This window comes from Flavobacterium sp. 38-13, assembly GCF_001899155.1.
GTDB classification, from domain to species: Bacteria; Bacteroidota; Bacteroidia; order Flavobacteriales; family Flavobacteriaceae; genus Flavobacterium; species Flavobacterium lindanitolerans.
On the sequence record NZ_MKVG01000019.1, the window covers coordinates 1 to 115,343 of the forward strand.

General features: G+C 39.7%; 103 protein-coding genes (1 of these 103 running past the window's edge). 62 read left to right on the forward strand and 41 right to left on the reverse strand.

From position 1 onward, the window contains the following. Positions 1-819 precede the first annotated feature (819 nt). The gene (locus BGO88_RS13290) at positions 820-1,032 is read right to left on the reverse strand and encodes a hypothetical protein (RefSeq protein WP_286707172.1); all 213 of its coding nucleotides are present in this window, start codon (positions 1,030-1,032) and stop codon (positions 820-822) included. A gap of 248 nt (positions 1,033-1,280) precedes the next feature. Here BGO88_RS13290 and BGO88_RS13295 point away from each other — a divergent pair, with 248 nt between their 5' ends. Then, on the forward strand, positions 1,281-1,679 hold the full coding sequence (locus BGO88_RS13295) for a response regulator (RefSeq protein ID WP_286707173.1): 399 nt from the start codon (positions 1,281-1,283) through the stop codon (positions 1,677-1,679). Positions 1,680-1,922: 243 nt separating this feature from the next. Here BGO88_RS13295 and BGO88_RS13300 read toward each other — a convergent pair whose 3' ends face one another. From BGO88_RS13300 to BGO88_RS13325, 6 genes are read right to left on the reverse strand one after another with little or no spacing between them, the layout of a single operon-like run. Then, complete coding sequence (locus BGO88_RS13300; RefSeq protein WP_286707174.1) at positions 1,923-2,732, reverse strand: SDR family NAD(P)-dependent oxidoreductase; 810 nt, start codon at positions 2,730-2,732, stop codon at positions 1,923-1,925. Between the two features lie 45 nt (positions 2,733-2,777). Continuing rightward, the gene (locus BGO88_RS13305; protein WP_286707175.1) at positions 2,778-3,491 is read right to left on the reverse strand and encodes a DUF421 domain-containing protein; all 714 of its coding nucleotides are present in this window, start codon (positions 3,489-3,491) and stop codon (positions 2,778-2,780) included. Then, on the reverse strand, positions 3,469-6,198 hold the full coding sequence (gene ligD / locus BGO88_RS13310) for a DNA ligase D (RefSeq protein WP_286707176.1): 2,730 nt from the start codon (positions 6,196-6,198) through the stop codon (positions 3,469-3,471). Before ligD ends, BGO88_RS13305 begins: the two co-directional genes overlap by 23 nt. Positions 6,199-6,214: 16 nt before the next feature. Further along, complete coding sequence (locus BGO88_RS13315; RefSeq protein WP_286707177.1) at positions 6,215-6,403, reverse strand: DUF3606 domain-containing protein; 189 nt, start codon at positions 6,401-6,403, stop codon at positions 6,215-6,217. Between the two features lie 43 nt (positions 6,404-6,446). Beyond that, entirely contained in the window at positions 6,447-7,055 is a 609-nt protein-coding gene (locus BGO88_RS13320) for a YciE/YciF ferroxidase family protein (protein ID WP_286707178.1), read from the reverse strand. A gap of 11 nt (positions 7,056-7,066) precedes the next feature. Further along, the gene (locus BGO88_RS13325; protein WP_286707179.1) at positions 7,067-9,229 is read right to left on the reverse strand and encodes a catalase; all 2,163 of its coding nucleotides are present in this window, start codon (positions 9,227-9,229) and stop codon (positions 7,067-7,069) included. Between the two features lie 366 nt (positions 9,230-9,595). On the opposite strand from BGO88_RS13325, the gene BGO88_RS13330 reads away from it, so the two are divergent. Then, positions 9,596-11,797, forward strand: coding sequence for a hypothetical protein (locus BGO88_RS13330; protein WP_286707180.1), 2,202 nt, complete (start codon positions 9,596-9,598; stop codon positions 11,795-11,797). Between the two features lie 400 nt (positions 11,798-12,197). Here the strand turns inward: BGO88_RS13330 and BGO88_RS13335 are convergent, their stop codons facing one another. Continuing rightward, positions 12,198-12,719, reverse strand: a complete 522-nt coding sequence (locus BGO88_RS13335; RefSeq protein ID WP_286707181.1) for a lipocalin-like domain-containing protein — start codon at positions 12,717-12,719, stop codon at positions 12,198-12,200. A 225-nt stretch (positions 12,720-12,944) separates the two neighbouring features. Between BGO88_RS13335 and BGO88_RS13340 the strand changes: the two genes are divergently transcribed. The 6 genes from BGO88_RS13340 (at position 12,945) to BGO88_RS13365 (ending at position 17,179) form a co-directional block, all read left to right on the forward strand. Continuing rightward, positions 12,945-13,490, forward strand: coding sequence for a helix-turn-helix domain-containing protein (locus tag BGO88_RS13340; RefSeq protein WP_286707182.1), 546 nt, complete (start codon positions 12,945-12,947; stop codon positions 13,488-13,490). A gap of 22 nt (positions 13,491-13,512) precedes the next feature. Then, positions 13,513-14,232, forward strand: a complete 720-nt coding sequence (locus BGO88_RS13345; protein WP_286707183.1) for a YqjF family protein — start codon at positions 13,513-13,515, stop codon at positions 14,230-14,232. Between the two features lie 127 nt (positions 14,233-14,359). Beyond that, the gene (locus BGO88_RS13350; RefSeq protein WP_286707184.1) at positions 14,360-14,929 is read left to right on the forward strand and encodes a YciE/YciF ferroxidase family protein; all 570 of its coding nucleotides are present in this window, start codon (positions 14,360-14,362) and stop codon (positions 14,927-14,929) included. 74 nt (positions 14,930-15,003) lie between these two features. Further along, positions 15,004-15,612 carry an SET domain-containing protein gene (locus tag BGO88_RS13355; protein ID WP_286707185.1) on the forward strand — a complete coding sequence of 203 codons (609 nt, stop codon included), beginning with the start codon at positions 15,004-15,006 and terminating at the stop codon, positions 15,610-15,612. A gap of 74 nt (positions 15,613-15,686) precedes the next feature. Next, on the forward strand, positions 15,687-16,052 hold the full coding sequence (locus BGO88_RS13360; RefSeq protein ID WP_286707186.1) for a SpoIIAA family protein: 366 nt from the start codon (positions 15,687-15,689) through the stop codon (positions 16,050-16,052). Positions 16,053-16,183: 131 nt separating this feature from the next. Continuing rightward, positions 16,184-17,179 (forward strand): PAS domain S-box protein, encoded by a 996-nt coding sequence (locus tag BGO88_RS13365; RefSeq protein ID WP_286707187.1) that lies wholly within the window; start codon positions 16,184-16,186, stop codon positions 17,177-17,179. Between the two features lie 833 nt (positions 17,180-18,012). Here the strand turns inward: BGO88_RS13365 and BGO88_RS13370 are convergent. Then, positions 18,013-18,759, reverse strand: a complete 747-nt coding sequence (locus BGO88_RS13370; protein ID WP_286707188.1) for an SDR family oxidoreductase — start codon at positions 18,757-18,759, stop codon at positions 18,013-18,015. 138 nt (positions 18,760-18,897) lie between these two features. After that, a complete protein-coding gene (locus BGO88_RS13375; RefSeq protein WP_101472315.1) occupies positions 18,898-19,797 on the reverse strand; it encodes an AraC family transcriptional regulator in 900 nt (299 codons plus the stop codon). Positions 19,798-20,518: 721 nt separating this feature from the next. On the opposite strand from BGO88_RS13375, the gene BGO88_RS13380 reads away from it, so the two are divergent. From BGO88_RS13380 to BGO88_RS13400, 5 genes are all read left to right on the forward strand, one after another. Further along, positions 20,519-21,709 (forward strand): tyrosine-type recombinase/integrase, encoded by a 1,191-nt coding sequence (locus tag BGO88_RS13380; RefSeq protein ID WP_286707189.1) that lies wholly within the window; start codon positions 20,519-20,521, stop codon positions 21,707-21,709. Between the two features lie 317 nt (positions 21,710-22,026). Further along, on the forward strand, positions 22,027-22,761 hold the full coding sequence (locus BGO88_RS13385; protein ID WP_286707190.1) for a hypothetical protein: 735 nt from the start codon (positions 22,027-22,029) through the stop codon (positions 22,759-22,761). Between the two features lie 130 nt (positions 22,762-22,891). After that, positions 22,892-24,703, forward strand: a complete 1,812-nt coding sequence (locus tag BGO88_RS13390) for a DUF262 domain-containing protein (RefSeq protein ID WP_286707191.1) — start codon at positions 22,892-22,894, stop codon at positions 24,701-24,703. A gap of 119 nt (positions 24,704-24,822) precedes the next feature. Further along, a complete protein-coding gene (locus BGO88_RS13395; RefSeq protein ID WP_286707192.1) occupies positions 24,823-25,614 on the forward strand; it encodes a hypothetical protein in 792 nt (263 codons plus the stop codon). Between the two features lies 1 nt (position 25,615). Beyond that, positions 25,616-28,762: a DEAD/DEAH box helicase gene (locus tag BGO88_RS13400; protein WP_286707193.1), complete on the forward strand. Its 3,147-nt coding sequence runs from the start codon at positions 25,616-25,618 to the stop codon at positions 28,760-28,762. Positions 28,763-28,848: 86 nt separating this feature from the next. On the opposite strand, the gene BGO88_RS13405 is transcribed toward BGO88_RS13400, so the two are convergent. Both BGO88_RS13405 and BGO88_RS13410 read right to left on the reverse strand, forming a co-directional pair. Beyond that, positions 28,849-30,531 carry a DUF6035 family protein gene (locus tag BGO88_RS13405; RefSeq protein WP_286707194.1) on the reverse strand — a complete coding sequence of 561 codons (1,683 nt, stop codon included), beginning with the start codon at positions 30,529-30,531 and terminating at the stop codon, positions 28,849-28,851. Positions 30,532-30,542: 11 nt separating this feature from the next. Continuing rightward, positions 30,543-31,316, reverse strand: coding sequence for a hypothetical protein (locus BGO88_RS13410; protein ID WP_286707195.1), 774 nt, complete (start codon positions 31,314-31,316; stop codon positions 30,543-30,545). Positions 31,317-31,715: 399 nt separating this feature from the next. On the opposite strand from BGO88_RS13410, the gene BGO88_RS13415 reads away from it, so the two are divergent. Both BGO88_RS13415 and BGO88_RS13420 read left to right on the forward strand, forming a co-directional pair. Next, complete coding sequence (locus BGO88_RS13415) at positions 31,716-32,489, forward strand: hypothetical protein (protein WP_286707196.1); 774 nt, start codon at positions 31,716-31,718, stop codon at positions 32,487-32,489. Then, positions 32,470-34,755, forward strand: coding sequence for a DEAD/DEAH box helicase (locus BGO88_RS13420; protein WP_286707197.1), 2,286 nt, complete (start codon positions 32,470-32,472; stop codon positions 34,753-34,755). Before BGO88_RS13415 ends, BGO88_RS13420 begins: the two co-directional genes overlap by 20 nt. Before the next feature lie 772 nt (positions 34,756-35,527). Here the strand turns inward: BGO88_RS13420 and BGO88_RS13425 are convergent. The 5 genes from BGO88_RS13425 to BGO88_RS13445 all read right to left on the reverse strand — a co-directional run bounded on the left by BGO88_RS13425 (position 35,528) and on the right by BGO88_RS13445 (position 39,979). Beyond that, positions 35,528-36,172 (reverse strand): hypothetical protein, encoded by a 645-nt coding sequence (locus BGO88_RS13425; RefSeq protein ID WP_286707198.1) that lies wholly within the window; start codon positions 36,170-36,172, stop codon positions 35,528-35,530. Between the two features lie 2 nt (positions 36,173-36,174). Further along, positions 36,175-36,507 (reverse strand): two-component regulator propeller domain-containing protein, encoded by a 333-nt coding sequence (locus BGO88_RS13430; RefSeq protein ID WP_286707199.1) that lies wholly within the window; start codon positions 36,505-36,507, stop codon positions 36,175-36,177. Beyond that, positions 36,507-37,562 carry a ligand-binding sensor domain-containing protein gene (locus BGO88_RS13435; RefSeq protein WP_286707200.1) on the reverse strand — a complete coding sequence of 352 codons (1,056 nt, stop codon included), beginning with the start codon at positions 37,560-37,562 and terminating at the stop codon, positions 36,507-36,509. Before BGO88_RS13435 ends, BGO88_RS13430 begins: the two co-directional genes overlap by 1 nt. Before the next feature lie 397 nt (positions 37,563-37,959). Next, entirely contained in the window at positions 37,960-39,357 is a 1,398-nt protein-coding gene (locus tag BGO88_RS13440) for an MFS transporter (protein WP_286707201.1), read from the reverse strand. Between the two features lie 256 nt (positions 39,358-39,613). Then, the gene (locus tag BGO88_RS13445) at positions 39,614-39,979 is read right to left on the reverse strand and encodes a winged helix-turn-helix transcriptional regulator (RefSeq protein ID WP_286707202.1); all 366 of its coding nucleotides are present in this window, start codon (positions 39,977-39,979) and stop codon (positions 39,614-39,616) included. Between the two features lie 124 nt (positions 39,980-40,103). On the opposite strand from BGO88_RS13445, the gene BGO88_RS13450 reads away from it, so the two are divergent. The 5 genes from BGO88_RS13450 (at position 40,104) to BGO88_RS13470 (ending at position 47,398) form a co-directional block, all read left to right on the forward strand. Further along, entirely contained in the window at positions 40,104-40,898 is a 795-nt protein-coding gene (locus BGO88_RS13450; RefSeq protein WP_286707203.1) for an SDR family oxidoreductase, read from the forward strand. Positions 40,899-40,917: 19 nt separating this feature from the next. After that, positions 40,918-41,241 carry a nuclear transport factor 2 family protein gene (locus BGO88_RS13455; protein ID WP_286707204.1) on the forward strand — a complete coding sequence of 108 codons (324 nt, stop codon included), beginning with the start codon at positions 40,918-40,920 and terminating at the stop codon, positions 41,239-41,241. Between the two features lie 959 nt (positions 41,242-42,200). Then, positions 42,201-46,388: a fibronectin type III domain-containing protein gene (locus tag BGO88_RS13460; RefSeq protein ID WP_286707205.1), complete on the forward strand. Its 4,188-nt coding sequence runs from the start codon at positions 42,201-42,203 to the stop codon at positions 46,386-46,388. A gap of 140 nt (positions 46,389-46,528) precedes the next feature. After that, positions 46,529-47,086, forward strand: a complete 558-nt coding sequence (locus BGO88_RS13465; protein ID WP_286707206.1) for a GNAT family N-acetyltransferase — start codon at positions 46,529-46,531, stop codon at positions 47,084-47,086. An 18-nt stretch (positions 47,087-47,104) separates the two neighbouring features. Then, the gene (locus BGO88_RS13470; RefSeq protein ID WP_286707207.1) at positions 47,105-47,398 is read left to right on the forward strand and encodes a hypothetical protein; all 294 of its coding nucleotides are present in this window, start codon (positions 47,105-47,107) and stop codon (positions 47,396-47,398) included. A 236-nt stretch (positions 47,399-47,634) separates the two neighbouring features. Here the strand turns inward: BGO88_RS13470 and BGO88_RS13475 are convergent, their stop codons facing one another. Further along, positions 47,635-48,009, reverse strand: coding sequence for a winged helix-turn-helix transcriptional regulator (locus BGO88_RS13475; protein WP_286707208.1), 375 nt, complete (start codon positions 48,007-48,009; stop codon positions 47,635-47,637). A 239-nt stretch (positions 48,010-48,248) separates the two neighbouring features. Between BGO88_RS13475 and BGO88_RS13480 the strand changes: the two genes are divergently transcribed. The 3 genes from BGO88_RS13480 (at position 48,249) to BGO88_RS13490 (ending at position 49,792) form a co-directional block, all read left to right on the forward strand. Next, positions 48,249-49,160, forward strand: a complete 912-nt coding sequence (locus BGO88_RS13480; protein ID WP_286707353.1) for a ClpXP adapter SpxH family protein — start codon at positions 48,249-48,251, stop codon at positions 49,158-49,160. Between the two features lie 216 nt (positions 49,161-49,376). After that, positions 49,377-49,526, forward strand: a complete 150-nt coding sequence (locus BGO88_RS13485; RefSeq protein WP_286707209.1) for a hypothetical protein — start codon at positions 49,377-49,379, stop codon at positions 49,524-49,526. 110 nt (positions 49,527-49,636) lie between these two features. Beyond that, complete coding sequence (locus tag BGO88_RS13490) at positions 49,637-49,792, forward strand: hypothetical protein (RefSeq protein ID WP_286707210.1); 156 nt, start codon at positions 49,637-49,639, stop codon at positions 49,790-49,792. A 121-nt stretch (positions 49,793-49,913) separates the two neighbouring features. On the opposite strand, the gene BGO88_RS13495 is transcribed toward BGO88_RS13490, so the two are convergent. Continuing rightward, entirely contained in the window at positions 49,914-51,200 is a 1,287-nt protein-coding gene (locus tag BGO88_RS13495) for an erythromycin esterase family protein (protein WP_286707211.1), read from the reverse strand. 153 nt (positions 51,201-51,353) lie between these two features. Here BGO88_RS13495 and BGO88_RS13500 point away from each other — a divergent pair, with 153 nt between their 5' ends. Continuing rightward, complete coding sequence (locus tag BGO88_RS13500) at positions 51,354-51,926, forward strand: Crp/Fnr family transcriptional regulator (RefSeq protein WP_101472461.1); 573 nt, start codon at positions 51,354-51,356, stop codon at positions 51,924-51,926. A 77-nt stretch (positions 51,927-52,003) separates the two neighbouring features. Next, positions 52,004-52,639 carry a hypothetical protein gene (locus tag BGO88_RS13505; RefSeq protein ID WP_286707212.1) on the forward strand — a complete coding sequence of 212 codons (636 nt, stop codon included), beginning with the start codon at positions 52,004-52,006 and terminating at the stop codon, positions 52,637-52,639. A 49-nt stretch (positions 52,640-52,688) separates the two neighbouring features. Here the strand turns inward: BGO88_RS13505 and BGO88_RS13510 are convergent, their stop codons facing one another. Beyond that, positions 52,689-53,135 carry a GNAT family N-acetyltransferase gene (locus BGO88_RS13510; RefSeq protein ID WP_056066411.1) on the reverse strand — a complete coding sequence of 149 codons (447 nt, stop codon included), beginning with the start codon at positions 53,133-53,135 and terminating at the stop codon, positions 52,689-52,691. Positions 53,136-53,221: 86 nt separating this feature from the next. Between BGO88_RS13510 and pdxR the strand changes: the two genes are divergently transcribed. Together pdxR and BGO88_RS13520 are read left to right on the forward strand one after the other, a co-directional pair. Beyond that, entirely contained in the window at positions 53,222-54,667 is a 1,446-nt protein-coding gene (pdxR, locus tag BGO88_RS13515) for a MocR-like pyridoxine biosynthesis transcription factor PdxR (RefSeq protein WP_286707213.1), read from the forward strand. A gap of 242 nt (positions 54,668-54,909) precedes the next feature. Next, entirely contained in the window at positions 54,910-56,127 is a 1,218-nt protein-coding gene (locus BGO88_RS13520) for a phage tail-like protein (RefSeq protein WP_286707214.1), read from the forward strand. 127 nt (positions 56,128-56,254) lie between these two features. On the opposite strand, the gene BGO88_RS13525 is transcribed toward BGO88_RS13520, so the two are convergent. Next, on the reverse strand, positions 56,255-58,630 hold the full coding sequence (locus BGO88_RS13525; RefSeq protein WP_286707215.1) for an outer membrane beta-barrel family protein: 2,376 nt from the start codon (positions 58,628-58,630) through the stop codon (positions 56,255-56,257). A gap of 176 nt (positions 58,631-58,806) precedes the next feature. Between BGO88_RS13525 and BGO88_RS13530 the strand changes: the two genes are divergently transcribed. Beyond that, complete coding sequence (locus tag BGO88_RS13530; RefSeq protein WP_286707216.1) at positions 58,807-59,850, forward strand: sensor histidine kinase; 1,044 nt, start codon at positions 58,807-58,809, stop codon at positions 59,848-59,850. Next, positions 59,847-60,572: a LytR/AlgR family response regulator transcription factor gene (locus BGO88_RS13535; RefSeq protein ID WP_286707217.1), complete on the forward strand. Its 726-nt coding sequence runs from the start codon at positions 59,847-59,849 to the stop codon at positions 60,570-60,572. Before BGO88_RS13530 ends, BGO88_RS13535 begins: the two co-directional genes overlap by 4 nt. 177 nt (positions 60,573-60,749) lie before the next feature. On the opposite strand, the gene BGO88_RS13540 is transcribed toward BGO88_RS13535, so the two are convergent. After that, entirely contained in the window at positions 60,750-61,196 is a 447-nt protein-coding gene (locus BGO88_RS13540; protein ID WP_286707218.1) for a hypothetical protein, read from the reverse strand. Positions 61,197-61,395: 199 nt separating this feature from the next. Here BGO88_RS13540 and BGO88_RS13545 point away from each other — a divergent pair, with 199 nt between their 5' ends. From BGO88_RS13545 to BGO88_RS13560, 4 genes are all read left to right on the forward strand, one after another. Continuing rightward, on the forward strand, positions 61,396-63,234 hold the full coding sequence (locus BGO88_RS13545; protein WP_286707219.1) for an ATP-binding protein: 1,839 nt from the start codon (positions 61,396-61,398) through the stop codon (positions 63,232-63,234). Between the two features lie 289 nt (positions 63,235-63,523). After that, positions 63,524-64,126 carry a class I SAM-dependent methyltransferase gene (locus BGO88_RS13550; RefSeq protein WP_286707220.1) on the forward strand — a complete coding sequence of 201 codons (603 nt, stop codon included), beginning with the start codon at positions 63,524-63,526 and terminating at the stop codon, positions 64,124-64,126. A gap of 108 nt (positions 64,127-64,234) precedes the next feature. Then, a complete protein-coding gene (locus BGO88_RS13555; RefSeq protein WP_273238797.1) occupies positions 64,235-64,495 on the forward strand; it encodes a hypothetical protein in 261 nt (86 codons plus the stop codon). Between the two features lie 17 nt (positions 64,496-64,512). Then, positions 64,513-65,139, forward strand: coding sequence for an alpha-ketoglutarate-dependent dioxygenase AlkB family protein (locus BGO88_RS13560; RefSeq protein WP_056066386.1), 627 nt, complete (start codon positions 64,513-64,515; stop codon positions 65,137-65,139). Positions 65,140-65,151: 12 nt separating this feature from the next. Here BGO88_RS13560 and pdeM read toward each other — a convergent pair whose 3' ends face one another. From pdeM to BGO88_RS13585, 5 genes are all read right to left on the reverse strand, one after another. After that, positions 65,152-65,790: a ligase-associated DNA damage response endonuclease PdeM gene (gene pdeM, locus BGO88_RS13565; protein WP_273238799.1), complete on the reverse strand. Its 639-nt coding sequence runs from the start codon at positions 65,788-65,790 to the stop codon at positions 65,152-65,154. Positions 65,791-65,806: 16 nt separating this feature from the next. Next, positions 65,807-68,272, reverse strand: a complete 2,466-nt coding sequence (locus BGO88_RS13570) for a ligase-associated DNA damage response DEXH box helicase (protein WP_286707221.1) — start codon at positions 68,270-68,272, stop codon at positions 65,807-65,809. Between the two features lie 11 nt (positions 68,273-68,283). After that, entirely contained in the window at positions 68,284-69,885 is a 1,602-nt protein-coding gene (locus BGO88_RS13575; RefSeq protein WP_286707222.1) for an ATP-dependent DNA ligase, read from the reverse strand. Next, positions 69,882-70,919: a ligase-associated DNA damage response exonuclease gene (locus BGO88_RS13580; protein ID WP_286707223.1), complete on the reverse strand. Its 1,038-nt coding sequence runs from the start codon at positions 70,917-70,919 to the stop codon at positions 69,882-69,884. Before BGO88_RS13580 ends, BGO88_RS13575 begins: the two co-directional genes overlap by 4 nt. 96 nt (positions 70,920-71,015) lie before the next feature. Continuing rightward, positions 71,016-71,450 (reverse strand): helix-turn-helix domain-containing protein, encoded by a 435-nt coding sequence (locus BGO88_RS13585; protein ID WP_286707224.1) that lies wholly within the window; start codon positions 71,448-71,450, stop codon positions 71,016-71,018. Positions 71,451-71,708: 258 nt separating this feature from the next. Here BGO88_RS13585 and BGO88_RS13590 point away from each other — a divergent pair, with 258 nt between their 5' ends. After that, complete coding sequence (locus BGO88_RS13590; RefSeq protein WP_286707225.1) at positions 71,709-72,239, forward strand: CPBP family intramembrane glutamic endopeptidase; 531 nt, start codon at positions 71,709-71,711, stop codon at positions 72,237-72,239. Between the two features lie 50 nt (positions 72,240-72,289). Here the strand turns inward: BGO88_RS13590 and BGO88_RS13595 are convergent, their stop codons facing one another. Beyond that, complete coding sequence (locus tag BGO88_RS13595) at positions 72,290-73,192, reverse strand: T9SS type A sorting domain-containing protein (protein WP_286707226.1); 903 nt, start codon at positions 73,190-73,192, stop codon at positions 72,290-72,292. 219 nt (positions 73,193-73,411) lie between these two features. Between BGO88_RS13595 and BGO88_RS13600 the strand changes: the two genes are divergently transcribed. The 12 genes from BGO88_RS13600 to BGO88_RS13655 all read left to right on the forward strand — a co-directional run bounded on the left by BGO88_RS13600 (position 73,412) and on the right by BGO88_RS13655 (position 86,814). Then, a complete protein-coding gene (locus BGO88_RS13600) occupies positions 73,412-73,780 on the forward strand; it encodes a hypothetical protein (RefSeq protein ID WP_286707227.1) in 369 nt (122 codons plus the stop codon). After that, the gene (locus BGO88_RS13605) at positions 73,768-75,237 is read left to right on the forward strand and encodes an aminotransferase-like domain-containing protein (RefSeq protein WP_286707228.1); all 1,470 of its coding nucleotides are present in this window, start codon (positions 73,768-73,770) and stop codon (positions 75,235-75,237) included. The genes BGO88_RS13600 and BGO88_RS13605 overlap by 13 nt, the downstream gene beginning before the upstream one ends. A 19-nt stretch (positions 75,238-75,256) precedes the next feature. Then, positions 75,257-75,751: a GNAT family N-acetyltransferase gene (locus tag BGO88_RS13610; protein ID WP_306565963.1), complete on the forward strand. Its 495-nt coding sequence runs from the start codon at positions 75,257-75,259 to the stop codon at positions 75,749-75,751. Positions 75,752-76,254: 503 nt separating this feature from the next. Then, on the forward strand, positions 76,255-79,377 hold the full coding sequence (locus BGO88_RS13615) for a T9SS type A sorting domain-containing protein (RefSeq protein ID WP_286707229.1): 3,123 nt from the start codon (positions 76,255-76,257) through the stop codon (positions 79,375-79,377). Positions 79,378-79,593: 216 nt separating this feature from the next. After that, positions 79,594-79,956: a hypothetical protein gene (locus BGO88_RS13620; protein WP_286707230.1), complete on the forward strand. Its 363-nt coding sequence runs from the start codon at positions 79,594-79,596 to the stop codon at positions 79,954-79,956. Positions 79,957-80,058: 102 nt separating this feature from the next. Beyond that, positions 80,059-80,880 carry an MbnP family protein gene (locus BGO88_RS13625; RefSeq protein ID WP_286707231.1) on the forward strand — a complete coding sequence of 274 codons (822 nt, stop codon included), beginning with the start codon at positions 80,059-80,061 and terminating at the stop codon, positions 80,878-80,880. A gap of 103 nt (positions 80,881-80,983) precedes the next feature. Continuing rightward, on the forward strand, positions 80,984-82,027 hold the full coding sequence (locus tag BGO88_RS13630) for a cytochrome-c peroxidase (protein ID WP_286707232.1): 1,044 nt from the start codon (positions 80,984-80,986) through the stop codon (positions 82,025-82,027). Between the two features lie 10 nt (positions 82,028-82,037). Beyond that, positions 82,038-82,997, forward strand: a complete 960-nt coding sequence (locus tag BGO88_RS13635) for a transporter family protein (protein WP_286707233.1) — start codon at positions 82,038-82,040, stop codon at positions 82,995-82,997. 143 nt (positions 82,998-83,140) lie between these two features. After that, positions 83,141-84,112, forward strand: coding sequence for a polysaccharide deacetylase family protein (locus BGO88_RS13640; protein WP_286707234.1), 972 nt, complete (start codon positions 83,141-83,143; stop codon positions 84,110-84,112). An 18-nt stretch (positions 84,113-84,130) separates the two neighbouring features. Next, entirely contained in the window at positions 84,131-84,772 is a 642-nt protein-coding gene (locus tag BGO88_RS13645) for an MgtC/SapB family protein (RefSeq protein WP_286707235.1), read from the forward strand. A gap of 127 nt (positions 84,773-84,899) precedes the next feature. Then, positions 84,900-85,490, forward strand: coding sequence for a TetR/AcrR family transcriptional regulator (locus BGO88_RS13650; RefSeq protein WP_286707236.1), 591 nt, complete (start codon positions 84,900-84,902; stop codon positions 85,488-85,490). Between the two features lie 37 nt (positions 85,491-85,527). Next, positions 85,528-86,814, forward strand: coding sequence for an MFS transporter (locus BGO88_RS13655; protein WP_286707237.1), 1,287 nt, complete (start codon positions 85,528-85,530; stop codon positions 86,812-86,814). A gap of 54 nt (positions 86,815-86,868) precedes the next feature. Here the strand turns inward: BGO88_RS13655 and acnA are convergent, their stop codons facing one another. Both acnA and BGO88_RS13665 read right to left on the reverse strand, forming a co-directional pair. Beyond that, a complete protein-coding gene (acnA, locus tag BGO88_RS13660) occupies positions 86,869-89,646 on the reverse strand; it encodes an aconitate hydratase AcnA (RefSeq protein ID WP_286707238.1) in 2,778 nt (925 codons plus the stop codon). A 318-nt stretch (positions 89,647-89,964) separates the two neighbouring features. Next, positions 89,965-90,405, reverse strand: a complete 441-nt coding sequence (locus BGO88_RS13665; protein WP_101472150.1) for an SRPBCC family protein — start codon at positions 90,403-90,405, stop codon at positions 89,965-89,967. A gap of 231 nt (positions 90,406-90,636) precedes the next feature. On the opposite strand from BGO88_RS13665, the gene BGO88_RS13670 reads away from it, so the two are divergent. Both BGO88_RS13670 and BGO88_RS13675 read left to right on the forward strand, forming a co-directional pair. Further along, positions 90,637-91,224: an autotransporter domain-containing protein gene (locus BGO88_RS13670; protein WP_101472151.1), complete on the forward strand. Its 588-nt coding sequence runs from the start codon at positions 90,637-90,639 to the stop codon at positions 91,222-91,224. Between the two features lie 94 nt (positions 91,225-91,318). Continuing rightward, on the forward strand, positions 91,319-91,741 hold the full coding sequence (locus BGO88_RS13675; RefSeq protein WP_286707239.1) for a hypothetical protein: 423 nt from the start codon (positions 91,319-91,321) through the stop codon (positions 91,739-91,741). A 3-nt stretch (positions 91,742-91,744) separates the two neighbouring features. Here BGO88_RS13675 and BGO88_RS13680 read toward each other — a convergent pair whose 3' ends face one another. Together BGO88_RS13680 and BGO88_RS13685 are read right to left on the reverse strand one after the other, a co-directional pair. Further along, positions 91,745-92,440 carry a LytR/AlgR family response regulator transcription factor gene (locus tag BGO88_RS13680; RefSeq protein ID WP_306565942.1) on the reverse strand — a complete coding sequence of 232 codons (696 nt, stop codon included), beginning with the start codon at positions 92,438-92,440 and terminating at the stop codon, positions 91,745-91,747. Continuing rightward, positions 92,437-93,477, reverse strand: coding sequence for a sensor histidine kinase (locus BGO88_RS13685; RefSeq protein WP_286707240.1), 1,041 nt, complete (start codon positions 93,475-93,477; stop codon positions 92,437-92,439). The genes BGO88_RS13680 and BGO88_RS13685 overlap by 4 nt, the downstream gene beginning before the upstream one ends. Positions 93,478-93,642: 165 nt before the next feature. Between BGO88_RS13685 and BGO88_RS13690 the strand changes: the two genes are divergently transcribed. The 6 genes from BGO88_RS13690 to BGO88_RS13715 all read left to right on the forward strand — a co-directional run bounded on the left by BGO88_RS13690 (position 93,643) and on the right by BGO88_RS13715 (position 101,480). After that, positions 93,643-95,028, forward strand: a complete 1,386-nt coding sequence (locus BGO88_RS13690; RefSeq protein WP_273238819.1) for a TolC family protein — start codon at positions 93,643-93,645, stop codon at positions 95,026-95,028. A 12-nt stretch (positions 95,029-95,040) separates the two neighbouring features. Further along, positions 95,041-98,325: an efflux RND transporter permease subunit gene (locus BGO88_RS13695; protein WP_056066314.1), complete on the forward strand. Its 3,285-nt coding sequence runs from the start codon at positions 95,041-95,043 to the stop codon at positions 98,323-98,325. Continuing rightward, positions 98,315-99,409, forward strand: a complete 1,095-nt coding sequence (locus tag BGO88_RS13700) for an efflux RND transporter periplasmic adaptor subunit (protein WP_286707241.1) — start codon at positions 98,315-98,317, stop codon at positions 99,407-99,409. The genes BGO88_RS13695 and BGO88_RS13700 overlap by 11 nt, the downstream gene beginning before the upstream one ends. A gap of 225 nt (positions 99,410-99,634) precedes the next feature. Continuing rightward, a complete protein-coding gene (locus BGO88_RS13705) occupies positions 99,635-100,228 on the forward strand; it encodes a Crp/Fnr family transcriptional regulator (RefSeq protein WP_101472155.1) in 594 nt (197 codons plus the stop codon). A gap of 80 nt (positions 100,229-100,308) precedes the next feature. Then, a complete protein-coding gene (locus tag BGO88_RS13710; protein ID WP_101472156.1) occupies positions 100,309-100,599 on the forward strand; it encodes a GNAT family N-acetyltransferase in 291 nt (96 codons plus the stop codon). 5 nt (positions 100,600-100,604) lie between these two features. Then, entirely contained in the window at positions 100,605-101,480 is an 876-nt protein-coding gene (locus BGO88_RS13715; RefSeq protein ID WP_286707242.1) for a pirin family protein, read from the forward strand. A gap of 39 nt (positions 101,481-101,519) precedes the next feature. Here the strand turns inward: BGO88_RS13715 and BGO88_RS13720 are convergent, their stop codons facing one another. Then, complete coding sequence (locus tag BGO88_RS13720; RefSeq protein WP_286707243.1) at positions 101,520-101,870, reverse strand: hypothetical protein; 351 nt, start codon at positions 101,868-101,870, stop codon at positions 101,520-101,522. Positions 101,871-102,106: 236 nt separating this feature from the next. Between BGO88_RS13720 and BGO88_RS13725 the strand changes: the two genes are divergently transcribed. Continuing rightward, the gene (locus BGO88_RS13725) at positions 102,107-102,559 is read left to right on the forward strand and encodes a response regulator (protein WP_056066298.1); all 453 of its coding nucleotides are present in this window, start codon (positions 102,107-102,109) and stop codon (positions 102,557-102,559) included. Between the two features lie 96 nt (positions 102,560-102,655). Here BGO88_RS13725 and BGO88_RS13730 read toward each other — a convergent pair whose 3' ends face one another. From BGO88_RS13730 to BGO88_RS13740, 3 genes are all read right to left on the reverse strand, one after another. Next, entirely contained in the window at positions 102,656-103,561 is a 906-nt protein-coding gene (locus BGO88_RS13730) for an AraC family transcriptional regulator (protein ID WP_056066295.1), read from the reverse strand. 80 nt (positions 103,562-103,641) lie between these two features. Further along, the gene (locus BGO88_RS13735) at positions 103,642-104,484 is read right to left on the reverse strand and encodes an SDR family NAD(P)-dependent oxidoreductase (protein ID WP_286707244.1); all 843 of its coding nucleotides are present in this window, start codon (positions 104,482-104,484) and stop codon (positions 103,642-103,644) included. Positions 104,485-104,533: 49 nt separating this feature from the next. After that, a complete protein-coding gene (locus BGO88_RS13740; RefSeq protein ID WP_056066289.1) occupies positions 104,534-105,382 on the reverse strand; it encodes an SDR family oxidoreductase in 849 nt (282 codons plus the stop codon). A gap of 327 nt (positions 105,383-105,709) precedes the next feature. Between BGO88_RS13740 and BGO88_RS13745 the strand changes: the two genes are divergently transcribed. Genes BGO88_RS13745 through fabF form a run of 4 tightly spaced genes read left to right on the forward strand, consistent with a single transcriptional unit; the run spans position 105,710 to position 108,804 of the window. Continuing rightward, positions 105,710-106,312 carry a TetR/AcrR family transcriptional regulator gene (locus BGO88_RS13745; RefSeq protein ID WP_273238824.1) on the forward strand — a complete coding sequence of 201 codons (603 nt, stop codon included), beginning with the start codon at positions 105,710-105,712 and terminating at the stop codon, positions 106,310-106,312. Positions 106,313-106,364: 52 nt separating this feature from the next. Continuing rightward, a complete protein-coding gene (locus BGO88_RS13750; protein WP_286707245.1) occupies positions 106,365-107,114 on the forward strand; it encodes an SDR family oxidoreductase in 750 nt (249 codons plus the stop codon). An 8-nt stretch (positions 107,115-107,122) separates the two neighbouring features. Further along, positions 107,123-107,557: a PaaI family thioesterase gene (locus BGO88_RS13755; protein ID WP_056066281.1), complete on the forward strand. Its 435-nt coding sequence runs from the start codon at positions 107,123-107,125 to the stop codon at positions 107,555-107,557. Beyond that, complete coding sequence (gene fabF, locus BGO88_RS13760; protein WP_286707246.1) at positions 107,554-108,804, forward strand: beta-ketoacyl-ACP synthase II; 1,251 nt, start codon at positions 107,554-107,556, stop codon at positions 108,802-108,804. The genes BGO88_RS13755 and fabF overlap by 4 nt, the downstream gene beginning before the upstream one ends. A 7-nt stretch (positions 108,805-108,811) precedes the next feature. On the opposite strand, the gene def is transcribed toward fabF, so the two are convergent. The 3 genes from def to glmM are packed head-to-tail and all read right to left on the reverse strand — an operon-like array spanning position 108,812 to position 111,262. Further along, the gene (gene def / locus BGO88_RS13765; RefSeq protein ID WP_343624218.1) at positions 108,812-109,459 is read right to left on the reverse strand and encodes a peptide deformylase; all 648 of its coding nucleotides are present in this window, start codon (positions 109,457-109,459) and stop codon (positions 108,812-108,814) included. 18 nt (positions 109,460-109,477) lie between these two features. Beyond that, positions 109,478-109,870, reverse strand: a complete 393-nt coding sequence (locus BGO88_RS13770; protein WP_101472164.1) for a CCC motif membrane protein — start codon at positions 109,868-109,870, stop codon at positions 109,478-109,480. Positions 109,871-109,873: 3 nt separating this feature from the next. Then, positions 109,874-111,262: a phosphoglucosamine mutase gene (glmM, locus tag BGO88_RS13775; protein WP_101472165.1), complete on the reverse strand. Its 1,389-nt coding sequence runs from the start codon at positions 111,260-111,262 to the stop codon at positions 109,874-109,876. A gap of 90 nt (positions 111,263-111,352) precedes the next feature. Between glmM and BGO88_RS13780 the strand changes: the two genes are divergently transcribed. The 3 genes from BGO88_RS13780 to BGO88_RS13790 all read left to right on the forward strand — a co-directional run bounded on the left by BGO88_RS13780 (position 111,353) and on the right by BGO88_RS13790 (position 114,246). Beyond that, entirely contained in the window at positions 111,353-111,937 is a 585-nt protein-coding gene (locus BGO88_RS13780) for an acyl carrier protein phosphodiesterase (RefSeq protein ID WP_101472166.1), read from the forward strand. A gap of 73 nt (positions 111,938-112,010) precedes the next feature. After that, complete coding sequence (locus tag BGO88_RS13785; RefSeq protein ID WP_286707247.1) at positions 112,011-113,831, forward strand: chloride channel protein; 1,821 nt, start codon at positions 112,011-112,013, stop codon at positions 113,829-113,831. Between the two features lie 205 nt (positions 113,832-114,036). Then, on the forward strand, positions 114,037-114,246 hold the full coding sequence (locus tag BGO88_RS13790; RefSeq protein WP_286707248.1) for a hypothetical protein: 210 nt from the start codon (positions 114,037-114,039) through the stop codon (positions 114,244-114,246). A gap of 32 nt (positions 114,247-114,278) precedes the next feature. On the opposite strand, the gene BGO88_RS13795 is transcribed toward BGO88_RS13790, so the two are convergent. Both BGO88_RS13795 and BGO88_RS13800 read right to left on the reverse strand, forming a co-directional pair. Beyond that, positions 114,279-115,121: a hypothetical protein gene (locus BGO88_RS13795; protein WP_286707249.1), complete on the reverse strand. Its 843-nt coding sequence runs from the start codon at positions 115,119-115,121 to the stop codon at positions 114,279-114,281. Between the two features lie 30 nt (positions 115,122-115,151). Further along, positions 115,152-115,343 carry the 3' portion of a helix-turn-helix domain-containing protein gene (locus BGO88_RS13800; protein WP_286707250.1) on the reverse strand. It continues 156 nt past the right edge of the window, so 192 of the gene's 348 nt are visible here — the last part of the coding sequence; the start codon falls outside the window, past its right edge; it ends in the stop codon at positions 115,152-115,154.

The window sequence follows — 115,343 nt, forward strand, 5'->3', positions numbered from 1 at the left end:
AAATAGGGTAATTGTTTTCTTCATGTCTACTGTTTTTCTCTAGGAATTGTTTGCTTGAATATTTATTTTCTTGTTAAATGCGGATACTAACCAATCTAAACATTTGTATGGAATAACAACCGGCATTTTCGATATAAAAATAAGACGCAAAAACATATGAGTTTCGGTTAATGACCAAACGCTAGTTTTTCAGATATATACGGTAGCTTCCGACGTACAAACGTTTGGAGCTGCCACGATAATTTTAGGCTGTCAGTAGTAATAACAATTTTCTTTAATGCCTCAACTGCCTGTTTGTAATCTTTAGGCCGATAATATTATGATATTCATTTTCCATTACCTGAAACTTTGGGATAAACCCGTTCTGCCCTGCGCATATATATTTGAGTAAATGTTAAATAAGATTGCAACCCTTACGTGTACGCTATAAACAATTAAATTTATATTAGCCAAATCAAATAAATGAAAAGGAATATTTTCAAGTACACTCTTTCTCTGTCTTTTTACTACTACCATCAACGCCCTATTAAGTGAAAAGGATATAGACAAATTATTGCAGGATAGCCGGCAACATTTAAATGGAGTTGCTACCTTATTTGCCATAAAAAATTAACGCGCTTTTTCGAAGCATATCGATTATGGAGTTACTACCTAATTTGCCACAATAAGCTAATGCATTAATCAATCTGATTGAAGAAAGAGACGATTTACCAACCTAAATTTGCGCATGTTAACATTACTAAAATCTTGACGATGGTGAAAGGGACAAGGAAAATATACACCTCTAAATATATTTCTAGCACGATACGTTCCGTAAATTCAGGGAAAACCGTCCGAGAATCCCTTAATGAACTCCCCGAGAAGGCGGTGGTTTTCTTCATCATCGGTAGAAATCTTGGCGAGAACATTCCTTAGTTGTCCAAAATCTATCAGATATCCCCTGCTTGCTGCAAGCCCATAAAAGTATACCTCCAGTCCTTTTCTAATGGTGCTGTTACTGAAATCGAGTGCTATAATCTCTTCTGCTAACATTTCAATAAAATTAAAGCTAATCAAAATCAAAATATTACGTGGTTTACTACAATATTTACGTAATTGTAAGGTAAATGGATTTCTTGCCTCTTGAAAAATTGTGGCCGCGCTACCAAACCGTGGTAAAAATTCGCTAACTTTACGGTATTGCTAACTGATTTCCCGAAAGATAATTTCAGAGGGAACCTTCCTAACCCCAGAAGCTTTTCTTTTAAACTAACTTTTAGAAAGTTCTAAAATTAAGGCCTATGCTACGCTCCGGAATTATTTTCTTGGCAGACGATGACTGTGAGGATGTAGAATTGTTTAGAGACGCGCTGACCGAAATCTGCGCGCATTGTAATTTGTTCTCGTTTCCAGACGGTTACCAGCTATTAGAGGGACTCAGGAACTGTAATAAATTGCCAGACCTGATATTCGTTGATGTCAACATGCCCACTATTGACGGTTTTGAAGCCCTAGTCCAGATACGGCAGGATCGCAAATTAAGCGCAATTCCTACCATAATTTATTCCACAAGCTCAAATCAGGACCACATCTCAAAAGCCTATGCTCTGGGGGCCAGCTCATACATAAAGAAACCTAATGACTTCAAAACGCTAAAGGAAATTTTGAAAAAGATTTTGGTATTGCACGAGAAGTTTTGAAACTACGGCCACTTAAGACCGGCATCCCGTGTCGGATTACAGATAAACATCCAAACAGTTTAAATGTTACCGGTTGCGTCCAACAATTTCGTTTTTCAAATCCTTATCGAAACAGCCAACCGACAACTTCAGGCAGTATCGCCAAGACACCTTATATAAAAAAAGTGGCCGCGTCTGTAAAAACAGCTAGCCACATTTTCCATAGCTTCGCGCGATTTCTCATAGCATTTGCATTCAGCGAAATCACTCGTGTCCGTCTTCTTCCGCTTTATCAACCGGTTCCTGAAAGTCCTTCATCTGCTCTGCAGCCATCTGGTCTGTGGCCAGATTGTTCATGGCAACCTGCAGCTTATTCTTAAATCCCGAAACAATCTTGTCATCCCCGCGCATAAGGGCTTCATAGCCGTCCCTTGCCACATCTGCCGGATCGGCCATATCATCCTTGTCCTGCACCGCCTTTGAACTGTTCATGTCTGCCTTGTTAAAAAAGTCCGTATCGGTCACCCCTGGCAGTAGCGCCGTAACGGTAATGCCCCTGTCCTTGACTTCACTCCTTATGGCCTCCGTAAAGGACTGTACGAACGCCTTGGTGCCATGGTAGACTGCCTGCCATGGTCCCGGCGCCTTGCTCGCTATCGACGAGAGGTTGAGTATCTTGCCCCTTCCTGCGGCTACCATGTCCTTAAGGAACAGGTGTGTCAGTACCACGAGACTTGAAATGTTCAGTTGGATGATGTCCAGTTGCCTTTTCACGTCGGTCTCCACGAAGAGGCCGTATTGCCCCTGGCCCGCGTCGTTGACGAGCACGTCTATCCTGATCTCCTTGTCCTTCAGCTCCTGATAAAGCTCAAAGCCTGCTGCAGGCTCGAAAAGATCTTTTGAAATTACCACGACACTGGCTGCATAGCGGTCCCTAAGCATCTGCGCGGTAGCCGCGAGTTCCATCACGTCCCTTGCCACAATGACCAACCTGTAGCCATCCGCAGCAAATAGTTTGGCCAGTTCCAAGCCGATTCCGCTTGTAGCCCCTGTAATTAATACTGTCTCTTGCATAATAAAATTATTAATTGTTAAAAATGTCCATTTGTCATCTGCGACTTATTGCGGTACCACTGACCTGATCCATTCGTCCCGGCCGCATCTTCTACAGCTGTTGAAATTTTCATTCCCCTTGAAGAAGCGCGTGTACCCGCACCTCGTACAGCTATAGAAGTGCGCAACATTGGTTTTCTGTCCCTTGTAGAGGAAATCTCCCTTTGGGATATGTTCATCGGGCATGATACCCAATCCAGGAGTGATATCCTTCCTGCTGTAGCACCATACAGAGATAAGGCCCGAAGTTTCAAAAAAGGCATGCCTTATTTCCCCAAGATGGACAATATCCTTTCCCCTCAGGAACCTGTACAGGTCCTCATGGCTGAGATTGTTCCTGTCCAAAGACTCGACCTCTATCAGCCCGTTGCGAACAAGGCAGTCGGGCCTTCCTTCCATGAAGGCCTCCAGCTTTTTGTTGCGGTTGATCAGGTACTCCATTACTACCTGGAGAAGGGCTACGGTTGTGATGACCACCAGACCGTGCGTGATGGGGATATCAACTCCCATCATCGGGTCTCCCACCGCAGATCCAAAACAGATGATAATCGCCAGCTCCAGCGTCGAAAGCTGCCCCATGCTGCGCTTTCCCAAAAAGCGGAGCAGTAGGATTGTATAGGCGTACATGACGACCGTGCGGAATACCACTTCAAGAAGAAAACCGTACGGAAGGTCGCCGAAAAAGATGCGGTGGAAATCAAATACCTCCTGCTGTCCCATCTGAGTTGCCTTTAGTTAGTCCGGCCACTACCTTTTTCAGGTCTATTCCCTTGCCCATCACCGGACGGAAGATGTCACCGATATCGTTCACCCTTTCGACCGCATTGAAGATATTGAAGTCGGACATTTGCAGCCCTTTCCTCACCTCATCCCAGTGCAACGGCATCGAGACGGTCGCCCCGGGCTTGGGCCTTACGGAATAAGCGCAGGCAATGGTGGCATGTGGCCGGTTTTGAAGAAAGTCGAGATACATCTTTCCCTTTCGGTCACTGATGGTGCGTTCGATAGTGGTAAACTTTGGAAGTTCTCGGTTTACTAGTGTGACGATTACTCTGGCGAATTCCCTGCTCTGCTCGTAGGTATATTTTCCCCCAAGCGGAATATAGATGTGCAGCCCAGTCGAGCCACTGGTCTTGGGATAGCTTGGCACCCCCATATCGTCCAGGATTTCCTTGGTCACCCTTGCTGTTTCTATAACCTGTTCAAACGAATTCCTGTCGGGATCGAGGTCGATGATGCAGAAGGTCGGATTGTCCGGCCTCTTGGCAGTGCTGCTCCAAGGGTTTAGCTCAATGCATCCCATATTGACCATGTGCAGCAGGGTTGCCTCGTTGTTGGCGATAAGGTACTCCTTGTCCTCACCGTCACCCTCACTGTGGTAGCCGTAGGTATCCATCCAGTCCGGCACCTTCCCCTTGACATTCTTGAAATAGAAGCTCTTGCCATTGATACCGTTGGGATAGCGGTTCATCGATTCGGGGCGCTCCTTCAGGTACGGCAAAAGTACGGGCGCAATCTGGTAGTAGTAGTTTATAAGCTGGCCCTTCGTAATCTTTTCGGTCGGCCAGAATACCTTACGTAAATTGGTAAACTTCAGCTCGTGGCCACCAATTCTTTTGACCTGCGTCTGTTCCGAAGGGTTGAGCAGTGTCCTGCGTCCGACCCTTTCTTTCGGTGCGATGATTTTAGAATGGTCCTGCGATACGATGGCTTCCGTACTGCTCTCCTTTTCAAGCACGACGGTTTTGGCACTCTTGTCATTACGCATGCCTTCGAAGGACGGGTGGCGCATGACGCCGTCTCTGGTGATTTCCGCATAGCTGACCTCGGCTACGAGCTTTGGTTCCAGCCAGGTCGCAGTAGCATGGGGCGGACTAGGCCGGAACCGGGACGGCTTGTTCACGTCAGGCTCGGAGGAAAAGGGGACCTTTTCGGTAACCAGCGGTCCGAACTGTGCCATCATCTCCTTTTGCATCTTGTCCGTAAAGCCTGTGCCGACCTTGCCGGTATAGATAAGTTTTTGCCCCCGGTATACGCCCACCAGAAGGCTGCTGAATAGCTTGCTGCTATCATCGTTTCGGGTAAAGCCCCCTATAACTACTTCCTGCCGCCTGTTGGCCTTGATTTTCAGCCAGTCCCTTGTCCTCTCATTGGCATGGTATGTGCTGCTCTTCTTTTTGGCCACGATCCCCTCAAGCCCCATCTTTTTTGCCGCCTCCAGAAAGTCTATCCCGGAAGTGTCAAAGGTCCTGCTCAGGTAAAGGAGATCACCTTCAACGATTATCCGCTCCAGTATTTCCCTGCGCTCTGCCAATGGGAGCCCCTTAAGGTCATGCCCGTTAAGCCAGAGGATGTCAAAAATGTAGTATACCAGCCTGCCGTCGGCCTCGCTGCGCCAGTTCTGCAGCTTCCCGAAATTGGCCTTCCCATTCTCTTCCACCACAACTACCTCCCCGTCGAGTACTGCCTGAACGTTTAGCTTTTTGAGCGCTTCGTAAACCGGATAGAACTTCTCATTGAAGGATTTGTCATTCCGGGATTTAAGCTCGGCTTTATTCTTATTGAGAAACGCCAGGGCACGGTATCCGTCCCATTTTACCTCGTAGAGCCATTCCTTGCTGTCGAAAGGCTCATCCACAAGTGTGGCCAGCATGGGCTTCAGGCTCCCACTAAATGCCTGTCTCGGCGTCCCCTTCAGTAGCGCACTGATCGGCCTTCCGGTATTTTTTGTATTTTCAGCCTTGGTACCCAATTGCTCGCCGGGCGCCTTTCTGGCTTCGCCCCTTAAAGCATTTGCGCTCTTAACGTCCGAAACCTTCTTGTCAGTTTTCTGCCCGTATACGTTGTCGGGCGACTTTTCCATCTGTTCTATGGTCTTTTTCGAAATCACGGACCTTCCCTTTCTGGTGATGTCGCCAGGTGAGGAGTACCTGTCGTCATGCTTTATCAGCAGCCATGAATTCTCCGCCATGCCGTGGGTCTTTACCAGCGCGAACTCTCCCTTGAGCTTTTTTCCGCTGAGCTTGATCTTCAGTGAGCCAGAATGGAGCTGTCTTAAAAGTTGCCTTTCGGCCTCCTTCCTTGTACCTTTGAATTCAATCGGTTCATAGGTGCCACGGTCCCAGACTATGACGGTTCCGCCCCCATACTGCCCTTTGGGGATAATGCCTTCGAAATCCTTATAGTCGTAGGGATGGTCCTCTACCATCATTGCAAGACGTTTTGTCTTCGGATCGGTAGACGGCCCCTTCGGTACTGCCCAGCTTTTCAGCACGCCCCCCATCTCCAATCGGAAATCGTAGTGCAGGTGCGATGCATCGTGCTTCTGCACTACGAAAATAAGTTTTTCGCCTTTGTTGCCCCCATCTCCGAATGGCTCTGGTGTTTTGGAGGCATCCCTTTTCTCCCTATACTTTTCAAGCGCCATTTCACAAACTTTTAGATTACTTCTTTTTATTCTTAAGGTAGTCGGTAAGTACCTTGCGGTCGTTGGATCCTGTGGCCCGGATTGCCCCGGCTACAGCCTGTCCCGTCACGCCCAGCTTGTCCTTAAAATATTGGATTTCGTATTTTTCCGTAGCGCTGACCTTGTTGCGGTCACCGGCGCCTTTTTTTGATTTGTTATCTCCCATGTTGATTTACTGTTTAATTTATATGCTCTGTGCTATTTTGCAGTTACTTTTTGCTTCCGCGCTTTCTGGCTTTTGCAGGCGCATCAGTATCCCCAATTTCGGCAGCCTCCATATTTACTGCGCTGAAGGCCGTATCGCTCAGCAGGCAATCTGCTTCTTTTTCTTCAGCCAGCGTCTGCATGAGAAGTTTGCAGGCTTCATTTTCTCCAAGCGCTCTCGCAAAAGCGCATAACGTACCGTAGGTTGCTATCTCGTAATGTTCGATCTTCTGCGATGAGGCAATGATGGCGGCATCCCTCACAGGACCGGGAACCGTCTCGGCGAGGATGCTTTCCCCCTCTTTGATCAGCCCCGACATGGCCTCGCATTTTTTGCCTTCGGCCTTGCTGCCCAGCAGCTCAAATACGGACTCAAGGCGGCCTACCTGGATTTTTGTAATCTCAATGTGCTCGTTTATGACCGAACGTAGCTGCTGGGAAGTTGAATTGGCCGCCATTCTTGGCAAGGCCGAAATCAGGGCGTTTTCAGCCCAGTAGATATCTTTCAGCGATTCCACAAACAATACACCGAGTTCAGCCGCGGCATCGGCGCCAGGCTCCGTTATATCTATAATCGCAGCGCTTCTCGAAGCGCCATTTGAAGCATTTTTCATATCTGTCCTTTTTATAGTTTATTTTGTACGAGTTTCTCCCTTGTCCAGAGGCGGTGGCCCTTCATGGCCGAAATGAATTCCAACGCATGCTCACTGCCCATTTCCGGTTCTGCTAGGATTATGCCCCCGTCTTCCTCTCCTAACTTATCGGAAAAGTTTGATTTTTGCAGCAGCCCTATTCCCTGGGCTGCCGCACCGATGACCTTCAGGTGTTTATACGAGTCATTGACCCAGTCCATGATGTCCCCGTCACCGCTTTCAAGCCCATCGCCTCCAGCGATGAAAAGGGCGTCAAACAGTACCGAAGAACCTGTCGAGAGGCTGTAGTCGACGGCAAGCTTCCCTCCCTGCTGCGTTTCGACGAAGCCCAGTTGCGGCGCCACGATAAAACCTTTTGCATTTTCCCTGACCAGAGCCGATTTGAGTGAAAGTATCCCCGACTCATTTACCCCGTCCGCGCAGACAATGGCAACCTGCCTTGATTCGATTGTCGGCGTATTGGTAGGATTGTCGATCATGCTGAGAGCCCGTGAAGCCGTGATCGAAGGCTCCGCCACAGCGGGCTCGTGCTTTTGCTGGTCCGAATCTGGCGAGACCCCATGGTTCATGGGCTTTTCCGGGCTCGATGGAACGGTAAGCCTCAGGCCCTCAGCCACGCCCTCTGCGAGCGACATGTCTACCTGCGACAGTAACCCGATCATACGTACCCTGATTGCCGTGGTGTCTACCTTGCCCAGTTCGAAACGCAGTGCCTTGATGAGATGGCTTTTCTCGTTTTCCGTCTGGCTGTTATAGAACAATCTGGCCTGGCTGAAGTGGTCGCTGAAGCTCGCGCTCCTTTCCCTGACCTTGTGGGCCTCGATGCGCTCGCTGAAGCTTGAAAACCCGCCTTCTGCAATCCTAGCCTGGTAAGGGCAGCCGCCGCCAAGGGAATTCGGATGGTAGCTTACCCGACCGATATTGATTTCCTGGCGCATGAAACCGTCACGCTGGTTGTTATGCGCGGGAGCGATACTCCTGTTGATCGGGATCTCGTGGAAATTTGGGCCTCCAAGTCTGGTCAGCTGGGTGTCGGTATATGAAAACAGCCTGCCTTGCAAAAGCGGGTCGTTCGTAAAATCTATTCCCGGAACTACGTGTCCTGGATGGAAAGCGATCTGCTCGGTTTCGGCAAAGAAATTGTCTGGATTCCTGTTCAGTACCATCCTGCCGATGACAGTCACGGGAACCAGTTCTTCCGGGACTATCTTTGTCGGGTCTAGCAGGTCGAATTCGTATTTGTGTTCGTCCTCCGCAGGAATTAGCTGCACGCCAAGCTCCCATTCCGGAAAGTTGCCCATTTCGATGGCTTCCCAAAGGTCCTGCCGGTGAAAGTCAGGGTTTTTCCCTGAAATTTTTTGTGCCTCGTCCCATACTACGGCATGGGTGCCGAGCTTTGGCTTCCAATGGAACTTGACAAATGTCGATTCCTCTTGCGAATTTACGAACCTGAATGTGTGCACGCCGAAGCCTTCCATCATCCTATAGCTCCTCGGTATTGCCCGGTCGCTCATAAGCCACATTACCATGTGCATCGACTCGGGCATGAGTGAGATAAAATCCCAAAACGTGTCGTGGGCGGAAGCGGCCTGCGGAATCTCATTATGCGGTTCAGGCTTCACCGCATGGATAAGGTCGGGAAATTTACTGGCGTCCTGGATAAAAAAGACCGGCATATTGTTGGCAACGAGGTCATATACCCCTTCCTGCGTGTAGAACTTGACAGAGAACCCTCTCACATCACGGGGAAGGTCGGTAGAGCCCCTAGACCCTGCAACAGTCGAGAACCTGCAGAATACCGGGGTACGCTGACCCTCCTGCTGTAGGAAGCCCGCCTTGGTGAACTGTGGTATCGGATTGGTCACCTCGAAATAGCCGTGGGCTCCGGATCCCCTGGCATGCACTATCCTTTCTGGAATCCGCTCATGGTCGAAATGGGTTATCTTTTCCCGGAGGATAAAATCCTCCAGTAGGGACGGACCGCGTTCGCCCGCCTTCAGCGAGTTATTGTCGTCATTTACCTTAACCCCCTGGTTGGTGGTAAGATACTTGTTTGTGCCGTCTGACTTGTCGGCGGACAAGTCCTGTTGTTTTGCTTCCTGCAGGTTCTGCAATTTCTTACCTTGCTGTTTCATAAAACTTATGTTAGGTGGAACTAGTGTTTCTGCACTGACCTTTTAACTGCCGAAAGAGGGCAAAAAATGTCACCAAAATGGCACAACGGTTGCGACTCTCGTTTACCATTGCGTCATAAAGGGTGACAAATCCGGTTATCGAAGTTTCCAGCGCCGTTTATTAAGTAGTGAAGTTAACAACCCTTTCTGTACATTGTTTTATAAAACTATACTCATTATTTATATGTCGCCATCCAGAAATCCACAGCAGTACAATTAATTTTGTAACTATTCCCGATTTATACATAATTCCACAAAACATCTCCCCTGCTAACTTGCATACCAATAGATTACATACGGCACCTAACCTTATAAAATAAAAACACTATGGCAAATCCTGTTACGGCGTGGAGCGCTACGGTCCAGCGAGATATAGAGGAAAGCGAACATTTGTTTGAACTGGCTTTTAAGGGCTACAATCTCCAGCTGTTCAATTGCGGCGACTCATTATGGCTGGTCTGCAGATGGCCTGAAGCAGGAAGGATAGCATTTAGGATAGCCTTTGGCATGAACAGCAATTTCGAGTCCGCATCCGTTAGCGAACATGGCGGGACCTTCCTTATTACTGCTTCGACGAGGTTGGGATATTACCGTATTGTCCTGTCTACCCCAGAAAGCCAGGCCGCAATTTTCAGGTACACCACAACCTTCCGGGCAAAGCTGCCCCTCCTAATTCCCTTTTGGCCAAGGGATATAGTTCCGCTCACAAGGGACGGAAGGATAGAAAATACTGCCGGCATAATCCACTCCCATCAGGTAGGAACGCGGTCGGGGCAGATATTCTTTAGCATGACCAAACCCCAAGCAGGCTCGGTTCTGTATTTCCAGAACCTTGGCTCAATGTCTGCCTATTGTGAGGCCACGGAAGTTTCGTTGGGCGAAACCGTAGGGGGAAGCTGGCCCGAAATAGGCTTCCGGTTCCCTGTCAATCCAGAAAAGGCGCTGCCTCAAGACAAAGAATATATCATTTCGGATGCTTTCGTGCTCGTGGGCGAGAATGTCCCGTCGAAGGACTGCGATATCGCTTCACAATTCCTTGGAAACCTTGCGGCAATCTATTCACTTCTTCCAAAGCCTGATCCTGTCTACCACGACTGGCCCTCGACAGCGAAAAAAATTTTGGGCGACCTCCACAAAAATAAGGGATGCTGGACGCAGACCAACGGCATTCCCTACCTAAATGCGTATGTTGGGGACTATGCTACCCCGTCCGAAATAATGGTGCAGCTTGCCGTGCTACTTCCCCTTCACGAATATCTTGACTGGTCAGGCACACGCCATCCGGTTTTCGATGATCTCGAAAGCGGCATAAGCCAATTTTACGACGAGAGGGTCGGGACCGTCGTGCGGTGGCATCCCGATCTTGAAGACGGCCTCGACAAGTCTGAGGAACAGAAGCGCGAGATGGTGATGGACTCCTGGTACCTCCACCATCCACTCCTGAACCTATCCCGGCTCGCGCTAAGGGGCAGCGAGACTGCAAAAAGGCTCTTCCTTGATTCTATCGATTATGCGATAAATGTCGCCCGCCATTTTGATTATGAGTGGCCTGTCTTTTACAAGATGACCACGCTGGAAGTGCTGAAAGCGGAAACCTCCCCGGGAAATGGCGGAGAAAAGGATGTTCCAGGTTCCTATGCGCACATCATGCTTATGGCATATAAGCTCACGGGTGAGAAACGTTTTCTGAGGGAGGCCGCCAAGGCGCTAAGGAGCCTTGAAGGCCTCACATTTGATATCTTTTACCAGGCCAACAATACGGCCTTTGCCGCCGCCGCCCTTGTTGAGCTTTATAAGGAAACAGGCCAGCACAGGTATCTGGAGCTAAGCTACTGCTGCCTGGCGGGCATATTCAAGAACTGCCAGATATGGGACTGCGGCTATGGCTTTGCCAAGAACTTTCCCAATTTTTTTGCAGTTTTCCCGCTGAATGACGCTCCATATACCGCCGCATACGAGGAACTTGAGGTGTTTGCCGCCCTTCACCATTACATGGAAGCTTCCGAGGGACTTGAAATCCTGCCTTCCCTAAGGGTGCTGATACCGGAATTTATTAGATACGCTACCGGAAGGCTCGCATTCTATTATCCGCCGATGCTGCCTGAAGAAATGATTGCGGAGGATGTAAAGACTGGCGAAGTGCAGAAGGGACTCTGGATTCCCCTCGAGGACATACATGACGGTTGGGAAAAAAGCGGCGAAGTCGGTCAGGAAGTTTATGGGGCCGGAATCGCCTTCGGCATTATACCGAGACAGTACTTCAAAATTAATGGCCTTGGCGCAACGATCTACTTGGACTATCCGGTCACCAGGCTCAGGAATAGGCGTAATTCAGCCACATTCCATATCGCCGGAAGTCCAGATATGCGGGCAAATATGATAATTCAGGAAATCTCCCGTTCACAAATGGGCGGTGTCACGGTCGAGCAGAAGCTGAATGGAAGGTATCGGAGGGTGCAGCCAAAACCCCCAGGTGTTTTCGATCTTGCGGGAAGCGGCTTGGTCAGGATAAAATGGGGGAAGCCTTAGCAACCTGTTATCTTTTCCTACAGGGGCCAGGGCGATAATAAAGGAGTGGCACGGATAGCGTCCTAACCAGGCCTGCAGATTACCATCTGGCGAAATAGGCTACAGACTCGGCAAGATCGCCCAGTTCAATTTTATGCAGTGGACGGTTTGCTCCTGCCGTCCTTTCAATGGGCGGACCGGCAAGCCTGCTAAATTTCGCAATGACGTCCTCGATGCCAACGGCCTTATGATGCCCCCATTTGTTCTTGCATAGGGAGTTAGCAGTCGACCTGCCCTGTGAACCTACTTCAGCCTGTCAAATTTTACATCTTTACGATCAGGAAGGAAAAGAAAAGAAAAAGCCGCCCCAAGGCGGCCCTCCCATCAACAGGTGCTTATGAAAAACAAACTGTAATTCCTCTTATATATCATAACCTACCATTACTTCTCCCTCATGCCATTCGATATCTCCGCTTTCCAACAGAACAGGATAGGGTGCTGCGGAAAGATTTGTCGTCAGCTTCCGTTTACCCGTTAAAAGATTTTCTCCGATCATATAAATGGTGACCCTTCTGGTACCTTCGACCATTGCCGTGGTAGTCAGCCGATCCTCCGAAACGGACCAGATCCCTGCCATTTGTATTGCCGGGAGGCATTCGAGCGTGTTACCGTTGCCTGATGCGGAACTGTAAGACTGCAAGAAGGTGCCGTCCGGTTTTAGTTCGATGCGGGATTCGCCATAGCAGGTACTTTCTTCCAGCAAATTTTGGGATTCAACACCGTCGGAGTTAAGGTCTGCCGACGCCGGCGAAATCCATGAAGATATCCTATACGTAGCCGCAAATTCCGCATTTTCATTTGGTATTTCCTCATCACAGTCGGAACAGGACAGCAAGGACGTTGCGACCATCCCATATAGCACTATGCAAGCTATTGTTCTCATATATATGTATTAACATGTTACAACAAAGAAAAAAAGAAATGAGGGAGAAACGCTTACAGAATTTAATATACATTTTACATTATCTGCTGTACGGAACCTCTTTTTTTTGGTGAAACCTTCAAGGAAATATTGGGTTATATAAAACATACAGTAAATCCTGTAACGAGGAAATGCCAGATTAGTTGGAACTTCGGGAAGCACAATTCCATACCAAAAATCAATAATATGAGAATAACCGCTATTTACAACAGTGCCCAGATGTACCGGGATATACTAGGAAGATGCCTGAAACAGGCCGGAGCTAGCTTTGCCAGGATTTCATATGGAGAACTTGTCTTCACTAACGAAATCCCGGACGAAAAATTCGATGACCTGAATTGCCGTCTTGGAAAATACGGGATCAGGCTATTCAGGAGCAAGACCGAGGAAAGGATATCAAAGATTAAAGGGATAATTGATGAAATTGTCACCAGGAAACCTCACCAGCAGATTACATTTTCCAAATTTCTGGAGGAAAAATTCGGAGTTTCCTACTGTTCCCTATCCGAAGATTTCAAGGAGAACCAGAAGCTGTCCATTGAATCCTACCTGATTTTCAGGAAGATTGAGCATGCAAAGAAACTTCTTAAGGACGGCGTGTCGATGACCGAGGTGTCCTACCGCCTCAACTACAGCAGCCCCGCACATTTATCCCTCCAGTTCAAAAAACAGACAGGCCTTACACCATCGCTGTTCAAACGCGTTATGGAGAAAAGGAAAGCACGGCCATAGCCTGACAAGCCGAGAAACAGCAATGGAAAACCCTAGGGACATATTGAAAAAAACTTCGCACAGGAGCTATCCGCTGCCCAAAAGGGGCTGGCAACAATATCAGGAATGGCACGGGAACGTCCTTATGCACTGGAAAATAGATGCACGGATAATAGCAGGCCTATTGCCTGAAGGACTGGTTCTCGATACCATCGATGGATCCGCCTGGATATCAATCGTGGCCTTCAGTGTGGAGAGACTTCACCCCCGCCACATACCGCCAATGGCATTCTATTCCGATTTCCACGAGGTCAACGTAAGGACCTACGTCATAAGGAATGGTATTCCTGGAATATACTTCCTTTCCCTGGAGGCACAAAAAAAACTGCCGGTGCTGATGGCACGCCTGCTAATGGGCTTACGGTATATCAGATCCGAAATTTCACGCAATATGTGTGCATACAAGTCCCATAACCCGGCGAGGTCCTACAGGCTTGATTTCGACTATCGGCCAAAAGGCGGCCTGCTTAAAAAGACGGCGATTGACCTATGGCTTACCGAAAGGCACGCCCTCTTCTTGGAGAAGGGCAACCGTATCTACAGGATTGATGTGCATCATAAAATATGGCCGCTGGAGGAGGTTAGGCTACGGATGAGAACCGTACGGTATCCCCTGATCGGCACTTTGGACCAGAATAACCCGGACATTGTCCATTATGCCCATGAACTGGCCGTACTGATATGGGGCCGACAGAAATGCTGATTTGGAAAGGCGACATTCAGGATTCGAGCAATGTGGCCCCACATGTAAAATTTGTCAAAAATAGTGTAAGGACTACAATACCGTAATGAAGTAGCTTTATGATACTACAAATTAAAAAAACCACAGTATGGCAAACCCAAAAAAAAACGATTCACAGGATGGAAGAAAAAACAGGACCGTTCCACCAAAACCAACGGCGGCGGCAGAACTCAGGGAACTGTTTATCGATGAGCTTAAGGATATCATATATGCGGAAAGGGCCCTGGTAAGGGCGTTGCCAAAAATGGCCAACAATGCGCAAGATGCCAACCTGAAGGCAGTGATTGGCGAGCACGTGGCCGTAACCGAAGGTCAGGTCGACAGGCTCACAAAAGTGTTCGCGATGCTGGGAGAACCGGACAGGGGAAAAAAATGCGATGCGATGGAAGGGCTCATTCTTGAAGGCGAAAGCATACTTGAGGAGACCAGGCCAGGTCCTGTTCGAGACGCCGCAATCATTTCGGCATCACAGAAGATAGAACATTACGAAATAGCGTCTTACGGTACCCTTGTGGCCTTTGCCAAAATATTGGGAGAAGATGAAGTGGCCGATTTACTTATTGAGACGCTGGAAGAAGAAAAGGATGCTGACCTCAGGCTGACCGACGCTGCCTACAATACCATCAACCTCGATGCCATGGAAGAAGATGCCGAATAAATTCCTTGAGCCCATCGAGAATCTTGATACTTTAAAATATGTGCTTCGAAGCTTCAAACCATTAATCTGCCACTATGATACATCCAAAAACGAAGATACGCTATATAAGCGAAGAAATCGGCTACGGCGTCGTGGCCACCGACTTTATACCCAAAGGGACCATAACCTGGGTACAGGACGGACTGGACCGCATATTTTCACCCTCAGAAGTTGAAAGGCTTCCCAATGCCCAAAAAAAAATACTCGACATTTACAGCTTTACCAATAGCAGGGGCGAAAGGGTCTTGTGCTGGGACAATGCCAAATACGTCAACCACAGCTTTAGCCCAAGCTGTTTCTCGACTGCCTATGATTTTGAGATTGCGGTCAGGGATATCTATCCGGGCGAAGAGCTTACCGACGACTACGGTTATCTGAACCTTGAGGAGCCGTTTATGGCAAAAGATGAAGGCACTGAGCGTAAGATCGTGTTTCCTGACGACCTACTGACCTATTACCGGGAATGGGATAGAATGGTAAAGGAGTGCATACCCCATATCTATGCCGTAAAGCAGCCGCTGCTCTCAGTGCTACCGCCTGAGACAATTGAGGAATTGGAAGAGCTGAAAAAGGATCCGGCCAAAATGCGCTCACTCCGGGAATGCCACTATGCAAGAAAAACTGCAGCCTCCAACGGCTTATAATCCAGCAACAGTACCATCCTAAAAATGCTGCATCTATAACTTATAAATAATTTTAATAAACAAAAACAAACGCCATGATAGAGATCCTGCCATCACTTCCCAAAAATATTGCGGCCTTCCGGGCAACGGGAAAAGTGACCAAAGAAGACTACCAGAAGGTCATGGCCCCAAGGGTCAATGAGCTGGTAAGCAATACCGGAGAACTTAATTTTTTCTTCCTGATAGATACGGAACTTGGTGATTTTACCCTCGGTGCATGGTTCCAGGATGCGCTGCTGGGACTGAAACATCTTGCCAGCTGGAAACGCGCCGCCATTGTTATTGACAGCCCGCAGGCGCGAAAATTTACCGATGAGTTCAGCATACTCGCGCCGGGCGAATTCAGGGGCTACCCGAAGGAACAGTATTCTGAAGCTTTGGAATGGGTAACAGATACCTGAGACATCAAATGCATCCCTAAGATTTCAGGATACAGATAAGCTGCTGAATTGTTGTGCGATATCCCGTTTTGTAATATATTAGCCAGAGACAGACCCATCTATCCCTAACTAACGTTACACTCACCCCCCGTATGAGCGAAAATACCACCAATTATAAGATACTGGTAGTAGAAGAGAATTATGATGATTTTCTCTTCATCCAAAAAAAGATCGTAAAGAGGCTTGCTCTTTCCAATGTTGTCCGCGCGCAGAATATGCACCAGGCTTGGATCGAGATTTCTAACGCCCCGTTTGATATAGTAATTTTAGACATAACCGGGCTAGCGCTTTCGGCAGCAGATGCTGTATCGGAAATCGCAAAGCTATCCGACATCTCAAAAATCATCGTAATTTCCTCCTACGCCAACCCTCTGCTGGAAAATGAGCTTTTCCACCTCGGAATAGGAGATTTTATCCTAAAGAAGAAGATAACTTACCGGGCAATCCACAAAAGCCTAGTACATGCAGTACAGCGGAGCAGGATGCTTGCCTCAATACGAGAGACCCAGAAGCAGTATGACGACCTTTTCCACCTGAGTCCGCTTCCAATGTGGATATACAATGTGGAGACACTGAGGTTCAGGAACGTGAACGGGGCCGCGGAAAGAAAGTATGGGTACACCAGAAAGGAATTCAAGAAGATGACTATACGTGACATACGTCCTAAGGAAGATATACGTATTCTCGAAAAAGCCCTCGAATTCGTAAGGAGCCATGACAGGCTGTTTGCGAGCGGAATCTACCGGCACCAGAAAAAAAACGGGGAAATTCTAACGGTAGAGCTTGTCAGTAACATCATTTATCTTGACGGGACCAAACATGAGTTCGTTTTGGCAAATGACATAACCGAACAGCTCCACTACATAAAGGCTATTGAGGAAAAGAACAAGACGCTTCAGGAAATCGCCTTCACACAATCACATATCGTCCGCCCACCCCTTGCCAATATGATGGGTATACTACATCTGATAAAGGACGTGGACCTTACATCTGCGGATGGACAGCAGCTGTTGGAACATTTTGTCTCCTGCAGCAAAGAGCTTGACCGAAGCATCCACGAGATTGTGCAAAAAGCGAGTCGGAAATAGCTTCAACGCTGTAGTGTCATTACTACCGTATTTTCCACAAAAAGCTAAGGCAATATCCATCACTAGTAAATCTGATTGAAGAAATAGAACGATTACCGTCCAGGTTAAGTTTATCGTTAGAGTTTGGTGTTTCTCAGAAAATACATCTTTCATTGTCATCATGAGGCTTAAGTCGTAATACCGTTATTGAATTAACAACAGATGTAGTAGTCATCCAGGGTTTAATACGAAAATGGAGTTGCTACCTAATTTGCTACAAAAAGCTAAGGCAATATTCCTCCCCTCTAGTTCATCTAGATGTGTTCTGGATAGGTGTGCTGTTTGATGAACGAAATCGATTCTTGACGGAGGGAAAACCGCTTTAAAAGAAAATCAAACTTGGACTGCTTATCTATTTTCCAAGTACTATTCTTAGAGTGCTTTTGGTAGCTCCTAAGTGCTTTTGCGAAGCAAAAGGAGCCTTTCTTCAGGGTTACTGATGAAGGGGTAATAAAGGGGCAACAAGAATCTGGTGTTCTACGAGAGGTAAGCGTCAGACTACAAATCCATAGTGTCTACTGAACAGTTTGGAACGTACAGGGAAGGATAGTATTTCCGAAATACACAACTTGACTATTCTGATATTCAAAATCATTCAAAAGGCTTAAAAAAGGCAATAAGGGTTGCACTTCATTACCTCGAAGCCCACAAAAAAATCCTCATCAAATTGATGAGGATTTTTTTTATGAAACTAATTATTAAATATTTCTAACCGATAATTCGTAGCCACCTTTCTATAGCAGCTCTGGCCTTTAGAAGCTAAAATATTTCAAACGTAACAATGATTCTGTAATTCATTTTAGATTTTGAGTCCATTCATCAAAATGGATCTTACCCTTTTGGTGATCTCCTTCGGGTACCAAACCTGATTTAGGAAAATCATAAAACATATATTTATGCTCGTTGTCCGAAATTACGGTTTTATGCTGCCCAGTAACTTTTATATACCTTGAAACAAATTGATCCATAGGGGCAAGCTCAGGACCAGCAATTTCAATGGTTCCGTTTTTAGGTGTTTCTAAAGCAAACTTCACGACAAAATTGGCGACATCTTCAGCTGCTATAGGCTGGAAATCAAGTGTAGAAACATTAACAACATCCTCTTTTCCCTGCACTGCTATAATTGTAGAGACATGCTCATGAAATTGTGTCGAGCGAATGATGGTATAAGGAATACCACCGTTCTTGACAATATCCTCCTGATTTTTTTTCGCACGCATGTATCCAATATACTGTACGCGGTCTATACCCACAATCGATAAAACGACATGATGCCTAATTCCTGCCAATTTTTCAGCTGCTACCAGGTTCTTTCCAGCCGTCTCAAAAAAATTAAGGGCGTTTTCTTCTTCAGGGGATGAAGAATTTGAAAGATCAATCACAATATCGGTACCTCTTAACGCTTCAGAAAGTCCTTCTCCAGTGATGATGTTAATTCCATTTGAAGGTGAGCCTATTACGACTTCGTGCCCTTGGTTATTTAATTTGCCAGCAACATTGGCCCCTATTAATCCTGTCCCGCCTACTACTAGTATTTTCATTTTTTTATGTGATGTGAGTTAAAATTTTAATATGGAATTCGTTAATGCAAAGTTGAATCATTTGCATACACGAGAAAACACACAAACCACAGCAGAAGGTGGACAAATGGCATTAACTTAGAAAATAATCCGCAACAATTATAAAAGGAAATCGCTGGGCGGAGCATTGTGTTTTCTATATTCCGTAGGAGAAAACCCAGTTTTCTTTCTAAAAAGCCGCATGAAATACTTTTCATCTTCGTAGCCCAGCAGATCAGATATTTCCTTGACGCTGTGATCGGTGTAATAGAGCATTCGCTGCGCTTCCCTTAAAATCTCCTTTTGAATAAGCAAAGATGCTGATGAGTTGGTTGTTTTTTTTATGGTATCATTTAAGTAACTAACGCTGATATGAAGTTTTTCGGCATAATCTGCAGGCCTTTTAAGGTGATGGTAATTATGCCTGACAAGATTCATAAATTTCTTCGTAATCATTACCGAACGGGACGCAAAGTTCGCCGTACTCCCCATCGGTTTGCTTTGGTAGCTTAGCCCCGCCTGGGCAACAAATGCGGATAGCAAAGGATGGGAAACATCCTTATATGTTGTACTATTGATCTCTTCGAGTGCCATAATGGATTGTATGACAGACTTGAACCAATCAAATTCTAAATCTGTAAGCCCTACAGATATCATCTCTTCCAAACATTTGTCAAGCGTAGCTCGTACAGATGCTTCGATCAGATTATTTTCAAAGGAAATATACCACCCGCTGCCTTTTGAAACACTAAGTACTTGATGGACCTGCCAAGGAGGCGAAATGAAAAGTGTTTTGGCTGGCATTATAAAATGCTCAAAATCTAAAAGCACTTCAAGCGCACCATCTTCGATCAGCATACAGGTATAATGGTCATGCCTGTGAGGATGAAGCGCATCTGTGAAGTCATCTGATAATTCATCCCATGCCTTAACTATAAAACCTTCGATGCCTTGCAGCCTACGCAGAATAATGGGCACACCTTTATCCGATTTGTTTACTTCTATAGAAAAATTTGCCATGCTTCAACGATTTTTAGAGAAATATCAATGATAAAAGTAAGAAATAAAAATTTCTCTCTTTTTTCACATTGGAGTTGCAACATTTTTACCATAAAAAGGTAAGGCAAAATTCATCCTTACAGCACTTTAAACTAACAAGTAAAAATTTAAACTAACAATTGTAAAGGTTATTTATATTTTAAAATTATTTTGAATACATTACATTAATCATTTGAATTATAACTATATTTGAATCAACTAATAGGATAATATCGTTCTTTCAAATCAGATGGCTTCGTGCAGGGCCTTTGCATATATAACATAGTGGTTTTGCTGTCGTGGCACATTCGTGGCACAATACTGAAAAACCTCAAAAAACTGGCCTGAAAGGTACCAGAACCGCATAGGTGTCGGACCCTTCAGCTCCACTAAGCGTGTAACTAACTGTAAATCAATAAGTTACACGCTTATTTTTTAAACCCAAAAACTCCCGAACCCTCTTTCAAAAACCTACTTTAAGCCATCAAAAAGGCACTTTCCCATTTTTCGTACAGCCAAAAACATCCAAAAAACGTCCCAAAATTGTGGCACTGTTTACACCCTGCTTACACCAGACAAAAATTCACGTTTACACCAGAAATGCAATTGAGAATCCGATCATAAAGTTACCACAAAGGGTATAGAAACAATCTGACCAGTGATAACGTTTCTGTTTTGGGAAATCCAAGTTTCCCAGCACAATATGCATATCAGCCTCAACCTCATCTACTATGTCCATAAGACATATTCGGATGGCTCCCACCCCATCCTTCTACAATATACCATCAATAGGAAAGTAAAACGGAAGGTACTTGCAAGATGCCACGAAAAAGATTGGGATCCCGATACGGGAAGGCTCAGGACATCGATGCCAAATGCAAATGCCATCAACCAGTATATCGATACTGAATTCCAGAACGCCGAAAGGGACCTCTATGAAATCAGGTCGGGCCAGAAACCAAGATCGGAAATATTCAAATCGAAACCTTTCCTTTCTATCAGAGAAGCATTGGACAGGGAACTCATCAGGATGCAGTTTGAATATAAGTCCGGGCAATACGACAAGATACTTGGTCTGAAACGACAGATAAGGGACATCAACATCGATATCAGGGATATTGACAGGGAATGGATACTAGCGCTGATCAATGATTTTAGGGAAAAAGGCAATATAGGTTCCACGATACAGAAAAAAGTGAAGCTACTCCGGAGCATCATCGCTCGCTATTCGGAAAAAGGCGTAACTAGGGAACACAGGAATATCCGCATCCCCGTACAGAAGTCGATAAAAGTCAAGCTGACACGTCGGGAGATACACCTCATCGAAAACCTACAACTTCCAGGGAGCGACCTTATTACTGCGGCCAGGGACCTTTTTATCCTACAGATATATCTTCGAGGGATCCGTGTCGGCGACATCCTTCAGGCCTATTCCAGGGACTTTGAAAATGATCGTTTCTTTTATTTCGATGACAAGACAAACAAAAGGTTCTCCCTGAAAATCATCGATGCAGCCAAACCAATCATAGACAGGTACAAAGGGAAACATCAACGGCTATTTCCTTTCTTTTCCTGGAAACCAAATGAAAAACTGACGGCATTCGAGAATGAACGATTAAGGTTAAAGCATAAGGAAAGCTGTACTACAATTGTAAACAAGCACCTCAAAATCATAGCAGGCATGACGGGCATCACCAAGCCCCTCTCCTCCCATGTGGCAAGACATACCTTTGCCAGGATGGCCATCGATAAGATAAATAATCCCATGATTACGATGGAGCTTCTTGGGCACACTTCCCTAGCCATACATCAACAATACCTACAGGACCTTAGGCAGGAAGAAATTTTAGATGACGCTGCTGACGATATATTTTCTGAGATATCTATTCATTAGTAATTCGATATGTTTCTCAAAAGGAATCTTTATTTCCTTTGCCACATTTAACATTAACATTTTTTTCATTAGTATTGGAATTTTATTTTGCCAAAAGGTTAAATTTAATCCATTTGGCAACTTAGACTAATTATTAAATATCGTTACATCATCAAAGCGATTTACTTCAAATATGGTTTTCCGTAAAGTAGCTCGTTATGGGTTACTTATATTAGCATCAAAGTGTAATTGACCTACCCATTAAATTTATTTCTAAGAATAAAATAAAAAAATCATAAAGAGTCATCATTATCACTTTCTTAAAAAGAAGAATCAATATGAAAGGCGCAATATTAATCATTGGATCCCTGCTATGGGATCCTGATCAAGGAGAATACAAAAATTTCAGGGAGAAATGGAGAAACAAACATCTTAATATGGATGATAGCATCCATGTATTTGCTCCCATCAGATATGGAAGAGAATCTAAGGGTAGACCTGCTCATACAATGGTATTGTCCAAAGAAACCGATACAAAAGAAAAATTAGGCACTGCCTATGTTGTGCCATTTAAAAATAATCCTTTAACTTCTGATGAAGTATTAAGTCAAGCAAAAGAATTATCAAAAGCTGAAGGGAAAGGGGATGATAAATTAGTGAAGGGAAATCAGAAAAAATGGTGTGTAATAGGTCTTTTATTCAATCCATCTATTGATCTTGAAAAGAAAAAGGGCCTATTAGACAAATTCACCCTTCAACTTCAATCCGACGGGCTGGCGGAAAATCATAGACTTTTTAAAATTGGTAATGAACCTTCAATCCTAAATGAAAATGGCGAAATTAAAATCAGTTGGTTAGAACCCGTGGATACTAAAAACAAAGAAGATATAGATTCTTTCGATTTTATTATGGCAACATGCACACGGCAAAACTTAAAAAACTACCCAGATGCCGATGAGATTTTGAGATTAGTAAAAATTGATAATAAACAAAAATATTTCCTTAACAACAATAAACATGGAATAAGCACATTCCAAGACCAAGAAATCATTGATAAACTAAACGAATTATAATGCTAATGTGAAGATTAAGATTTACGAAATCTCAATGACTATAAGATTGAATAATGGTATAACTACAGAAATGCTAAATCTCAATCTTTTAATAAGACTCGGTCAGAAAATATAATACAAAAAAACATCTATGAATAACGACAAACTTTTCTCAATAAATGCTAAAACCTCTACCTTAAAATATAACAATCAAGAAGACAAATCAATCATTTTATATGATAATGCAAAATATATAATTCCCATTTATCAACGCCCCTATTCATGGACAGATGAGCAGTTAAGAACATTTATTATCGACATTTTCTATTCCTTTTGGGGCAATGACGGAAATTCGCCTTCGGAACCTATGTTTATTGGCACGATGCAGTTATCTCATAGAAACAAAAATAACGAACAAGATATTATAGATGGACAACAAAGACTAACAACATTCCTCCTATTAATCAAAGTACTCCAAAATAAATTTCCTGAGTGCAATGAGCTGAATAAAATTAGCCTAGATTGGCTTTTTACAAGGGTAAATAACGGCAAACAGCAAAGCTACCTCGAAGAAGCTATCTCAAGTGAATTGCCGTTTAGCTCTGAAACACAAAACCCATATCTTAAGAATGCTTTCTTTATTAACGAACTAATTGACGAGCAGACAAAAAACGTCGAAGAAGATCAACCCTACTTTAGTATAAATAAATTTATCCAATATTTATTAAGTAGCGTTTACTTTGTTATTATAGAAACCCGGGCAGGTCTTTCAAAAACCTTACAGATTTTCAATGCTATTAATACAACAGGTTTGGAACTGAATGGTGGAGATATTTTTAAGATCAGAATGTACGAATACCTAAAGGATAAAAGAGGTATGGATGAAACAGCATTCGAAGAAATAAGTCGCCTGTATCAAAAGGTTGACGAATATAATGCTTCTCTTAAATATAACGCAACAGATATAAGAGGAATTTTAGCTATCTACCAATATATCATAATTGCTAAATATAATCTCCCAGTAGTACTTTACAATTATGGTGTAGACAGATTCTTTGAGCAGCTATTTGATACTATACTTTCTAATCAGGTACATGATTATTTTAAGAACAATGTAGATACAATACAATTATCTGTTCACGATATCGATAAAATTATTAATGTACGTTACGAATGGGAACATAAATGGAGAACCAAAGAAGGTTTGACAGCCGAGAATGCTTGTTCTTTCCATTTCATTTGGTGGTCTAGATATAGTCGTTATTGGGACTTGACATTTGTGCTTTTATATAGCCTTAAAGAAAAACAACATTATTGGGATAATATGCTAGAGTTTAACCGTCAATTAAGTAAACTATTTTTCATATATAGTATTCGATTTCAAAAACTAAAAAGTGATATCTACTATGGATTTATGCATAAAGTTATCCATACAATAGTCAATAAAACATTTAAAGAAGTAATGACATTAGTTAATGAGAAAATAGGACTAGAACAAGACCATAACAGAGGCTGGTACGATCTAAACTGGTTTTTAACAGAAAATCTTACAGAAAATACAAAAAGAAAAAATCTTATTTGCAGAATGTCGGCAATGTTAGATGAGGATTATAGAACGTCAGACGTTAAAGAGGTTGAAAATATCAGAAAACGTCTTTTTGATACGCCGATTGATATCGAGCATATTCAATCTTACCACGACAGCAACGGAGAAAAAAGAGAAGATGTTTGGCAAGAGTGGCAAGAAAACATTCACTCAATAGGCAACTTGATGATTTTAGAACAAACCATTAACCGTTCAATTAGGAATAATCCTTATGGTACTAAAATAGCACGCTATCCTGAGAGCGTCTTCTCAGTTGTCAAAAATCATTGTAAAAGTTATCCGCATTGGGATCTCACACATTGCATTGAACGAAAGGAGACCGAAAAGCGAAAAATATTGGATTATATTTTTGATTAACACAACCATCGCCACCCCATATCCTACTATAATTAAGGATATTACCAAAAAAACTTAAAAAAAACAAAAGCAGCATTCAAGATAAATAATTACCTTTCATCAAATTAATGTAATCAATAATGCCTTACTCATACGCTCGAATAGATCACAATCCATTATGTCATGAGACTGAATTAGTAGTCAATGATTTAAAAAAACTTGCCCAGCAGGTTGGGCTATTATTGTTAGGGAAACACAGACATGTAGCATCCATCCTAGCTGCTAAAAATAGAAAGATTCCATCTTCTACCGATGTAATGATCGATCGAGCACAGAAACAGCTTTCAGTTACAACAGATATTGAAAGATGGAAACGTGATGGATGGCTTTTTCAGATGATGACCTGGATATCGGTACGCCTAGAACAGCCAGGCATAAATCTTATTTCACAGGCACCACATACTAACCCCGCGCAACATGGCATAGACGGATTGGCAATTGTATTGACCTCAGCAAATACAATAAAGGCTCTAATCATAGCAGAAGATAAATACACTGAGAAACCTCGCAGCACCATAAAGGAAAAGGTATGGCCAGAGTTTAAGTTATTTGAAAAAGGAGAATTTGATAGCCAACTTGTTACCCAGACCACAATGTTGCTTGGTCATTTGGATGACGATGAGATTGATAGAATTATTGAAAACGATATTTATAAAACTTCGAATCGCATCTATCGAGTGGGAATAACGCCAATTGCAGTGCATTCGAGTGCTAAGTTGAAAAAAAAACTGTTTAAGGGTTACGATAAATGCGTCAAAGGGCCAGATTTGGTTAGGCGACAGTCGTTGACTTTCAGTCAACCTAACATAAGGAAATGGATGGATGATTTTTCTAGTGAGATTTTTGATTTTTTAGAAACACAAAGGCCTTGATATGTATAACACTATAACAGAAGAGATAATCAGACGAGCACCTCGCATTGATGGATCAGAAACTGAAAACCTTCCCCAGTATCTAACTAAAATTTATGCACGGATTGTTTCATTAAGAAGACGATTGAATGGTTCTAGGAAAATTTCAGCAAAGTTGAAGAGAGATATCGTAGAGCTAAGAAAACTAGCCAACAACCTTGAGTCCCTTACCGTACTAAATAAAACTAACAGTAATCATGTTTCAGCGGCATTTGTCGCGGGAACAGCACATAACTTACTGCAGTTAATTCGAGATGAAAAGTATTTCGTTTCTGAGCATGGGTTGGAAGTTCAAAATGTTCCCAGCTGGATTTCTTCTATTCTCTTGTTCTTGATTGGTGAAAGCCCCGCAGATGCTGCAGAAATTGCGGGTAGGATTAATGCTTCCCCAGAAGAAACTGTTCAGAGCCAATTATCTAATGCTATACGCCTTTTGGCGAAAGGACAACTTGGTCCAATACGAGCAATCGAACCAGTGTCGAGAGATTACACTGCTGATGAAACCGAGACAGAAGCGGAAGATTATCTTTGGCTGCAGTTACTGTTAGGTTTACAACAGATGGCCTCAGTGCTTTTGGGAATGGCAGGATTGAAACAAACTTACTTTAAGAATGTAATCGACTTGGCTCTACTCGATGTACCTTATAATGAAATCATGATAAAAAGTTGTTATTCTGGTCCTTATCACTTAGCTCTGCTTCTGGATATTTTACAGGATAGGCTTTTGAGCAGAGGCGTCATAAACGTAATTCCTCCTCTAGGCACAGATCCACAAGAATGGATTAGCTTTCTACAGAGGCTTGCGGGATCGCGTCCATATTTATGGGAGAACCATTTCGACGCTGTTAGTACAGGCTTCCTAGATCAAGGCAATTCAGCGGTTCTCACCTTTCCAACAGGTGCAGGCAAAACTACCATTGCTGAATTGAAGATTGCATCTGCAGTAATGACTGGTCGCTCAGTATTGTATCTAGTACCTACGCACGCGCTAGAGGATCAGATTAATCGCGATTTGAAAACTCTTTTCGATTATATGGACGCTGATTTATTAGAAATTGGTGGTGAATTTAGTGATTTTGGTAATCAAGGTCTCGAAACAATTAACGTCATGACTCCAGAGCGCTGCTTAACTTTATTGGCGATGAGCCCTGAGAACTTTGTAGATATTGGATTGATCGTTTTTGATGAATTCCACTTAGTGAACGGACGTATGGACAGACTAGATAAACGTAGTTTGGATGCCATGTACTGTTTACTTAGACTATTTGCCGAAGTACCACAAGCGGATTATTTGCTAATATCTGCAATGGTTGAAAATGGAGAAGAGATAGCGTCTTGGATAAGCCAAGTTACTGGTAGAAATTGCGAAGCTTTCAATTCAAACTGGAAGCCTACTCGTCAATTGCAAGGTTGTGTAATTTATCCAAAAAATGAAATTGACAAACTAAAAAACATCATTTCGGAAGTTCGAAAAAAGCATACTGGAAAAACGGTGCCAGCAGCGCTGAAAAAACAAATTATTGCTACTCCATACCAAATCTATAGTCTTCGTAACAAATGGGATCCGAATAGACCAAATGACTTTTTCGTCAGAAGACTTTTTAACAACAAGCTAAATCTAGAAGTAAGCCCCTACTGGAAAATCACAAGTAATAGAAATCTGGTTGCGGCTCAACTTGCCGCATTCTTTGTAAGATCGGGAATCAAAACGCTAGTGTTCGTAAACAATCCTATAGCTGCAAAAAGCACGGCTCGAACATTAAATGGATTTCTAGAGGAAAGAGACGTCAATTTGGAATATTTCAGGGAGCAGAATGCCCGAAGAATGACAAGCCTCGAAATGGAACTTGGAAATTTGAAGTATTCCTTTTTTAATCCAGATTTTCAGGTTGCAGTACATCACGGACTTCTTCTACCAATGGAAAGGCAGCTGAACGAATCTTTATTTAAGGATAAAGAAGGTATACATGCTATTATTGCAACGGCAACCTTGGCGCAAGGCATAAATTTACCTGCCGAAGTGGTTATTATTGCTGGAGATGATCGGTTCGATGAAGATACTGAGGGATCTGAAAAATTGCTGGCTCATGAGATTCTGAACGCAGCCGGTAGAGCTGGTAGGGCTGGTACAGCGGCACAGGGCATTGCCCTGTTAGTCCCAGGACAAATTATAACATTTGAAGACAAGTCTCTAGCCCCAAGTGATTGGATGGCACTACAAGAGAGAGTATTCGCCAAAAGTGATCAATGTCTAACCATAAATGATCCCATTACGAAATTTTTGGACGAAGTAACAGGAAATGATAACATGGATTTGTTATCTCAAAATGTTAACAGTTTGTTACTTCGACTTCATAGCGACGAAACAGAGAAAACTTCAATTAAAGCTATTTTTAATAGTTCCTTCGCCGCCTTTAAGGCTGCGCAAACAGGTGATGATTTATTTTCTAATAAAATCAATGAACTTATTAGAAGACGTGACAATCTTGGCACTGATTTTCTATATGAGAAGTCAGTTGAAATTGTTAGCTTAAAGACTGGTATCGACCCTAAAGTCATTGAACAACTAAGCATTAGCCTTTCTGAGATGGATCTAGAAACACTTTTTGAATTTTCTGTGTCTGAATGGATTGCTTGGTTCTTTAATTGGCTTCAAGGAGATGAAGCACGTATTCTAGAAATGTTTTCTAGCCCAGCTAGTCGTGCCCAATTAGCACGTGCTTTGGGCTTAAGTGTCACGAGTTATAAATTAAAGGATATTGCTGACAATATTTCAGCAGTTGTCCCGATCTTCGATGCTTTTATTGATGGCGAAAATTATGAAACTATAAACTCACTAATTCCAGGAAAATCTGATGAATATCTAACCAAAGCAAGGCATTTTATCTTGCGGTTAGTTCCACAAACCAGCTTTGCAATCGGCGTTGTGTCTCTTATGCTGAAAGAAGAATTGGCTATGTTAGATTATGATGTAAATAATATTCCCTATGTAATCAAAAATCTTGCGACAATGTTACGTGAAGGATTGGATACTGAAGAGAAGCTTCAATATAAAATGAATCGGCGGGCATCTCTACGCGTTCAAATACATAGGCGATTCGAGATTTAGAAAGCTTTAGCTTGATTCAAACCATTGAAAATAAATGAGCAAGTTCAGAATAGCAAATACTATTTGAAATATTCTATTACCAGTAATTAATGGAATATATCAGGATGTATTTTGAACAAAACATTACCACTTCCATCTTCACAATCAACAGTTTCTAGGCCAAACTCTACCACCTTTCTTTTAATTGTTCCTTTTGAGTCGACCCTTTGAAGCTCGGCACCTAAACCTGTTTTCGTTAGAACTTGTTTAATATATTTCCATAAGGTTTTATAACGCGATAATATAAAAACCGTGTATTGTACCCAGCTTTTTACATTAGATCCAAGAATTTCCATTCTCTTTGCAGATTCAACAAAAAAAAGAAAGCCAAGCATCCGTCTTACAATTTCCCTTTCATACATTGAATCGCAGGCAGCGTAATAGCTTAACTCACAGTATTCCATCTCACCCCTCTTCCCGTGCAGATGAATCAAAAATTCTTTATCCGTCAATTTGAGTTTGTATTTTCTTTCAAAAATCAACGGTTTCAACTTGTAAAGACTCCTATCCAATGAAGTGTTCTTATATAAGTATTGTATTATTCCATTCCCCTCCAAATCGTTCGCTGATATGTCAAATTTAAAATTTAAGCAGGACAATAGAAACTCTACGATGGTCATACCTCTTCCGTTGTCCAATGATTTATATTCCTTAATATAGACAAGGAGTAATGGTATGTTATTAGATTTTTTGTTTAGGTCCACAATCTTGTTCAACTCAACAATTGAATCCCATCCGAGGTTATCCACCTCTTTCGCTACCGAATAAAAATTATAATCGTTTTTTCTATACCTAGAAATTTTCTCAATTAATTCCGAAATTTCTTTGGTAGCGAAATCTTTTCGAAGCTTTTTCCTTTCTTCCTCTTCACCTTGTCTCTTTTCTTCCTTAATCAATGACAACTTGTATACAAAATCCTTATGTTCTTTACCGTGGTGCAAATAGTAGCATGAATAGTCACTGCTATCAAATTTTAATTCCCCGAACCTAATCAGTTTCTGATTCCATTTATCATAGACTGCTTCATCATCAAGATGGATATAAGGTTGCTTGAAATGACAATCAATCTGAAAAGCTGTTTTTTGGGATTCATCGAGTCTGAACAGATTTTGATGGTCCCATACATATTTTATGTCCCTTTGGAATGTAGATATAGCTTTAGGTGAATTTAAAAAATCAATTATCCAAATGAGATAAATACCGTTATCTCTGTAAAACTCATAGCGATGCTTTATGTAGTGCAATGGCAAGTAGGATAGCTGGATTTCAAAAGCAATCCGTAGGCCCTTATATTCACAGTAAACATCAGGTCTTCTTTTTTGCCCTGCAGGGGTTAGGATGAACTTCGAATCTATATCTATTGATGTTCGGTCTATTTCCTGTTCCAATTTCAAAAGTTCGCCTATTTTCTGCTTCAATTCTTTATGCCGTGGACTCTCACAAGCAAAAGCTACTTCCCTATAAGAATTAAATAGACCAACATCTAGGCCATCCTTCAGTAGACAGTCTTCTGAATTGGGCAGATGCCGAAAATATACATTATCTCTTGAACTATGGGCCGCAATCAATTTCTGACCGCACTCAACACAGATAAATCGTGACGTATTTGAATTGTAGACATCTCTTAAATCAAAACCTTCTTTCTGCGAACCAATAGATTTTTCCAAATCAATGTTTTTACATTCTACCGTATCAAATGCATAAACAATTGCTCTCTCCCCACTTCTCACCGCGCTTGCTATTATAGTCCTAAACTTGGTTTTATTACCTCACAAATTGGAGAGGCAACCACATTCGTGAAAACGCCTAGGCCAACATCCCTCATCAATGTTCCAAGATTTAAAAGCTGTTGCTTAATGTCCTTTCCCCTATTAAGCTGCATAACTGCATAATCCATTTCCATAGCAAAGTCCTCCCTTATTTTTTCATTTACATTTTGGATATCCTTTGATAATAATTCAAAAACTTTTTGAATATCATCCTTATGATAATGATTGGATTGATTCTGTATAGAATTATTCGAGTTTTGTTGAAACTGGATGGGCGCATGGATATCTCCCATTTGGATCGTATTGTTATTCACAACCTGACCAACCTTGCCTTTTTCATCATTGTTCTCTTTTGTTTTTAACCATTGCTCCACTAAATCTACTTGAACTTCACTTCTGTTAAGTTTTTTCAGTCGCGGGAGAATAATGTACCTTATATGTTTTAGGAAATTCTCAGATTGAAGAACGCTAGTATTACAATAATGACCAAAATGGTATTCTAGTACTTTGTTGAGCTCATAAACTGGTTTCCAATCGCGAATTTTGTGCGCAAATAGATTATCATAATCTTCTGGAACCGTCTTCGTATAATGTGTGGTTCTATTGCTAGTTCTTCCTGTTCCCCAAAAGTCACTGCCACGTCCGCCACCAGTTATTGCAAAGATTCTCTCTAGTCCAAGATTCTTAAGCTTCAGAGAGTCATCTGGCAAATTTTCATCTACACTTATATCATAAAAAGGATTCATAATTGGTTTGGTTTAAATAACAAATATAATCAATAGCTCTCTTTTCACTGGGAAATACACTTAATTATAAATTTTACAAAAAAACTGAATTACAATAAGTTAATTCAAAGCAATATTATAAATATTAAAAAAACTGTAATTAGCTCGCAATATTTCTCTTTTGCAATCTATATAGTATCTTAAAAGGACAAAAACACTGAAATTAAGGTACAAACTGTAGTTGAAAATTGGGAAATATATTATATTAGCTACATTAATAACCAATTAGGTTTCTAACTATAAACGAAAATGAAAGCTCTCAACAATTATTTATTGTCCAAAAAATCTGACTTCCTTGTCAAGTCGAGCTATTACAAACTCCAAATTTGGAACTTAGCCTAGGTTGCATTAAGTTATAAAATGGGTAGCGATATTTCATACAGCCGGAGCTTTCCGGAGGAAACTTGGGGATCAACCTTCCATGAGGTAACAAGCATTTCAAGCACTGGAAACATTTTTGTGTGCCATGCGAGCATTTCAGATCTGGAAAAAATTGCAACGGAGCTTTCCAAGAATGTTATGGATCAATCATGGGTTTTAGATTTGGACACCCGCGCAAAAAGAGCATATGAGAATACTGCAAAGGAAACCGCCAAATCTCTGATAAAGGTTTTCCAAAATACATTATCTGAAGACAACAAAATAGCAAGTGAATTCGGCGAACTTATGGTTTCGATGGGATCATCAAAGGCGTTAGAAGTTGTTTTCAAACATAGATCTATTCCCATAGCAGAAATTTGGAAACCAAAGGTTCTTGGAAATGAAGGATTTGACTTTCATACAGTATGCCCAGAAAGCATAATAAATTTTGGAGAAGCTAAGTTTTCAAGCTCATCTAATCCATATGGAGGACTATCAGAAGAAAAAACGGGTGCTGGTGGTCAGGCAGATGGTTTTATTTTAAAAGGCAAACATTTGATGGACGGGGTACACATGGAATATTTGGCAGGAGATGATGCCGCAATAAATTTAGATAGTAATCTTTTTGGAATTGTCCTTGCTTTCTCTATAAATTCTGAAAATCCATTACGAATTCTTAAAAATGCTTTAGACAATACTTTAACCTATGAACATTTAAAAAAAGCAAAAAACATTTACATCGTTGGTGTCAGTTATGAATTTAAAGGAGATTAAAAATACAGAAAATCCAGAGGCTGATTTAGCAGAGTTACTCGACATCATACATCGTGAAGGTCCAAAAAATTCGCAGCTACTTGAAAGCCTTAGCTATTTTAAGGTATTTCATCCTATAATTTTTCAAGAATTCGAGGAAAAGGTCATATCTGCACTCGGACTATTCTATAAAATAAAAATACCTGATAATCTATATTCATTTCTAATGCAAGGTTTTGGAAAGGAACATCAGCAAGATCATGGTGCTGTCCTCACCCCAGTACAGGCAAGTATCCGTCGTGCGATTGACGATAAGCAATATATATCTATTTCTGCCCCAACAAGCGCTGGAAAGTCCTATTCGATCCGTGATTTCATAGCAGAGGGTAATGGGGATGCGGTAATAGTCGTTCCTTCGAGAGCATTAATTGCAGAATACATCAATTCCATGATAAGGAAATTCCATGACAATAAAGGAGTTATGATCACCTCTTTTGTTGACCTTGTATTTAATGACCGTAATTTGAGACGCATTTTTGTCCTTACTCCAGAACGCTCAAAAGATCTCTACAAATTCAAAGACAAACTTAATATCGAGACTTTCTTTTTTGATGAAGCCCAGATATCCGAAGAAGATAGTAGAGGAATTACCTTTGATATTTCAGTCAGAAGGGTAAAGAAACACTTCCCAAATGCCAAAATTATTTTTGCCCACCCTTTTATAGAAAATCCAGAAGCGCAATTCTCAAAACACCAATTTGCTGCCGATGTGAGCTACGGACATTCTTATACTCATGGTGCAGTAGGTAAATTATGCATCGTAAAAAAGGATGAAGCTTGCTACTACTTTTCACCATACATTGAAGATGGTCATAAAAAAATCAATTACATAGAATTTAATGGTGATTTTCGAAATTTTGCAATGAACGGTAGCCACTCCATTCTTGTATATGTCTCCAAAAACTCTATTTATAACGGAAATTTTAAAATTGGTTTTGAAGATTTTATTGAAAATCTACCGTTAGTAACAAATAGTGAAGCTCTCGAAATAATAGATAGCATCCGTCATATTGTTGGTGCGGATAAACCTAGTCATATTTCTTCAATGGTAGAACTTCTCAAAAAGGGAGTCGTTATCCATCATGGTTCTATCCCTCTTGAGGTGAGGTTCTTAATCGAGGATTTCATTCGAGGCAAATATTCATGTCTGTGTTTCGCTACCAGCACACTGGCTCAGGGTATAAATATGCCATTTGATATAGTATGGCTTGAAAACAACAGATTTGAGGGAAACGCTAGCGAGCGCGCTCTCGCATTCAAGAACTTAATTGGCAGGGCTGGCCGGCTTACTGAATCCAAAATTTTTGATTATGGATATGTTTTCACTAACAATGCCAAACTCTTCTCTGAAAGAATTCAGATGACATTTATGCTCAGTGAGCAATCTGTTATTGAAAATCCACCAAAAGGCGTACATGAAAACGATCAGAAGGAATTAATCGACGCGATCCAGAACAATACATTTGATGATGATAAAAATATACCTAAGTCCAAGGTTCAACGCTTATCACATCCTGATGTTCTGAAAAATGCAAAAACCTTCCTTGATATCTTCTACAGGGTTCCTAACGATTTAAGGGCTAGTATAGGAGGCCTTACAAACCGTCACAATCGGGATAGAGCTAAATCAGTTTTGGCAAAGATATATGAGGCCTCTCTTGACAGGGAACTTTTCAAAGGCGAAGAAAACGTTTTTAACCAAGCCATAGATATATTCTTCCATTCTTCGCAAGGTCGGTCCTTTAGTGAGATTGTAGGTCTTCGATACAGTTCAATTACAAACAGGGATAGTGCATCTTCGATATATGCAAACTTTTCTCAACCAGCGAAAAAACTACCCGATAGCAGCCTTGAAAAAGCTTATAGTCTTTTCCCCCCCAGGACACCGAACGGAGCTGTAACATATGATTCCATCGTGTATGACACTTATGATTATATGGATCAGGTCGTATCATTTTCTTTATCGGATACGCTAATTGCTGCATTTGAAATATATGGAGAGAAAACGGGTGACCAAAGAGCCAGTAACATCATAGACTTACTTCGCTACAATACAAATAATAAAACACACATCTTACTTTTGAGATACGGATTTACACCAGAGGTTATTAAGGAGATTGCACAGCATGTTGAAACAATTGACGAGAATAAAATAAGCTTTTTACCGACTATCCAGAATACTCCAGATTTTGTTCGTAAAATAGTTAATTGGTACCTACCAGAGTAAAGTCAAACAAAAAAAGGGGTGCCATACCAAAAGCTATTCAATAAATCGAATATTCATAATTCCTCAGCATCCACTGGACAATACAACACAAAAACATCAAAAACATTTGAAATTCAATTATTTATAAATAGATTTACAACAAATATTAGGATAATATCGTTCTTTCAAATCAGATGGCTTCGTGCAGGAGCCTTTGCATAGATAAAACATTCAAATTTCCCGTGGCACATTCGTGGCACAATACGGAAAAACCTAAAAAAACAGGGCTGAAAGGTATTTAAACGACATAAGTGTCGGACCCTTCAGCTCCACCAGGTAAGCAAATTTTATTTTGCAAGGGAAATGCCGTCTTAACCGATGGCATTTTTGGTAAACGGAGTTTTTTATGGCACATTCGTGGCACAACACCTTTCAAAAAATATCGAAATCAGTGTTTAAAAGGGTTCTAGGGCAATGGTTCTAGTCCCTCTTTCTCCGCGAAAAAAAATGCTACCAAGTTTGGTAGCATTTTTTTTAAGATTCTATGGAAAAATCGCGGCAATATAATTTTCATCTTTTGAAAATAGCCTCGTAAAACCTGTTACATAGCCGATTCAATTCATTTCCTCTCTGCAAATTAAACAAGAGTATACTTAAAAAAACTGAAGAGAGCTACAAAACCTGTATTCGTAAAAGAATGCAGTTTTTTTTGGAGCAAAATCTTTTAAAATTTTTAAAAATGCTCGTAAATATGTGGCAATTCTAATTCCGAAGATTTATTATTGATAAAATTTTACTCGTATTTACTACCTACGTCATCTAAATTTCGGTACATTTTCTCCTTTAAATCTTCAATAAAGACAACGTTTTTAAACACATCATTCTTACCTGAAAATTCCTGTGTTTTCTTTGTACCGTTTAAATTTATATTGGTTCTTTTTACAATATATTTTCCGGTTAGCAGATTGTAAGATTTATCGATATGCTCAGTTGGCAATGCCTTGTAACCAGTATCATAACCTATTACCTGTATTTTATTTTTTGTTGCATTAAACCTTAATGTAACAAACCTGCCAAAGGTAGCTGTGCCGTCTTCGAAGTACCCAAATTGCACGGTATTTTTATTTGATTTAAGCTGAACGGGATAAATGCTAAAATCATTGGTACTGAATAATTCAACCTCGAATTGTTTTTGAAAGCTTGATAAATAAATCAACAGTTTGTAGCTTGAAAATGCCGTATCTTTTTTAATGAGCATTAAAACATCTTTTATAGCATCATTGTCAAACAAAATGGTGACTTTATCAATTTTTCTACCATTGGCAGGGCTTTCTTTTAATTCGCTATATCCTTTAGGAATTTTGATTTGTGCGAAAGTCTGCAACGATAAGCAACAGAAAAGTATAAGGGTGATGTTTATTTTTATTTTTATTTTCATTTTCAAATTACTTTACAATTAAATATTAGCTTTTGCCAAAAAGAAACTTTTAACCTCATCTTGTTTAATAACCGAACGGATGTGGTCGTTGTAAAGTAGTCAAATGATTTTCCATTATAAACACTTACGCCTTCATTATGGCTTCCAAACCAATAGTTGCCTTTACTGTCCTGAAAAATAGCACGTATTCCCGAAGTAAATTTTAAGGTATCGGTTTTTTGGTTTACTACCAATTCAGGCCTGTTCGTTTCTTTTTCTGTTGATTTCTTTTCAACGCAAGAAAAATTTAGTGTCAATAGGGTTAGTAGATAGATCAATTTTATTTTTTTCGTCATTAGGGTTTAAACTTTTCAAATGTCTTTCCATTAAATTTATAGATACCATTTTCGTGTGTTCCAAGCCAAAGGTCGCCTTTGTTGTCTTTGTAAATACTGAATAATTTAATATTTTCAGATTGTTCTTGAACTTGATAGTGCGTAATTTTTGTTCCATCATATTTCCAAACGCCATCACGATAGGTTACAAACCACAAATTATTATCATTGTCTCTTACCGTTGAAAGGTACTCATTCAAACCAGTTGTATTTTTCCCATCTAAACTGCCTATGCTTTCGTGCCTGGTATAAAACTTATTGCTTTTTAAAGTTATGCTGTCATAAACACTATAACGGTTTTCGGTATTGAACCAAAAGTCTCCATTTTTGTCTTCCGTAATGGACCGCACGCCGTTTTTCCCTCCATCGCGAAATTCTGTCACATCTTCTTCTGTAATCCATTCAAATGATTTTCCATCATAACGACATACTCCTACCGGATTGGTACCAAACCAAATGTTACCTTTCCTGTCTTTATAAATGCTATAAACATCAAATGGATGGTTCAGTTGCGGTGGCTTTGGAAGAGTCAGTTCATAAAACGTATTTCCGTCAAAGCGGTAAACTTTTTGTTTGTCCTGCTGGGGATTTAATAACCACAAATCATTCGCTTCCAGTTTCCATTCATCACTTGGGGTTGCCCTTATATTGGTAAATGACTTTCCATCGAACTTTGTGACGATAGCATCCGGGTTCATACCCGTGAAATAGAGGTTGCCCGATTGATCTTCTTTGATATCATCAACTCTATCGGTATAGAAACCGTGTTTTGTGGTGTAATTGATCAAAGTTTTACCGTCATATTTGTACACTCCTGTTTTCCAGCTACCAAACCAATAGTTATTTTTCCTGTCTTGGTAAATTACCATAATACTACTTCCAGGTTCTTTTACAGTGTCACCCTTTACATTTATTTCTTTTGGAACGACAGATTGGTTCTTCGAATTGGAAGTCTGCCCATTACAAGAAGTCAAAATGGATAGAATACTACAAGATAAGAGTGTTGTTAACTTCATTAGGGTTGTTTATGGGTTAATGATGGCTGTTGTAGAATAGCTGATAACTTATTTATTTGCGTACCTAAATTATAAAAATACTATAAATGTAGTTGCATTGGTGCGATTATTTATCTTTAAAAGCTTTAGATTTCTAAAAGCAATCGGATTTTATTAATCTTTAAACTTGCCCATTAAGGCTGTACTGTTGAAGGAGTCCATTTGACTGATTATGATAGTACTCTCTCGTTTAAATTAGTGTCCAGGTGGTTTGCCCCAATGCTTTTCATGTCTTATAAAGATTTAAAATTGCCTCAAATAGACAGGATGTGGCATATTTACAAATAAAATATTTTGACTTTCTAATTTATTGTAAGTATCGTCGAATCAACTTGTAATAGCTCCAATAGCGTGTCAGTTATACAGAGTTCAGATTACCACCGTCTCTGAAGTTAAGTCTCCGGAAAACCAGGCCGGACAGAATCGTGAGAAAACCGACTACGAGAAATGTATATCGGAAAGCATTGTGAATCTCGTTATGAATGAGCTTGGTATCACCTTCAAAAAATTTCAGAATAATCAGTCCAAATGCAATCCCGAATCCTACAGCAAATTGCTGATTGACAGAAACCAAAGAATTACCACTACTCGTCTGATAAGTTCTCAGGTCAGCAATGCTGATCGTATTCATTGACGTGAATTGTATTGAATTGAAAAATCCAAGCAACAACAATATCGGTACATACCAATAAATGGAATGGTGAATACCCGGTATTGCCAGGCAACAAATCAGGACACCGATTACAAAGGTATTGACCATCAATGTTAAGCGGTAACCAAATTTATCCAAAATCTTAATTACGACTGATTTCGCAAAAATCGAGGTAAGTGCCATGGGTGCAACAATCCAGCCGGAAGTAAATGCCGACCGGTCGTAAGCAATCTGAATCATCAGCGGAACCAAGAGCGGAATAGAACTGATTCCTAACCTTGTCGCCAGATTCCCTAAAATTCCAACTCGAAATGTACGAACCTGAAAAAGATTAAGAGGAAAAATAGGGTTATTGTTTTTTCTAGCATGTTTGTAATAAAAAAACAACATCAGAAAACCGAAAGCAAACCCTAATAAAACTGGTGTAATATTATTCGCATTTCCTAGTAATTCCAATGAAATGGAAAGTAACAAAGACGCCATTGCAAAAATGAGAAAGCCTTTCAAATCAAAATTGAAGACCGGTGATTTGTAATTGGGCATATATTTTAAACCTAAAATAATTCCCAAAACGCCAATCGGAATATTAATCAGAAAAATCCAGTGCCAGGATAAGTAATCGACAAGATATCCGCCAACCAAAGGTCCTAAAACGGGTCCAATCAAGGCCGGAATAATGGCATAATTGATTGCTTTGAGCAATTCATTCTTGTTGAATGCTTTGATGAGTGCTAATTTTCCAACTGGCGTCATCAAACTTCCGCCAACACCCTGAATTACTCTGGAAATAACCAATTGGGTTAGATTTTGTGACAACGAACAGCATAACGAACCCAAAGAAAATATAAACAAAGAAGTAATAAAAACATTTTTCGTCCCGAATTTATCCGCTAAAAAACCGCTGACAGGCATAAACAAAGCCAATGTCAAAACATAACTTATGATTGCGTTCTGCATATCCAGCGGAGATTCATTCAAATCTCTGGCGATGGCCGGTAAAGATGTATTGAGAATCGTGGAATCCAGCATCTGCATGAAAATCGCAGTTGCTAATATCAATGGAAGAAATCTTTTAACGGAATCTGTGTCCATGTGTTTGCTCATAAGCATCAAATTTTAAATTTCACTTTTAAAATGGCTTGTAAAAAAATATAATCAATGAAATTTAGAATGAAAGAATTCAAACATGGTTATTTTCAACGATGAAAACAAAAAAAAGTTTGATCTTATCTGGATTGAAACAATTCCTAAAAAAGATACCGTTTCGTTCGTTTTTGATATAACAGAGTTTTACGGGAAGTGGAATTAAAACTATTCGGCAAAAAATAGTGTAATCTTCGCCTATTTACCATTTTTTTGATCATGACTTTGAATCTAAACGTTTCAAAATGAGCGAGCGCAAACGCTCTTCATGTTCATCTCCCCATCCGCCAATTGTTGCAATTACGGGAATCAGCGTTTTTCCAAAATCTGTCAGGCTATATTCAACTTTAGGAGGCACAACAGGATAGATCACCTTTGAAATCAATTCATGGTCTTCCAACTCTTTCAGCTGAATCGTCAACACTCTTCTTGAGGCATCCGGAATTTTACGTTGCAGTTCGCTGGGGCGCTTATGTCCCTGGTTAATAAACCACAACAAACGCATTTTCCATTTTCCATAAAGGACTTCGCCAATAAGGTCAAGGCCGCAATTCAGGTTCAAAGGTATTTTTCTCTCGTACATATAGCAAAGCTAGTGCAATGTTCCAAATTGTACAATAGGGGAAAAAATTATCCCTATGCAATTCGGTTTTCCCTTATTGCCAGATAGTTATATACATCCCAACTTTGTACAAAAATATAAAACAATGGAACAAACATTTAATTTCAACAACGAGTTATCCGGCAAGATTGCTTTGGTAACCGGAGGTACAAAAGGAACTGGAAAGGCAATTGCAGAAAGACTGCTACAGGCTGGCGCAACCGTTATTATTACTGCAAGGAACGCACCCGAAAAAGAAAACAGCAGACTGCATTTTATTCCTTCCGATTTAAGTAAGGCAGAAGGAACACAAAAGGTAATCCGCGAGGTGTTATCTGTTTACGGAAAGCTTGACATTCTTGTGAACAACCTTGGTTCTTCAACAACACCCGCCGGTGGTTTTACCGCATTGAGCGATGAAGACTGGGAATCAACCCTCCAAGCTAATTTACTAGCTCCTGTGCGGTTGGACAGGGGATTTCTGCCGCAAATGATCAGTCAGAAAAGCGGTGTCATTATCCATATTGCCTCAATTCAGGGCAGATTGCCTTTATATGATTCTACTTTGCCCTACGCCGCTGCAAAAGCAGGACTAATCAATTATAGTAAAAGTTTATCAAATGAAGTAACACCCAAAGGTATTCGCGTGCTTACTGTTTCACCAGGATGGATAAATACAACAGCATCGGAAGCGTGGCTGGGCGAGATTGCAAGAAACGCAAACAGTACCATAGAAGAAGCCCAACAGGGTGTCATGGATGCATTGGGAGGAATACCTTATGGCAGACCTGCCCAACCGGAAGAAGTAGCCGAATTGGTTGGTTTTCTCGTTTCACCAAGGGCCAATTATTTAACGGGAACAGAATTTATAATCGATGGTGGTACAGTACCAACAATTTAATCATCTAAAAAAATAAAAAATGAACTTACCGAAAATAATAACAGACTTGGTTAATGCACAAAACAGCTTCGATAGCATTGCCTACACCAATTGCTTTTCTGAAACCGCCGTGGTGTTTGATGAGGGCAAAACACATAACGGAAGAGTCGAAATCCAGCATTGGATAGAAGAATCAAACGAAAAATACAGATCAGTGATGAAACCTCTCGAATATACTGAAAATGGCAATTCATGTGTTTTATCGGCAGAATGTTCCGGTACATTCCCGGGAAGTCCGATTGTATTAAAATTTCATTTTGATATTGTTGATGGATTAATTCAGCATTTGAAAGTAACTGGATAGCATCAACGAAAAAAGAGTGACTCATTTTAAGACATCCTCTTTCAAATTGAAGGCTATTGAATAAATTTTATCAAAATCAACGACGTAGTGCTTATATTCTTTTAGGTTTAAGTTCTTTAGCCGACTTGCAATTTAAAATACTTATATACACCTACTATGTGGAAATTTCAACATTATTTTTAGCAGTTCAAAGAAATATAAAAGTGAAAGGGTTCGTCTGAAACCCCAAGACTCCACAGTATACTTTAAATCAAATAACCAGATTGTTTGTTTCTAGTAAAAAATTATTGGAATACCTCATGAAGCCTGCAATTATGATAATTGCAGGCTTTGTCGTTTTCAATTGGCAACAAATAAGATTTATAAAAAATGCTCTGGAAGTTTGTAAACATGTATAAAAAAGGAAAACGTCTTAGCGCCAAACCGCTGTTGATCCCTACAAATTTTATTAAGATTTTTTTAGCATTTTAAAAAGATTAATATTAATTTTCCAGCCAAATCAACAAACCCAATGCCTAAACTCTATCAATCCGACAAACTATTGTTCGATCCTGCCGGACATTTGTCGAAATCTCCACAGAATCATGGTCATCCAAATGTTTTTTTCTCATTTTCTGGTTTCCCAATCGCTTTGAAGCAGGTTGAAATTTGTCAAAAGAATAAGGCTTATCAACATTTCCGTTAAATGAAATTTCACAGTACCTGCTCTGATGCTTAAGCAATACTATTTTTCTTAAAAATTGTAAGCTTCTTTTTTATAAAAACGATGCTACACTGAATTGCTACGTTAATATCCAAAAAAGCCTCGCTTATACATCAGTTGAGATTATGATTTTTCTTTGATTTATTATTGTATGCTGAAAAAACCATAAAGTATGAAATTAGAATGCCTTACGGTCAAAATAACGTCGGTTAAATTCAGCATCTGAAAATTTAAAAGCAAACCTTAAATATAAACTATGAAAACAAAAATTACTTTTCTGTACCTTCTGGCACTTATATGCTTTATCCAGAAGGTCAGTGCGCAATGCACTTACGGAAGTCTGACTTCCTCCCAAGCAATTACCCCCGTTTATGACAACAATGAACGTATCATCTTCAATGGTATACGTCCGGGCGAATATCTGTTGATAAAAACATTTTCAACGGCTACGCGATATACATTCAAAAGCACACGTGCCACAGATTATATCACAATTGCCGATGCTAATGGTGCACAGGTATTTGTGAGTGGACTCTCGGGTTCGAATGGTCTGAACTTTACACCTCCTTATCCTCAGACGATTCGTTATTACATTCACACCGGCTCACAGTGCGAGAGTGGTGATATAACAGATAGACAAGTATATTTAAAAACTACCACAATAGACAGTTCCTGTGATTCTCCTAATACACTTTCGGTTTCGAATATCACTTCGAACTCTTGTAAAGTGAGTTGGAACGCTCAAATTATAGGGCAGATTACATCCTATGATGTTTATGTAAACACTACTGGAATTTCTCCTGTTACGAATACAATTCCAACTACAGAGGCTAACGGTTCCAGAGAAGCTCAAGTATCGGGATTAACTCCTAATACAACACACTACTACTGGGTACGTACTCAATGTGTTTCCGATAGAGGAGTTTGGGTTCCTGGTGGCTCTTTTACGACTACAGCTTCCGGAACGGGTACTGCAGGCTGTAACGGTGCTCCTTTTGGACTGTATCCTGAAGCTACTGTCAATGTAACCTGTAACGGAACTGTTCAGCAAATTGCTGCCGATGCCCATGCAGGAGAATATACAAACGTATATGTAACTCCTAATGAGCAATATACTTTCACCAGTTCTGTATCGACAGATTTTATCACTATTACTGATCCTACCGGAGCTACCATTTATGCTTCCGGACAAACTCCGTTAGTATGGGTTAACAACTCCAACTGGGCAACTATCAGATATTACCTGCATACCAATTCTTCTTGCGGTACACAGAATACAGCAAGAATCAAATCGATTAAATGTGGTGGTGTTGTAGGAGGATGTACCGTTGGAGAGCTTCATCCACAAACTACATTTACTCCTGCCTGCTCCGGCTCTCTTGAAATGATTGTTAACGACGCCTATGCCGGCGAATATTCAAATGTCAATGTAACGGCAAATAAACAATATACTTTTTCAAGTTCGAATGTAAATGATTATATCACTATTGCGAATCCGGTTGGAAATGCAGCAATAGCTACCGGTCCTTCCCCATTGGTTTGGAATTCAGGTTCAACATCTGGTGTTATCAGGTACTACATACACACTAATTCAAGTTGTGGTACACAAAACATCAACAGACAACGTTACATCAAATGTACTGCTGCAGAACCAACTTGTGGTGTGCCAACTGCTTTATCAGTTTCAAACATAACTTCAAATTCAAGCCGATTAACATGGACTGCACCTGCAACCGCACCTGCTTCATACGATCTTTACATTGTTACTACCAATACGGCTCCTACTGCAAATACGGCCGCTACTGTTACAAGCACCACTGCCGGAGTAGACGTTCTGAGCGGATTGGCAGCTTCTACAACTTACTATTACTGGATCAGATCCAATTGTGGATCTACAAAGAGTGCCTGGGTATCTGGTGGAAATTTTACAACCATTGCTGCCCTGAACTGTAACGGTGCTATCTACGGATTGTATCCTAATGCTACTTTCACACCTGCATGTACAGGAGCTAATGAACCAATAGCTACTGACTGCTGGGCTGGAGAATACTCAAATGTGAATGTAGTGGCAAATAAGCAATATACTTTTACAAGCTCGGTTGCTACAGACTATATTACTATTACAAATGCTGCCGGAACAACAGTTTTGGCAAGCGGAGTAACCCCTTTAAACTGGACTTCAGGTTCTACTACAGGAGTTGTAAGATATCATTTGAATACGAATGCTAGCTGTGGAACTGCAAACACAAATAGAACGCGTTCTGTTAAGTGCGTTGATGCTCCAACAGGAGGTTGTGGTGTGCCAAGTGCTTTATCTGTTACCAACATAACATCAAACTCAATCCGATTGAACTGGACTGCGCCTGCAACTGCACCTGCTTCATACGATATTTATCTCGCTACTACAAATACGGCACCAAATGCTAATACTGCAGCTACTGTTACAAGTACTACTGCCGGTGTGGGTGTTTTAAGAGGATTGGATGCTTCTACAACTTACTATTACTGGATCAGATCCAATTGTGGTGGTACAAAAAGTGCATGGGTATCTGGTGGAAGTTTTACAACCATTGCTGCTCTAAACTGTAACGGTGCTACTAACGGATTGTATCCTAATGCAACTTTCACACCAGCATGTACCGGAGCTAACGAACAAATTGTTGCTGATGCATGGGCAGGTGAATATTCAAATGTCAATATAATGGATAACAAACAGTACACATTTACAAGTTCTGTTGCTACAGATTATATTACTATTACAAATGCGAATGGAACGGTAGTTTTGGCTAGCGGAGTAACGCCTTTAAACTGGAGTTCAGGCTCTACTTCAGGAGTTGTAAGATACCACTTGAATACCAATGCGAGCTGTGGAACTGCAAACACAGATAGAGTACGTTCTATCAAGTGTGTTGATGCTACCCCAAGTTGCGGTGCACCTTCTAACCTTTCAGTAACCGATGTAACATCAAACTCAGCCCGAATTATCTGGACGGCTCCAACTCCTGCTCCTATGGGATATGACTTGTATGTTGTACAAAGCAATACTGCTCCAACGGCAAACAGTAATCCTACACACTTGTCTTCTACCAACTCAAGACTTATTACCGGATTGAGTCCTGCAACCAATTATAACTATTGGGTACGTGCAAATTGCGGTTCCACAAGAGGAAACTGGGTTTATGGCGGAAGTTTTGATGCTATTCCAGCTGTTGGCTGTAATGGTGCTATATACGGCTCTTACCCTACAGAAACGCTTCAATTAGCTTGTACAGGAAGCCCTCAGATAGTTGCTGAAGGTCTTGCCGGTCAGTTTACAAAAATGTACATCAATTTTGGTCAGTATTATGTATTCTCAAGTTCAATAGCAACAGATTACATCACCATTACGGATGATAATGGAATGACTGTTTTGGCAAGTGGAACTACACCACTAAGCTGGTCATCTGGAAGCAATGTTGGCGTTATCCGTTTTTATGTACACAGCAATGCAAATTGTGGCGCTGAAGATGCCATCAGAGTAAAATCAGTTACCTGCAGCAGTACTCCAATTGGAGGTTGCGGTCTGCCAAGCAACGTTTCGGTATCTAATGTAACATCAAACTCTGCCCTGATCAGATGGACTGCTCCATCACCAACACCTTCGTCAGGATATGATTTATATGTGGTTCAAAGTAATACTGCTCCAACATACAATAGCACACCAACGCATACGGTTTCTAATAACTACACTTCAATGGTTGTTAGCGGACTAAGTCCTGCAACAAATTACAGCTATTGGATACGAGCTAATTGTGGTTCTACAAAAGGAGACTGGGTTTATGGCGGAAGTTTTGATGCTATTCCTGCTGTTGGATGTAATGGTGCTACATTTGGACCTAATCCTGCAGAAGCAATTCAAATAGCCTGTATGGGATCTGCAGAGGTAGTTTCTCAAGGTTTTGCCGGTGAGTTTACAAACATTTACATCAATTATGGTCAGCAATATACTTTCTCAACTTCAGTAGCAACGGATTATATTACTATCACGGATGATAATGGAATGACAGTTTTGGCAAGCGGACCTTCGCCATTGAACTGGTCATCTGGCAGCAATGTGGGTGTTATCCGTTATTATGTACATACTAATGCAAACTGTGGTTCTCAGGATGCCGTTCGAGTTAAATCAGTAACTTGTAGAAATCCTCTTGGTATTGATCAGTTTGCTCAAAATAATGTTACTATTTATCCTAACCCAAGTTATGGTCAGTTTACTGTAGAAACCGGAAGTGTAATAGCTGATAACATCACAATTACAGATAACCTTGGAAGAGTAATCACTACTTTCAAACCATCTCTGTCAAAATCAGATTTATCGATAGATAGTTTTGCAGAAGGTATTTATTATGTGAAAATAGATTACCAGAATAAGAGTGTTACTAAAAAACTGGCTCTTAAAAAGAACTAATTTTTATAAATTACTCTGACTTAAACTTAAAACCCCGCTTTTAGCGGGGTTTTTATTTTTATAGCTATCAAGTTGAAGTTGGGAACTGCCACTTAGTTTCTAAACGAAAAAACTATAACTTTACAGAAATACAAGAGATAATGCTTATCATAAATTTTTCAGATTTTCCTGAATTGGAAACCCAAAGGCTGAAACTCCGACGCGCAGATTTAAATGACGTCAATGAACTATTTGCACTACGCTCTGACCCAAGCATCATGAAATATATTCCACGCCCGGTAGCCACATCATTGGATGAAGCAACAGAACACCTCAAAATGATGGATGAAAAAATCAGCAACAACGAGATGATTAACTGGGCCATTACGCTAAAAGACAATCCTAAAATGATTGGAACTATTGGCTATTTCCGTATGAAACCCGAACATTATCGGGCAGAAATTGGCTATATGCTCCTTCCTGATTTTCATGGAAAAGGTTATGTTACCGAAGCCATTAATGGGGTTGTCGACTATGGCTTTACTAAAATGGGATTACATTCTATCGAGGCAATGATTGATCCTGAAAATATAGCGTCGGCCAAAGTATTGGAAAAATGCAGTTTTGTTAAGGAAGCACATTTTAAGGAAAATGAATTTTATAACGGAGAATTTATTGACACTGTAATCTACTCTAAATTAAACAGTAAAAATTATTAATAACCATAGCCTTAAATAGTGAAATCCTACAAATTATTTATAATCTTATTTGCTCTTTTATTCAGTTGCGAATCCAAAAAAGATAAAATAAAAAGTGATTGGAAATATTACAGTGGTTTTGACTTTGGAGATTTTTTAAGTTTTAAACATCAAAATTTAAAAATACAAAATGATACTATTTATAAAGACTCAACGCCTTTAGCCATTATAGTAGAATTAAAAACAAACTATTTGCCTGGAACGGAAAACAAACTTACATTAAAAGATATTAAAAGTGGAGCATTAGGAATGTATACGGATAAGGGAAAATGATGTTTATTAAATTTTAAGAAGCTATATCAACTGAAAGAAAGCACAAAAAAGGCTATCCCAATAACTTTTTCTTTTATCCGGGAAACACAAAAACTTATACCCCTCATAACATCAGAACCTCTTTTTATCCAGCTACAGATTAAAGCAATATACAGATTCAATCAAAAAAAAAGAAGCCTACTTTCAATAACCTTCTCTTTTATCTAAGAAACATAAAAACTTAGCACCTCAGAACCTTAGCTACTTAGCACCTCTTGAAAATAAACCTTCTTCCTGTAATCAATCCCCCATTTTGCCATTTCATCAATTAATGGCGAAAGTGTCTTGCCATATTCTGTAATTGAGTACTCAACGGTTATTGGTTTTGTGTTCATTACTCTTCGATTGACTAAATTATTTACTTCCAAATCCTGAAGTTCCTTTGAGAGCATTTTTGTCCCAATCCCGTTTATTTCCCGTAACAGGTCCATAAATCCCAATGTATTGCCTTCTATTAGTGTTCCCAATATATGAAATTTCCACTTTCCGGATAACAGGCTCATCGTATCACTAATAGCTTGCATTCGAACCTGACAAATAGGTGTAGCGTTTATTTCGGCGTTTTTTTTCATCGTTTTTGAATTAAATGTATGTTTTACAAAGTTATGCAATCCATCAGACACTTTCTAAAAGGAAAGTAGTTTCCAAAGGGAAACCCATAGCAAATATACATCGAATGAAGCGTAGTTTTGTGGGTATAAATTGTAAGCCTATTCTGAAATAGTATTCAAAAAAAATGAAATTAAAATCTATAACAGTACTAGTATTAATGCTGGCTAACTTCGGTTGTCAGGCTCAAACAGATAAAAAAATGGAAAACAATACCAATCCCCTATTATGTGATCCTGTTGAAGGTATTTGTGGAATACCCGATAATGCAGAATCAGGAAAAGTTGTAACGCAAAACACCCAAAAACCGGTAAAGGTTATTTATTTCACAGACCCTATTTGTTCTTCTTGCTGGGGAATAGAACCACAAATCCGAAAACTAAAATTGGAATACGGTAATAGTATAGAAATTGAGTACCGAATGGGTGGTTTATTACCGGATTGGAGCTATAACAGCGGCGGTATCAGCAAACCTTCTGATGTAGCACATCATTGGGATGAAGTGAGTCTTTATTATGATATGCCAATTGATGGTGATGTTTGGTTGGAAGACCCGCTACCATCCTCCTATCCGCCATCGATAGCTTTTAAAGCCGCAGAAATGCAGGGCAAAGAAAAAGCCATATTATTTTTAAGGGAAATCCGTGAAATGGTTTTCTTGCAAAAAAAGAACATTGCCAAATGGGAAAATTTAGAAATAGCCGCTAAAAAAGTGGGATTGGATGTAAAACAATTTACAACCGATTTTAATGGCAAAGCCAAAGTACTTTTTGAGGAAGATTTGCATTTTGCAAAACAAAATGGTGTCAGAGGATTTCCAACTATCTTCTTTATAGATGCAACAGGACAGAAGGAAACTATTTATGGTTCAAAACCATACGCCTTTTATGAAAATGCCATTTTAAAACTCTATCCAAAAGCAATTAAAAGTGAGTATACTAAAAGTTGGGAAGTGCTTTTTTCAAAATATCCTTCTTTGACGGCAAAAGAATTTTCTGAACTTTCCGGAACACCAAGAGCAGAAAGCGAAAAGCAATTTAATGAACTTACATCTAAAGGAAAATTAGAAAAACTGACAACTAAAAACGGTTCCATTTGGACAGTAAAGAATTAGTTACTGAAGCTCAAACACAATCTAGTTTTAAAACCTGTAAACCATAAGATTTACAGGTTTTTATTTTTACTGACACTCAATATACGAGCCGTTTCTATGGTTGTTTTTGAGAAATATTAGATGGATTTTTTTCGGAAAAACATTATCTTTATCAGTAGTATATTATTCATTCTTAATGAAAAACAATATAAACCGCTTAATTATCGCATCAAACCCATGCTTAAAATAGAATTTGAAGAACCACATTTAGAACTTTGTGAATGCTGTGGAAAAGAAACTGTAAATCTTACACGGTTTGTTTATGAAGACGATGATGCTTTTGCTATTTATTACATAAAATTTACCAAAGACCATGAAGATAAGTAGCTAACGGAATAATTAGTATTGGAGATTGGGGAACTGATGAAGTTCCTGAAAACAGATATTCTTTTCCTTTCAGAATATGGACTAAGGGAAAAAATTATCAGGTTGGTTTGATGGACAGAGAAGAATCACCTTGGACACATCAAATACTTGGGAAAATATTAGACAGAAATGATGCCCTAAAACACCCTTGGATAAAAGAAGTTTTTCATATTACTGACCATATTGTCATGGAAGATAAAGAAGTGATTGAATACTTTTCGGAATAACTAAAACGATCTATAAATATAAGGGTTGATGTAGTTCTTATTTAAAAATATAAAAACCTGTAAATCATATGCTTTACAGATTTTTTGTTCTTACTAACACCTCCAAATATACAAATTGTTTCTATGTTTGTTTTTGACGAACACTAGGTGAAATTTTTTTCAAGAAAATAATACCATCATAGGTTTCCTCATATTTTCTTGAAAAAAACTTCGGGTCCTTCGGGTCAAATCCTGGTCCCCCTATAAAAAGCTGCTTCATTTTAGTACCAAAGAATTTTTTCATCTCAGGATTTTTAACAGCTGTGGCAATATCAACAAAATAGATATCAGGCTGGGCTTGAAAAAAAGTTTCTGCATACGTTTTATTATAAGGTTTGTCAAGTAGACGGTATTCCGATCCTAATACCTGCTTATTTTTAATAATAAAGCCCAACATCTTGCCACTTCCAAAATCAAATCCCATAGCATAATAGTCATCCTTAAAGTGTTCTTTAAGCCTGCTGCCCAAGCTTGGTACCGCCATACCCAAATCTTTTTTATTTATATGCTCATTATGTGCCCATATAAATATCTTACTATCTGGCACTTCTATATTCATTATCTTTAAAACATTCTCATACATTGCATTATCACGCACATCTGCAGCCGGCCATGAAATATAAGCTGTATAATCTTCCAGATAGCCCAACCCTCGCATCATATCAATATATTCATTTGCATTTGCAGCCTTTAAGCGTGTTGAATCCTGTTCTAGCAATTGGGTTAACTGCTGTAGTTTCGGTTGCATTTTCTTTGCCCATTCCTTTATTTTTACATGTCCATATTCTGCTACCGAACAACTGTCTGCTGCTGCTAACAGGTTTTCATCAATATTAATATTATACTTTTGAACGTAGCTTCTTAGTCTTTTATTAATATCATCTCCCATTTGGTTATCTATTCCATAAAATCGTATCTGTGCCTCCCGGGGTTTTCCCTGATTGTAATTACGCATCCATTCCAGCAAATCAGCTACTTCAGTAGTACGCCATAAAAAATGTCTGAAATTTTTTATAAGACTAGCTTTATCTCCAGGACCGCCACTTATCCATTCATTAATAGCTTGTTCAGCCTGATAACTTTCCTCCATAATAAAAATCCTCACACCATTGTGCTCAACCAGGTATTTAAAAAACTTGGCTTTCAGGTCAAAAAATTCTTTAGCATGATGGGTAGCTTCACCAAACCCATAAATTCTTGCTTCTTTAAAGCCTTGAGGTTCATTCTGTGTAAATGCCACTAGCTCTGCATCAGGATTTGCATCTTCAATAACAATTGCGTTGGTATTTAGCCAGGATACGACATTGCTGGTTTGTGCATTCAAGCTAATCGAAAACAAAAATCCTAAACAGTAAAAAGCTCTATACATAGTTTATTTTGGTTTTGGGTAAATGTAAAAATAAAAAAGTTGCTTCTGGGCACTAATACGCAAACAGGAGTAATTTATACTACAACTACAATTTTACAACCTTTTATATCCTATATTGCGGGTAATGATTCTTTTGTTTTTTTAATTTGTATTATGAACTCATTATATAACTATTTCTGCACGGTACATCCTGTTTTTGCCCCTAGTGATTTTGAGCTTCTTACAAAAGATTTCCAGACGAAGCACTTCAAAAAAGGCGATTATATAGTGCGCGAGGGCGAAACACAGCGCAATATCTACTTTGTTGAAAAAGGCATTCAGATGTATAACTTTGATACACAGGGAAAAACCAATATCCTGGGGTTTGCCTATCCACCCAACCTGTGTGTGGTAATGGAATCGTTTATTTTTCAGAAACCATCGACCTATAATGTAACCTGTATTACAGACAGTACGTTAAGCTACCTGAGCTATGCTGCTTTACAGGAAATTTTTGAACGGTCCCAACAGGTGGAACGGCTATTCCGGAAATTATCTGAGAACCTGTCTATAGGTCTTCTCAACAGACAGATGGAACTCCGCTCTACTACTATTGAAGAGCGTTTTAAAATATTCTGCCAGAGAAGTCCACATCTGTTGCAACAAGTACCTCAAAAATATATAGCAGCCTATCTGGCAATAGATCCGACCAACTTTAGCAAGCTGATGAATACCGTGCGGTTCTGACGTTGGTGCAGACCAATATTTTTACCGAAACAAAAGCTGTTCTTTGAAGCATTCTTAAACGGTAAAAATATAAGGCTATGACTTTTCAACACATTTTTTATATTCCCACAATTTTCTTGCTGGGTCTTATTTTTGGAATACTTCTTGGCAATAACACAAATACTGTATCCGCAGATGGAAAAGTAAGTGTGAAAAAGCTGGGGCTTGTCTTTTTGATTTTTCTTATTGTATTTATCATTACACATGCCTTTACTATTCCCGCAGGCTCCAAACAGGTAAGTATGTTATTGGGCGGACTGGAAATATTCGACAAAAAGCCAATATTCGGGAGCGATGCAGTATATCACTATATACAGTCATTTACCGAGATAGGAATACAGGTATATAAACGTTTTACATATACTATTGATGTTGTTTTTCCTTTATCTATGCTGGCATTTCTGCATACTTTTTCCAAATTCACATTGCAACGGATAAAACTTCCAAAATATTTCTTCAAAATAGCCGGGTTACTTCCGTGGATATGGTTTGGGTTTGATATGCTTGAAAATGCAACTGTATTTTATCTCCTTTCCGAATTTCCGAAGCAACATCCGTTTATAGCCGGGTCGCTTGGATGGATTACTGTAATAAAATTTGTTTTGCTCTTCCTTTCGCTTTTCGTACCGGCTTCGTTACTTTTATTGGCACGAAAACTGCGCTATCAGTACTAATTTTAAAATGATTTAAAAACGGCAGACTACTAATCTGCCGTTCTTCTATCTATTTCCACCAATGGTAGTAATTATGCAATCCGTCATACTCGAATCCACAACGCGGATAGAGTTGGTTCCCAATATCGTTTGTCTTTTCTGTTTCAAGCATTAATCCGCAAGCTCCGGTTTCTTCACACCATTGTTTACTACGGTCAATCAAGGCTACAGAAAGTCCTTTCCCTCTGTAATCCGGATGTACAAACAAATCGCTTAATAACCATTGTTTCTGCAGTTTGGTGTAATGAAAAAGTTTGTACAGCTGGACGAACCCTACCGCTTTACCATCAACTATAGCTAGAAAAATATCAGATTCGCTGTTTAGGAACCTTTCTTTTAAAAATGTCTTGCCTCTTTCCAAATCGGATTCCTGTCGGTAGAAAACTCTGTAGAGATTAAACAAAACGGCGGTTTCATTCAAGTCTTCCAGACTTGCTTTTTTAATTTGATAATTCATGTTGTTATGTATTTAAATTATCCGGCTAAAGTATCTTCAATTTGGACTACCTTTGTAATCCAGATTTAACTTAACAAGTAGTCCAGATGTTTCCATTTCAAAATATCATTACCATTGATAAAGAGAGTAAGACTCCAATATACAGACAGATTGCCATCTCAATTATCAATGAAATAAGAACGGGAACATTAAAAGCCGGAACTCCCTTGCCAGGAACAAGGGAGCTTTCTAAATTACTGGGCGTACACCGTAAAACAGTAATTGCGGCCTATGACGAACTGCATGCCCAGGACTGGATAATTGTCATTCCACGAAAACAGGTAACCGTATCCCAACAGATTCCGGTATTAAAAGCCAAGAACTGGAGTCAGAAAGAAGCTGCATCATCCTATCAAAATACTTTTAGCCTTCCTTTTCATAAAGCAGAGGAAAAAATGTCTGATAAGAAAATACTAACAGCTCCTGAAATCCTTATCGATGACGGCTATCCCGACATAAGACTTTCACCCATAGAAGACCTGTTAAAAATATACAGGTCCTATACAACCCGGAAATATGCCGTCAAAAATGCTATTGTAGGAACCACGCAAGGCACATTGAAACTAAGAAATGAACTTGTCAACTATTTATCCAAAACCCGCGGACTGAATATCACAGTCGATAATGTGTTAATTACACATGGCGCCCAGATGAGTATTTATCTGGCTTCGCAGCTGCTATTAGATAAAGACGCTTCTATTATTACCGGTAATCCCGATTATCCTATAGCTAACAAAACATTTGCAAGAACCAAAGCAACGCTAATTGAAGTCGCTGTTGATGAAAATGGACTGGATATGGCTGCAGTGGAAAAAATATGCAAAAAGAAAAAAATAACCGCAGTTTATGTAATTCCCCATCACCACTATCCAACAACCGTGACATTGAGTGTGCAAAGAAGAATGAAACTTTTGGAACTCTCCCATCAATATTCTTTTGCTATTATTGAAGATGATTATGACTACGATTACCACTATGCTTCCTCTCCCTATTTACCTATAGCCAGCGGAAGCCATAACGGCAATATAATTTATATTGGCTCTTTCTCTAAGATTTTAGGTCCTTCTATACGTATTGGTTTCATGATAGCGCCTAAAAATTTTATTGAACAATGCACAATGCTTCGGGAAGAAATTGACTTTGGAGGCGACGGATATATGCAGAATGCGTTGGCAGAACTCATTAAAAACGGAGACTTGAGCAGATGCCTAAAAAAAACAAAAAAAAGCTATCGTCAACGCAGGGACTATCTGGATGCACTGCTAAAAAAACATTTGGGTGATTCTGTTTCGTATTCTCTACCTGATGGCGGAATGGCAATCTGGATAAAAATAAATCCAATGTTTTCTGTAAATAAATTAACATCAATCCATCAATTGCATATCAAACGGATTCATACTCAGGAAAATGCCTTTCGCTTTGGATTTGCTTCAATGAATGAACCAGAACTTGAGGAAGCTGTTTCATGTTTAAAAGCAGCATTGAAAAACTAAATTTTCGCTTGTTTTTCAAATAAAAAAATCCAATTCCCAATATGTGGTTTCATTTTTTTCCTAATTTTACAATAGAAAAAAGTAGCCCTAAAGAATATTTAACCTGCTGTGTAATACACCTACCCCATGGCTATACACAACGGTTCCCTTACTCCCCATGGATTTCTTCATGGATACTTTTACGGATAGAAATTGTATAATCTCTGTCCAACAAACAACTATCAAGTTAAATTTAGGAAACCATGAAAAAAAGCTACTTGACTATGCTGATGCTAGTCTTTTTAGGGACAGTACATGCCCAAATTGGTATCGGAACAATTAACCCGGATGCTTCTACTGCCCTGGATGTTACAGCTACAGACAAAGGCATCCTGATTCCAAGGGTAGCACTAACCGGTTCAACAGATACCTCAACAATTACGACAGGAAACGTAGATGGTCTGCTCCTGTTCAATACCGCAACTGTAGCCGACATTACGCCTGGCTATTATTACTGGTTGGCTGGAAAATGGCAACGCATGGACGGTCGCGGTAATGGATGGCAATTGGCCGGAAATGCCGGAACCGATGCCAACGCGGACTTTTTAGGTACTACAGACGCGCAAGACCTCACTTTCAGAACAGACAATATGGAACGCCTAAGGATTACGCAGAGAGGAAGATTAGATTTTTCAAATACCAGTAGTGACCCGCTATTTCCAAACATCTTTTTAGAAGGCGGGAACGAAACTACTTCCGGAGCTGCCAATATAGCCATAGGTGAGTCTGCCCTTACGAATATTGACAGCGGTCAATTAAATATAGCCATTGGTAGGAATGCATTACAGGCAACTACATCTGGCAGTGTAAATATTGCCATTGGAAATCAAACACTGTCAAGCAATACGGATAGTTTTTCTAATATTGGTATAGGTTTTGGAGTTCTGCCTTCGCTGAATAATGGCGGACACAATATTGGCTTAGGTGACAATACCGGATTGTCTTTGGTAAGTGGCAACGGAAATACTTTTATAGGTTCGTTTGCAAGCAGTACTCTCAATAGCTTAGAAAATGCAACCGCTATTGGCTACATGGCCACGGTTGAGGCAGATAATAGCATGGTATTGGGTGGAATTGGTTCAAATGCTGTAAATGTAGGAATTGGCAATACTATCCCAAACAGTACACTGCAAATTACCGGTTCTTTTAGTGCGGCAATCAAAAGCACCAATATCAATTACTCGCTCACAGACAAAGATTATACGGTACTTTATACTGTTTCCGGAATCACAGTAACACTTCCAACAGCAGACAGCAGTAATGTTGGAAGAATTTATAATATAGTATGCGATGTTACAGGAGGTTCTGTAAACCTGAATGCGACCGGAACAGATATTACAAAAGACGGATCCGTTATTACCTCAGCAACCGGTTCTATAGTAGTGCAAAGTACCGGAACAAAATGGATTGTTATTCCATAATTACCAAAAGATTTATTTACTTATTAATTTATATCCAGACCAAAATCCCCTGACTAAAAATATATTGACGATACGAAAAAACAATAAACCCGTTGACAAATCAACGGGTTATTCTTATCACTTCTGGCTACAACCTGTTTAACTCTTCAGAATTTCCAGATTGGCGCTCACTGGTTTTAAGGTTTCTGTTTCCGAAACGGTAAGTCAATGAAAAACGGATGCGCTGCGTGTCCCAAACATTTTTAAATTCCTGGGTTACCCCATACATATTCTGTTTTGAATATTCGCGTCCGTTAAAAATATCAGTTCCGCTAATGCCCAACTCTAATTTTTTATCCAGCATTTGGTATTTTACCGTTGCATAAAATTTGGCATACGGTTTTAGACTTGAGTTCTGGAAAGTTTCTCCAAAATTCTGAAAATAACTAATACTCAGGAAAAACGTTTTGTTTTTGTTTAAGGTAAAATCATTGGTTGTGAAAAAAGACGAAGACGCTCCCTTATTTCTCCTGTCAGAAACTGCAATATCGGATTCGGAATAACTCAAACTAAGATTATTCACGCTGGTCCACCACGGAGTTGGTTTTGCCGTATAACTCTGCGTAAAGCTAAGCATGTCTTCATTTACATAATTCATCCAGATATAATTGTTCTGTTTGGTATCCGGATTCAGGATAGAAGCCTGGTTTACGCCATCTCTCATACTTGAAAAACTGAGTCGTGAATCGAAGGTCTTATACGTAAATGTCACTTCAAAATTATGCGTAAATGACGGTCTTAAAAACGGATTCCCTTCATTGTAACTAAACTCGTTGTTTATCGTACGGAATGGATTCAGACTTTCATAGCTTGGACGACGGATACGGCGGGAATAGTTAAATCCTAAACTTTTGTCTTCTGTAAACTGGTGCAGGACATACAACGTTGGAAATAATTTCAGGTAATCATTCTTGTGTCGGTTATTGGCCTCTCTCGAATATCCATCCGTCTGGGTAGCTTCCAAACGCAATCCCGCCTGAATGTTCCATTTATCATTGAACTTTTTATTTCCGGAAATATACAATGCCTCATTCTTTTCGGTATATTCAAAATAATTCGACAGGTTGGTATCATATACCATTTCACCATTTTCGTCCTGTTTAAAAGCATTAATCAGGTTATCAGATTTTGAATTGGAAAATCGGGCACCAGCGGTAAAATCGGCTATTTTTGTTGGCAATTCAAAATCTACTTTAGCCGACAGATTTTGTATTCTGATATCGACATCATTAATACCGGCATGTTGGGAATTGGCAATCAGTTCGTTTGCCGGATTATAGTTGGCATAGGCATAACGATTAAAAGTTGGCGTATGATAGTTCACAAAATCAACATCTACCATCATTTTTTTGCCCAAAGTATCCAGCTTATATTCTGAATACAGGTTGTAAATCTGCTGATACGTTTTATCATTTGATGTCGCATTATTCTTCATAAATTGCTGAATAGTTCCTCCTTTTTGGTCAAAAAGGGTGGTTAACTGTGGCTGTGCATCCGTAAACTTAGAAGTGTAGGCAGAAACTTTGGTGCCAATTGTCCATTTTTTTGTCAATTGGTAGTCCAGAGCCAACTGTCCGTTAAAATAACGGTTTTTACCATCTGAGCTGCTCTCATTCTGCCAAAAAGCATCAGAGTAATAAATATCATTATCCCAATTGATTAATGAACGTCGTATTCCTGTGCTGGCAGAACTTCTTAATGTGAGCTTATTCTTTTGCAGATTGAAAGCGGTATTGTACTGTTGCGTATTTCTATGTCCGCGTTGGTAAGCTCCGCCAAATAACCCATTCCAACTGTCTTTCTTAACCTTTTTCGTAACAATATTGATAATACCGCTATTGCCTTCGGCCTGATATTTGGCTGGCGGTGTCGTAATTACTTCAATCTTTGACAGGTTGGAAGCACTGATACTCTCCAGATAATTCATCAGTTCCGCCTGTTCCATGTAGGTTGGCTTATCATCAATTAGCACCATAACCGAGTTTTTACCCGAAATGCTGATGCTTTCCTGTGTTACCGTAACACCGGGTGTCGTTCTGAGTGCGTCTATAGCAGTACCTCCTGCAGACGAAGTTGCATTGGCTACATGATATACAAAACGGTCTGCTTTGCGTTCCATCAGTTTTTTGGGAGCTTCAATTACCACCTCATCAAGCCTGGTTTTACTTTCAAAAGCAAGCACTCCCAAATCAATATCATTTTTTAGTGCAAATTCTTGTTTATGCACCAATTCATCAAAATATAAAACTTCTAAACGGTAATTGCCTGCTTGTGCTTTTAAGGCAAAAGAACCGTTTTCGGCAGTCTTGCCTTTAATCGTATCTTTGGCTATTAACAAGACATCGTAAAATGCTGCAGGCTCACCATTGGCTTGCGCTATACCTTTTACTTCATGTGTCTGTGCAAAAAGTGAAGCAGTAAATAGAATTGAAATCCAAACTAAAAAATGTGCTGATGTTTTCATGTGTATTATTTTTCAGCAAATCTTCGGCTTTTACTGTTCTTATTTTTTTTATTTCGACCAGCCCGGTCAAAAATCCGACCAATGGGTTGGTCGGAGAAAAGCAGGTGTTTGTCGAAAAAAAGTTTTTTGTTATTCTTTAATATTCTACTTTTCCACTCTCAAAAAACAGCAGTGAAATGAAGAAAAAATATGTGATTTTATTACACCTTTTGTTTTGGTTATACTATATAATGCAGGATTTGACAGTATTCGACTTTAAACAGCAAAAAATCTCTTTTCCTATATTGGCTTTCGATTTCAACAAGCCGGAATATCTCCTGACGCTCTCGTTTACAGCAATTTATATCTTTGTTTTTTACCTGAATTACTTAGTGTTTATGCCAAAGTTTTTTGATGTAAAAAATGTAAAACGCATTGTATTGTCATTTTTGGCCCTGTTTATCATTTTTATCGGAATGCGCTATTTGATAGAAGAAGTTTTGTTTGACATTCTGTTTGGTTTCCATAATTATTACAAAGGAGTAACAGTTACTTACTATATCTATGATAATTTAGCGTACAGCAGCCTCCCTATAATGGCTTCTTCTGTCTTATGGTTTATTGTTAACATGTTACGCCTGCAAAAAGAGCAACTCACTTTATTGGAAAGCAAGCGGGAAACCGAAATCAATTTCCTGAAATCGCAAATCAATCCGCATTTTATATTTAATACCCTGAACAATATTTATTATCTGGTATTCGAAAAATCAGAAAAAGCACTTCCGGCTGTCGAGCAATTGAGCGGACTCATGCGTTATATGACCTATGAGAGCCAAAATGAAACTATTGCATTGCAACGCGAAATAGCGTACATAGACAATTTTATTGCTTTAGAAACCATGCGGATTTCAGGTGATGCGCAAGTGGTTTTCAAGAAGAATATCGAAAATCCGGAATGCCGCATTCCGCCTTTGTTACTGATTCCATTTGTAGAAAATGGATTTAAACACGGTATTGTGAACAATCCGGAAAACCCTTTTACTATTGAACTGACACAAAATAAAAATCATCTGATTTTACAGACACAAAATACTATCAACAATTATAAAAAAGACCATCAGTCGGGAGTTGGTATTGAAAATATAAAAAAGCGACTGCAACTGTATTTTCCTGACAGACATTCGTTAGAAATTACTACAAAAGAAAACATGTATTACGTAAAATTAGACATCACATTATGAAAACCATCCGCTGTGCAATTCTGGACGATGAGCCTATGGCAGTGGCGCTGTTGTCAAAATATGTGGAAAAAATTTCCAGTTTTGAATTGATAAAAGCCACGACAAATCCGTTTGAAATACTGGAACTTATAGCCCAAACAACTATTGATGTATTATTTATTGACATACAAATGCCGGAACTTACAGGCATACAGATGATGGAAATGTTGGGTAATAAAACCAAGTTTGTCATTACTTCTGCCTATAGCGAATATGCCCTGAAAGGCTACGAGCATAATGTAGTCGATTATTTACTAAAACCTATTTCATTTGACCGTTTTTATAAATGCATACAGAAAATAGAGTCCCTTGCCCAGGAAAAACCGGCTCCCACTGTAGAAATAGCGGCTAAAACCGAAGAAAAACCGGATGAATTCCTGTTCATAAAAACCGATGGCAAGCTGGTAAAAATAAACCTGAACGATTTACTACTGGTTGAAGGCTTAAAAGATTATCTGTATTTGCATCTAAAGAATGAAAAACTTATCGTGCTCGATACGCTCAAAGATTTTGAAGCAAAATTACCTGCATCTGATTTTATGAGAGTACACAAGTCTTATATTATCAGGCTTGACCAGATTGAAAGCATTGAACGGAACAGAGTATTTATCCAAAAAAACATTGTTCCTATAGGTGAAACTTATAAGATTAAGTTTCAGGATTGGGTGAAAAGCTTCTTATAATAGTTTTTAGTGGATAGTTGGTAGTGGATAGTTGATAGTGGATAGTTGGTAGTTGGTAGTGAATAGTTAGTAGTTTTTAGTGGACAATGGGTAGTTCTTAGTTTACACTATACACTATACACTATACACTAAACATTATACACTATACACTAAACATTATACACTACCAACTATCAATTATACACTGTTCGCTAGCTTTTTAATGATGGTAAGTAAGGCTTTACGGTTTTTAGCCTCATGATAAAATTTAGGGAGTTTTTCCAAAAGGGTGAAATGTGCACGGTCTTTGTGTTCTCGTAAGGTTGCGGAAATATACTGTTGCAGATAGTTTAGATGTTCGCCGTTATAAGCAAAAAACACATCATTTTTAAACGGATGCTGCAGCCAGAGTTCCGCATTGAAATAATTGTGTGCGGCCCATCTAAGAATCCCTCTTTGTCCTCCGACAGATGTTTCCATTGAGGCTTCTTTAATATAACCACAGTTGGAACAATATAATCGGGCCGATTTATTCTCAAGAGAAGCTTTGGCAACAGCTTTCTTAGCACATGCAGGACAAACCACCCAAACCTCATCATAGAAATGGGAAAGAGTTTTATTTTGGTCTGAAAAACGGTTTTGCATAACTGAGTCATTTTTTTGTCTGCACTATTTCACGCAAACTGGCAAAGCTTAAATTTTCTATATTCAAAAGTAAGAAATTAGGAACTCACTCCATAAAATAAGTAATATTCCTACATTACGACTTTAGGTACCTTATTTATGGAATAAATGCTTATATTAGCCTATACAGTCCTCCCCGACTCTACCAAATCAAGGTCGTATGAAAAAACTATCTTTTTTCTGTTTATTGTTGCTAACTTGGAACATAAGCTTTGCTCAGTCCTCTGAATTAAAAAAAATCCAGGCTTCCCTTCCTAAAATCAGTGATAGCCTTCAATATGTTGATAGGCTGAACAGAATGGCAATGTTGCTCTATGAAAAAAATGCCGACAGTACTTTTTATTATGCCCGAATGGCCCGCGAAATTGCCAACCGTCATAATTATGAGCAAGGCAGAGCCGATGCCATGAACAATCTGGGTGTTTTTTTTGACATTAAAGGCAATTTTCAACTGGCTTTAAAATATTATAACCAGGGCTATACGAGATATAAAAAACTGGGAGATGCTACGAATTGTGTGCAATCCCTGATGAATATTGGTATGGTTTATCAGGAAATGGGCAAAGACGACCGTGCCTTGCAACGTTATGATTTGGCTTTCAGGAAATCCAAAAAGCTTCGTAACGATTCCATCAGGTCTTTGGTTATTTATAATTATTTGCTGTCTTATCCGGAACATTTTAGCAGAGATTCAACCCACTATTATATCAACGTAGCCCAAAAAATTGCTGCCAAATATAAAGACGAACGTACGCTGGTTGCCATTGACCAGCTTATTGCAGACGACCTTATCAAGCATGGCAATCGTGCTGAAGGGTTGGCCTTACTGAAACAGACCATTTCAACTGCCATTGACAAAAAATTATTTTATGTGTCAATGGATATGCATATTGATATGGGCCAGCAACTGGAAGCAACAGACCCTGAAGAAAGCATAAACTACTATAAGCAGGCTTTGGCTATTGCAGAAAACAACGATTATCTGTATTATAGCGAAATCTTAGTACGGAAACTGTTTGAAATCTATGATGCCCGCAAAGACTATGCAGCCGCGGCGGCATATAGTAAGAAACTGATTGAAATTCACGATAAGGAATCCGCTCTCAACCGGGAATCCGGAATAGATTATATCGATTACGCCGTAAAAGATGAAGAAATAAAATCATTGGAAAGCAGGTATAACTACCAGTTAGCCTTGTCTGTATTGGCTTGTATTGCTTTTGTTCTGGCCATTTCAATGATTATTTCCATTCGTAAACATTTAAAACGTACCAAGCGGCAGAACAGCCAGATGAAAAAGGCATTAAGCGCATTGGAGCAGAGCCAGGCAGACAATACCCGTATGATACGCATTGTGGCGCATGACCTTCGCAATCCCATAGGCGGAATACATGCTATTGCCTCCATGATGCTCGAAGAACCTGACAGGTCTGAAGAAGACAGAACCATGCTTGAACTGATGAAAACATCAGGACAAAACTCACTGGATTTGGTCGACAACCTGTTGCAGTTACAATTTAGCAGCGAGCAGTTGAAAAAAGAGCCCGTTGATATTGCAGAAATGCTTAAATATTGTGTGGCCCTGCTAAAAAGCAAAGCCGATGTAAAGCAACAACAGCTCAATTTGGAAATTGTTACTGCAATAGTAAATGCAAGTCGCGAAAAACTGTGGAGGGTCATCAGTAATCTGATTGCCAATGCCATCAAGTTTAGCCCTAACGGAGCCAGGATAAAGATTAAAATGACACAGAAAGAACAAAAAATACGCATTTTGGTTAAAGACGAAGGTATTGGCATACCTCCTGAAATGGGTGAAAAGATTTTTGACCTTTTTACTGAAGCCAAAAGACCCGGCACTGCGGGCGAACAGCCATTTGGAATGGGATTGGCCATTTCAAAACAGATTGTAGAAGCCCATAATGGAAAAATCTGGTTTGAAAACAATAACTCCAGCGGTACCACTTTTTTTGTTGACCTGCCTTTTAATTCTGGAAATTAATTACATAAATTAACTCCCGGAGTCTTTAACTTTCTTAATTCAGCCACAGATTCAAAGAATTACACAGATTCAAAGAATCCATACCAATATGAAAGAACGACCGGAAATCTATTTTTAATAACTTGTGTTTTAAACGACATACATACCTCAGTACCTTAGAACCTTAGCACCTTAGTATCTCAGCAACTTAGCACCTTCCTACCTTAGCCACTGCCAAAAAAAATTATTGCGACATAATTGCATTAAATGAATTATCTTTATTTTTGTTATAACTAATAAACGAGTTATTATGGCAGAATTTTGGGAAACAAATTTTAGCGAAAAACGCGAAATGTGGGGACTGGAACCTGCGAATTCAGCCCTTCTGACGAAAAATCTTTTTGTAGAGAATGCAATCAAAAATATACTCATTCCGGGTATTGGCTATGCCAGAAATGCACAGGTTTTCAGAGAAAACGGAATAGATGTAACCGGAATAGAAATATCAAAAACGGCTATTAAATTGGCTAAAAAGCATTACGGAAACGACATCACTATTCACCATGGTTCCGTAACCGATATGCCCTTTGACACCAATCTATATGAAGGAATTTATTGTCATGCACTCATCCATCTGCTGGACGAACAGGAAAGAAAAAAACTGATTCAGGATTGCTTTCAACAATTAGCAAACAATGGATATATGGTCTTTACAGCTATTTCTAAAAAAGCGCATACCTATGGCTCCGGAAAATTTATCAGCAAAGACCGTTACGAAATTTTTGAAGGAGTTAAGATGTATTTTTACGACCCGGAATCCATACAGTCAGAATTTGGAGAAGCCGGATTAATTGAAATCAGGGAGATTACGGAAAACTATCCGTTTTATCTGATTATATGCAAAAAACGGTAGCCAAACAAACTTTATAAGCATTCTTGGAGATGATATAACACCTTTGCAAGACAAATAACGGAAATTTGTAACTAAGCTAATGATACGAAAAGTTATAAAGACAACGTTATGAAAGGTAAAAATCAAACTCCGGTCCCAAAAGTTTCAAGCAAAAAAAAGCCTGAAATTGATTATGACAATCAAAAACCTGCTGAAGAACATCTTGAATCCGGCCATTCGAAAGGCATTAGTCCTTCCAGCAACGAGACTTCAAAAGACATCAAAACGACAAAGGAAGCGCAGGAAAAACGCGAAAAGAATTTAGAAAGAGGACACGATAGTCTTGACATCCCATCCGGCTCCGAAGGCAAAGCCAAAAGAAAGAAATAATTGCCCTCAAAAACATTATGGCACTTTTTAATGATACTGAGCTATTTTTTAGCGGCAACAGAGGCAAAAAAATATTTGACCTGCCCGATACGGAATTGCTTTTGATTGATAATTTTTTCACTAAAGAAGAATCTGACTTCTATTACACTACCCTGCTCCATCAAACAAAATGGAGAGAATATGAAATGGAAATATATGATAAAGTAGTAACCGCACCCCGAATGATTGCCTGGTATGAAGATAAGGAAAACGTCGGAGCAGACGTGAATGGTCCTGACTGGACACCCGAGCTATTGGCTATCCGCAAAAGAGTGGAATCTGAAACCCAACTGAACTTTAACAGTGTGTTGCTCAATCTGTACCGCAATGGCAAAGATGGCGTGTCCTGGCATAGCGACAGGGAAGGAAATTCAGGCAAAGACCCTATAATTGCCTCCGTCACTTTTGGAGCAACAAGAATGTTCCGCTTACGGCACAAATTCCGTACAGATATTCCGCAGGTTGAAATTCCTTTACACCACGGTTCTTTCTTACTCATGGCAGGAACCACTAATAGTTTCTGGCAACACCAAGTCCCTAAAACAACAAAAGAAGTATTACCGAGAATCAACCTGACTTTTAGACAAGTAAACAGAAAAACTTAAAGTTTTAATTTATTATTTACTTATCGCAATTACCTCTTCTTTTGTGAGTACATAGGCCGTGTCTCCTTGCCGTAATTCCATGGCGAATGTTCCTGTAAATTCACCAAAAGCAGGCAGGATGATTTGGAATGGCGATTGAAAAAAACAAGGCAGTTTTAAAAACTGCCGACCTTCTCCGGCAAGTACTATGGAAGGATGAATGTGCCCGGAAATAGTATACAAGCCTTCGCGTTCTTCCGGAAAATGGGTGAGCAGAAAACCATCCAGTAACCATTCGTTTACTACGGGAATATGGAGTTCTTCGTATTTTTTACGATCAACAATATCATGATTACCGGCTACTAATACGATTGGCAATGCTGTACGGTTTCTCCATTGTTCAAAAAGAAGCCATTCCCTATTCATTGAGCTATGAAATAAATCACCCAGAAAACAGATTTTTTGCGGGGCAAAATGGTCCACAAGCTTGTCGAGCTTACTGAAATTTTTAAAGATTGGTTGGGTAGGCAACGCCGAACCGTGTTTTCTGAAATGCGAAATTTTACCCAAATGCACATCCGAAACCAAAAGCATTTCCTGTCCTTTCCAATAGAGGGCACCGCTGTTGTGGAGTACAAACTCATGGTTATTAATTTCAATTTCTAATATCATCCTTCTTCTTTATTTCCTAATTGGACTTCATATAGCTGGCTGTCATTTTCTTGATACGTTCTGTCAGAGTTTCTGTTGACAATCGTTCCCGCAACCTATCTGTGATGATAGGAAAACTGAAAGGAGTCGGTTTTTCACATTGTTTCCAGACTACCTGCTGGTTTTGAATTCGCTCTAAAGCCATAATCAGACGGCCTTCCTCTAACTGGTGCTCAAAAGTTTCCCTATAGGCCTGCTGTAGCAACAAATTATCCGGTTCATAATCGCGAAATACTTCAAAAATTAATTGCGACCCGCTTTGTAAGTGCTTCGTTTTTATAATCCTGCCGGGATAGCCTGCAAAAACCAATCCTGCTATTACGGCTATATCCCTGAATTTTCTTCTGGCAATTTCAGTAGCATTAAGGCTTTTCTGAAGGTCTTCATGCAAATATTCGGGTGTAAACAAATTGTTGTCCAGAAGTTCCGCAATAGCTATCTGTTTGTCACTCAACAATTCAAAACCATAATCATTATAAGCCAGCGAAAAAGTAATAGGCGTTAGCAGGCTTATCCTGTACGCTATCAGGCTTGCCAAAGCTTCATGCACGAAGCGACCTTCAAACGGATAAAACAGAATATGATGTCCTTCGCGTGTTTTAAAAGTCTCAATGAGAAACTCGTCGGCAGCAGGCACAACAGATTCCTTCTGCTGTTGCTTAAAAACAGGTTTAAGTGCGCGGAGTTCCGGTGAAGCCTTTTCATTGTTTGCAGCATATAATTCGGTTCTTATAAGCTCACCCATTTGTGCAGAAAGTGTCATTCTGCTTCCCATCCAACTGGCATGCTGTGCTTTGGCAGATGGATTGGCCTTACGTACTAAAACCTCCATATTTTTTGTACGATACAGTTCCAATTTCCGACCGGCAAAAACAAACACATCACCCGGATATAACTTTGATACAAACGACTCTTCAATACTGCCGATATAGCCACCGCTCATAAATTTGACACTCATCACAGCATCACCCACTATGGTTCCCATCTGCATGCGATGGCGTAATGCAACACTTCTGCTGTTTACTTTAAAACGCCCGTCTTCTTCTATTTCAACTTTTTTGTATTCGTCATAGGCCTCAAGGCTCTGACTTCCTTTGGTAATAAAATTAAGTATCCATACCCATTGCGATTCTGTCATGGCTTGATAACAGAAAGTACTTTTGACTTCTTTATAAATTGCTGAAGGATAAAACCCGTCAGATACCGCCAACGTAACCAGATATTGTACCAAAACATCCCAACTGTTCAGGTAAGGAATCCTATCTTCTACGACGGTTTCCTTTACGGCACGTTTTAAAGCTGAGGCTTCCACCAGCTCAATAGCATGCGTTGCCAGAAAATAAATAACACTTTCTTGTCCGGGGCGATGCCCGCTACGTCCGGCCCGTTGCAGAAAACGCGCAACGCTCTTAGGTCCGCCAATTTGGATTACGGTTTCTACCGGAGCAAAATCTACTCCAAGGTCAAGACTTGACGTACAAATCACTGCTTTGAGCTGTTCGTCACGTATGGCCTGTTCTACCCACTGTCTGGTTTCGCGGCTAATGCTTCCGTGATGCATTGCCATTTCGCCTGCAAATTCAGGATATTTTTCCAGCAAAGCCTGAAACCATATTTCGCATTGAGACCTTACATTGGTAAATATGAGGGTTGTCCGGCTGTTTTTGATAATCTTAGCCACCTCATCAATGAGATGCAATCCCATGTGTCCGCGCCACGGATAACTGTCCATTTTATCCGGAATAATAGAGATGACTTTTATTTTTTTCTCAATGTGTGCCTTGACCAATTCCTTATTCTGAAACGCTTCCGATTCAGGTCCAAGCAATACTTCCATGGCCTGTTCCAGATTGCCTATAGTTGCTGATATTCCCCAGATACGGAGCTTTGGCGCTACAGTCTTCAATCTTGAAAGCGCCAGTTCTATTTGCACCCCGCGTTTGCTTCCCAACAATTCATGCCATTCATCAACAATAAAAGCGGTACAATCTTTAAAAACAGCCTCATATCCTTTGGTAGCCAACATAAGATGCAGGCTTTCCGGTGTTGTTACAAGCAAATCGGGCATTTTGGTTTTCTGCCTGTTTTTTTCTGTAGCAGAAGTATCGCCTGTGCGAATGCCTACCGTTAACCCCGTTTGCAAATCGTCTGCAACACGTTCCGCCGCCTGTTTTATTTCAACAGAGAGTGCCCGAAGCGGCGTGACCCATATTGCTTTTAAACCGGGAACATGGCGGGTCTTATATTCAGGATTTTTTTTAATATAATCAAGCACCACCGGCATCCACAATGCATAAGTTTTACCGCTGCCTGTAGGAGCATTCAGCAGTCCGTGTTTTCCCTGCAAAAAGGCAGTCCAGGTCTTTAGCTGAAAAGTATGCGGTGTCCATCCTTTGCCTGAAAACCATGTCTTTGCTATATCAAAAAGTACCTCCCTGTTCATTTTTGCTGTTACTACCGTATCATATTTTTAAGTTCCTGAATCGTATTTGCTTCTTCTATCTTCTTATCAGTACGCCATCTTAAAATACGGGGAAAACGTGTTGCAATTCCACTTTTATGTCTTGATGAAAGTGCAATTCCCTCAAAACCGATTTCAAAAACCAGTGCCGGTGTCACACTCCGTACCGGACCAAAACGCTCCAACGTATTTTTCTTAATGAAATCATCCACCATCCTGAATTCGGCATCTGTCAATCCGGAATACGCCTTGGCAAAAGTAACCAGTTCACGTGAGCCGTCTTCCTTGTCCTGCCAGAGCGCAAAAGTATAATCCGTAAACAGGTTTGCCCTTCGGCCGCTTCCTCTCATAGCATAGGTCAGCACCGCATCAATAGTAAGCGGCTCCAGCTTCCATTTCCACCAATCGCCTTTTTTACGTCCCACCAGATAGGGTGATTTTTTACGTTTCAGCATAAGACCTTCGCTATTCAATTCCCTTGCTTTCATTCTTTCTTCGGTTACGGCCTCCCAGCTTTCCATATCAAAACGCTCCGAAAGTTGCAACGGCAAGCCCAAATCTTTTACGGCATCATAAAGTTCTTCCAACAATTGCCTTCTTTCTTCATACGGATGGTTCCGGATGTCTTTTCCCTGCCATTCCAAAAGGTCATATGCTCTAATAATAACCGGCGTTTTCTGTAGCAATGCTTTAGTAACTGTTTTGCGGCCAATACGCGTTTGCAAGTCTCCAAAAGTTCCAATTCTGCCATCCTTATAGGGTAAGATTTCACCATCAATTACGGTTCCATCCGGCAATACATTCACAAATGCCTGAAATTCGGGATATTTATCCGTAATCAATTCTTCACCCCGACTCCAGAGATAAACTTCTCCGTATCGGATAATGGTTTGCGACCGGATGCCATCCCATTTATGCTCTATGCTCCAATCACGGACATCACCTAAATTTTCAGGTTCCGATTCGATGGCATAAGCCAGATAAAACGGATAAGGTTTGGATAAATAGTCCTGGCTTTTTTCTTCCAGTATCAGCTTTTGGAAAGTAATTTTTTGAGGATTCCAGTCTCCCATCAGCTTATAGGCCAGTACATCTTCATCAATGCCTACTGCTTTGGACAATGCTCTGGTCATTAATTTCTGACTGAGCCCGATACGGAAACTGCCAGTAATTAATTTTGTAAAGACAAAACGTTCGTAGTAATTGAGCATTTGCCAGTTTTCATGAAGGTATAAGCGTTTTTCAGCTTCGCTTTTACTTTTCAATGCAATCATTTCGCCAACATATTCACTCAGGCTTTTCTCAGAATGCTCTTTGCTATCCGGTATAATCAGGGCAATAGTTTCTGCCAAATCACCTACTATATGATAGGATTCTTCAAAAAGCCACAACGGAATGTTTGCCAGCTCTGAAGCCCATAACCGGAGTAAGGTTGTATTGACCGGCCTCGGAGGTCTGCGATGCGACAAGAGTGCAATGGTCCACACCTTATCCGGGTCACTGGCATGCAGGAAATATTCTGTCAATGCCTCCACCTTGACTGAAGTCTTATTCGAGCTGTCGAGTGTTTTAATGAGTGCTGCAAAGTTTCTCATAGCTCTTCTTTTTTTTCAGCATCCTTTTCATCTCCAACAGAAATTTCCTCTTCATCGCCTTCGTATTGCGTATTTTCGGTCACTGCATCATACCCTAATTCCCTGAGATAGGCACTAAAAATATCGCTATAGCCATGGGTGCAGATTATTCGTTCTGCTCCGGTTGCCTTGACGCTTTCAAGCAATCCCTGCCAATCGCAATGGTCACTAAGCACAAAACCTTTGTCAATTGCCCTGCGTCTTCGGGCTCCGCGAAAGGCCATCCAACCGCTGGCTGCTGCCGTCACATAGGGAGTCATCTTTCGGATCCATACGGTTCCGTGTGCACTGGGCGGCGCCAGTACCATACTACCGGGGAATGCTTCTTTTTTAGTTTCCTGCGTAATCCGGATTGTAGGCGGGAAATCGACTATAGTCCGCAATACTTCCGTCATATTTTCAACGGCACCATGCGTATAAATGGGTCCTATATCCGAATCCAGATATTTGAGCAATCGCTGGGCCTTCCCCAATGTATAGCCAAACAATACAGAAGTTCTTCCCTCTGCCTTGTTCTGTGCCCACCAGGTATTAATGTCCTGCATCACTTCAGCTTGCGGAAGCCACCGAAATGCAGGAAGTCCGAAAGTGTTTTCTGTAATAAGCGTATGGCAACGGATAGCTTCATAGGGAGTAGAAATCCCGTCATCTTCCGTCTTATAGTCGCCGGTAAAAACCCATACTTCCCCTTTGTATTCTACCCTTACCTGCGAACTGCCTATTATATGTCCGGCTGGATGCAGAGAAAAAGTGACCCCATTAATTGTAAAAGTTTCTCCCCATTCTTTTCCGGTTACAACAATGTCGCCCAAACGGTGCTTTAATATGGGAATATTGTAATGATGTGTGATGTAGTAACGGTGTCCAAACCGCGCGTGGTCGGAATGTCCGTGGGTAATAATTGCATTTTTTACCGGTCGCCACGGGTCGAGATATACATCGGCTTGGGCACAGTAGATTCCTTTATCATTAAATACCAGTAGCTTGTTCTTCATAAGTTACAATTAATAGCCCAATGGCCAGCCTTATAAAGTTACAATCGTAAAAATAATTTTAAAAGAGGTTTCTGAGAAGTTTAACTTTTAAGGAAGCTATTTGCTTTTTCTCCATATGTATAGCAAGAGTACACTATAAATAATAGCCAGAGAACATAGAAATACAAACAATTCAAAATGGGTTTCCGGAAATGTCGCAGAATTCACCAGAAAGCTTCCTGATATGATTGCAATAATAAATCCCGTTACATAGGACAGGGCTATTTTCGAGGTTCGCCAGTTAGTAAAACTTCGTTTAGCAAAATCCGTTGTTTGGTTTATGGCTATTGTATGGGTTTCATCAAAACGGATATCCAACTGTTCCTGCAATTTTGCAAGCGTATAGGAACGAGCGTTTACTTCTCCATTTTCTATTCTTTGTATAGACCTTAAGCCTATACCGCTACGTTCAGAAAGCTGGCTTTGTGTCCATCCTTTGGCTATTCGTTGCAATTTTATTGATTCTCCAATTTTGCTTTTATCATAAAACATGCTGACGTCATTTGGACGCCATATCAAAATGGCGTAAGATTATTGAAAAACAAAAATATAAATTTGCCAGGTTATCATCACTTTAATTTGCTTATATGCTGGGATTAATGCTATTGTTACTGTCAACCTTTGGCCTGGGTTATTTTTATTGTAAAAACACTGTTGATGCTATCGGACTTATGCCGAATCGTAACAGAATAGTGCTTTTTGGAGGCGGGTTTTTATTTGCTTCAATTCTGGTTCTGCTCAATTGTCTTATTGAAAGCAGTATTTTTTTCTGCTGAATGGAAGTTGAACGACTCTGTCAATTTCTCTTTATTAGGAAAAGCAATCCAATACTTTTTTATATCCGCTCTCACCGAAGAACTTATCTTTAGGGGCATTCTTCTCTATATTTTAACAGATAAAACTGGCATTCAAAAAGCGGCACTTATTTCTGCTGCTGCATTTGGCATTTATCATTGGTTTTCTTACGGTATGTTTGGAAACGAAATTATTCCTATGCTTTATATATTTTTAATCACCTCACTGGCCGGTTATGTATGGGGAATTGCTTTTGTTAAATCAAAAACCATATTATTGCCATTAGTCCTCCATTTTGGATGGAACCTCATCAGTTCCTTGGTTCAGAAATCACAACCTTATGGTGAAATAATATTCCATCAAGTCTCAAAAGCGGCGCTTTCTGACCTGAACAAATTATTCGCATCTCTTTTTATGGGAATATTCCCAAGCATCCTGATGTATATAGCATTATATCTGATGTTTAGGAAAAAGAAGGTTTTATAAAAAAATCCCTTTGAAATCAAAGGGATTTTCAGATTTTTCCATCTTACGGATTATTGTTTTACAAATTTTTTGTCAAGAATCTGCCCGTCTTCCATACGAAGTTTTAAAAGGTAAACGCCGGATGACAAATCTCCTATCGGAATTTTATTTTCTTCAATCGTTACGCTTCGTACCAATTGTCCGGTCATAGTGTAAATCTCTCCTGATGCTACTTTATTCTGCGAAGCCACAAACAATCCGTTGGTTGCCGGATTCGGATACAAAGAAATAGCGCTTTCCAAACCATGTTCCTCAACTCCTAAAACAAGACCATTCAGGACAATTATAGGACGTGTTCTCTTAGCCTGCACTGAAGTAGCTATAGTTCCTCCAGTATAATTCAATGGCGGGTTAAACGGGTCGGCATTATCAGCAGCAGTATCTGTCCTAATCATTAAGGAAGTGATGTTTGTTGTTGCAGGAATCTGGTAAAACAACGTTGTGTTTCCATCATCGCCAGGTTTATTTGCATCTACGGTAATTACAAGATTATCTGTCCCGTTGTATGCAAAAGGAGTACTAAACGTAAATGTAATCGTGGTGCCTGTTTGCGTAAAAGTACCATTTGCCACTACCTGGCTATGTCCGGCAATACTAATCCAATCGGCTCCGGAAGTACCTACCACAGGACTGTATGATGACCTTGTGGTATGTCCTATCCATACGTCAATCATGCCGTTTGTATTAACCAACGAATTGGTATTGTTGACTTTAAAATCAATAGATGTAATGGTTCCCGCCGTACCAATCTCCGAAGCCATATAAATCATCTGTGCCAACGAAGTGGAATAATAAATCGAAATGGGCGTTGAAAGCCCGGCATTACTATCTGTCAATGTTCCGGAACCGATAGTAACCTGTGCAAAAGAAAAAGTGCTTGCTAATAAAGCAAGGAAGGGTAAAGTTTTTCTCATAATTCACTGTTTTTAAGTTAAGTAAAAACAAATATACCAAGTATTTTTAGAAACAATACTACAAAATCCTAAATCACAAACCTTAAATCCTAAATCTGAAATCTAAAATCTGAAATCTAAATTTTCAACCATCTGTACCTATTAAAAAACATATTTCTGTATCTGTAACCAAATCCGAAACCTATCTACCTTTACTCTAACAATTAGACGCGAGAAATCATGGAAACGCCCTTAACACATCAGGAAACACTTCAATTTGCTGAAGTATACCTTTCCGATATAGCACCGCTAAAAACAATTTTCTTTCAGGCATTCCCAAAAAATCAAGATATTACTCCTGCCTTTGGTGTACCCTTTTTAATAGCCAAAAAAGAAAACAAAACTGTAGCCTTTGCCAGTTTCGTCCTTAATTCAAAAGATGAAATTGATTTTAATATTTATAATAGTGAGCCTGTAATGACTGATGAAGAAAAATTAATCTTCGTATCTTTCGTTACCGACTATATTAAAAAACAGGATAACGGAAACTATCGCAATCCTGAGCAATTAAAAAACATGATAAACAAAATATTGCAATGGCTCAACTAAATCACAACTTTAACAGTGTAAAAAAAAGAAACCCTGCAGAAAAACCCAAGGAAACGCTATACCTGAAGATTGCCAAAATTATTGAAGAGCAGATTCAAAGCGATACTTTGCGTTTGGGAGACAAATTGCCATCGATACGTAGCGCCCAGAAGTTATACAATGTTAGTATCAATACTGCCAAACAGGCCTATCTGGAACTCGAAAGCCGTTCGCTGATTGAATCACGGCCAAAATCAGGCTATTACGTCAGTAAGACATCGCAACGCAAGCTTGCCCTGCCTACTGTGGCTAAAATTAGCAGTACTGAAAAAGAGAAAACTCCGGAAGACCTGATTGACAAAGTATTCGGTACTATTGCCAAATCTGATTTTACTCAATTTGCGTTGGGAATTCCGGGAAAAAATTTTCTCCCGTTGGCTAAATTAAATAAAAGCCTTATCAATACTGTTCGTCGCAGAAATGACGGCGGTACTGCTTACGAGCCCGTACAGGGTAACGAGCATCTGCTCCGCGAAGTGGCAAAATGGGCGCTCGTTCTGGAAGGAAAAATAACCGAAGACGACCTTGTCATTACTTCCGGTGCTATGAATGCCATCTACAATGCGCTGATGGCCGTGACCAAACCAGGCGATTCCGTAGCCGTAGAAAGCCCTGTTTATTTCGGATTTCTGCAGGCCATACAATTGCTCGGACTAAAAGCGGTCGAAATTCCTACCCACCCTATTTTTGGTGTGGACCTGGATGCCTTAAAAAAAGTGCTTCCTAACATAGCAGCCTGTTGTTTTGTGACCAATTTCAATAATCCGTTAGGTTTCCAGATGCCTGATGAGAATAAGAAAGAATTGGTACGGCACATTACAGAATATAATGTTCCGCTAATTGAGGACGATATTTACGGTAATTTGTTCTTTGGTGCAGAACGCCCTAAACCCTGCAAGTTTTATGATGAAGCAGGACTTGTGCTGTGGAGCGGTTCTGTTTCTAAAACGCTGGCTCCCGGTTATCGCGTGGGCTGGATTGCTCCCGGCAAATTCAAAGATAAAATTATACGGCAAAAATTGGTACAGACCGTCTGCAATCCGTCTCTTTATTCGGATGTTATTGCCGATTTTTTAGAGCATGGCCGTTATGACCACCATCTTCGCACGTTCCGAAACAAGCTATATGCCAACTACCTGCAGATTCAGCGTGCCGTTGAAGCTTATTTCCCGGACAATACCAAAATCTCCCAACCTAAAGGAGGTTTTATGTTATGGCTGGAATTGGACAAACGCATTTGTACCGAAGACCTTTATGATGTAGCCGGAAACCAGAAGATTAATTTTGCTCCGGGAAGAATGTTCTCCCAATACAACCAATACAACAATTGCATGCGTTTGAATTATGCTCTGGAATGGACTAATCGTGTAGAAAACGACCTGGAAAAATTAGGAAAACTAATAAAGAACAGTATTTAAAATAGATAAAACTCCCTTAATGAATACAAACAAAGAAACAGAAACTATCAGGATTGTCACTTATGAGCCCCAATACCAGGAAGCTTTCAAATCCCTAAACACCGAATGGATTTCAAAATATTTTGAAATTGAAGCCGCAGATACCATAGCATTAGACCATCCCAAAGAATACATACTTGACAAAGGAGGTGAAATTTTTATAGCCCTTTTGAATGATGAGCCTGTAGGCGTTTGTGCTATGATTAAAATGCAGGAAGATTTTGATTATGAAATGGCGAAAATGGCCGTTAGCCCAAAAGCACAGGGAAAAGGCATTGGACTGCTGTTGGGCAGATTTGTGATTGATTGGGCTGCTAAAAACAAAGCTACAACAATCTATCTGGAAAGTAATACGCAACTGGAACCTGCCATTAATCTCTACTACAAGCTGGGATTCAAGGAAGTCAAAGGAAAAAATTCACCATACAAACGGGCGAACATTCAGATGCTCCTGGAACTTGAAAATAAAGTGTAAAATCTTAAATCATAGAATATTCCACATCAAAAACAATTTTTAATATAATAATTTCATCTACAATATTAAAAAAAAGGGATAATTGTCTAAAAGTAAGATTGGGCCTCCTGAAATGGCCGAAAAATTTCTCCAATTAGGTAGGTAATCTGAAAAAAGGGGCTGTCACATTTTGTGACAGCCCCTTTTACTTTTTAGCAGATTTAAATTATGAGCGGATGACATTTTTCAGTGCTTTAATATCCATCCAGGAACGCTTCGTAAAAACCAGTTATACTAAATAACAAACCAGTTATACCTTAAAACGACCAGTTACTACTTTGCAATTGATTTGGAATCAACGAATCAGCAAATTTACGCCCATTTTATTATCTAATACTCCACACCCTTCATTTTACGCCTATTTTCTTCATCAATTCATGATAAGAAAACAAATTTCACAAGTTACAAATTCCACTAACCCGATCGTTTTTGTTATCAGAACGTTCACAAAAAACAAACATCAAATGAATAAAATTATTTTTTCTTTGATAGCTTTTATTTTTTTCAGCTATCACGCAAATGCACAGGCACCGGCTAATGACGATTGCGCCAGTGCAACCATTCTCAATGTAAATACAGACCTTTCCTGTACTTTAAAAGTTCCCGGTACACTTTCAGGAGCTACAAGATCAAATGTAGTAAGTGGTATAAATGGCTTTGTTCCCAATAACGACGTATGGTATGCTTTTACAGCTACTTCTCCCAACCATAAAATCAGCCTGCAAAATATACAGGGAACCAATGTTCGGCATTATATTGAAATTCTTGTCGGAAACTGCGGAGAACTTGTACCTATAACTTTTAGTCCTGATAGTTCCATACCACTTACGGGAGTAGCCATAGGTACTACTTTTTATGTCAGAGTCTTCACCTTCAGGCCTACTTCAGGTAGTTTTGAAATTTGTGTCAGTACACCTCCTGCCATAACAAACGATGAATGCACAACTGCAATTGACTTGACCGTAAATCCTGATCTGAACTGTACATCAATGACCTCCGGCCATCTTATTGGTGCTACAAATTCCGGAAGTTTTGGCAACTTAGCACCAAGTGAAGATGTGTGGTATTCTTTTACCGCAACAAGGCCAATTCATAGAATAAGTCTAAACAATTATAGTATTAATGAACCGCCACTAGGGTTTGAGCTTTTTGAAGGAAACTGTGATGCATTAACCAGTAAACTAGTAGCCATTGCCTATCCAAATGCCGGATCACGTGATGCAACAAATCTAACTCCCGGCACTACTTATTATATAAGGGTTTTCAATACTTTACCAGACCCAATTGCAACGACTTTTGACATCTGTGTCAGTACATTCCCAATACCCAATAATGATGAATGCGCTAATGCGGTAGTACTTTCAGTAAATACTGACGAATCATGTACCTTAAGAACCTCGGGGGCATTAGGGGGCGCTACCGCTTCTAACGAAAACAGCAGTGTTTCCGGGATAGCCAATGATGTATGGTACAGTTTTACAGCTACAGCAACATCCCATAAAATAGAGTTGCTGAATGCAACAGGCTCTACTTCAGAATCTGTAAATTTTGAAGTTTTGGAAGGATTTTGCGGACAATTGATAAGTATTAGCGGTTCTGAGCCGGAGTTTGTCACTATTTCATCACTTACTATAGGGACAACTTACCATATAAGGGTATTCAATAATCCTCAGCTTGACGTGAGGACATCTACTTTTGATATTTGTGTAGGAACGCCCTTACCTACACCTGCGAACGATAATTGTGTAAATGCAATTCCGCTTGCCGTAAATCCTGATTCTTCCTGTACGTTAAAAACTGCCGGAACAATTGCCAATGCTACAAATTCCCTGGAAGGTGACAATCCAATGGGTACTCCCGATGATGATGTATGGTATAGCTTTGTGGCTACATCAACTTCACATATAGTTAGTCTTTTGGATGTTGTAGGAACCCCGGTGCTGATTTCTGAAGTAATGCAGGGAAGCTGCGGAGGTCAATTGTTTAGCTTGAATACAAGCAACAGCACTTCAAATAGAGTTTCAGGACTTAATGTTGGAGAAACCTACTATATTAGGGTTTTTAGCAGCTATGAAGGTATAAACGTCAATACTACTTTTAATATTTGTGTTTCTGTGCCACCAACACCACCAGCTAATGACAACTGCAACAATGCCGTAAGTCTTACAGTCAACCCAAATGCTTCCTGTACGCAAACAACTTCGGGAACCATAACTGGAGCCACCAATTCACAGGTAAGCAATGGAATCAATACACCAGACGATGATGTATGGTACACATTTATTGCGACTTCAACTTCACATAAAATAAAACTGCTGAATATAGCAGGAGAACAAACTGACCTTGTCATAGAAGTATTGAACGGGCCATGTGGAAGTCAGATGACCCCTATTGGCAGCAGTAATCAACGTGAAAATCTTGTTTCTAACCTAATTATAGGAAACACTTACTACATACGGATATTTAGTTTGGCAATTGGTTCTACCGGAACTTCCTCTTTTGACATCTGCATCACTACTGAACAGCGACCTCAAAATGACAAGTGTGAGGATGCTATTGCGTTAACCGTTAATACCGATTTATCCTGTACTTTAAAAGCGACAGGTACTTTAAGAAATGCTATCGACGAAGTAAGCAATCAATTTGGAATTCCTGATGTATGGTATACTTTTACGGCTACCGCAACTCACCATCAAGTTAAAATTAATTCATCTGATTTTAGATGCGAAGTATACAGTTCCGGGGGAGACTGTCTGACCGACAGAGCCTGGGTTACTGTTCAAACAACACCTGAAGGCATCATACCAAATGGCCTTATAATAGGAAATACGTACCTTATCAGAGTGATGAGTAATACAGAATCTCCTTCTGAAACATTTGAAATATGTGTGGGAACATTTCCTCCGGCTCCGGTAAATGATAACTGTGTTGATGCGATAACTTTAAATGTGGCACCAAGCATGGAAGAAGGAATAATCAATTCTACTACTGTAGGAGCTACTGATTTTTATTATTACCCATCGCCAACATGTGCTGATTATAACCGTGGAGATGTATGGTTTAAAGCAATCGTACCTGCTAATGGACAACTAAATATACAAACCGGTGATCCAGGAAATTCTACAAATTCACCTTTTGACTCTGGTCTGGCGGTTTATTACGGAGTTTGTGATGGTTTTTTAGAATTGATGGCATGTAATGACAACATATCACCAACTGAAGTACATTCCAAAATTACTCTCACTAACGTAGCTGCAGGAGAAGAGATTTTTATCAGGGTATGGGAAATTGGTAATAATCAAAAACCTTTTACGATTTCTGCATGGAGCACTTCGCTGTCAGTTCCTGAATTTGATGCAAACAACTTTACAGCTTATCCAAATCCGGTAAAAGATATATTGAACCTATCCTACGACCAGATTATCTCAACTGTAAAAGTTTATAATCTGTTAGGGCAAATTATTGCTTCAAAGGAAATCAACGATAAAAATGGTAACATTGATTTATCTGGCTTACCTACTGGTCCCTATGTGATTCAAATAAACAGTAACGGAATCTCAAAAAGCACCACAATAATAAAACAATAACAAACACATCTTTTTAATAATTAAAGGGCTGCTACTATAGTAGCCCTTTTTTAATATAAGTACATTTCTCAGGAAATATACCGTAATTACATTCTGATAATTTCAAAAAAACAAATATCCCTCTAACAAGGAGCTTTTTTCGTTTTTTAACAAATAAAAACAAGTAACAGCCTACACTATTTGATTGTGTTTCTGTAAATTTGCGCTGTGAAAAAAATGGCATCCATATTCGCATTGTTTATGCTCCTGAAGCCCGTGCTTCCAGTCATCGAATATGCCATTAATTACGATTACATCGCAACGGTGCTCTGTATTAACAAAGACAAGCCCGAAATGAAATGTAACGGTAAGTGTCATCTGATGAAGGAGCTTGCCAAATCTTCTCAGGACGATAGCGATCAGCCCAAAGAAAAAAGGTTTATGACTTCCGAAAGCCATATCCTGTTTTTTGAGGAAATACTTGATTTCAGTCTCGTTCCTGTAAAAAGCCCTTTGGCCAACCAAAGTTCCAACACCTTCTACTCCAATTTGTACAGTCACTTGGATGGCAGGTCTATCTTCCGCCCTCCCGTTTTTTAATTTTTGATATTCTGAAAAGTGCCTGCTTATGGACTTTTCTCTTTTTTCTCCGCAAAAAACTTGCGGAGCCAATATTCTTATATCAAATTTTAAAAAAACATCATGAAATCATATCTAAAAAACATCGCAGTATGTATTGCATTTACCCTATTTATAACTTCCTGTTCCAATGATGACGATAGCAAACCCGTAGAGGGAACTTTTGGCGACGTGGAATTATTTTTTGACAATGGCGTGTCAGGCGATGCACTGACGCTTGGAAATTCCTACACCAATTCTAATGGCGAAACCCTGAAACTGCAACGTTTTAACTATATCGTGAGCAACTTTGTACTCATTAAAGAAGATGGCAGTCAGTTTACCTATCCAAAAGACGACAGCTACTTTATTATCAGCGAAGAAGCCGGAACTTTTACAGTTCACTTAGAAAACGTACCGGTAGGCGATTATAAAAAAATCAAATTCGGTATTGGGGTCGACCAGCAACGCTACCTGCAGGGCGAAACTGCACAGCAAAGCTTTTGGGACCTGGCAGCCGCCAATAATATGACCTGGACCTGGTCTACAGGATATCGCTTCATCAATTTTGAGGGAACGTTTACTGCCGCCGGAGGCGATGGTGTTTCCAGAAACTTTATGGTGCATCAGGGAAGCAATACCGCTACCGATAACTATATAGAAGTTACCCTTAACCTTCCAACCACAGCACGTGTCAGAACAGAAGAAATGCCAAACATCCACCTCAAAAGTGATGCGAATGTTATTCTGGACGGTGATAATAAGATTGCATTACGCCTGAACATGAACCCGGCCGGCACGGCAGCCAGCATTATGGGAGGAGAAAACCTCATCAGTATTGCGGAAAATACTAAAAAGATGTTTACGGTAGACCACGTGCACAATGGTGCCGGAACCCACCACTAATTCACCGTATTTCTAATCTAAAAAAGAGAGTCCGGTTGGGAATCGTTTCCGACCGGATACTCCCTATATGCTAATCTGGAAAACTCCAGGCAAAACTTATACAATGAAAAGAATAGCACTCTTTCTGATACTGCTATCGATATTCTCATGTCAGGATGATGATAGCAATTATACTGAAATCAACCAGCCGCTGGATTTTATTGTCCCGGCAAACTTTCCCGATACAGCTCAGGACATTGGTCGTAATTTCCCAACACAAAAAGGTTTTGAGCTTGGAAGGAAATTATTTTATGACGGACGGCTTTCGAGAGACGGAACCGTTTCCTGTTCTTTCTGCCATGAGCAGTCATCGGCTTTTACGCATCATGGACACGATTTCAGCCATGGCATTGACAACCTTGCCGGAATCAGAAATGCTCCGGCTGTACAGAACATGGCTTTTCAAAGCGAATATTTTTATGATGGGGCTTCCAACAGCCTGGAAATGCTTTCGATAGTACCCATACACAATCCCGTAGAAATGGATGAAACGCTGGAAAATATTGTGTCCAAACTTAAACAGAACACTGCCTATGTCAAGCTGTTTGCACAGGCATTCGAAAACAGGGAAGTCAGTTCAGGCAACATGCTTAAGGCATTAGGTCAGTTCATGACGATGATGATTTCCGCCAATTCAAGATATGATAAATTTGTACGTAATGAACCCGGCGGAACACTCAACAGCCAGGAACTACAAGGACGTGACCTATTCCAGTCCAACTGTGCCACATGCCACAAAACCGACCTCTTTACAGACCATTCGTTCCGCAACAATGGCCTGCCACCCAATCCTAATCTAAATGATTTGGGCAGGGAAACCGTTACCGGATTTGCCCGCGACCGTTATAAATTTAAAGTCCCGAGCCTCAGGAATGTTGCGCTTACTGCTCCTTACATGCACGATGGCCGTTTTGGTTCGCTGCAATCTGTATTGAATTTTTATTCTAACGGAGTACAAAACACGGAAAACCTCGACCCGTTGCTTCAACAGCATCCAACCTTAGGTATACCGCTCAATCAAACAGAAAAAGAAGCGATTATCGCATTTCTGAAAACACTAACCGATGAAGAGTTTATCCAAAACCCGCTCTTCTATTTCCGTACCTAAAATCATAATAATGAAAAAGATATTTTTTATTCTCGCATTATTTGCCCTTTTCGGGCAGACAGCCAGCGCAGGCACCGAAGAAGATTCTATTTACAACCCGTTCCGAAACTACAACCTGTTTTTTGGAGAAGACTGTGACGCCTGTGGTTGCTCTGCCAATGGCGGAAGCATGGGATTCAGTTCCATGCTGAATAACAATTTTGTGGGCATCCGGTATTTCCATCAAAGTTATAAAAGCCGTGACGGTGTGTTTAATAATTCTCCGTGGATAGATGAAAACTTCAACACCGCCCAGGTATGGACAAGAATACCGTTAGGAAAACGTATCGAAGTTATGGGCCTGATTCCTTATCACTTTAACAACCGCGAAAAAGCAACAGGAAAAGAAGATATTAACGGATTAGGCGACATTACCGTAATGGGGTTCTATACACTTTTCGGAACCCGAACCGACAGTGCAACCGTATTTCACAAATTCCAATTAGGTGCGGGCCTAAAAGCGCCTACCGGAAAATATGACAGCGCCAATAACGGCAGCGTAAACCCAAGTTTCCAGTTGGGAACCGGAAGTTGGGATTATATGCTGGCTACAGAATATACTGTAAAGAGAAAGAATCTGGGACTTAATGCTATACTCAACTATATTTTCAAAACTGAAAATGAGAAAAAATATCAGTTTGGCAATCAGTTTAATTATGCGGCTACGCTGTTTTACAACGCTAAAATTGAAAACCTGAATGTAGTACCGCAATTAGGACTTGCCGGAGAAAAATATGAGGACAATAAAGACCATGGCGAAAAAGTACCGCTCACGGCCGGAGACATATTGTTTGGTAAAATGGGCGTAGAAATAGGACTCCAAAAATGGGCGTTAGGACTAAGTACTATGCTGCCTATTAACCAAAATCTGACAGGTGGCAGAGTCGAGGCTAATTACAGATGGTCATTGAACCTGAACTATTCTCTTTAAGTATCCTATTCCGGCTGTTGATTTCACTACACAGACTCAATAGCCGGAATTTAAAAATCCGATAGGGTTCGTTGTCAGATTATTATAGCTTCTTTTTCCAAAAATCTTTATTTTAGCAGTACTATTTGACAATTGCTATAAAAATGAGAAATAAGCCCTTACTGATTTGCCTGCTTTTTTTCTTTTGCGCTTCGGCATGGCCACAAGCCACAGTAAGCAATTATAAAGTTTTTCTGGCAACAGTCAGTTCCGGGACAAAAAACCTACTTATAATACGGAAATTTGAGCAGTACGGAAAGACCAATTATCTTACTGTCGACCTCAACACTATGGACACGCAAATCCTTAGGGCCGACAAACTAATAACTACTACTATCAGCTGGCAAAAATTATATTCCGACTATGCCAATACACCTTACATAAAAGCACTAACCTATGCCAAAAAACAGTCTTTTGCGTTACAGGATGCCGGAATAATTCACGGTTGGCCTGTAGAAAAAGGCATAAACCTGACTGTCGATTTATGCCCGTCTCACAAACCTCTTGACAGGACCATCTTTACGTCATTGATATCTGAATTCGGAAAAATTGAAAAGCCGGTACCAATTGCACTTTCTATCACAGGACGATTTATGCTCGACCATACCAACGATATGGAATGGCTCAATAGTTTGGAAGCCAAGGGCGATATTGATATTACCTGGATAAACCATACATACAACCATTATTATGAGCCAAAAATGCCCCTGACAGAAAACTTTCTTCTGAAACCGGGCACCAATATTGATTTTGAAGTTTTACAAACTGAAATTGCGCTCCTGGAACGTCAGCTATTGCCATCGGTCTTTTTTAGATTTCCGGGACTTGTTTCAGACAACAGCGTTAGCAGTAACATCATCAATTACGGGTTGATTCCTATTGGCAGCGATGCCTGGCTGGCTAAAGGACAGAAAGCTAATGCGGGAAGCATCGTTCTTATTCACGGAAACGGGAACGAACCTGTGGGAGTAAATGATTTTATCAAACTGCTTCAATCAGAAAAACAAAAAGTGTTAGACAAACAATGGCTATTGTATGACCTGAAAGAAAGTATAAGCGAAGAGTTTAAAGAATAACCCCTAACAAGAAATACAATGTCAGTAGATTTTGAAATAATAATACGATTCCTGCTCGCCATCTTATGGGGTGGTCTTGTGGGTGCCGAAAGAGAATATAAAGGAAAACCTGCGGGATTCCGGACTACTATCATGATTTCTTTCGGAGCCTGTTTCTTTACAATAATGTCGATTGCCATTGGAGGCGACAGCAGTCCTGACAGGATAGCTTCTAATATTGTAACCGGATTGGGATTTTTATGTGCCGGAGTCATTTTCAAATCAGACAACCATATTAACGGAATAACCACAGCAGCCACCGTTTGGGCAGTTGCAGCTGTAGGAATGGGAATTGGAGGAGGTTATTATTTCGCTTCTGCAAGCGGTAGCATTCTCATATTATTTATCTTGTTGATACTTCCCTATTTTCAAAAAATCATCGATAAGAAAAATCAGTTAAGGGTACTTACCATTGAATACCGGCAAAACTCCGGGGCTCTTGAACTATGCGAAAACCTGATGAAACAGCACAGGATACGCTATCAGATGGTAAAGCAAATCAGGGAAAAAGAAAATATGACCGTCGTTTGGGAAATACATGGAAATCAGACCCATTTCATATCATTTAACAACAGGATTATGGCTGAGCCTTCCATTGACCGGGTTGAAACATTGCGCTAAAAGACCCATCTGAAACCGCCTTTTGAAAATGTTTTTAAAGAATTCAGCAAAATTATTTCTTCAATAATTTTTTAAAAAATTCTACATTGTTTTTATAAATGAATGAATATTCATTTATATTTGCACCATGAGAATGAGAGATGCAGACAAGATTAGTCTTGTAAGGCAAAAAGCAATTGAATTAATTGCGACACATGGCCTGGAAGGTTTTAGCATGAACAAGCTTGCCAAAGCCTGCGGTATTTCTGTGGCCACACTTTACATTTATTATAAGGACCGGGATGACCTTATCCTGAAAATTGCAGTAGAAGAAGGAAACATAATGGGGGCTGCCATGATTGTTGGGTTTGACCCTGAAATGTCACTCGAAGAAGGCTTGCGTAAGCAATGGGAAAACCGTTGCAACTATTCTATGAAAAATCCTAAGACATCACTTTTTTTTGAACAGCTTCGTAGCTCGTCCTATCAGGAAGAATTTCTCGCCTCGTTCCTCAAAGAATTCAAGTCTGTTGTAGGCAAGTTCATGCACAATATCATCGAAAGAGGAGAAATTGAAAAAATGCCTTTTGAAGTATATTGGTCCGTAGCTTTTGCCCCACTCTACAATCTCATCCGCTTTCATAACGAAGGAAAAAGCAAAGGAGGGAGACCTTTTAAGCTTACTGACGAAGTATTATGGCTGACCTTCGACTTTGTAATAAAAGCATTGAAAAAATAATTCATACGCTAATTAAAATCATCAATTCATCAAAAATATGGACAAACAACAATCCTTGTCTTTTACGGGTTATCAAAAATTCGTAATCTTTATATTGGCCATAACACAGTTTACGGTCATACTGGATTTTATGGTCATGTCGCCTTTGGGTGATATGCTTATGAAATCACTTGATTTAAAACCTTCGGCTTTTGGCGTTGCCGTTTCGGCCTATGCGTTTAGTGCCGGAATATCCGGATTGCTAACGGCCGGTTTTGCAGACAAATTTGACAGAAAGAAGTTATTACTGTTCTTTTACATCGGTTTTATTATCGGAACTATTTTTTGCGGACTCGCAGAAAATTATACGATGCTGGTTGCCGCACGAATCTTTACCGGACTCTTTGGCGGTGTTATCGGTTCCATATCCATGGCTATTATTACTGATATATTTGCTTTGCAACAACGTGGTCGCGTCATGGGATTCATCCAGATGGGATTTGGAGCCAGCCAGGTTTTAGGGGTACCTATCGGTATCTATATTGCTACATTGTGGAAATGGGAAGCTCCGTTCTGGATGATTGCTGCTTTCAGTGTTCTCATAGCCATTGCCATTGCTGTCTATTTAAAACCGTTAACAGCTCACCTGTCCTTACAGCACGATAAGTCCGCCTTTGTTCACTTATGGCATACGGTTTCAAAACGCGATTACCGCATTGCTTTTACATCAACAGCTCTGCTTTCAATAGGTGGATTTATGATGATGCCGTTTGGTAGTGCCTTTGCGGTTAACAATCTTGGGGTTAATTATAATCAACTTACCATGTTGCTAATGGTTTCGGGTATCAGTTCGCTGGTTGTCATGCCAATAATAGGAAAACTAAGCGATAAAATAAATAAGTACACTTTATTTGCAGGAGCATCGGTATGGATGATGATTATATGTGTAGTTTATACTAATCTTAGTGTTACGCCCTTGCCAATTGTAATGGTATTGAATATCATGATGATGATGGGTATTATGAGCCGTATGATTCCATCTTCGGCTTTGACAAGTGCTGTTCCTGATATGGCAGACCGTGGCGCTTTTATGAGTATCAACTCCTCACTACAGCAAATTGCGGGAGGAATTGCCGCTGCAGTAGCCGGTATGATTGTTACGCAGGAAAGCAAAGGAAGTCCGTTAGTAAATTACAATATTGTAGGATATGTAATTGTCTGTATCTCCATTATCAGTATTATCCTGATGTGGCGTGTCTACAAGCTAACAGTTAAAAAAACACAGTATACTCAGGTCGCCCCGTCACAAGATGAAGTACCACAAAATTTAAATGAAGCTCTTTAAAAATAAAAAGGCGAAAAGAATATCTTTTCGCCTTTTTTATCTTATCACAATTGCCTATGATTTATGAAGGAATTGCCTCAATACATACTGCAATATACCTTCGTTTCTATAGTATTCAATTTCAATCTTGGAATCCAGACGGGCAATGGCCTTAAACTGGATTTTTTCTCCGTTTTTCCTTTGGGCAGTAACCTCAACTTCTTTTAACGGCCTGATTTCATTGGCAATTCCGGTTATACTGAATTGTTCGGCTCCGGTAAGTCCTAAACTCTCCGCATTCTGACCGGACAGATATTGTAAAGGCAACACGCCCATTCCTACCAGATTGCTCCTGTGGATTCTTTCATAACTTTCGGCCAATACTGCCTTAACACCTAATAAAAAAGTTCCCTTCGCAGCCCAGTCTCTTGAAGAACCGCTTCCGTATTCTTTTCCGGCCAGGATAATCAGCGGAGTCTGTGCTTCTTTATATTTAACCGAAGCATCATACACAGTCATTTCCTCTCCTGTTGGCAGGTATTTTGTATAACCGCCTTCTTTATCTGCCAATTTGTTTTTAATACGGACGTTGGCAAAGGTACCGCGAATCATAACCTCATCATGTCCACGACGCGAACCATACGAATTAAACTCTTCTTTAGGTACTCCGCGGCTAAGCAGGTATTTTCCTGCAGCGGATGATTCACCATAAGAACCGGCAGGCGAAATATGGTCGGTTGTAATACTGTCGCCCAAAACCAGTAATGCACTGGCATTTTCTATATCTTTCAAGGGTTGCGGATGGTCAGGAAGATTTTTAAAGAAAGGAGCTTCCTTTATGTAGGTAGATTGATTGTCCCAGACATATATTTTTTCGTTTGGCACCTCAAGGTTCTGCCAGATTTCGTTACCGTCAAAAATAGTCCCGTAGCTGTTGGCAAATTGTTTAGGTGATAATACTGAGCTCATAATGCTGTTAATCTCATCGTTTGAAGGCCATATATCTTTTAAATAGACCGGCTGCTGGTTTGGGTCATAGCTAATTGGTTCATTTAAAAGGTCAATGTCAACGCGACCGGCAATTGCATAAGCAACAACCAGCATTGGCGACATCAGGAAGTTCATTTTGATTTGCGGATGTATCCTTGCCTCAAAATTTCTGTTACCGGAAAGTACAGAAGCCATTACCAAATCATGCTCTTCAATAGCTTTGGCTATATGTGCAGGAAGCGGTCCTGAATTTCCAATACAGGAAGTACAGCCATAACCTACAATATGAAATTTCATTGATTGCAGGTCATCTAATAAGTCGGCTTTGATGAGATAATCCGTTACAACTTTGGAACCCGGCGCCAAAGAGGTTTTGACCCACGGTTTTACATTGAGTCCGCGTTCTCTTGCTTTTCGGGCTACCAGTCCTGCTCCAATCATCACATAGGGATTTGAGGTATTCGTACAGGAAGTTATGGCGGCAATAACAACAGCGCCATCCGATAACATAAACTGCTCCTGCCCTACAGTTACGGTAACGATTTTCATACCGTCTTCTATTTTTTCTTCAATCTTCGTATCCGGCACCATTGCAGTTTCCGTTTGTATTGGCAAACTGCTTCCTCCTTCGGCAAACCATCGTGTCAGTTGTTCCTGAGGTTTGATGTATTTACGCCCGAATGACTGATTCAGGACATCGATAAACGTTGTCGGAAAATTTTTCAGCAATATCTTATCCTGCGGTCTTTTAGGTCCGGCAATTGTTGGCTCTATCGTTGAAAGGTTTAATTCCAAAACATGTGTATAGGTGATTTCTTCATTCCCGGTACGCCACAATAAATTGGCCTTGCAGTAATCTTCTACAAGCTGCACCTGATTCTCAGAATGGTTCGTCATACGCATGTATTCCAACGTTTTCTCATCAATTGGGAAATAGGTTACCGTACAACCAAATTCCGGCGACATATTGCCTATTGTAGCCCGGTCAGGAACAGTAAGATTATCCAGTCCCGGACCAAAAACTTCAACAAACTTTCCAACTACGCCATATTTGCGAAGCAGTTCGGCAATGGTCAAAACCATATCGGTTGCCGTAGAGCCTAACGGAATCTTTCCTGTAAGTCGTAATCCTATGACTTCCGGCATGATAAAATAGATAGGCTGTCCTAAAATGGCAGCTTCTGCCTCTATTCCTCCAACACCCCATGCTATGACGCCTATTCCGTTCACCATTGGCGTATGGCTGTCTGTTCCTACCAGCGTGTCCGGAAACACTTCCCCATTACGCTCAATCACACCTTTAGACAGGTATTCCAGATTGACCTGATGGCAGATACCCATGCCCGGCGGTACCACACTAAAATTGCTAAACGACTTCTGTGCCCATTTCAAAAACTGGTAACGTTCTTTGTTACGCTTGTATTCTTCATCCATATTACGGGCATAGGAATACTCCGTTCCAAAATAATCGACCTGCACAGAATGGTCAATAACCAAATCTACAGGAATCAACGGATTTATTTCATCGGGATTCTTGCCTTTACGGGCAATTTCGGCCCTTAGTGAAGCAATATCAACAACTGCTGGAACGCCTGTAAAATCCTGCATCAAAACGCGGGCCGGCTTAAAAGGAATGTCCTTATCCGAAGCTTCGGGTTTCCAATTCAGCAGGGTTTCAATATTTTCGCGTGTAATCGCAAAATCATCAAAGTTGCGCAATGCATTTTCCAACAGTATCCGGATAGAAAATGGCATCTTTTTGATGTTGAATCCGTGCTTTTCCATTTCAGGCAGGCTATAATAAGTAAAGGCCCCGTTTTTGGTATTCAGCAATTTCTTAATCTGATAAATGTCTTTTGTCATAAATCACACGTATTAGTTAATTGAAAAGTACTATAAAGATAAGGCATCTCTCTGATACAGCAATATTTGGAATGCTGATTAATCGGGGAAAAATTATGGCTTTAGAAAAATTTACCTTACAAAACCAAAAAGCCCCATTTTCATGGGGCTCATTGCTTGCATAATTTAAGTAACTAATTCAAATCCTATATAATTGAAAACAATTATAAGTTCAAGCAATATATTGATATCGAACTATTTAAACTTAACTATTTACAAATATAGAAATTAGAACCAATTATTCCGAATGAAGTAACAGTCATTTCTGAAATCGGATTGTTATTTCTTTTCAGATAATTCCTTGATTTTATTCAGCGCTTTGGGCCAGGTTTCATTGAAGAAATCCTCATATTCCTCGGTTATGCCCATATCAACCAAAAGCTGCGTCTTACCATTTACCATCTTTAGGGTATAATTTTCAAGGGCTCCGGCCCAATCGTTACTCTTTTCGTTTTCTGTATGCTCGATTCCGTCCATTATGACTCCTAAATGCTCAATAGACATGTATTCATTGGGAATGTTTTTCGCAATTCTGGCTATCATGCCTTCATTATCTGCATTCAGGAAAAGTACCTTGCTGCCTTCTTTCCAATCCGTTTCTGCTCTCGATCCTTCGCTAAAAGGAGCTGTCCATTGCGGATAAGTATCTTTTCCCCATAAAATGTCCCATACTTTTTCGCGTGGTGCATCCACTTCTATTGAAAATTCTATTTTTTTCATCGTTTTATTGTTTTTTAGTTGTAGCAGTCTGTTTATCAGACCATCTATTACAAATATCCGTCCTTTTTGATTAGTATAAAGGGGTAAAATGCGACAATATCGAGGGTCATTTGGGTAAGATTTTTATTTTTTTTCACAGCCTATGCAACCATTTTCAAACGAGTTGCGTCTATGCTAATAGAAGTCGGTTTTTAATCGGCACCAGAAACACAAACTTTAAAACATATAAAAATGAAACGTATTTTACTTCTAGCTATCTTATTGCCAACATTCAGTTTTGCACAAGAAACAAAAAATGACAACACAGAAACATCCGGGCTAAAACCAAGATTTACCATTTCTGGAAATACAACTTTTTCCGACCCTTCACAAGCTGGATTGAGCCTGGAATATAAGAGCAAGAATTTAGACAGCGGAAGAAACTCTTCCAACATATTGAATCTTTCTTACGGAATGATGAATTATGACAACAATATTGTAGACGTAGACGGAACCGGTTTTGTAATTGAATTGGGAAGCAGAACCTATATTGAAAAAGGAAAATGGGACGGATTTTATGCTGAAAACTTTATTTCTTATGGAAACATAAAATTTGATGAAAATATTGGAGGTTTAGGAAAATTTGACGGAACCTATTCTTACTGGAGTATTATTAATCCAAACGTAGGTTACAGATTCATGATTGGAAAAAATGTAAGTATCGACCCGTATGTTGGAGCTAACTGGAAATGGGAAGTAAAAGGTAAAGGTGATGTAGACAATAAAGATGTCGATAACTTTGTATTCAGAGGAGGAATCAAAATCGGATACAGTTTCTAATTGTACAGTTAACTGCTAAGGCTAAAAATACAGAAATTGTTCCGAATTTTTAGCCTTACATAAATCTACTTAATTCGCAAATACCAGATCATCAATGAAAAAATCATTTTTCCTTATTTCTTTAATTGCACTTATGACGCTTACAAGCTGCAGGGTTACCAAAACAATAACCATGATTAATGCCAAATCCAATGCAGCCGAAACCGAAGTAGAGTTCATAAAACATAAGATTACTTCCATTTCGTTCCTGCCATTAAGTGAAGAACAGGAAGAAATTGCCATTGGCATCTGGAAAAAGGAAAAGGAACAGTTGGAAAAAAACAGGCTGAAAAAAAATTCCGAAATCGCACGGGTTATTTTTCAATCTGAAAATGAATTCAGAAGCATCTTGACACCGGAACAGCTACAGGAATACAAAGCAGAATATAACGATTCCATGATAACAAAATATTTCCTAAGCAACCGTGCTATGAATGAAATTAAAAGAATTTATAAATTGGAAGGAGAAATCAGATAAAACCTATCGGGCAAGCACACGCTCCAGTTCTCTTCTGTAAGTAATGCCCACCGGAATCTTTTGGCTGTTCACGACAAGTACATCTCTTTCATTTTCTTCAATCTTGTCTACAGCCACTATATAGGATTTATGAACCCGTAAAAACTGCCCTCCCGGCAAACTCGCTTCCAGCTCATTGGTAGTCATTGAAGCCAAATATGTTTTCCCGGATGTAAAAATCTTGACATAATTGCCATAGCTCTGTGCAAAAAGAATTTTCCTGACATCCAGGTCTACTATTCCCCCATCCGCTTTTATGCTGATGAACAGGTTGGAAACCATCGCTTTTTTTTCGGCATAAAAAGAAAAGAAACGCTCAATAGATTTCAAAAAACGTGGAAAATAAATGGGTTTTAGAAGGTAATCAATTACGCCATAATCATAACTTTCCAAAGCAAATTCAGAATATGCCGTAGTGAGGATGGTTCTGGGTTGCGATGGAAGAATCTTTAGCAATTCCAGTCCGGTTATTTCCGGCATATCAATATCGAGAAACATCAGATCAACCGGGTTTTCCCTAATATAGTTCATTGCCTCAATGCCATTATAGCATTGGTGTACCAGTTCCAGTTCCGGATTTTGACGAATATAATTCGTTAGCACATAATGGGCCGCAGGTTCGTCATCAACAATAATGCATTTTTTAGGGTCCTTCATCATTCGGCTATTTTTTTCAGGGGAAGTTCTAAATCGACTGTATATTCCTTACCCGAATTGTTGATGTCTAGTTTGTAATCATTACCGTAAATAAGCTTTAGGCGTTCCGTCGTGTTCCTGATTCCTATTCCTGTAGAAACGACATTTACTTTCTTTTCGGGTATGGAATTTCGGATTTTCAGACACAATTTTCCTTTTTTAACCACTATGGTAATATGTACATAGCAATTTTCAATAGCACAGGTTCCGTGTTTGAATGCATTTTCTACAAAAGCAATCAGCAGCATGGGAGAAATCTTATAGGCATTTTCATTATCAATCCTGCTTTCATAAGTAATCTCGCAACGATAACCAACGCGCTCCTTTTCAAGCTGTATGTAGCTGTTAATAAAAGACAGTTCTTCGTCCAGCGATACGCATTGTTTCGCATTGCTTTCCAGCTGATAGCGCATCAGTTGCGATACTTTCATAATCAAATCCGGAGTTCTTTGCGGAAATTCAAGACTTATTCCATAAAGCGTATTAAAAGTATTAAAAAGAAAATGCGGATTCAATTGACTTTTAAGCGAGTTGAGCTGCATCTGGTTAAAGAGTAAAGCCTCTTCCCTTTTTTTCTTTTCTTCTCTGTAAAACTTAAGGAACATGACAGGTCCTAAAATACAGATTAAAGTTCCCACAACAGTTGCCAGTTGGTATTGGTAGCTCTTCTGGTGAGAGAATTCATATAAGGAGGAAGCTTTGGTTAGCCAAACCGATGAAATCTCATAAACGATAACCGAAAAAAGAAGCGCCAGCAAAATCGTCAGTCCCAGATATAAAAGTCCTTTATGTTTTTTTACCAATATGGGTAATAAAAAAAAGCGGTTGGCCTGTGCATGCAGGTATAGCATCAGGTAATAGCCTACACCGGAAAAAACAGCAATTGGAGAATTAAATAAAATCCAATCGTTTTTCAGGGAAAAAATAGAGAATGAAAACAGTAATATTGCAACCTCCTGCCACCATTTATTGTCCAAAACATTGTCGACTTTCAATTTCATTTTTTGCAATTAAGGCTACAAATTAACGATTTATTATTAAATTTTTATCGGATTTAATGACCAATTGAATTCGTCATTTTTTATGAACGATTTGTCATTTAAAACAGCCTCACCTGCTACGTCTGCTGTAAATTTGCACTTTCAAACTTATATCAGGCTTAAAAAATGACTACAAAAAGAATAAGTCTTTTCCTTCTAACCCTCTTTTTCTTTCAAGGGTTTTCCCAAACCCTTAGCCTGAAAGAAGCTGTAGAAACGGGAATGACTAACTACGGAACCCTAAAGGCAAAAAACAAATATGCCGAGGCTTCCAAAGAAAGCGTAAAACAGGCACGCAGAGACTATCTGCCCAACTTAAATCTGGCGGCCCAACAAGACTATGGAACTGTCAATGGCCAAAACGGACCTTTGTATGGATTTGGCGGACTTGGTGTTGCTTCATCCGGACTACCACTCCCGGAACAAAACTGGAATGCGGCTTTTGGGGCCTTATATCTGGTCAACATGAATTGGGATTTCTTCACTTTTGGAAGAGCAAAACAGCGAATCAATCTGGCAAAAGCAGATGCAGAACGCTCTGAAAAAGATTTGGAACAGGAAAAATTCCAGCACAAAATCAAAATTTCTGCTGCCTATCTCAACCTGCTGGCAAGCCAACGACTGCTGATTTCACAGGAAAAAAATCTGGAGCGAGCCGTTGTTTTCCAAAAAATAGCGGCGGCACGAGTAAAAAACGGATTGCTTCCCGGTGTAGATTCAACATTGGCTTCTGCAGAAGTATCCAGGGCAAAAATCATGCTGAATCAGGGCAAAGACCAGGTCAAAGAACTGAACAACAAGCTGGTGGCTCTTATGGGGACAGACATCAAAGACTATGTTCTTGACAGTACATTCGTAAAAAAAATACCGACGTCCATCCTAAGACTCGAAACAGCAACCGACACACTAAATCCTATACTGCAATATTACAGAAGCCGAATCGATTTCAGCAAACAGCAGGTAAGGCTTTTCAAAAGGGAGTACTATCCTACTTTTAGCCTTTTTGGTGTTTACCAGACACGTGCTTCGGGATTCAATTCCAATTATGCTGTCGACCAGACTTCTTATACACGAAATTATTTTGACGGAATCAGTCCTGACCGCCAGAATTATCTTCTTGGTGTTGGCGTTACCTGGAATCTTACCTCCATTGCAAGGTCAAGCAAAAAAGTGAGTGCCCAAAAGCTCATCTCAGAAGCTTTGCAGGAGGAATACAATGTAATTGACCAGCAACTCAAGACACAATCTGATGCTGCCGATGCCAAAATCAGATATGCCATGGACAATTATGCTGAGGCTCCAAAACAGGTACAGGCGGCAGAACAGGCCTATCTTCAAAAAACAACCCTCTATAAAAACGGACTGACCAATCTTGTGGATGTCACCCAAACGCTTTATACGCTAAACCGTGCCGAAATAGACAGGGACATCATTTATACCAATGTTTGGCAATCGCTTTTGATGAAAGCCGCCGCAACAGGAGATTTTGAATTATTTATTAATGAATTTTAATTTTTACCACAGATGAATTTAATACGTTTTGCACTTCGCAAACCTATCTCCATATTGGTACTAGTGGCCGGGCTTTTCTTTTTCGGAATTGGGGCCGTTCGTGACGTCAAAGTAGATATTCTGCCAAAAATGAACCTTCCGGTAATTTATCTGGCTCACCCTTTTGGAGGTTATACTCCAAACCAGATGGAATCCTATTTTGCAAAAAACTATGTCAACGTTATGCTTTTTGCCAATGGTGTCAAGTCGATTGAAACCAAAAACATTCAGGGATTGACATTGATGAAAGTGACCTATTATGAGGATACCAACATGGCACAGGCCGCTGCCGAATTAAGTGCGCTTTCCAACAGGATTCAGGCCGCTTTCCCTCCGGGTTCACAACCGCCGTTTATTATCCGCTTTGATGCTTCTTCCCTTCCTGTTGGTCAGTTGGTATTGAGCAGTAAAACGCGTTCAAACAATGAATTACAGGATTTGGCTAACGTGTATGTCCGTGCTTCCTTTACTTCAATTCCCGGATTGCTGTCACCGCCACCATTTGGAGGAAGCCCGCGAACTATTGAAATAAACGTTGACCCGGATTTATTGCGTTCACATAATCTTACCCCTGATCAGATTGTAGATGCTATCCGTATCAACAACCAAACGGCTCCTTCCGGAAACGTAAGGATTGGCGACCAGAACTATATCACGCCAACAAACAATACTATCAAGGAAATTAAGGATTTTGAAAAGATTCCATTATTCAAAGGCGGTATTCAAAACCTGTATCTTGGCGATGTAGCTACCGTAAAAGACGGTGCCGATATTACTGCCGGATATGCTTTGGTTAACGGAAAACGCTCCGTTTATGTGAGTATTGCAAAAGCCGGAGATGCTTCTACCTGGGATGTAGTACAAAAGCTAAAGGCAGATTTGCCAAAAATACAAAGCACGCTTCCGGAAGATGTAAAATTATCCTACGAATTTGACCAGTCTGTTTACGTAATCAATTCCGTAAAAAGTTTGATTACCGAAGGTATTATTGGTGCGGTACTGACTGGATTGATGGTACTTTTATTTTTAGGTGACCGTAGAGCCGCTATTATCGTAATCCTTACCATTCCTATCTCTATCATTTCAGGTGTATTGTTCTTAAAATTATTCGGACAAACCATCAACCTGATGTCCCTCAGCGGATTGGCATTGGCTATTGGAATTCTGGTTGACGAAAGTACGGTGACTATTGAAAACATACACCAGCATCTCGACATGGGAAAACCCAAGGCACTCGCCATTTGGGATGCCTGTAAGGAAATTGCATTGCCAAAACTGCTGATTCTTCTCTGTATTCTTGCTGTTTTTGCCCCTGCATTTACCATGAAAGGAATACCCGGAGCCTTGTTCTTGCCGTTGGCTTTAGCAATTGGTTTCTCCATGATTATTTCCTTCCTGCTATCGCAGACGTTTGTTCCGGTTATGGCAAACTGGCTGATGAAAAGCCATCCTAAACAAAAACATGGTCCGGAAATGACAGATGATGAAGCTGAATTTATTGCTTCAGGACTTACGCCGGAATCAGAAGATGACACATTCAACCAAAAGAAAATATTAGTTGAAAGGAAGGATTTTAATAATGATGGAAAAATCAGTCGTTTTGAACGATTCAGAAATCGGTTTATGCGAATGCTGGAACGCCTGTTCCCGCTTCGAAAACCGGTTGCGCTTTTCTATTTGTTAGGTATCACAGGATTGGCAATACTGCTCCTTAATGTAATTGGACAGGACGTATTTCCTAAAGTCAATTCAAGTCAGTTCCAGATGCGACTTCGTGCTGCCGACGGAACCCGTTTGGAGCGTACGGAAGAAAAAGCCTTAAAAGCTTTAAAAGAACTTGAAAATATGGTAGGCAAAGAACATGTTTCCATCTCTTCGGTTTATGTTGGGCAACACCCTTCCCTCTTTTCCGTATCGCCAATCTATATGTTTACAGCCGGACCGCATGAAGCCGTTTTCCAGATTGGATTGAAAGATTATCATGCCGATATGGATGAATTTAAAGACCAATTCCGCGAAAGGATTAAGAAAATTCTGCCAGACGTGAAGATTTCTTTTGAACCAATCGAACTCACAGATAAGGTATTGAGCCAGGGTTCTCCTACTCCTATTGAAATCCGTATTGCGGGAAAAAATAAAAAGCTGAACGAAGAATATGCCAATAAGATTATTGCCAAGCTAAATAAAATCAGCTATTTCAGAGACGTTCAGATTGCGCAACCTATCAAATATCCGTCATTGGATATTAATATCGACAGGACACGTGCCGCGCAGGTTGGCGTTGATATGAACGAAATATCGCGTTCCTTAATCGCTTCGACTTCATCTTCCCGATATACCGAAAAAAATACCTGGATTGATGAAAAAGCCGGACTGTCTTATAATGTACAGGTACAGGTTCCTTTAAACAAGATGAAAAGCGTTCATGATATGGGCGAAATTCCTTTGCTTAAAAATTCAACAAGGCCTGTCTTGAGCGATGTGGCTACAATCACGCCTTCTTTCACCTATGGAGAAAATGACAATCTAGGTGCCATGCCCTATATTTCTGTAACCGGAAATATTCACCAAACCGATTTGGGAACGGCTTCAAAAGACGTACAGAAAACTATTGCTTCTTTAGGAGAACTGCCTAGAGGTCTGTTTATCGAACCTATCGGATTAAGCAAAGTATTGGGAGAAACCATGAGCAGCCTGCAAGGCGGATTATTGGTTGCCGTTGTTGTTATCTTCCTGATGCTTTCAGCCAATTTCCAATCGTTCCGTATTTCGTTAGTCATCCTGACAACAGTTCCTGCGGTAGTTCTTGGTTCGTTATTGCTTTTGTTAATCACCGGCTCAACGTTAAACCTTCAATCCTATATGGGAATCATCATGTCTGTTGGAGTATCCATTGCCAATGCCGTACTTTTGGTCACAAATGCAGAACAACTTCGGAAACATAACGGTGACGCGCTCCTATCTGCCAGAGAAGCGGCTTCTTTAAGACTTCGCCCTATCCTGATGACCAGCGTTGCCATGATTGCGGGAATGTTGCCAATGGCCATAGGCCATGGTGAAGGAGGTGACCAGGTTTCGCCTTTGGGAAGAGCCGTTATTGGAGGCTTATTATTCTCTACTTTTACGGTGCTGATTATCTTACCTCTGATTTTTGCATGGGTACAAGGTAAAACCTCAACACAATCCGTATCACTGGACCCGGAAGACAAAGAAAGTAAACATTATATATCATCATTACACCCACAAAATGAAAAATAATTTATACAGAACATCGGCCCTATTATTGCTTCTGGCTGTTTTAAACAGCTGTGGCCCGTCAGAAAAGGCTGAAGCCGCACCTGTTGAAGAAACAGTACCTGCTGCTATTGAAACTTTTCAAATCAGCAAAGAAAAATTATCTACAGAACTACGGATTCCCGCAGAACTCACAGGTTTCCAGCAGGTTGATATTTATGCTAAAGTAAGCAGCTTTGTAAAAGAACTGAAAGTAGATATTGGAAGCCAGGTAAAAAAAGGACAGCTTTTAATGGTTTTGGAAGCACCGGAAATCAGTTCCCAACTTGCCGCTTCAGAATCAAGACTCCGCTCTCAGGAAGCGGTCTATATGGCAAGCAACAGCACCTATAAAAGAATTCTGGAAACCAGTAAGGTAGAAGGAACTATTTCCAAAAATGACCTGGAGCAGTCCGAAGCCAGAAAAAATTCGGATTATGCACAGCTACAGGCAGCCAAAGCGTCTTATAAAGAAATCCAGAACATTCAGGGTTATCTGCAAATTCGTGCACCATTTGATGGAGTCGTTGCTGCCCGTAATGTCAATCTTGGCGCTTATGTTGGCCCGGCCGGAAAAGGCTCAGAACTGCCTTTGTTTACATTACAGGAACAAAGCAAACTTCGCCTTTCAGTATATGTTCCTGAAATGTATACAGGCTATTTGAAAAACGGAGATGAGATTAGTTTCAGCGTCAAATCAATGCCGGGACAAACTTTTAAAGCAAAAGTATCCCGTATGTCAGGAGCTTTGGATAGCCGACTGCGTTCAGAACGTGTTGAAATGGATGTTATCAATACTACTAAAAAACTTTTACCGGGCATGGTAGCTGAAGTATTACTGCCACTAAAAGCTCAGGACAGCAATTATGTTATTCCTAAAACTGCATTGGTTACCTCAAGCGAAGGAACATTTGTTTTGGAAGTTGTAGATAATAAAACCGTCAGAAAACAGGTTCAAAAAGGCCGCGAAGTAGAAGACCGTGTGGAAATTTTCGGAGATATTCCCGAAAACGCACAACTGGTCAAACTGGCTTCGGAAGAAATAAAAGACGGAACTCCTGTAAAATAAAATTTCCTCCCCTTCTAAATAACCCTTTGGCTTCCGGAATCATTTTCGGGAGCCTTTTTTATAATTTTAGTATCACAAAACCTTATCGTCTTAGCGCATTTGCGAGCAATTATTTTCACACAAAGACGCAAAGGCGCTAAAATAAACTTATCGAGATTTATTACAAAAGCTTATCCTAAATAATCGCTTTTATTTCTTAAATTCGTAATTGTTCTATCCCAAAGCATGACCGACCTCTTTAAAAAATACATTATTGATACCCAATGCGCCACTGAAAGTCAATATGAAGAAGTGGAGCATCTTGTCCATCCTGTCAATATAGCAAAAGGGCAGTTACTATTACAGGAAGGCGAAATCTGCGACAAGGCCTATTTTGTTTGCAAAGGCATTCTTCGCTCCTATACTTTGGATGAATCCGGCAAAGAGCACACCATCCAATTTGCTCCGGAAAACTGGATTATTGCAGACAGAAGCAGTTTTTATTTTCACGAACCTTCAGAAATGTATATCGATGCTTTGGAAAACACCGAAGCGGTTTATGTACAAAAAGAATTTTTCGACATTGCTGCAAAAAAGTTTGAAAATTTTACAAAAGTCAATACGCTTGCACTCCATAACAATATCAGGCATATGGAAAAAAGAATCAATTATCTTTTAAGTGCATCGGCAGAAAAAAGATATTTGAAATTCATTGAAACCTATCGTGATTTATCACTCAGGGTTCCACAACTGCTCATTGCCTCCTACCTGGGTATTACTCCGGAAGGTTTAAGCCGCGTCAGAAAAGAACTGGCAAATAAAAACTTCAACAGAGATTAGCCGTTATCCATTTCTTAACCTAGGTTAAGAGCCATGATTTTGATACTGTCTACCTTTACAGTAATAAAAAACATACAATCATGGACTATACAATCACACATAATGAAAGCCGTAAACGATTCGAAATCAGTTTGGATGGAAAGACGGCCTATGTAAAATACGAACTATTTGATGGAGGCATTGCCTATATGCACACTATTGTTCCTGCTGAACTGGAAGGTAAAGGAATAGCTTCTGCCCTAGCAAAATATGTCCTCGACTATGCAAAGAATAACGGACTGAAAGTAAAACCTTATTGTCCGTTTATTAATGCTTATATCGACAGGCATCCTGAATATCAGGAAAATTCACTTTTTCACACTAAACATTGAGTATCATGACAACAAAAAAAATAGAACGTATAATTGCACCACCAGCTCCGCATATGGTTGGGGATGGTTTTAGAGTACATAATTTTATTCCGTCTGCATATGGTTTGAGTATGCAACGCATGAGTCCTTTTATTATGATGGACTATAATTCTAAATTTTACTTTCCTCCTACGCAGGAATTAAGAGGCGTTGGCGTACATCCGCACAGAGGGTTTGAAACCGTAACTATTGCCTATAAAGGAAAAGTAGCGCATCATGACAGTGCCGGCAACAGCGGTGTTATTGGCGAAGGTGACGTGCAATGGATGACCGCGGCATCGGGAATTCTTCACAAAGAATATCATGAAGAGCAATTCAGTAAAGAAGGCGGGGAGTTCCAAATGGTACAGCTTTGGGTAAACTTACCGGCAAAAGATAAAATGTCGGCTCCAAAATATCAGGGAATCACAAACGATGCTATTAACAAATTCCGGTTGCCAAATGACGAAGGGCTAGTAGAAGTAATTGCAGGAACCTATAACGGTACTTCCGGAACTGCCTCTACATTTACTCCCGTAAATCTGTTGAATGCTAAACTGAATAAAGGAGCCTCCGCTTCATTTGATTTTCCGGCTTCCTATAATACGGCATTGCTTGTATTGGAAGGAAGCATCAAAGTCAATGGTGAAGATAAAGTCGCTACAGATCATTTTGTATTATTTGCCAATGAAGGCGAAGAATTTATGATTGAAGCATTAGAAAATGCTGTAGTATTGGTTTTGGGCGGAGAACCAATTAATGAACCTATAGCCGCACATGGTCCGTTTGTAATGAACACACAACAGGAAATAATTCAGGCCTTTAATGATTTTAATATCGGCCGTTTTGGATATCTTGAATAAAAAGAAGCCCGAACTTAGTTGTTCGGGCTTTATTTTTGCTTAAAATTCCGTCTCAATTCCTATATATTCCTGATTCCCATTAATCCAATAGCGTGAAATATAGTTTTCGTCCTCCTCAAGGCATTGAATGGCCTTATCAATTATCAGGGCATCATAAATCTTATAATCCTGTACCTGGTGTTCATCCAGAATAAGAATAACCTCAAAAAAGGTGGCCGGTTCTTCTTTTATATTGTCCGGAGTATCTGACTGGCTTTCAATATCGCAGAACGATTCCACCTTATACAATTCGGCTTTCCCCGATTTAAGGCAGTCTATTATCCTCTCAATGATGTCTCTCGTTGTCTCATCATCAAGGTTTTTACCTGCAATTTTTAATCTCTCCGGCATCTTAAATTGGCACATTGCGACCATTGTAATCTTTTTTAAATTTATTTTCAGCTTTTATAAATTTCGGCTATTTCTGCCAAAAAACCATTATACAATTGTCGCTATGATTTACAGATTTCATTACGTTAAAGTATAGCCAAACCCATTCATTTAGAATTACATTTTCTATCTTTGGTAAACAAACTAATTTGAATCTTGCTTGTAATTAATTTTAAATCAAAAATTTAGTATTAAGTATGAGACTATTCGAAGAAAAGATTAACATTGTATTGGCTGATGATGACAGGGATGAATGTGAATTATTTAAAGAGGCAGTTAGCGAAATCAATGAGAATTACAATCTTATTTTTTTCTCTAACGGAAAAGAACTTATGGACTACCTGAACGACAATGAAATCCATAATCCCGACATCATCTTTTTAGACCTCAATATGCCTTTTATGTCAGGAGTAGACTGTTTGAGACAAATACGTGCCGACGAAAAATATTCTGACACCGCAATTGCCATTTATTCCACCTCATCTTCTGACCAGGACCAGGAAGACACCTTTACATTAGGGGCTAATGTTTATATAAAAAAGCCAAGCGATTATGCTGCCATGAAAAAAATACTCCAGCATATTTTCAAAACCTACTGGCAATACCATACGTCAGACATGAACAGAGAAACTTTCCTGATTTCTGTTTAGTATTTGCAAAGGAATAAAATTCAAACATTTTAAAATAATGGAAAAGCCGGCTTTAAAACAAGCCGGCTTTTTTTATAAATAGAGAAATTGTTTGTTTTATGCAGAACGATAAACAGAAGGTGCCACCTGCATCTGTTTCTTGAAAAAATTATTAAAATGAGCCGGTTCTTCAAAACCCAGACAATAACTGATTTCCGAAATGTTCCAGTCTGTATGCTTTAGCAAGGCTTGCGCTTCATTAACCAATCGCTGTGAAATCAAATCGGTTGTGGTTTTTCCGGTAGTCATCTTAATGGCACGGTTCAGGTGATTCACATGAACGTAGAGTTTTTCGGCAAAATCTTTAGCGGAACGAAGCGTAAACCGTTGCGATGGCGATTCTATAGGAAACTGCCTTTCCAGCAATTCCGTAAAAACCGAAGTTATTCTGGAATTTGCATCCGGATGTTGGTATAGTTTTTCAGACGGCTCAATTTTCATCGCACTATGAATCATTTCCGTAACATAATTGCGAATCAAATCATATTTATAGACATAATCCGAATTGATTTCGTTAATCATCCTCTGGAAAATATCACTAATTTGTTTGTCCTGCTCTTCATTAAGAATATAAGCCGGCTTGCCTCCTATTTTGAACATGGGCAGACTGGAAATGCTGTTTCGTAATGACTCCGTAAAAAAGGCTTCTTTAAAAATACAGAAAAAGCCTGAACGGTCGTCAGACAACGATTCAACAGTATAAGGCACCTGCGGATTGAAAAAAATAAGTGCGGAACCGTTAACTTCAAGGCTTTTATCGGCATAATGGAAAACATTTTTTCCTCTTGCCAGGCTAATTTTATAAAAATCTCTTCTTGTATAACTTATCGGGACATATACATCATTTTTATAACAGTCTTCAGCTCTGATAACATTAAAGTACCCCAACCCTTGCTGTAAATCCTCAGGTAGGTAATTGAGCTTTTGTTTATAAAAATCTTCTATCGTTTCGGTCTTCGGCATAATTTTATTTTTTAGGAACCAGCCTTTTTACAGGCTGGTTGTATATTGTAAGTTTCAATTGTAAAATTCAAATACGGCTATCATTCCTGAAAGTCGGTTGAAAGTGTGGTATCTTTCCAATCTTCTAACATTTGTGTTAGCGTTCCTAATTTTGCTGACGCTCTTCTGTAAGCATCACTTCCAAGATATAATCTTACAGGAGGATTATCGCTTTCAGCCAGATGAATCATCACTTCTGCTGCTTTTTCAGGGTCGCCTAGCTGATTGCCATTCATTTTATGGAACTTATCGTGTGATGCATGAACCTCTTCATAATCTTCTATTGAATTCTCAGCGAACACCAGCGATTCTTTTGTCAAAAACTGCGTTCGGAAAGCTCCCGGGGCGATAGCCGTAACTTTGGTACCAAGTTGTCTTACATCATCTGCCAATGATTCTGACAAACCAATGATAGCGTGTTTGGCCGCCGCATAAATAGACCATCCCGTGGCAGGTGCAAATCCGGCTATAGAAGAAATATTGATAATATATCCGGAACGTTGTGCTCTTAGATAAGGCATGGCATATTTGATGACATTGATGGTTCCGAAAACGTTGATATTAAAAGCCTCCGAAATTTCTTCCTGCGACAATTCTTCAATAGTACCTCCTATGCCGTAACCGGCATTGTTCACAATCACATCAATCTTTCCATAAACTTCCTGTGTTCTCCTAATAGATTCAGCTACAGATTGTTCATCTACCAAATCTACTTCCAAAGGTAAGAAATTTTCTGAATTTCCTGCACCAACAGCTTCACTCAAAGTAGCAGCATTTCTTGATGTTGCGGCAACTTTATAACCTGTTGCAAGTAATTTTTTTACTAAGGTAAGTCCCAGTCCTTTTGAAGCTCCTGTTACATACCAGATTTTATCTGTTTTCATATTTTTTTCGTTTAATTAATAATAAATAAGGCTTGCGTCGTAAAAGAATTTAGTTGTCGAATCCGGTAGCTGCGGCATACTCCCGAACTGCTTCCATATTTTCTTTTACTGATTGTATTTTGACTTCTGCCATTGCATAAGCATCCTGTCCTAAAAACAAATGCACCGGAGGATTTTGCATTTCGGCTGTTCTGATAAAAGCTAAGGCTGCTTTATGCGGGTCACCAGGCTGATTGCCATTGATTTCGTTTTCATGTGCAGATTGGACATCTCTAACCGTTTTGTATTCCTGGAGTTGATTTTTAGGAACACTCAATGAGGAATCTTTCAGGAAATCTGTCCTAAAATAACCCGGAGAAACAATAGTTGCTTTTATTCCGAAAGGTTTTACTTCTTCTGCCAACGACTCTGTAAATCCCTGAACAGCGAACTTGGTTGCACAATAGATTCCAAAGCCGGGAAAAGCTCCTGTGAATCCTCCAATAGAAGAAACATTAAAAATATGTCCTGATTGTTGCTTTCTCAAATAAGGCAATACTTTTCGGATAACATTTAAAGAACCGAAAACGTTGACATCAAAGTTTTGTCTTGCTTCAACATCAGTAAGCTCTTCCAAAGCTCCTGCAAGACCGTAACCTGCATTATTAACAATAACATCAACTCTACCAAATTGGGCTACAGTTGCCTGTATGCTTTTTTCGATACTCTCTTCACTAAGAAGATTTACCTGCAAAGGCAGAAAATTATCCGCATCACCTATAGCTTTTTTAAGTTCTTCTATACTTCTTGATGTGGCCGCCACTTTTTTACCTTCATTTAGTAACTGTTTCACCAGAGCCAGTCCCAGGCCTTTTGATGCTCCAGTAATATACCAAACTTTCTGATTTGAATTTTCCATGATTTAGTTTTTTAAAAAGATTAATGATTCTGTTTGAATTTGATAAGGCAAAATTATTGGCAAAGTGGAACACAGTTATTGCGCAGAGCAAAGCAAAAATTGCAAAATTCAAACAATTCTTAATTTCAGGTGGATTGTACTAAGTAAAAAGTAAATGGCTCGCTTTAAGATCTCATAATAAACTTTGCGCTTTGGCGACTTTGCGAGCAACAATTTCACGCAAAGTCGCCAAGACGCAAAAGCTAGATTATTAAACGCTTTCAATGAGCGATTAAAACTTTAATCAAAAATTAACAAATAATACCAATCGGTATATTTATCTTTGCCATGAAATTTTATCATATCATGGGCAAGGCAGAAAAAACCCGTTCCTATATTATAGAGAAAACAGCACCAATCTTTAATATTAAAGGTTATGCCGGTACGTCTATGAATGATATTACAGAAGCAACAGGCCTAACCAAAGGCAGCATTTATGGAAATTTCAAAAATAAAGACGAAGTAGCCCTGGAAGTTTTCGAGTATAACAAAAAGAAAATGCAGGACTTTTTTGCATTGGAAATCAGCAGGAAGAAAACCTATAAAGACAAACTACTCACTTTTCCTGAACTGTACAACCATGTTTTTAACGGGCATTTTATTGATGGCGGTTGCCCTATAATGAATACGGCAATTGAAGCAGACGATACCCATCCAATGCTCAAAGAGGCCGCTAAGAAAGCACTCTTAAATTGGAAAGAGAATCTGGCCAGCCTTATTCAAAAAGGAATTGACAGCAAAGAATTTAAACCGGAAACTAATCCTGAAGAAGCCGCCCTGCTAATGCTTTCTATTATTGAAGGAACCGTAATGATATCAAAACTTACCGGAAAAACGAATTACCTGAAGTCTCTGATGCATTCCTTACGCAAAATCATAAACGACTTATAAATTTTTTTTAATCAAAAATATACCGAATGGTATAAAACAAATTATTACTAAAATGAAAACAAGCAAAAACACAATCTTAATAACTGGCGGAGGCTCTGGAATTGGGTTTGAATTCGCCAAAATATTCTCTGAAAATGACAATCAGGTCATTATTACAGGAAGAAATGAGGAAAAATTAAACAAAGCTGCAGCTTTGCTTAAAAACACGACAGCTATAGTTGCTGATATTACCCGTGAGGAAGATATTGACAAACTGGTGCAAACAATCACAAAACAATATTCAAGCCTGAACGTGCTCATAAATAATGCCGGTAATGCTTCTTATTACGATGTTTTGGTTTCGGGTACCGATGCATTCACAAAGGCATCGGATGAAATCAATACGAACTACCTTTCAATCGTAAGACTTACAGAAAGACTGTTACCCCTACTCAACTCCCAGGAAGAAGCAGCCATTGTCAATGTTTCATCGATTGTAGCTTTGGTTCCAAACAAAACCCTGATTACTTATTCTGCCAGCAAGGCTGCCTTGCATTCCTACACCCAATCCTTACGAATTGCTTTAGACAGGAGCCCTTATGCAACCCAGGTTTATGAAATAATGCCACCATTGGTGAATACTGAATTTTCAAAAGAAATAGGTGGTGAAAACGGAATCAGTCCTGAAGTTGTAGCCCGGGATTTATTGCGTGCCATTGGGGAAAACCAATATGAAATCCATGTTGGGCAGACATCTTACATTTATGAATTGTCACTCACTTCCCCTAAAGATGCTTTACTGACGATGAATTCCCAATCTTAAAGAACACTATGAATAAGGATGCCTTTAATTTTTTAAAACAGCATATTGGCAAAGAAGTCACACAATCGCCATCGCCATTTATGAATTGGCTAAAGCCAAAAATGATTGCCGTCACAGAAGGAAGTCTTTCTTTTGAATATACAGTCAGAAAAGAAATGACCAATCCTTTTGGAACGCTTCATGGCGGTGTTATAGGTGCTATAATTGATGATGCCATAGGCGCCACACTAATTTCTTATGGCGAACCTAATTTCTATGTCACCATTAATAATGTAATCGATTATTTCGCTTCCGGCAGAGAAAACGACATCATTATTGCCACAACCGCCATCAATAAAAAGGGAAAAACTATTGTAAATGCCCAGTGCGAAATCTGGAATAGCGATAAGACAAAAATGCTGGCTAAAGGCTATACCAACCTGCTAAAAACAGAAATAAAATGAAACGAGTAGTAATAACAGGCTTAGGAGCCATCACTCCATTAGGAAATTCTATTGACGAATTCTGGGATAATATTGTTGCCGGGAAAAGCGGCGCGGGATTACTGACCAAATTTGATACCTCAAAATTCAAGACGCAATTTGGATGTGAAGTAAAAAACTTCAATCCGGAAGAATATATGGACAGGAAAGAAAGCAGAAAATATGACCTGTTTACGCAATATGCCGTTGCGGCTTCGGAACAGGCTATCAAAGACTCCGGATTGGACTTTGAATCCATGTCTCAAAAAGAGCGTTCAGAGATTGGCGTTATTTGGGCATCCGGAAACGGAGGTATTTCCACTTTTGAAGAGCAGTTAAAAGAATTCTTTACAGGTGACGGGACACCTCATTTCAATCCGTTCTTTATTCCAAAAATGATTGTAGACATTGCAGCCGGGGTGATTTCAATCCGGCACAAACTGCATGGTCCTAATTATGCAACTGTTTCAGCTTGCGCCTCCAGCAATACGGCACTAATCAATGCTTTTGACACCATTCGTTTGGGCAAAGCTAAAATCATGATTGCCGGCGGCTCTGAAGCAGCCATTACAGCAGCTTCTGTTGGTGGTTTTAACGCATCACAGGCATTATCAAAAAGAAATGAGGAACCGGAAAAAGCTTCCCGTCCATTTGACAAAAACCGTGATGGATTTGTAATTGGCGAAGGTGCCGGAGCCCTTATTCTTGAAGATTTGGATTATGCCATAGCCAGAGGTGCGACCATCTATGCCGAAATAGTTGGTGGTGGTATGGCAGCAGACGCCTACCATCTGACAGGAACTCCTGAAAATGGATTTGGTGCGGCTTTGGGCATGCAGAAAGCCTTAAAAGAAGCCGGAATAACAGCCAAAGAAGTAGATTATGTTAATGCTCATGCTACCTCAACCCCTCAGGGTGATAGCAGTGAACTGACCGCCATTCGGGAAGTTTTTGGAAATCATCCGGTGGCTATTAGCGCCACCAAATCAATGACCGGGCATTTATTAGGAGCAGCCGGAGCCGTTGAAAGCATTATCACGGTTTTAGCTCTAAAAAATGATATCATTCCTCCAACAATCAATACGACAGAAATTGATGAAGCCATGACCGACCTGAATATTGTTTTGGGCAATTCTGTACGCAAAAAAGTGAATTATGCCCTAAACAATACTTTTGGTTTTGGAGGCCATACAGCCAGTACCGTTTTCAAAAAATATACGGATGAATAACTGCCGGTTAAGGCTTTTTTTCTAAAAACAGGTCATTCATTTCATCATCAACAGGAGAAACTTCAAGTTTTTCCTGTTCTTTCATTCTGTCTGTAAAAAGGATTCCGTTAAGATGGTCGGTTTCGTGTTGGAAGATAACTGCGGTAAAACCTTCAATGACTTCTTCGTGTTTCTTTCCCGTTTTATCCTGATAGGTCAGTTTGATGCTATAATTTCTATAAACATTACCACTGATGTCCGGAATGGAAAGGCAACCTTCCATTCCTTTTCGCAACATCGACGACCTCCATATTATTTTTGGGTTCAGATACAGCTCAAAAGGCTCGCCTTCTTTATCAAAACGCTGCACCCAGATTACATTCCTGTTAATTCCCACCTGCGGTGCTGCAATTCCTATTCCCGGATTTGCAGGGTCGCGCATTGCCAGAAACATTCTCTCTGCCAATAATGGAAGTAGCTTGTCATCAGGGTCAATATCGGTAGAAACTGATTGGAGTATTTTTAATTCCTTCTCATCAGTAATCTGGATTACCTTGAGCATTGTTTTTGTATCCCCGGACTGAATCAGGCTTCTCTCCGACTTCGTAAAATGCTGTGCTGAAACTCCAAGTCCCAGAAACAAAAACACAAATAGCATGATTCTCTTTCCCATCATAAAAGATATACTTACTTTCTAATTAACAATAGCTGACAAAAAGAATAAAAAAAACAAACCTATAAAGAAAAGGGAACCTAATGACAATCCAATAATAGCGCAAACCCTTCCAGCACTTAAATTAGGATAACCATCATATTCGCCCGGATTTTCCCGATGCAATTGCATATCATTTCTTGCAATCACCAGTGCAATGATTCCCAGCACAATCCCGAAAAAGCCATAACAAAATGCGGCTATTATTGACATAATTCCTAAAATAAGTACGGTCACTGCATTAGGAAGCTGTTTTCTGTAATAAAGTTTTCTGTACGGTTCCGCCCTTAATGGTTCCGGTCTTGGTGGTTCGGGTCTACCCGACTCCGGCCAGTGCGATTCTGGCCCAAAATTCCCATGTGATTGGTCTTCCATTGCTTAGATTCCTGCTATTACTTTAATTTCTTCTATAATTCTCAAGGCCAAAGCATCTGCTTCTGCCTGACTTTTTGCTTCAGTATAAATTCTGATGATAGGCTCTGTATTTGATTTTCTTAAATGCACCCAGTTTTGAGGAAAATCGATTTTTACCCCATCAATTGTCGAAATATTTTCTGATTTGTATTTATCAGTCATAGCTGTTAAAATAGCATCAACATCAATCTGTGGTGTCAGTTCGATTTTGTTCTTGCTCATGAAATATTCCGGATAAGAAGCTCTCAACTCAGAAACTTTCATCTTTTTATTTGCCAGATGCGTCAGGAACAACGCAATTCCAACGATAGAATCGCGACCATAATGAAGTTCCGGATAAATAATTCCTCCGTTTCCTTCACCTCCAATAACCGCATTATTTTTCTTCATTAACTCTACTACATTGACTTCGCCAACAGCACTTGCTTCATATGTTCCCCCGTGATTATTGGTCACATCACTCAAAGCACGTGAGGATGACATGTTGGAAACCGTATTACCGGGTGTCTTGCTTAAAACATAATCTGCAACGGCAACCAATGTATATTCTTCCCCAAACATTTCTCCATCTTCAGAAATAAAAGCCAAACGGTCAACATCAGGGTCAACTACAATTCCAAAATCGGCTTTTTCGCTTACAACTAATTGTGAAATGTCTGTCAGGTGTTCTTTTAAAGGTTCCGGATTGTGCGGAAAATGTCCGTTGGGCTCACAATACAGTTTAACGACCTCAACCCCCATTAATTCCAGTAATTTAGGCACAATGATACCTCCCGAAGAATTCACGCCGTCAACCACCACTTTGAATTTGGCTTCTTTCACGGCTTCAACATCCACCAAAGGAAGCTCTAGCACCTCATCAATATGAATATCCATGTAAGCGTCATTTGGAATAATTTCCCCCAGGCTGTCTACATCCGAAAAATCAAATGCTTCCCTTTCGGCAATATCTAAAATCTTCGCACCTTCGGCACCGCTCAGGAATTCCCCTTTTTCGTTTAATAATTTCAACGCATTCCATTGCTTTGGATTGTGGCTGGCGGTCAGGATGATTCCTCCGTCTGCTTTTTCCAACGGAACGGCTACCTCAACAGTTGGCGTTGTTGATAATCCCAAATCAATAACATCAATTCCCAATCCGATTAGCGTATTCACCACCAGATTATGAATCATAGGTCCGGAAATTCTGGCATCGCGGCCAATTACTACAGTCAGTTTTTCTTTCTTTGAGTAATTCTTCAGCCAGGTTCCATAAGCCGATGCAAATTTTACAGCGTCAACCGGAGTCAGGTTATCTCCTACTTTACCTCCGATGGTGCCTCGGATTCCTGATATTGATTTGATTAAAGTCATATTAAGGTTTGATTTTTTGTTTCAGAATTTAAATTGTTAGCAAATATATGAATTGCCATTTAAGTAATATAAAATTCCTAAATTAGGCGAATGAATTTTCTAGCCCATATTTATCTCTCAGGCAATAACGACTTCATGAAAATAGGCGGTTTCATGGCTGATGGCGTACGTGGAAAAGATTACGAGCATTTCCCGGACGATATCCGAAAAGGAATCCTGCTGCATCGTGCTATAGATACTTTTACAGATGCACATGCCGTTTTTAGAATCAGCAAGCACCGGCTTCATGAACGATATGGCCACTATTCCGGAGTAATTATCGATGTTTTTTATGACCATTTTTTAGCCAAAAACTGGCAGGACTATTCGGATGAAAAGCTGGATGTTTTTGTACAAAACTTTTACCAGTCTCTGGAAGACAATTTTGATATGCTTACTCCAAAAGTCCAAAACATGCTACCGCACATGGAACGAGGCAACTGGCTTTGGAATTACCAGTTTGTTGACGGTATAGGAACTATTTTATCACAAATGGACCGACGTACAAAAAACACTTCAAAAATGGGTGAATCTGTGCAAGAACTGGAACAATTCTACAAAGAATTTGAACAGGAATTCACTTTGTTTTTTAAGGAACTTCGGGAATTCGTAGCCGAGAAAATTAAAACTTTATAATACTTTTATCAATAAAATTTTAACAAAAGGCTTATTTTAGCGATTCTTAATCGTAATTTTTCCAAAAGAAAAAATGTCAGCCAAAAAAGCACCTAAAATAAAAGTATTTTTCAGAAACATTTTCCGGCAAATCGAAACCTTGTTTTTTTTGTTCAAGAATTTCCTTTCTGAAAGGCATTTTATTTATTTATCCTGTGTTATCGTAGGGATTTCCTGTGCTTTTGCCGTAATTGTGCTGAAAGGTTTTGCGCACTCCGTTTTTGTATTTGCCACCTATGTGAACGGCTATTTAAAACTGCCTTACATCAATAGTATCCTTCCCATCATAGGAATCCTGCTAACGGTTTTTGTCGTCAAAAACGTATTGGATGGAAGTTTAGAAAAGGGAAGTTCCAGAATATTGTATGCTGTTGCAAAAAAGGGCGGAATACTGCCCAAAAAGCAAATGTATGCGCAGATAATCACCAGTTCCTTAACGGTAGGTTTGGGTGGTTCTGCAGGATTAGAGTCACCAATTACAATTACCGGAGCTGCTTTTGGTTCTAACTTTGCCCAAAAATACAGACTCTCGCAAAAAGACAGGATTCTATTGCTTGCCTGTGGTGTGGCTTCCGGTATTGCGGCTGCCTTTAACGCTCCTATTGCCGGAGTATTATTTGCTATTGAGGTCGTATTGACCGATGTGGCCATTACGGCTTTTATTCCGATTATGATTTCTGCAGCCACAGGAGCTTTGGTTTCAACCATCGTTTTAAACGAAGACGTACTTTTGTCTTTCAAGCAGCAACAGACATTTGATTATCATAACATTCCCTTTTATGTCCTTTTGGGAATTCTGGCGGGATTGGTTTCTGTTTACCATGCCCGAAAGTTTCAAAAAATAGAAGGCTTTTTTAAGAAAATCAAAAACGGCGCTTATAAAAAGGCATTGTTTGGTGCTTCCATACTGGCGGTACTTATTTTCTTTTTCCCGACACTTTTTGGTGAGGGTTATGAAAGCATCAAGACCTTATCTAATGCTAATCCGCAAATGCTTTTAGAAAACACCTTACTTGACGAATACAAGAGTAATGAATGGATTTTACTGCTGTTTGTAGGTATCACGATGTTATTGAAAGTGTATGCCACAGGACTTACTTTAGGCAGTGGCGGTAACGGAGGCAACTTTGCTCCTTCCCTTTTTGTAGGTTCTTATTTAGGATTTTTCGTAGCCAAGTTTTTCAACATTCTGGGAATTGGAAAAGAACTTCCGGTTGGAAACTTTACAATCGTAGGAATGGCGGGAATATTGAGCGGCCTGTTCCATGCGCCACTAACAGCTATCTTCCTTATTGGTGAAATTACCGGAGGCTATAACCTGATGGTACCCTTAATGATTGTATCGTCTATAAGTTTTGCCGTTTCCAAACGATTCGAAACGCATTCAATGGATGTCAAGCATCTGGCGGACAAAGGCGACGTATTTACGAGCGATAAAGACAAAAATATTCTTTCTAACATTGATATTTTAAGCCATATCAATTCAGAATACAAAACCGTTAGTCCGGAAGACAAACTGGAAAGCCTCGTAGAATATCTTGCCAATTCCAGACAGGAAGTTTTTCCGGTGGTAAATGCCAAAAATGAACTCATTGGAATTATTGACTTTGAAGACCTGAAACCCATCGTTTTCAATTCTTTCCGGTTAAAATACACTACCATTCCTGAAGTCATGAAACCACCTTTGGATGTGATTTCTTATGAAGATGGAATGGAAGTCGTCATGGAAAAATTTGAAAATGCCCATCTGGAACAGCTTCCCGTTACTAAAAACGGTAAGTATTTCGGATTCATTTCTAAAGTTCATGTGCTTGAAACCTATAGAAAGAAATTAAAAGAAATGGTCATCGAATAAAACGCAGAGAAAGGTTTAATCGCTAAACATACATTCTTCTATAATCCAAAAACTTTAAACTAAAAGCTTTATCCTTTTTTAGAGACCATTTTGCTTTTAATAAATTTTAATTGACTATCGGGAACTTTATACCAAAAAAAGCCACTAGAGATAGTGGCTTTTTTATTTATGTAAACTTAACAAATAAAAATATCATATGCCAGTAATGAGAGATATTTATACTAAAAAGGATATGAGAAGATATATTGAGAGTATAAATAAGCTATCTAACAAAATCAATTATATACATAATGAGCTGCATTTAGAGAAGAATAATGAGCGTAAGAAGAAATTGATGAAAGAGCTTGAAATATTAAAACTTCAAAAGGAGATTGCAGTGATAAGAAAGAAAATAAAAGAACTCGAAATGAGATAATTTTGAGACAGGAAATAATCAACACCTAAAATTTATCTTTTTTGCCCTTCTAAATATTTATGAAAGTTTAGTATTTCTCGTTCTATGCTTGTTAAATCTGCTTGTTGATAATATTTTCCTTCTTTTGAGGGGAATTTAAACTCAATCAGTTCTCGTGTCAAAAGCAATATGCTTCCTAAAGCATTTTTTTGGTTATTATTTAGCCTTCGTATATAGATATTTTCTTTATTCAAAGTAAAATCTTTTTCAATTATAATATCGTACATAAAAATCCCTTCATAGGTGTGATAAGGAATTGCGATAAATCTTTTTGTTTTGTCAGTAGTATCATCTACAATTACTTCCCCTCTTGCAAAATCAAAATTTTTAACCTTTTTAGTTTTTAACTTATTATTGATGGGGTATAAAGTATGAATAATTTTTGTTTCCGTATAAAGCAGCAATTTGTATTTTTCGGTAACATTGCTTATTGTGCAAAAACCTTCATATACGTCAAAAGGGCTGTTTGTACGATTATTTTCAAGTTTATTGTCAGGTTTAAATACTTGGTCAGCAACATCAGCAAAATATAGAGGGGGGATTTCTTTTGGAAATAGACTTGGCTTTTCGATTACAAATTTTGTGTTTTCATCTCGCCAATAAACATTGGGATTATAAGAGTTATGCCTTAATTTTATGTGTTCATATCCTGTATACTTTTGACCTCTAATGAGAATTAACCCATTAGTGTCGGTAATTCTCAAAATTGTGAGTGGTGAAGGATTACTATTTGCAAAGGTTCTCAAACCAGAATATTTACCTAAAATATTTGTTCGAGCATCTTCAAGGATTGAATTAATTTCTTCCCAAGTTAACAATATTTCATCTTTTGACATATCTGAGAAGGTAATTATTTTTGAAGATACTTATTTTCGCTCAGATTTTAATCTTTCAATTTCAGCTTCAAGCATTTTGATGTATTTCTCTCTATAATCATCAGTATAGAAGTGCATATTTTCAGCTTTGGCTCCTAATCCTTGAACTAGATTGTTATGTGATACATTGAAGATTTGAGTAGCATCAAAATTCAAAATCTGAGATATGTCAATATTCAGAAT

What these genes read in the sequence shown, in the direction of transcription:
- BGO88_RS13385 (WP_286707190.1), top strand. Translation starts at nt 22,027, where the DNA reads ATGAAAGGCGCAATATTAATCATTGGATCCCTGCTATGGGATCCTGAT.
- BGO88_RS13320 (WP_286707178.1), bottom strand. Translation starts at nt 7,055, where the DNA reads ATGAAAAATGCTTCAAATGGCGCTTCGAGAAGCGCTGCGATTATAGAT.
- BGO88_RS13655 (WP_286707237.1), top strand. Translation starts at nt 85,528, where the DNA reads ATGGACAAACAACAATCCTTGTCTTTTACGGGTTATCAAAAATTCGTA.
- BGO88_RS13325 (WP_286707179.1), bottom strand. Translation starts at nt 9,229, where the DNA reads ATGAAACAGCAAGGTAAGAAATTGCAGAACCTGCAGGAAGCAAAACAA.
- BGO88_RS13560 (WP_056066386.1), top strand. Translation starts at nt 64,513, where the DNA reads ATGGCACTTTTTAATGATACTGAGCTATTTTTTAGCGGCAACAGAGGC.
- BGO88_RS13290 (WP_286707172.1), bottom strand. Translation starts at nt 1,032, where the DNA reads ATGTTAGCAGAAGAGATTATAGCACTCGATTTCAGTAACAGCACCATT.
- BGO88_RS13790 (WP_286707248.1), top strand. Translation starts at nt 114,037, where the DNA reads ATGAGAGATATTTATACTAAAAAGGATATGAGAAGATATATTGAGAGT.
- pdeM (WP_273238799.1), bottom strand. Translation starts at nt 65,790, where the DNA reads ATGATATTAGAAATTGAAATTAATAACCATGAGTTTGTACTCCACAAC.
- BGO88_RS13355 (WP_286707185.1), top strand. Translation starts at nt 15,004, where the DNA reads ATGATACATCCAAAAACGAAGATACGCTATATAAGCGAAGAAATCGGC.
- BGO88_RS13475 (WP_286707208.1), bottom strand. Translation starts at nt 48,009, where the DNA reads ATGAAAAAAAACGCCGAAATAAACGCTACACCTATTTGTCAGGTTCGA.
- BGO88_RS13460 (WP_286707205.1), top strand. Translation starts at nt 42,201, where the DNA reads ATGAAAACAAAAATTACTTTTCTGTACCTTCTGGCACTTATATGCTTT.
- BGO88_RS13420 (WP_286707197.1), top strand. Translation starts at nt 32,470, where the DNA reads ATGAATTTAAAGGAGATTAAAAATACAGAAAATCCAGAGGCTGATTTA.
- BGO88_RS13540 (WP_286707218.1), bottom strand. Translation starts at nt 61,196, where the DNA reads ATGCAAAACCGTTTTTCAGACCAAAATAAAACTCTTTCCCATTTCTAT.
- BGO88_RS13630 (WP_286707232.1), top strand. Translation starts at nt 80,984, where the DNA reads ATGAAAAGAATAGCACTCTTTCTGATACTGCTATCGATATTCTCATGT.
- acnA (WP_286707238.1), bottom strand. Translation starts at nt 89,646, where the DNA reads ATGACAAAAGACATTTATCAGATTAAGAAATTGCTGAATACCAAAAAC.
- BGO88_RS13650 (WP_286707236.1), top strand. Translation starts at nt 84,900, where the DNA reads ATGAGAATGAGAGATGCAGACAAGATTAGTCTTGTAAGGCAAAAAGCA.
- BGO88_RS13785 (WP_286707247.1), top strand. Translation starts at nt 112,011, where the DNA reads ATGTCAGCCAAAAAAGCACCTAAAATAAAAGTATTTTTCAGAAACATT.
- BGO88_RS13680 (WP_306565942.1), bottom strand. Translation starts at nt 92,440, where the DNA reads ATGATGAAGGACCCTAAAAAATGCATTATTGTTGATGACGAACCTGCG.
- BGO88_RS13455 (WP_286707204.1), top strand. Translation starts at nt 40,918, where the DNA reads ATGAACTTACCGAAAATAATAACAGACTTGGTTAATGCACAAAACAGC.
- BGO88_RS13780 (WP_101472166.1), top strand. Translation starts at nt 111,353, where the DNA reads ATGAATTTTCTAGCCCATATTTATCTCTCAGGCAATAACGACTTCATG.
- BGO88_RS13440 (WP_286707201.1), bottom strand. Translation starts at nt 39,357, where the DNA reads ATGAGCAAACACATGGACACAGATTCCGTTAAAAGATTTCTTCCATTG.
- BGO88_RS13380 (WP_286707189.1), top strand. Translation starts at nt 20,519, where the DNA reads ATGCATATCAGCCTCAACCTCATCTACTATGTCCATAAGACATATTCG.
- BGO88_RS13735 (WP_286707244.1), bottom strand. Translation starts at nt 104,484, where the DNA reads ATGAAAACAGATAAAATCTGGTATGTAACAGGAGCTTCAAAAGGACTG.
- BGO88_RS13570 (WP_286707221.1), bottom strand. Translation starts at nt 68,272, where the DNA reads ATGAACAGGGAGGTACTTTTTGATATAGCAAAGACATGGTTTTCAGGC.
- BGO88_RS13425 (WP_286707198.1), bottom strand. Translation starts at nt 36,172, where the DNA reads ATGAAAATAAAAATAAAAATAAACATCACCCTTATACTTTTCTGTTGC.
- pdxR (WP_286707213.1), top strand. Translation starts at nt 53,222, where the DNA reads ATGTTTCCATTTCAAAATATCATTACCATTGATAAAGAGAGTAAGACT.
- BGO88_RS13690 (WP_273238819.1), top strand. Translation starts at nt 93,643, where the DNA reads ATGACTACAAAAAGAATAAGTCTTTTCCTTCTAACCCTCTTTTTCTTT.
- BGO88_RS13685 (WP_286707240.1), bottom strand. Translation starts at nt 93,477, where the DNA reads ATGAAATTGAAAGTCGACAATGTTTTGGACAATAAATGGTGGCAGGAG.
- BGO88_RS13610 (WP_306565963.1), top strand. Translation starts at nt 75,257, where the DNA reads ATGAATACAAACAAAGAAACAGAAACTATCAGGATTGTCACTTATGAG.
- BGO88_RS13720 (WP_286707243.1), bottom strand. Translation starts at nt 101,870, where the DNA reads ATGCCGGAGAGATTAAAAATTGCAGGTAAAAACCTTGATGATGAGACA.
- BGO88_RS13635 (WP_286707233.1), top strand. Translation starts at nt 82,038, where the DNA reads ATGAAAAAGATATTTTTTATTCTCGCATTATTTGCCCTTTTCGGGCAG.
- BGO88_RS13335 (WP_286707181.1), bottom strand. Translation starts at nt 12,719, where the DNA reads ATGAGAACAATAGCTTGCATAGTGCTATATGGGATGGTCGCAACGTCC.
- fabF (WP_286707246.1), top strand. Translation starts at nt 107,554, where the DNA reads ATGAAACGAGTAGTAATAACAGGCTTAGGAGCCATCACTCCATTAGGA.
- BGO88_RS13645 (WP_286707235.1), top strand. Translation starts at nt 84,131, where the DNA reads ATGTCAGTAGATTTTGAAATAATAATACGATTCCTGCTCGCCATCTTA.
- BGO88_RS13595 (WP_286707226.1), bottom strand. Translation starts at nt 73,192, where the DNA reads ATGAGAAAAACTTTACCCTTCCTTGCTTTATTAGCAAGCACTTTTTCT.
- BGO88_RS13445 (WP_286707202.1), bottom strand. Translation starts at nt 39,979, where the DNA reads ATGTACGAGAGAAAAATACCTTTGAACCTGAATTGCGGCCTTGACCTT.
- BGO88_RS13350 (WP_286707184.1), top strand. Translation starts at nt 14,360, where the DNA reads ATGGCAAACCCAAAAAAAAACGATTCACAGGATGGAAGAAAAAACAGG.
- BGO88_RS13390 (WP_286707191.1), top strand. Translation starts at nt 22,892, where the DNA reads ATGAATAACGACAAACTTTTCTCAATAAATGCTAAAACCTCTACCTTA.
- BGO88_RS13625 (WP_286707231.1), top strand. Translation starts at nt 80,059, where the DNA reads ATGAAATCATATCTAAAAAACATCGCAGTATGTATTGCATTTACCCTA.
- BGO88_RS13495 (WP_286707211.1), bottom strand. Translation starts at nt 51,200, where the DNA reads ATGTATAGAGCTTTTTACTGTTTAGGATTTTTGTTTTCGATTAGCTTG.
- BGO88_RS13605 (WP_286707228.1), top strand. Translation starts at nt 73,768, where the DNA reads ATGGCTCAACTAAATCACAACTTTAACAGTGTAAAAAAAAGAAACCCT.
- BGO88_RS13505 (WP_286707212.1), top strand. Translation starts at nt 52,004, where the DNA reads ATGACTTTTCAACACATTTTTTATATTCCCACAATTTTCTTGCTGGGT.
- BGO88_RS13555 (WP_273238797.1), top strand. Translation starts at nt 64,235, where the DNA reads ATGAAAGGTAAAAATCAAACTCCGGTCCCAAAAGTTTCAAGCAAAAAA.
- BGO88_RS13520 (WP_286707214.1), top strand. Translation starts at nt 54,910, where the DNA reads ATGAAAAAAAGCTACTTGACTATGCTGATGCTAGTCTTTTTAGGGACA.
- BGO88_RS13710 (WP_101472156.1), top strand. Translation starts at nt 100,309, where the DNA reads ATGGACTATACAATCACACATAATGAAAGCCGTAAACGATTCGAAATC.
- BGO88_RS13770 (WP_101472164.1), bottom strand. Translation starts at nt 109,870, where the DNA reads ATGGAAGACCAATCACATGGGAATTTTGGGCCAGAATCGCACTGGCCG.
- BGO88_RS13550 (WP_286707220.1), top strand. Translation starts at nt 63,524, where the DNA reads ATGGCAGAATTTTGGGAAACAAATTTTAGCGAAAAACGCGAAATGTGG.
- BGO88_RS13430 (WP_286707199.1), bottom strand. Translation starts at nt 36,507, where the DNA reads ATGACGAAAAAAATAAAATTGATCTATCTACTAACCCTATTGACACTA.
- BGO88_RS13525 (WP_286707215.1), bottom strand. Translation starts at nt 58,630, where the DNA reads ATGAAAACATCAGCACATTTTTTAGTTTGGATTTCAATTCTATTTACT.
- BGO88_RS13705 (WP_101472155.1), top strand. Translation starts at nt 99,635, where the DNA reads ATGACCGACCTCTTTAAAAAATACATTATTGATACCCAATGCGCCACT.
- BGO88_RS13340 (WP_286707182.1), top strand. Translation starts at nt 12,945, where the DNA reads ATGAGAATAACCGCTATTTACAACAGTGCCCAGATGTACCGGGATATA.
- BGO88_RS13490 (WP_286707210.1), top strand. Translation starts at nt 49,637, where the DNA reads ATGGACAGAGAAGAATCACCTTGGACACATCAAATACTTGGGAAAATA.
- BGO88_RS13615 (WP_286707229.1), top strand. Translation starts at nt 76,255, where the DNA reads ATGAATAAAATTATTTTTTCTTTGATAGCTTTTATTTTTTTCAGCTAT.
- BGO88_RS13435 (WP_286707200.1), bottom strand. Translation starts at nt 37,562, where the DNA reads ATGAAGTTAACAACACTCTTATCTTGTAGTATTCTATCCATTTTGACT.
- BGO88_RS13370 (WP_286707188.1), bottom strand. Translation starts at nt 18,759, where the DNA reads ATGAAAATACTAGTAGTAGGCGGGACAGGATTAATAGGGGCCAATGTT.
- BGO88_RS13360 (WP_286707186.1), top strand. Translation starts at nt 15,687, where the DNA reads ATGATAGAGATCCTGCCATCACTTCCCAAAAATATTGCGGCCTTCCGG.
- BGO88_RS13510 (WP_056066411.1), bottom strand. Translation starts at nt 53,135, where the DNA reads ATGAATTATCAAATTAAAAAAGCAAGTCTGGAAGACTTGAATGAAACC.
- glmM (WP_101472165.1), bottom strand. Translation starts at nt 111,262, where the DNA reads ATGACTTTAATCAAATCAATATCAGGAATCCGAGGCACCATCGGAGGT.
- BGO88_RS13480 (WP_286707353.1), top strand. Translation starts at nt 48,249, where the DNA reads ATGGAAAACAATACCAATCCCCTATTATGTGATCCTGTTGAAGGTATT.
- BGO88_RS13585 (WP_286707224.1), bottom strand. Translation starts at nt 71,450, where the DNA reads ATGTTTTATGATAAAAGCAAAATTGGAGAATCAATAAAATTGCAACGA.
- BGO88_RS13725 (WP_056066298.1), top strand. Translation starts at nt 102,107, where the DNA reads ATGAGACTATTCGAAGAAAAGATTAACATTGTATTGGCTGATGATGAC.
- BGO88_RS13465 (WP_286707206.1), top strand. Translation starts at nt 46,529, where the DNA reads ATGCTTATCATAAATTTTTCAGATTTTCCTGAATTGGAAACCCAAAGG.
- BGO88_RS13665 (WP_101472150.1), bottom strand. Translation starts at nt 90,405, where the DNA reads ATGAAAAAAATAGAATTTTCAATAGAAGTGGATGCACCACGCGAAAAA.
- BGO88_RS13715 (WP_286707242.1), top strand. Translation starts at nt 100,605, where the DNA reads ATGACAACAAAAAAAATAGAACGTATAATTGCACCACCAGCTCCGCAT.
- BGO88_RS13330 (WP_286707180.1), top strand. Translation starts at nt 9,596, where the DNA reads ATGGCAAATCCTGTTACGGCGTGGAGCGCTACGGTCCAGCGAGATATA.
- BGO88_RS13730 (WP_056066295.1), bottom strand. Translation starts at nt 103,561, where the DNA reads ATGCCGAAGACCGAAACGATAGAAGATTTTTATAAACAAAAGCTCAAT.
- BGO88_RS13575 (WP_286707222.1), bottom strand. Translation starts at nt 69,885, where the DNA reads ATGAGAAACTTTGCAGCACTCATTAAAACACTCGACAGCTCGAATAAG.
- BGO88_RS13500 (WP_101472461.1), top strand. Translation starts at nt 51,354, where the DNA reads ATGAACTCATTATATAACTATTTCTGCACGGTACATCCTGTTTTTGCC.
- BGO88_RS13295 (WP_286707173.1), top strand. Translation starts at nt 1,281, where the DNA reads ATGCTACGCTCCGGAATTATTTTCTTGGCAGACGATGACTGTGAGGAT.
- BGO88_RS13485 (WP_286707209.1), top strand. Translation starts at nt 49,377, where the DNA reads ATGCTTAAAATAGAATTTGAAGAACCACATTTAGAACTTTGTGAATGC.
- BGO88_RS13400 (WP_286707193.1), top strand. Translation starts at nt 25,616, where the DNA reads ATGTATAACACTATAACAGAAGAGATAATCAGACGAGCACCTCGCATT.
- BGO88_RS13750 (WP_286707245.1), top strand. Translation starts at nt 106,365, where the DNA reads ATGAAAACAAGCAAAAACACAATCTTAATAACTGGCGGAGGCTCTGGA.
- BGO88_RS13700 (WP_286707241.1), top strand. Translation starts at nt 98,315, where the DNA reads ATGAAAAATAATTTATACAGAACATCGGCCCTATTATTGCTTCTGGCT.
- BGO88_RS13695 (WP_056066314.1), top strand. Translation starts at nt 95,041, where the DNA reads ATGAATTTAATACGTTTTGCACTTCGCAAACCTATCTCCATATTGGTA.
- BGO88_RS13670 (WP_101472151.1), top strand. Translation starts at nt 90,637, where the DNA reads ATGAAACGTATTTTACTTCTAGCTATCTTATTGCCAACATTCAGTTTT.
- ligD (WP_286707176.1), bottom strand. Translation starts at nt 6,198, where the DNA reads ATGGCGCTTGAAAAGTATAGGGAGAAAAGGGATGCCTCCAAAACACCA.
- BGO88_RS13675 (WP_286707239.1), top strand. Translation starts at nt 91,319, where the DNA reads ATGAAAAAATCATTTTTCCTTATTTCTTTAATTGCACTTATGACGCTT.
- BGO88_RS13395 (WP_286707192.1), top strand. Translation starts at nt 24,823, where the DNA reads ATGCCTTACTCATACGCTCGAATAGATCACAATCCATTATGTCATGAG.
- BGO88_RS13545 (WP_286707219.1), top strand. Translation starts at nt 61,396, where the DNA reads ATGAAAAAACTATCTTTTTTCTGTTTATTGTTGCTAACTTGGAACATA.
- BGO88_RS13640 (WP_286707234.1), top strand. Translation starts at nt 83,141, where the DNA reads ATGAGAAATAAGCCCTTACTGATTTGCCTGCTTTTTTTCTTTTGCGCT.
- BGO88_RS13580 (WP_286707223.1), bottom strand. Translation starts at nt 70,919, where the DNA reads ATGAAGAACAAGCTACTGGTATTTAATGATAAAGGAATCTACTGTGCC.
- BGO88_RS13450 (WP_286707203.1), top strand. Translation starts at nt 40,104, where the DNA reads ATGGAACAAACATTTAATTTCAACAACGAGTTATCCGGCAAGATTGCT.
- BGO88_RS13345 (WP_286707183.1), top strand. Translation starts at nt 13,513, where the DNA reads ATGGAAAACCCTAGGGACATATTGAAAAAAACTTCGCACAGGAGCTAT.
- BGO88_RS13745 (WP_273238824.1), top strand. Translation starts at nt 105,710, where the DNA reads ATGAAATTTTATCATATCATGGGCAAGGCAGAAAAAACCCGTTCCTAT.
- BGO88_RS13415 (WP_286707196.1), top strand. Translation starts at nt 31,716, where the DNA reads ATGGGTAGCGATATTTCATACAGCCGGAGCTTTCCGGAGGAAACTTGG.
- BGO88_RS13315 (WP_286707177.1), bottom strand. Translation starts at nt 6,403, where the DNA reads ATGGGAGATAACAAATCAAAAAAAGGCGCCGGTGACCGCAACAAGGTC.
- BGO88_RS13365 (WP_286707187.1), top strand. Translation starts at nt 16,184, where the DNA reads ATGAGCGAAAATACCACCAATTATAAGATACTGGTAGTAGAAGAGAAT.
- BGO88_RS13410 (WP_286707195.1), bottom strand. Translation starts at nt 31,316, where the DNA reads ATGAATCCTTTTTATGATATAAGTGTAGATGAAAATTTGCCAGATGAC.
- BGO88_RS13535 (WP_286707217.1), top strand. Translation starts at nt 59,847, where the DNA reads ATGAAAACCATCCGCTGTGCAATTCTGGACGATGAGCCTATGGCAGTG.
- BGO88_RS13755 (WP_056066281.1), top strand. Translation starts at nt 107,123, where the DNA reads ATGAATAAGGATGCCTTTAATTTTTTAAAACAGCATATTGGCAAAGAA.
- BGO88_RS13795 (WP_286707249.1), bottom strand. Translation starts at nt 115,121, where the DNA reads ATGTCAAAAGATGAAATATTGTTAACTTGGGAAGAAATTAATTCAATC.
- BGO88_RS13530 (WP_286707216.1), top strand. Translation starts at nt 58,807, where the DNA reads ATGAAGAAAAAATATGTGATTTTATTACACCTTTTGTTTTGGTTATAC.
- BGO88_RS13300 (WP_286707174.1), bottom strand. Translation starts at nt 2,732, where the DNA reads ATGCAAGAGACAGTATTAATTACAGGGGCTACAAGCGGAATCGGCTTG.
- BGO88_RS13375 (WP_101472315.1), bottom strand. Translation starts at nt 19,797, where the DNA reads ATGGCAAATTTTTCTATAGAAGTAAACAAATCGGATAAAGGTGTGCCC.
- BGO88_RS13600 (WP_286707227.1), top strand. Translation starts at nt 73,412, where the DNA reads ATGGAAACGCCCTTAACACATCAGGAAACACTTCAATTTGCTGAAGTA.
- BGO88_RS13620 (WP_286707230.1), top strand. Translation starts at nt 79,594, where the DNA reads ATGGCATCCATATTCGCATTGTTTATGCTCCTGAAGCCCGTGCTTCCA.
- def (WP_343624218.1), bottom strand. Translation starts at nt 109,459, where the DNA reads ATGATGGGAAAGAGAATCATGCTATTTGTGTTTTTGTTTCTGGGACTT.
- BGO88_RS13740 (WP_056066289.1), bottom strand. Translation starts at nt 105,382, where the DNA reads ATGGAAAATTCAAATCAGAAAGTTTGGTATATTACTGGAGCATCAAAA.
- BGO88_RS13305 (WP_286707175.1), bottom strand. Translation starts at nt 3,491, where the DNA reads ATGGGACAGCAGGAGGTATTTGATTTCCACCGCATCTTTTTCGGCGAC.